This window comes from Microbacterium sp. BK668 (assembly GCF_004362195.1).
Taxonomy (GTDB): Bacteria; Actinomycetota; Actinomycetes; order Actinomycetales; family Microbacteriaceae; genus Microbacterium.
This window is the reverse complement of record NZ_SNWG01000001.1, coordinates 1027788-1143130: the sequence shown is the minus strand read 5'-3', so window position 1 is coordinate 1143130 and position 115343 is coordinate 1027788. Positions and strand designations below refer to the sequence as shown.

General features: G+C 69.7%; 94 protein-coding genes and 1 tRNA gene (2 of these 95 cut by a window edge). 37 read left to right on the top strand and 58 right to left on the bottom strand.

Features of this window, described 5'->3' with window-relative positions; translation table 11 throughout:
* Positions 1-151, top strand: partial view of a hypothetical protein gene (locus EV279_RS05005; RefSeq protein WP_133541787.1) — the 3' portion only. Its footprint begins 122 nt before the window's first position; 151 of the gene's 273 nt are visible here — the last part of the coding sequence; the start codon falls outside the window, past its left edge; the stop codon is at positions 149-151.
* A gap of 191 nt (positions 152-342) precedes the next feature.
* Positions 343-1209 (top strand): AraC family transcriptional regulator, encoded by an 867-nt coding sequence (locus EV279_RS05000; RefSeq protein WP_133541786.1) that lies wholly within the window; start codon positions 343-345, stop codon positions 1207-1209.
* Positions 1210-1311: 102 nt separating this feature from the next.
* On the opposite strand, the gene EV279_RS04995 is transcribed toward EV279_RS05000, so the two are convergent.
* From EV279_RS04995 to EV279_RS04975, 5 genes are all read right to left on the bottom strand, one after another.
* The gene (locus EV279_RS04995; protein ID WP_133541785.1) at positions 1312-1518 is read right to left on the bottom strand and encodes a hypothetical protein; all 207 of its coding nucleotides are present in this window, start codon (positions 1516-1518) and stop codon (positions 1312-1314) included.
* Positions 1519-1679: 161 nt separating this feature from the next.
* Entirely contained in the window at positions 1680-2069 is a 390-nt protein-coding gene (locus tag EV279_RS04990; RefSeq protein WP_166644446.1) for a nuclear transport factor 2 family protein, read from the bottom strand.
* 207 nt (positions 2070-2276) lie between these two features.
* Entirely contained in the window at positions 2277-2552 is a 276-nt protein-coding gene (locus tag EV279_RS04985) for a hypothetical protein (protein ID WP_133541783.1), read from the bottom strand.
* A gap of 43 nt (positions 2553-2595) precedes the next feature.
* Positions 2596-2775 carry a hypothetical protein gene (locus tag EV279_RS04980; protein ID WP_133541782.1) on the bottom strand — a complete coding sequence of 60 codons (180 nt, stop codon included), beginning with the start codon at positions 2773-2775 and terminating at the stop codon, positions 2596-2598.
* Between the two features lie 299 nt (positions 2776-3074).
* Entirely contained in the window at positions 3075-3629 is a 555-nt protein-coding gene (locus tag EV279_RS04975) for a DUF937 domain-containing protein (protein ID WP_133541781.1), read from the bottom strand.
* Between the two features lie 251 nt (positions 3630-3880).
* Between EV279_RS04975 and EV279_RS04970 the strand changes: the two genes are divergently transcribed.
* Positions 3881-4333: a DUF1232 domain-containing protein gene (locus tag EV279_RS04970; RefSeq protein WP_133541780.1), complete on the top strand. Its 453-nt coding sequence runs from the start codon at positions 3881-3883 to the stop codon at positions 4331-4333.
* Here EV279_RS04970 and EV279_RS04965 read toward each other — a convergent pair whose 3' ends face one another.
* Genes EV279_RS04965 through EV279_RS04955 form a run of 3 tightly spaced genes read right to left on the bottom strand, consistent with a single transcriptional unit; the run spans position 4334 to position 6747 of the window.
* On the bottom strand, positions 4334-4924 hold the full coding sequence (locus EV279_RS04965) for an ATP-binding protein (protein WP_243728442.1): 591 nt from the start codon (positions 4922-4924) through the stop codon (positions 4334-4336). It abuts the gene before it with no gap.
* A gap of 38 nt (positions 4925-4962) precedes the next feature.
* Entirely contained in the window at positions 4963-5700 is a 738-nt protein-coding gene (locus EV279_RS04960) for a class I SAM-dependent methyltransferase (protein ID WP_133541779.1), read from the bottom strand.
* 54 nt (positions 5701-5754) lie between these two features.
* On the bottom strand, positions 5755-6747 hold the full coding sequence (locus EV279_RS04955) for a hypothetical protein (RefSeq protein ID WP_133541778.1): 993 nt from the start codon (positions 6745-6747) through the stop codon (positions 5755-5757).
* A gap of 224 nt (positions 6748-6971) precedes the next feature.
* Here EV279_RS04955 and EV279_RS04950 point away from each other — a divergent pair, with 224 nt between their 5' ends.
* A complete protein-coding gene (locus EV279_RS04950; RefSeq protein WP_133541777.1) occupies positions 6972-7688 on the top strand; it encodes a hypothetical protein in 717 nt (238 codons plus the stop codon).
* Between the two features lie 120 nt (positions 7689-7808).
* On the opposite strand, the gene EV279_RS04945 is transcribed toward EV279_RS04950, so the two are convergent.
* Positions 7809-9557: an IS30 family transposase gene (locus EV279_RS04945; protein WP_133541776.1), complete on the bottom strand. Its 1749-nt coding sequence runs from the start codon at positions 9555-9557 to the stop codon at positions 7809-7811.
* Positions 9558-9962: 405 nt separating this feature from the next.
* Between EV279_RS04945 and EV279_RS04940 the strand changes: the two genes are divergently transcribed.
* On the top strand, positions 9963-10970 hold the full coding sequence (locus tag EV279_RS04940; RefSeq protein ID WP_133541775.1) for a hypothetical protein: 1008 nt from the start codon (positions 9963-9965) through the stop codon (positions 10968-10970).
* 68 nt (positions 10971-11038) lie between these two features.
* Here EV279_RS04940 and EV279_RS04935 read toward each other — a convergent pair whose 3' ends face one another.
* Together EV279_RS04935 and EV279_RS16810 are read right to left on the bottom strand one after the other, a co-directional pair.
* The gene (locus EV279_RS04935) at positions 11039-11485 is read right to left on the bottom strand and encodes a hypothetical protein (RefSeq protein WP_133541774.1); all 447 of its coding nucleotides are present in this window, start codon (positions 11483-11485) and stop codon (positions 11039-11041) included.
* Positions 11486-11660: 175 nt separating this feature from the next.
* On the bottom strand, positions 11661-11813 hold the full coding sequence (locus EV279_RS16810) for a hypothetical protein (RefSeq protein ID WP_166644444.1): 153 nt from the start codon (positions 11811-11813) through the stop codon (positions 11661-11663).
* Between the two features lie 90 nt (positions 11814-11903).
* On the opposite strand from EV279_RS16810, the gene EV279_RS04930 reads away from it, so the two are divergent.
* The 5 genes from EV279_RS04930 (at position 11904) to EV279_RS04910 (ending at position 15020) form a co-directional block, all read left to right on the top strand.
* On the top strand, positions 11904-12131 hold the full coding sequence (locus EV279_RS04930; RefSeq protein ID WP_133541773.1) for a hypothetical protein: 228 nt from the start codon (positions 11904-11906) through the stop codon (positions 12129-12131).
* Positions 12132-12193: 62 nt separating this feature from the next.
* A complete protein-coding gene (locus tag EV279_RS16905; protein WP_208109470.1) occupies positions 12194-12604 on the top strand; it encodes a DUF6228 family protein in 411 nt (136 codons plus the stop codon).
* Positions 12605-12739: 135 nt separating this feature from the next.
* Positions 12740-13384 carry a 2'-5' RNA ligase family protein gene (locus EV279_RS04920; protein WP_133541772.1) on the top strand — a complete coding sequence of 215 codons (645 nt, stop codon included), beginning with the start codon at positions 12740-12742 and terminating at the stop codon, positions 13382-13384.
* A 596-nt stretch (positions 13385-13980) separates the two neighbouring features.
* A complete protein-coding gene (locus EV279_RS04915) occupies positions 13981-14511 on the top strand; it encodes a hypothetical protein (protein WP_133541771.1) in 531 nt (176 codons plus the stop codon).
* Positions 14512-14630: 119 nt separating this feature from the next.
* Positions 14631-15020 carry a hypothetical protein gene (locus EV279_RS04910; protein WP_133541770.1) on the top strand — a complete coding sequence of 130 codons (390 nt, stop codon included), beginning with the start codon at positions 14631-14633 and terminating at the stop codon, positions 15018-15020.
* 81 nt (positions 15021-15101) lie between these two features.
* Here EV279_RS04910 and EV279_RS04905 read toward each other — a convergent pair whose 3' ends face one another.
* Positions 15102-15413 (bottom strand): hypothetical protein, encoded by a 312-nt coding sequence (locus EV279_RS04905; protein WP_133541769.1) that lies wholly within the window; start codon positions 15411-15413, stop codon positions 15102-15104.
* Between the two features lie 293 nt (positions 15414-15706).
* Positions 15707-16351, bottom strand: coding sequence for a TetR/AcrR family transcriptional regulator (locus EV279_RS04900; protein WP_133541768.1), 645 nt, complete (start codon positions 16349-16351; stop codon positions 15707-15709).
* Positions 16352-16428: 77 nt separating this feature from the next.
* Here EV279_RS04900 and EV279_RS04895 point away from each other — a divergent pair, with 77 nt between their 5' ends.
* Positions 16429-17319, top strand: a complete 891-nt coding sequence (locus EV279_RS04895) for a class I SAM-dependent methyltransferase (protein ID WP_133541767.1) — start codon at positions 16429-16431, stop codon at positions 17317-17319.
* Between the two features lie 844 nt (positions 17320-18163).
* On the top strand, positions 18164-18544 hold the full coding sequence (locus EV279_RS04890; protein ID WP_133541766.1) for a nitroreductase family deazaflavin-dependent oxidoreductase: 381 nt from the start codon (positions 18164-18166) through the stop codon (positions 18542-18544).
* A 21-nt stretch (positions 18545-18565) separates the two neighbouring features.
* On the opposite strand, the gene EV279_RS04885 is transcribed toward EV279_RS04890, so the two are convergent.
* Positions 18566-19297: an alpha/beta hydrolase gene (locus EV279_RS04885; protein ID WP_133541765.1), complete on the bottom strand. Its 732-nt coding sequence runs from the start codon at positions 19295-19297 to the stop codon at positions 18566-18568.
* A 255-nt stretch (positions 19298-19552) separates the two neighbouring features.
* Positions 19553-20200, bottom strand: coding sequence for a hypothetical protein (locus EV279_RS04880; protein WP_133541764.1), 648 nt, complete (start codon positions 20198-20200; stop codon positions 19553-19555).
* A 187-nt stretch (positions 20201-20387) separates the two neighbouring features.
* Between EV279_RS04880 and EV279_RS04875 the strand changes: the two genes are divergently transcribed.
* The 3 genes from EV279_RS04875 to istB all read left to right on the top strand — a co-directional run bounded on the left by EV279_RS04875 (position 20388) and on the right by istB (position 23174).
* Positions 20388-20768 carry a hypothetical protein gene (locus tag EV279_RS04875; RefSeq protein ID WP_133541763.1) on the top strand — a complete coding sequence of 127 codons (381 nt, stop codon included), beginning with the start codon at positions 20388-20390 and terminating at the stop codon, positions 20766-20768.
* 412 nt (positions 20769-21180) lie between these two features.
* Complete coding sequence (istA, locus tag EV279_RS04870) at positions 21181-22383, top strand: IS21 family transposase (RefSeq protein WP_133541762.1); 1203 nt, start codon at positions 21181-21183, stop codon at positions 22381-22383.
* Entirely contained in the window at positions 22383-23174 is a 792-nt protein-coding gene (gene istB, locus EV279_RS04865) for an IS21-like element helper ATPase IstB (protein ID WP_133541761.1), read from the top strand. The genes istA and istB overlap by 1 nt, the downstream gene beginning before the upstream one ends.
* Before the next feature lie 1455 nt (positions 23175-24629).
* Here the strand turns inward: istB and EV279_RS04860 are convergent.
* The 11 genes from EV279_RS04860 to EV279_RS04810 form a co-directional block, all read right to left on the bottom strand.
* Positions 24630-25595 (bottom strand): PfkB family carbohydrate kinase, encoded by a 966-nt coding sequence (locus tag EV279_RS04860; RefSeq protein ID WP_133541760.1) that lies wholly within the window; start codon positions 25593-25595, stop codon positions 24630-24632.
* A 119-nt stretch (positions 25596-25714) separates the two neighbouring features.
* Positions 25715-30841, bottom strand: a complete 5127-nt coding sequence (locus tag EV279_RS04855) for a GH32 C-terminal domain-containing protein (RefSeq protein WP_133541759.1) — start codon at positions 30839-30841, stop codon at positions 25715-25717.
* Between the two features lie 32 nt (positions 30842-30873).
* Entirely contained in the window at positions 30874-31875 is a 1002-nt protein-coding gene (locus tag EV279_RS04850; protein ID WP_133541758.1) for a glycosyl hydrolase family 32, read from the bottom strand.
* The gene (locus EV279_RS04845) at positions 31875-32666 is read right to left on the bottom strand and encodes a carbohydrate ABC transporter permease (protein ID WP_243728597.1); all 792 of its coding nucleotides are present in this window, start codon (positions 32664-32666) and stop codon (positions 31875-31877) included. Before EV279_RS04845 ends, EV279_RS04850 begins: the two co-directional genes overlap by 1 nt.
* Positions 32667-32812: 146 nt before the next feature.
* Positions 32813-33652, bottom strand: coding sequence for a sugar ABC transporter permease (locus EV279_RS04840; protein WP_208109546.1), 840 nt, complete (start codon positions 33650-33652; stop codon positions 32813-32815).
* Between the two features lie 193 nt (positions 33653-33845).
* Complete coding sequence (locus tag EV279_RS04835) at positions 33846-35081, bottom strand: extracellular solute-binding protein (RefSeq protein ID WP_243728441.1); 1236 nt, start codon at positions 35079-35081, stop codon at positions 33846-33848.
* 102 nt (positions 35082-35183) lie between these two features.
* A complete protein-coding gene (locus tag EV279_RS04830) occupies positions 35184-36266 on the bottom strand; it encodes a LacI family DNA-binding transcriptional regulator (protein ID WP_133541754.1) in 1083 nt (360 codons plus the stop codon).
* 155 nt (positions 36267-36421) lie between these two features.
* On the bottom strand, positions 36422-37222 hold the full coding sequence (locus EV279_RS04825) for a glycoside hydrolase family 32 protein (RefSeq protein ID WP_166644443.1): 801 nt from the start codon (positions 37220-37222) through the stop codon (positions 36422-36424).
* Between the two features lie 88 nt (positions 37223-37310).
* Positions 37311-37395: transfer RNA gene (locus EV279_RS04820), tRNA-Ser, on the bottom strand.
* Between the two features lie 37 nt (positions 37396-37432).
* Positions 37433-38680 (bottom strand): glycosyltransferase, encoded by a 1248-nt coding sequence (locus tag EV279_RS04815; RefSeq protein ID WP_133541752.1) that lies wholly within the window; start codon positions 38678-38680, stop codon positions 37433-37435.
* A gap of 81 nt (positions 38681-38761) precedes the next feature.
* Positions 38762-40120 (bottom strand): aminotransferase class V-fold PLP-dependent enzyme, encoded by a 1359-nt coding sequence (locus EV279_RS04810; RefSeq protein WP_133544620.1) that lies wholly within the window; start codon positions 40118-40120, stop codon positions 38762-38764.
* 231 nt (positions 40121-40351) lie between these two features.
* On the opposite strand from EV279_RS04810, the gene EV279_RS04805 reads away from it, so the two are divergent.
* Entirely contained in the window at positions 40352-41665 is a 1314-nt protein-coding gene (locus EV279_RS04805; protein WP_133541751.1) for a hypothetical protein, read from the top strand.
* Positions 41666-42123: 458 nt separating this feature from the next.
* On the opposite strand, the gene EV279_RS04800 is transcribed toward EV279_RS04805, so the two are convergent.
* From EV279_RS04800 to EV279_RS04765, 8 genes are all read right to left on the bottom strand, one after another.
* Positions 42124-42981 carry a MurR/RpiR family transcriptional regulator gene (locus EV279_RS04800; RefSeq protein ID WP_133544618.1) on the bottom strand — a complete coding sequence of 286 codons (858 nt, stop codon included), beginning with the start codon at positions 42979-42981 and terminating at the stop codon, positions 42124-42126.
* Between the two features lie 32 nt (positions 42982-43013).
* Positions 43014-44207: a M20 family metallopeptidase gene (locus EV279_RS04795; protein ID WP_208109469.1), complete on the bottom strand. Its 1194-nt coding sequence runs from the start codon at positions 44205-44207 to the stop codon at positions 43014-43016.
* On the bottom strand, positions 44207-45016 hold the full coding sequence (locus tag EV279_RS04790) for an amino acid ABC transporter ATP-binding protein (RefSeq protein WP_133541750.1): 810 nt from the start codon (positions 45014-45016) through the stop codon (positions 44207-44209). The genes EV279_RS04795 and EV279_RS04790 overlap by 1 nt, the downstream gene beginning before the upstream one ends.
* A gap of 5 nt (positions 45017-45021) precedes the next feature.
* Positions 45022-45969, bottom strand: a complete 948-nt coding sequence (locus tag EV279_RS04785; protein WP_133541749.1) for an amino acid ABC transporter permease — start codon at positions 45967-45969, stop codon at positions 45022-45024.
* A 103-nt stretch (positions 45970-46072) separates the two neighbouring features.
* Positions 46073-47044: an ABC transporter substrate-binding protein gene (locus EV279_RS04780; RefSeq protein WP_133541748.1), complete on the bottom strand. Its 972-nt coding sequence runs from the start codon at positions 47042-47044 to the stop codon at positions 46073-46075.
* A 139-nt stretch (positions 47045-47183) separates the two neighbouring features.
* Positions 47184-48092 carry an HAD family hydrolase gene (locus tag EV279_RS04775; RefSeq protein WP_133541747.1) on the bottom strand — a complete coding sequence of 303 codons (909 nt, stop codon included), beginning with the start codon at positions 48090-48092 and terminating at the stop codon, positions 47184-47186.
* 55 nt (positions 48093-48147) lie between these two features.
* Complete coding sequence (gene serS / locus EV279_RS04770) at positions 48148-49431, bottom strand: serine--tRNA ligase (RefSeq protein WP_133541746.1); 1284 nt, start codon at positions 49429-49431, stop codon at positions 48148-48150.
* Between the two features lie 170 nt (positions 49432-49601).
* Positions 49602-50759 carry a hypothetical protein gene (locus tag EV279_RS04765; protein ID WP_133541745.1) on the bottom strand — a complete coding sequence of 386 codons (1158 nt, stop codon included), beginning with the start codon at positions 50757-50759 and terminating at the stop codon, positions 49602-49604.
* A gap of 114 nt (positions 50760-50873) precedes the next feature.
* Between EV279_RS04765 and EV279_RS04760 the strand changes: the two genes are divergently transcribed.
* Together EV279_RS04760 and EV279_RS04755 are read left to right on the top strand one after the other, a co-directional pair.
* Positions 50874-52412 carry a diacylglycerol kinase family protein gene (locus tag EV279_RS04760; protein ID WP_208109468.1) on the top strand — a complete coding sequence of 513 codons (1539 nt, stop codon included), beginning with the start codon at positions 50874-50876 and terminating at the stop codon, positions 52410-52412.
* Positions 52413-52585: 173 nt separating this feature from the next.
* On the top strand, positions 52586-53944 hold the full coding sequence (locus tag EV279_RS04755; RefSeq protein WP_133541744.1) for a deoxyribodipyrimidine photo-lyase: 1359 nt from the start codon (positions 52586-52588) through the stop codon (positions 53942-53944).
* Positions 53945-53957: 13 nt separating this feature from the next.
* Here the strand turns inward: EV279_RS04755 and EV279_RS04750 are convergent, their stop codons facing one another.
* The 5 genes from EV279_RS04750 to EV279_RS04730 all read right to left on the bottom strand — a co-directional run bounded on the left by EV279_RS04750 (position 53958) and on the right by EV279_RS04730 (position 60644).
* Positions 53958-55886, bottom strand: a complete 1929-nt coding sequence (locus tag EV279_RS04750; RefSeq protein WP_133541743.1) for an ABC transporter ATP-binding protein — start codon at positions 55884-55886, stop codon at positions 53958-53960.
* Positions 55886-56797 carry an ABC transporter permease gene (locus EV279_RS04745; protein ID WP_133541742.1) on the bottom strand — a complete coding sequence of 304 codons (912 nt, stop codon included), beginning with the start codon at positions 56795-56797 and terminating at the stop codon, positions 55886-55888. The genes EV279_RS04750 and EV279_RS04745 overlap by 1 nt, the downstream gene beginning before the upstream one ends.
* Positions 56794-57786 carry an ABC transporter permease gene (locus EV279_RS04740; protein WP_133541741.1) on the bottom strand — a complete coding sequence of 331 codons (993 nt, stop codon included), beginning with the start codon at positions 57784-57786 and terminating at the stop codon, positions 56794-56796. The genes EV279_RS04745 and EV279_RS04740 overlap by 4 nt, the downstream gene beginning before the upstream one ends.
* A gap of 81 nt (positions 57787-57867) precedes the next feature.
* On the bottom strand, positions 57868-59535 hold the full coding sequence (locus EV279_RS04735) for an ABC transporter substrate-binding protein (RefSeq protein ID WP_133541740.1): 1668 nt from the start codon (positions 59533-59535) through the stop codon (positions 57868-57870).
* A 98-nt stretch (positions 59536-59633) separates the two neighbouring features.
* Positions 59634-60644, bottom strand: a complete 1011-nt coding sequence (locus EV279_RS04730; protein WP_133541739.1) for a LacI family DNA-binding transcriptional regulator — start codon at positions 60642-60644, stop codon at positions 59634-59636.
* A 128-nt stretch (positions 60645-60772) separates the two neighbouring features.
* On the opposite strand from EV279_RS04730, the gene EV279_RS04725 reads away from it, so the two are divergent.
* Genes EV279_RS04725 through EV279_RS04715 form a run of 3 tightly spaced genes read left to right on the top strand, consistent with a single transcriptional unit; the run spans position 60773 to position 65963 of the window.
* A complete protein-coding gene (locus EV279_RS04725; RefSeq protein WP_166644442.1) occupies positions 60773-63064 on the top strand; it encodes a beta-galactosidase in 2292 nt (763 codons plus the stop codon).
* Positions 63061-64731, top strand: a complete 1671-nt coding sequence (locus EV279_RS04720; protein WP_133541737.1) for an alpha-amylase family glycosyl hydrolase — start codon at positions 63061-63063, stop codon at positions 64729-64731. The genes EV279_RS04725 and EV279_RS04720 overlap by 4 nt, the downstream gene beginning before the upstream one ends.
* Complete coding sequence (locus tag EV279_RS04715; RefSeq protein WP_133541736.1) at positions 64728-65963, top strand: family 1 glycosylhydrolase; 1236 nt, start codon at positions 64728-64730, stop codon at positions 65961-65963. Before EV279_RS04720 ends, EV279_RS04715 begins: the two co-directional genes overlap by 4 nt.
* Before the next feature lie 95 nt (positions 65964-66058).
* Here the strand turns inward: EV279_RS04715 and EV279_RS04710 are convergent, their stop codons facing one another.
* The 4 genes from EV279_RS04710 to EV279_RS04695 all read right to left on the bottom strand — a co-directional run bounded on the left by EV279_RS04710 (position 66059) and on the right by EV279_RS04695 (position 71296).
* Entirely contained in the window at positions 66059-67387 is a 1329-nt protein-coding gene (locus tag EV279_RS04710; protein WP_133541735.1) for an extracellular solute-binding protein, read from the bottom strand.
* Positions 67388-67434: 47 nt separating this feature from the next.
* Complete coding sequence (locus tag EV279_RS04705; RefSeq protein WP_166644524.1) at positions 67435-68262, bottom strand: carbohydrate ABC transporter permease; 828 nt, start codon at positions 68260-68262, stop codon at positions 67435-67437.
* Between the two features lie 92 nt (positions 68263-68354).
* Entirely contained in the window at positions 68355-69287 is a 933-nt protein-coding gene (locus EV279_RS04700; protein ID WP_133541734.1) for a sugar ABC transporter permease, read from the bottom strand.
* The gene (locus tag EV279_RS04695; protein ID WP_133541733.1) at positions 69284-71296 is read right to left on the bottom strand and encodes a beta-galactosidase; all 2013 of its coding nucleotides are present in this window, start codon (positions 71294-71296) and stop codon (positions 69284-69286) included. Before EV279_RS04695 ends, EV279_RS04700 begins: the two co-directional genes overlap by 4 nt.
* 133 nt (positions 71297-71429) lie before the next feature.
* Between EV279_RS04695 and EV279_RS04690 the strand changes: the two genes are divergently transcribed.
* The gene (locus EV279_RS04690; RefSeq protein ID WP_133544610.1) at positions 71430-72458 is read left to right on the top strand and encodes a LacI family DNA-binding transcriptional regulator; all 1029 of its coding nucleotides are present in this window, start codon (positions 71430-71432) and stop codon (positions 72456-72458) included.
* 55 nt (positions 72459-72513) lie between these two features.
* On the top strand, positions 72514-73563 hold the full coding sequence (locus EV279_RS04685) for an LLM class flavin-dependent oxidoreductase (RefSeq protein ID WP_133541732.1): 1050 nt from the start codon (positions 72514-72516) through the stop codon (positions 73561-73563).
* Between the two features lie 155 nt (positions 73564-73718).
* Here the strand turns inward: EV279_RS04685 and EV279_RS04680 are convergent, their stop codons facing one another.
* From EV279_RS04680 to pheA, 3 genes are all read right to left on the bottom strand, one after another.
* Positions 73719-74990 (bottom strand): endo-1,4-beta-xylanase, encoded by a 1272-nt coding sequence (locus EV279_RS04680; protein ID WP_133541731.1) that lies wholly within the window; start codon positions 74988-74990, stop codon positions 73719-73721.
* A 90-nt stretch (positions 74991-75080) separates the two neighbouring features.
* Positions 75081-75953 carry a PhzF family phenazine biosynthesis protein gene (locus tag EV279_RS04675; protein ID WP_133541730.1) on the bottom strand — a complete coding sequence of 291 codons (873 nt, stop codon included), beginning with the start codon at positions 75951-75953 and terminating at the stop codon, positions 75081-75083.
* 3 nt (positions 75954-75956) lie between these two features.
* Complete coding sequence (gene pheA / locus EV279_RS04670) at positions 75957-76916, bottom strand: prephenate dehydratase (protein ID WP_133541729.1); 960 nt, start codon at positions 76914-76916, stop codon at positions 75957-75959.
* Between the two features lie 98 nt (positions 76917-77014).
* On the opposite strand from pheA, the gene EV279_RS04665 reads away from it, so the two are divergent.
* Together EV279_RS04665 and pgm are read left to right on the top strand one after the other, a co-directional pair.
* Positions 77015-77536: a flavodoxin domain-containing protein gene (locus tag EV279_RS04665; RefSeq protein WP_133541728.1), complete on the top strand. Its 522-nt coding sequence runs from the start codon at positions 77015-77017 to the stop codon at positions 77534-77536.
* A complete protein-coding gene (gene pgm / locus EV279_RS04660) occupies positions 77533-79176 on the top strand; it encodes a phosphoglucomutase (alpha-D-glucose-1,6-bisphosphate-dependent) (protein ID WP_133541727.1) in 1644 nt (547 codons plus the stop codon). The genes EV279_RS04665 and pgm overlap by 4 nt, the downstream gene beginning before the upstream one ends.
* 6 nt (positions 79177-79182) lie before the next feature.
* Here the strand turns inward: pgm and EV279_RS04655 are convergent, their stop codons facing one another.
* A complete protein-coding gene (locus EV279_RS04655; protein WP_133541726.1) occupies positions 79183-80232 on the bottom strand; it encodes a LacI family DNA-binding transcriptional regulator in 1050 nt (349 codons plus the stop codon).
* A gap of 38 nt (positions 80233-80270) precedes the next feature.
* On the opposite strand from EV279_RS04655, the gene galE reads away from it, so the two are divergent.
* Both galE and EV279_RS04645 read left to right on the top strand, forming a co-directional pair.
* Positions 80271-81248: a UDP-glucose 4-epimerase GalE gene (galE, locus tag EV279_RS04650; RefSeq protein WP_133541725.1), complete on the top strand. Its 978-nt coding sequence runs from the start codon at positions 80271-80273 to the stop codon at positions 81246-81248.
* A 56-nt stretch (positions 81249-81304) separates the two neighbouring features.
* Positions 81305-81676, top strand: coding sequence for a hypothetical protein (locus tag EV279_RS04645; RefSeq protein ID WP_133541724.1), 372 nt, complete (start codon positions 81305-81307; stop codon positions 81674-81676).
* A gap of 50 nt (positions 81677-81726) precedes the next feature.
* On the opposite strand, the gene EV279_RS04640 is transcribed toward EV279_RS04645, so the two are convergent.
* Complete coding sequence (locus EV279_RS04640) at positions 81727-82716, bottom strand: LacI family DNA-binding transcriptional regulator (protein ID WP_166644441.1); 990 nt, start codon at positions 82714-82716, stop codon at positions 81727-81729.
* 53 nt (positions 82717-82769) lie between these two features.
* On the opposite strand from EV279_RS04640, the gene galT reads away from it, so the two are divergent.
* The 4 genes from galT to EV279_RS04620 all read left to right on the top strand — a co-directional run bounded on the left by galT (position 82770) and on the right by EV279_RS04620 (position 87781).
* Positions 82770-83936, top strand: a complete 1167-nt coding sequence (gene galT, locus EV279_RS04635; protein ID WP_133541723.1) for a galactose-1-phosphate uridylyltransferase — start codon at positions 82770-82772, stop codon at positions 83934-83936.
* A complete protein-coding gene (galK, locus tag EV279_RS04630) occupies positions 83933-85117 on the top strand; it encodes a galactokinase (protein WP_133541722.1) in 1185 nt (394 codons plus the stop codon). The genes galT and galK overlap by 4 nt, the downstream gene beginning before the upstream one ends.
* 142 nt (positions 85118-85259) lie before the next feature.
* A complete protein-coding gene (locus tag EV279_RS04625; RefSeq protein WP_133541721.1) occupies positions 85260-86096 on the top strand; it encodes an alpha/beta hydrolase in 837 nt (278 codons plus the stop codon).
* 158 nt (positions 86097-86254) lie between these two features.
* Positions 86255-87781: a carboxylesterase family protein gene (locus EV279_RS04620; RefSeq protein ID WP_243728440.1), complete on the top strand. Its 1527-nt coding sequence runs from the start codon at positions 86255-86257 to the stop codon at positions 87779-87781.
* 64 nt (positions 87782-87845) lie between these two features.
* On the opposite strand, the gene EV279_RS16805 is transcribed toward EV279_RS04620, so the two are convergent.
* The 4 genes from EV279_RS16805 to EV279_RS04585 form a co-directional block, all read right to left on the bottom strand.
* A complete protein-coding gene (locus tag EV279_RS16805; RefSeq protein WP_166644440.1) occupies positions 87846-94637 on the bottom strand; it encodes a carboxypeptidase regulatory-like domain-containing protein in 6792 nt (2263 codons plus the stop codon).
* Positions 94638-95001: 364 nt separating this feature from the next.
* Positions 95002-98589, bottom strand: a complete 3588-nt coding sequence (locus tag EV279_RS04595; protein ID WP_133541719.1) for a S8 family serine peptidase — start codon at positions 98587-98589, stop codon at positions 95002-95004.
* Positions 98590-98752: 163 nt separating this feature from the next.
* On the bottom strand, positions 98753-99691 hold the full coding sequence (locus EV279_RS04590) for a site-specific DNA-methyltransferase (RefSeq protein WP_208109466.1): 939 nt from the start codon (positions 99689-99691) through the stop codon (positions 98753-98755).
* Positions 99670-100719 carry a biotin/lipoate A/B protein ligase family protein gene (locus tag EV279_RS04585; RefSeq protein ID WP_133541718.1) on the bottom strand — a complete coding sequence of 350 codons (1050 nt, stop codon included), beginning with the start codon at positions 100717-100719 and terminating at the stop codon, positions 99670-99672. The genes EV279_RS04590 and EV279_RS04585 overlap by 22 nt, the downstream gene beginning before the upstream one ends.
* A gap of 381 nt (positions 100720-101100) precedes the next feature.
* Between EV279_RS04585 and EV279_RS04580 the strand changes: the two genes are divergently transcribed.
* A complete protein-coding gene (locus tag EV279_RS04580) occupies positions 101101-102684 on the top strand; it encodes a DEAD/DEAH box helicase (RefSeq protein WP_133541717.1) in 1584 nt (527 codons plus the stop codon).
* A gap of 120 nt (positions 102685-102804) precedes the next feature.
* Here EV279_RS04580 and EV279_RS04575 read toward each other — a convergent pair whose 3' ends face one another.
* Together EV279_RS04575 and EV279_RS04570 are read right to left on the bottom strand one after the other, a co-directional pair.
* Complete coding sequence (locus EV279_RS04575; RefSeq protein ID WP_133541716.1) at positions 102805-104358, bottom strand: glycoside hydrolase family 6 protein; 1554 nt, start codon at positions 104356-104358, stop codon at positions 102805-102807.
* A gap of 156 nt (positions 104359-104514) precedes the next feature.
* On the bottom strand, positions 104515-105363 hold the full coding sequence (locus EV279_RS04570; protein ID WP_133541715.1) for an alpha/beta fold hydrolase: 849 nt from the start codon (positions 105361-105363) through the stop codon (positions 104515-104517).
* 175 nt (positions 105364-105538) lie between these two features.
* Between EV279_RS04570 and EV279_RS04565 the strand changes: the two genes are divergently transcribed.
* The 4 genes from EV279_RS04565 to EV279_RS04550 all read left to right on the top strand — a co-directional run bounded on the left by EV279_RS04565 (position 105539) and on the right by EV279_RS04550 (position 109568).
* Positions 105539-105991, top strand: coding sequence for a MarR family transcriptional regulator (locus EV279_RS04565; RefSeq protein WP_243728439.1), 453 nt, complete (start codon positions 105539-105541; stop codon positions 105989-105991).
* 5 nt (positions 105992-105996) lie between these two features.
* Positions 105997-107358 carry an MFS transporter gene (locus tag EV279_RS04560; RefSeq protein WP_133544604.1) on the top strand — a complete coding sequence of 454 codons (1362 nt, stop codon included), beginning with the start codon at positions 105997-105999 and terminating at the stop codon, positions 107356-107358.
* A 233-nt stretch (positions 107359-107591) separates the two neighbouring features.
* On the top strand, positions 107592-107804 hold the full coding sequence (locus tag EV279_RS04555) for a hypothetical protein (protein ID WP_133541713.1): 213 nt from the start codon (positions 107592-107594) through the stop codon (positions 107802-107804).
* A gap of 102 nt (positions 107805-107906) precedes the next feature.
* Positions 107907-109568 carry an MFS transporter gene (locus tag EV279_RS04550; protein ID WP_133541712.1) on the top strand — a complete coding sequence of 554 codons (1662 nt, stop codon included), beginning with the start codon at positions 107907-107909 and terminating at the stop codon, positions 109566-109568.
* Between the two features lie 46 nt (positions 109569-109614).
* On the opposite strand, the gene EV279_RS04545 is transcribed toward EV279_RS04550, so the two are convergent.
* Genes EV279_RS04545 through EV279_RS04535 form a run of 3 tightly spaced genes read right to left on the bottom strand, consistent with a single transcriptional unit; the run spans position 109615 to position 113227 of the window.
* On the bottom strand, positions 109615-110460 hold the full coding sequence (locus EV279_RS04545) for a transglutaminase family protein (RefSeq protein WP_133541711.1): 846 nt from the start codon (positions 110458-110460) through the stop codon (positions 109615-109617).
* Positions 110457-111389 (bottom strand): alpha-E domain-containing protein, encoded by a 933-nt coding sequence (locus EV279_RS04540; protein WP_133541710.1) that lies wholly within the window; start codon positions 111387-111389, stop codon positions 110457-110459. The genes EV279_RS04545 and EV279_RS04540 overlap by 4 nt, the downstream gene beginning before the upstream one ends.
* Positions 111383-113227: a circularly permuted type 2 ATP-grasp protein gene (locus EV279_RS04535; protein WP_243728438.1), complete on the bottom strand. Its 1845-nt coding sequence runs from the start codon at positions 113225-113227 to the stop codon at positions 111383-111385. The genes EV279_RS04540 and EV279_RS04535 overlap by 7 nt, the downstream gene beginning before the upstream one ends.
* Before the next feature lie 89 nt (positions 113228-113316).
* On the opposite strand from EV279_RS04535, the gene EV279_RS04530 reads away from it, so the two are divergent.
* Positions 113317-114981 (top strand): molybdopterin-dependent oxidoreductase, encoded by a 1665-nt coding sequence (locus tag EV279_RS04530; RefSeq protein WP_133541709.1) that lies wholly within the window; start codon positions 113317-113319, stop codon positions 114979-114981.
* A 117-nt stretch (positions 114982-115098) separates the two neighbouring features.
* Here the strand turns inward: EV279_RS04530 and rocD are convergent, their stop codons facing one another.
* On the bottom strand, positions 115099-115343 hold the final stretch of the coding sequence (gene rocD / locus EV279_RS04525) for an ornithine--oxo-acid transaminase (RefSeq protein ID WP_133541708.1). 985 nt of this gene lie beyond the right edge of the window; 245 of the gene's 1230 nt are visible here — the last part of the coding sequence; its start codon lies beyond the right edge, outside the window; the stop codon is at positions 115099-115101.

Genomic DNA, 115343 nt, shown 5'->3' with positions numbered 1-115343 from the left:
CTTCAACCAGGAGTTTCCCGGCGCGGACCCCTACGCGGGAATCCCCGCCGATGAAGTCGGTCTACCGCCGCTGAGCGAGGCCGAGCAGGAGGCGGTGGCTCGCGAGGCCGACAGGATCGCGGACGAGATGGGTTCGAACCCGGACCTCTGAACGGGCTCAGTTTCGCCCGGATCGTCCGGCCGGCCGACTTCCTCGCCCGCTTCGCCGGCGACGACGACGCGGGTGAGGCTCGCCATCGGTGAGAACCTCACGACGCCCGCGGTCGGATCAGATCGGATCGGACCGCGATAGTAGGGTGCCGTTCGAGATGCTCCGGAAGGGTGGATCCCGAAGGGAGAGTCGTGATCGCTGAACTGAACCGACTCGTCGCCCACGTCGAGGAGCATCTGACCGAAGATCTGGACGTGACGGCCGTGGCATCGCGGCTCGGCACGACCGAGTACCACCTGCGGCGTATGTTCTCATCGCTGGCCGGGATTCCGCTCTCCGAGTACGTCCGGCGCCGGCGCATGACGGTCGCCGTCGCGGACGTCCTCGGGGACGGCGATCTGCTCGGGATCGCCGTGCGGTACGGCTACGGGTCGACCGAAGCATTCGGGCGCGCATTCCGCTCGGTGCACGGCGTCAGCCCCGGCGATGTCCGGCGAGATGGTGGCCCCCTTCGCACACAACCGCAGATCAGGTTCCGCCTGACCGTCGAAGGGAACATCACCATGGACGCTCGAATCACCGACCGACCGGATTTCCGGCTCGTGGGTCACGCCGCTCGCGTGCCTCTGATCCACGAGGGCATCAACCCGCAGATCCAGGCGCACATCGCCTCGCTGCCTGTCGCGGAGCACGCCCGCCTCAAAGACCTGAGCAACACCGAACCGGCCGGTCTGCTCCAGGTGAGCGCCGACGTCGACCCCGACTACCAAGAGGGAAGCGAGCTCACCTACGTGCACGGCATCGCCGTCACCGACGGCACCCGCGTGCCCGACGACCTCGACGTCATCGAGGTTCCCGCCGGCGCCTGGGCGGTGTTCCGCATCGAAGGCGACTATCCCGCCGCCCTGCAGTCGGCGTGGGCCGCCACGGCGACCGAATGGTTCCCATCCAATCCATGGCGGCTGCGGCCGGGGCCCTCGATGGTCGGCATGCTCGCCCGCTCAGACGATTTCAGTAGCGCTACCTGCGAACTGTGGTTGCCGGTGGAGCGCGCGTAGTCTTCTCAGCGCTTCGTACTCGTCCTGGGGATGTGTCGAACTCATCTCTGCTCCGGTTCGGCATCCGCCGGGATGCCGGTGAGACCTCGGCGCGTGGCCCGCTCAGCGCTTGCCCTTGAGGTGGGCTTTGGCTTCCTTCTCGATGAGGACGGGGACGAAGTCGCGGACTTTCGCCCCGTCGAAGCCTGCCCGGGCCTTCTCGATCGCGTCGACGATCGTCTGGCGAGACGCCTCCGGGAAACGCTCCTGAAGCCGTTCGGCGATCTCCTCCATCGCCTTCGACTCGTCGATCGCCTTGTCTCTTGCCATCGGGTGCCTCTCGGACGGGTCGGGACGTCCTCTGGCCGCCGACTCTACCGAATGCGGGCGAATCCGACACCGGGGGGCGGCCGGGAGGCTCCCGGATGCCGGTGCTCGACACCGTCGGCGAGCGCGGCAGGAGGGCTCAGCCACCGTGATACCCACACTCTTCACGGAAGGGGTCCGTGCGCCGCAAGGCGCGGTCCCGCATGCCCACCCAGACAGCGCCACCGGCCGTCGGAACGCACCCAGATCTGAGTCATCGGCATCCGGTACTCGCTTCGTCCGGCCTGCGTGCTCACATCATCCGTGACCGAACATCGCAGAACGGCGGCGTCGCCGACAACGGTGACCGTGATCTCTGTCAACGTCTGGGCGTGCCAGCGCGTCGGCCCGCCGACATTCGCGGCCAGGTAGCCATCGCGGTCGAACCGCTCCCCGGTGTGCGTCGTCCAGCCGAACTCCGGGTGCAGCAGCACCATGAGGGCACGCTCGTCGCCCGCCGCGAGCGCAGCGGCGCGAGCCTCAGCTGCCTGGAGGACCTCGTCTCGAGCGGCCACCCGTTCATTCTCGCGTCGGAGGAAGGCGACCCGATAGGGCACAGGGAGACCGTTGACCCCGCCGACGATGCGGGTGTCGTTCGCGCGAGTGGTCCGCCGGGCAGAAGCCGCAGAGAAGGGGTGGGATGCATCCGAGACGACGTCGCGGGATGCCCCGGACCGCGGTCGCAGCCCACCCCTCCACCGCAGGCGGATCTCAGACCCGGTTCAGCAGAGTTCGACGCGATCGAACCGACCGAACGGGTCGAGGTACAGCTTGTCGTAGCCGGCGCGCAGCGTCGTGCACGCCTGGTCCGGACCCCACGCCATGACGACCTTGATGCGCTTGTCTCTGGCACACGTGTTCCAGACGTAGACGTGTCCGGAACTGTACTCCCAGGCTTTCACGCAGTCCGGTGCGAGCTCACCCGCCGACGCGGGCGCCGCGACACCGAACACGACCGTTCCGGCGAGCAAGGCCGCGGCGCTGGCGGCTGCGGTCAACCGGCGCCACGGGCGTGACCTCGATGGCTTGCCCATCACGGTCTCAGCAGAGCTCCACGCGGTCGAGCCGGCCCAGCGGGTCATCCCACTCGGCGCCGCCGCCGGCGGGGATCGTCCAGCAGGCGAGGTCGGGGCCCCAGGCCATCACGACTTTGATGCGCTTGGAGTTGGCGCAATCGTTCCGCACGCGGACGTCTCCGTCCGACAGGGTCCACGCCTTCACACAAGCGGGGGCCAAGGTACCCGCCGACGCAGGAGCGGCGACACCGACCACCCCCGCACCCACCAGCAAGGCGGTGCCACTGATCATTGCCGTGATCCGGCGTCGTGCCATCGAGTTACCCACACAGACCTCCTTCGGTCGTCCTGCGGCTCGCCCGTCAGGCGCACCGTCCTGCCACGCTAGGCGGCGGCATCCGCGCCAGGCAGTCCCCATTCGGGGGACAGCCACCGCCCTCCGGTTCGTGGTAGGGCGTGCCGCTGGGATGCGTGCGGGGCCGGCTGTCGACGCTCCGCGAGTGCCTACTTCCTGCCGCCGAAGAGCCCGCCCAGCAGTCCGCCGATGTCGATGCCGCCTGCGGACGACCCGCCGCCCGAGCCGCTGCCGCCCAGCAGTCCGCCGATGATGTCGCCGATGCCGCCCCCGCCGGCGCTGGTGCCGGATCCCGCCCCGCCGGAGGTGCTGCCCTGCTTCTTCGCGATCAGCCCGAGCACGATCGGCGCCAGGATCGGCAGCAGCTTGCCGAAGTCGATGCCCGCCGTCTGCGGCTCCGACGTGAGCTTCTGCGCCACAGCCTGCTGCTGGTCGCCGAAGATGTGCCCGAGGATCTTCTGACCGTCCGCGGTGTCGACGCTGTCGACATCCACTGTTCCCTCTCCGATGGTGCCCGAGTGCTTGTCGAGTGCGTTCAGGATCGACTGCGAGCCTTCGGGCGTCTGCGCATTCCGCTGAAGACCGGTCAGGATCGTCGCGCCGCCCTCCTGGATCGCCTGCCGCGCAACGCTCGGGTCTACACCGAGCTTGGCGGCGATCTCATTCACCGGCAGTGAATTCAGGATCTCGTCGTTCCCGTCCATGATCGTCTCCGCACTGCGAGGTGGTTGGTCCCCGCTCCTCCGTCACGGTAGTGACGGGCGGTGAGACCGAGCCAGGGCTTGCGAGAACCGGGCGAGGATGCTGGGATTCGGGCGCGAGCGAAACCCCCGGCGTCCGCGCTGATCGACCCCGAGTCCAGGCGATCGTGACGATCCGGCGTCAGCTGCCGAGTTGGGCGTTCCGCGCAGGTGGGGTTGGATGGTGGCGCCCGTGACGGAAGGTGGGAAGCCGGATGCCGGACTGGTTGACCATCGTCCTCGGTATCGTCGGCGGCATCGTCCTGCTCTGGGTGGTGCTGCTGGTCGTGCTGTGGATGCAGCAACGACGCGCCGACTCGGACGTGGACTGGCGGTCCATCGTGCGACTGGTGCCCGACGTCATCCGTCTGGTGAAACGGCTGGCCGGTGACCCGACCGTTCCGCGCGCGACCCGCTGGTGGCTGCTCGGTCTGCTCGGGTATCTGCTTCTGCCCATCGATCTCGTGCCCGACTTCATTCCGGTGCTGGGCTACGCCGACGACGCGATCATCGTCGCGATCGTTCTGCGGTTCGCGATCCGGCACGCCGGCATGGACGCCATCGAACGCCACTGGCCCGGCACCCCCGCGAGCCTGCGCAGCGTCCTCACTCTCGCCGGCTACGACAAGGAGCAGGGAGAGCATCAGAGCCCTCGCACCGACCGTTAGCTAGTGGACGGACGGGGGCCAGCGATGCACGCGCCACTCGTCCCACGTGACGAATCCGGATGGCGGCGGGTCGATGGGCTCGCTGCCGTCGAGCTCGCCGGCGCTGGGGACGTCGATCGCGGCCGCCCAGCGGGCGAGCTCCTCGTCCGACATCGGCCAGGTCGCGTCAGGGTTCTCCGCCTGCCGCAGGTCGAGCCGTCTGCGCTGCTCGTGCGCGGTGAGCCGGTAGTAGCGCAGCTCGCACGCCGCGCCGCGGTCCGCTGCAGCCTGACGCAGCGCAGAGCGCTCGTCCTTGCCCCACAGGCCGAAGTCGATGATCACATCGAGTCCCAGTTCCAGCGCTCTCAGGCCGATCTCGACGAGCCTTCCCTCGATGACATCCGACGCGGAAGAGGGGTTCGCCGTTCCGTACAGGGCCTTCATCCACTCGTCCTTCGTGAGACGCAGCGCGCCACGCTCGACCTCGATCCGACGGGCATCGGTGGTCTTGCCGGTGCCCGGCAGCCTGATGGTCAGGAAGAGAGTCGGCCGCGACATCCGCATCCGCCCTTTCACGATCTCGTCGACGAAGAAGCTGCGAGCAGCCGGCATCCACTCGATTCGCGCTGCGGAGCCGGGGGACTTGCCACTCAGCCCGACTTCCGCCACACCGAGACGTGGCTCTCGCTCTCAGCGGTGAATGGATGCCGCTGCCAGTCGGCGTATCGCGCGACGAACTCCAGCCCCGCGAGCTGCGCCATGAGATCGCACTCCGAGGGCCACGCGTAGCGGAAGTTGCTGGCTCCGTAATGCACGGCGCCATCGTCGGTGCGCCGATAGTGATGCGAGGTTCCCTGCTGCGTGACCGGATCGAGAGTGTCCATACCGACGTGATGATCGCTGACGTCGAAGGGCACCGCCGTCTGACCCGGAGGCATCCGGCGCAGAGAAGGGACCCCCAACTCGATGACGAACAAGCCCCCCGGTTCGAGGTGACCGGCCGCGTTGCGGAAGCAGGCGACCTGCTCCGCCTGCGTCCGCAGGTTGCCGAGCGTATTGAACACGAGGTAGACGAGCGAGAACTCCCCCTCGACGACAGTCGTCGCCATGTCTCCGACGGTGACGGGAAGGCGATCCGGGCCGATCTTCTCACGCAGCCGATCCGTCATCGGCTGCGAGAGCTCGATGCCGTGAACGGGAACCCCGCGCTCCAGCAGTGGGATCGCAACCCTTCCCGTCCCGACCGCGAACTCGAGCGCGCGTCCCTCCCCCGCCATCTCGCTGAGGAAATCGACCACCGGGTCGAGGACTGCGGGCGCGAACATCTCGCCTGCGTCGGCGTCATAGTGTGCCGCGTCTTCCGCGGTCCAGTAGTCGCTGCTCACCACGGCTGCACGCTACACCGTGGCCCGGCCTCGGGCTTCAGGTGACGAGCCCGTGGGTCATTCCACCGGGGTCAGCCTTCGGCTGAGCTCACCGGCGGTGACCGATCCTTCGCGGGGAAGCGGGGTGATTACCTCGTTCCAGCGCTGCCGCGTCTGGATCGCCCAGAACCAGGCGAACACGATCAGGCCCGCGAACTCGCCGACCATCACTTCCGGGAAGCCCGGGAACAGATCCTCGAAGCCGATCCACGCGAACACACTCAGCCCGACGAGGAACAGGATGTCGAGTGCCATCGCCACCGCCAGACCCTTGTACCAGCGCTTCTGCCGCGGAGTCGGCGGAGTGCGGTCCTCGGGATCGTCGTCACGAGAACCGCGGATCCACACCACGAGCGCGAATGCCGCGAAAAAGAGGAACGTCGCAAGGTAGTGGATGCTGACGCTCCAGCCGCCGAGGCGGATGTACGGGAATGCGTCGTTCCACACGAAGGTGAGGACGAAGAGGGCGAGGGCGGTGATGACGGCGGTCACGGGCACGAGCAGCGCGAACGGCTTCCGCTTCGCGTTCCTGCTACGTACGAACCACATCACCGCGAGGATCACGGCCACGGCGAAGATGTACGTGAGCACCGCGTTCTGCACGTCAGGCAGTGCGGCCTTCGGAAGACACTCCACCTCGTTCACCTCGCACGTGAACGTCGTCAGTCCCTGTTCGGTCTTCTTCATGTCCGTCGGCACGATCGCGATCAGAGGCCCGAAGATAGCGGCGAAGTCGAGCAGCGTCGACGGGCTGGGAACGTTGATGTTCCAGCGTCCGAACAGCCGGATGGATGCTGCGCCCCCTCGCCCGTTGAGCACGAGCATCGCGACGGACGCCGCGATGAGCACTCCGACCAGCACGTTCCGGGCGGGTGTCCAGTAGTAGTAGCTGATCGATCCCTTCAGATAGTTGCCCGCGACCGAGGCGATGGTCACGCCGATGAGAAGGGCTCCGACGGCGAAGACGAACGATAGTCGCAGATATCGATGGGTCTTCAGTGCCGTCGTCACGAACTCCGGCGGTTCGTCTTCCGGCCTCGGTCGTGACGCACGCGCCCCACCAGTCGTCGCTGTCATGGCTGCTCCCTCGCAGTAGAAGGACTCGCCGCGACGCCTGCCACGATCGCCGCTGTCACGGCTTGCGCTCACCCCCAGCGGAGCGCCTGGCGTCATGGTACCGCTGCCCATCGGGTGTCGACAGGCCCCCGCGACCGCGCGGGGGCGAGACTGGGTGGATGACGCCTCCTGACCCGCGGCTCGAGGCCGCGGTTGCGGCGAGCCGGAGCTGGTACGACGACGTGATGGAGCTGCACGGCGTCCCTGTCTCCGTGGCCGACGGGCTCTGGGTCGCGGGCGGGCCTGTGCCGCTGTTTCATTCGTCGGTGCTCGCTCTTCGGCCTGGAATCGACGCGCATGCCGCTGCAGAGGCGAGCCGGGCGCGGCGGCGAGGCGGACTTCCCGGCGGCGGCGTCGCGGACTGCTTCGCAGATCTCGAGCTGGCCGGGCACGGGTTCGAGGAGCTGCTCGAGGCGAAGTGGATCCACCGCACAGCCCCGGAACCGGGTCTCGCCGAGGAATGGACCGAGCTCAACGACGCGCGCGACCTGGATCGATGGAGCGAGCTGCACGACTACGTCGGCGTGCTGCCCGAGGCCGCGCTGAGGCATCCGCGCTTCCGAATCCTCGGGCGGTTCGCCGACGGACGCCTTATCGGTGGCGCTGTCACGCATCAGCCTCCCAGCGGGGACGTCGTCGGAGTGTCGAACGTGTGGGAGCGCCCCGGCACCGACCCCGATTGGCTCGGATTGCTCGCCGCGATCGGCCGATCGCATCCGGGCCGCGCCATCGTGGGCTACGAGCGCGACGCCGACCTCGCGCGGGCTCTCGCCGTCGGCTTCGAGATCGTCGGCACGCACCGCGTGTGGGTGCCGGCACCATTTGCGCCGGCGTAGTGACCGGTGATGCGCACCGGCCGAACCCGAAACCGGGCTAGGCCCCCGGTCTCGCGCCGTCGCGCGAATACGGCAGGGCGGATTCTGATGGTCGATGCAACATGACGTTGTTTGGGAAGGCTATCGGACCGGTGTGGCGAGGGTGCGGGCGGCGTTGAATCGTGAGGCGGGGGTGTCGTAGTCGAGCTTCTTGCGGGGTCGGGAATTGAGCTCGTTCATGACTTGTGCGACGTGCTTGGCGCTGTGGTGCGAGAGGTCGGTTCCTTTCGGAAAGTACTGGCGTAGCAGCCCGTTGAAGTTCTCATTCGCGCCTCGCTGCCAGGGGCTGGAGCGGTCGGCGAAGAACACGGGGACGCCGGTCGCGCGGGTGAGTTCGGCGTGGCCGGCCATCTCGACGCCCTGGTCCCAGGTGAGTGTGCGCTTGAGGTGACTGGGGAGTCGACGGAAGGCGCGGGTGATCTCCGCGGTGACGGTGGCGGAGGTGTGGTCGAGGGGGAGGTTGATGACGATGCCGTAGTGAGTGACGCGCTCACGCAAGGTGATCATCGCGGAGGCGGACCCGGTGCCGAGGATCAGGTCGCCTTCCCAATGGCCGGGAACGATCTTGTCCTCGACGTCGGCGGGGCGCTCGTGGATCATCATCATGTTCCGGATGCGCGAGGTGCCGGTGACGTGATTGTGACGCCAGCGGTTCTTGCGGATGCGGCGACCAGTGCGGAGTTTGGTCGCGTAGCGCTTGTGCAGTCCGGTGTCTTCGCGGGTGAGCAGGGCGCGGTAGATCGTCTCGTGGCAGATCCGCATGCCTGTGTCGGCCGGGTAGGTCTTGCGTAGCCATCCGCTGATCTCCTCCGGGGACCAGCATCTGTTGAGCTTGCGCTGGACCAGTTGCCGGAGTCGATTGTTGACGGCCAGTTTCGGGGTCTTCGGTCGGGCTCGCTGCAGGTGGGCGGCGTGGTCGGCGGTGGCGGGAAGGTAGTTCCCGTCGGCTGTAGCGTGGCGACGCAGCTCCCGGCTGACCGTCGACGGGGAGCGACCGAGGTGTTCCGCGATCTTCCTGATCGAGAACCCGAGCCGGCGCAGATCCGCGATCGTCACTCGCTCCCGCAGCTCCAGATAGCGGCTGGGCCCACGATGGAGGCCCGTCTGCGGTGGGATGCGGTCCTGGGCTTGCCTACGGATCTCACCCCCGGCTCGGCGTGACATGCCGAGAATTCTGCAGGCCTCCGTGTTGGTCACGCCCTCGCGTGTCAGCTGCCAGTACCGCTCGGTCAGCTCCTGCTTCCTCCTCAGCGTTCCGTGGAGCGCGGTGGCCTGTTCGACATGACGGGCCGCGGTCGCCAACGCGATCCGGCGGGCGGCAGCAGCTTCGCTCTGCCGAACTCGAAGCCGGGCTTGCCAGTGCCGCTCGAGCCTCTCGGCGCCTCCGGCACGGAGCCGCAGTCTTCGAGCGCACTCCTCAACGCTCACCCGGTCAGCGCGCAGCAGATCGAATCGGCGCTGGATCCACCGCTGCCCGGTCGCGTGGGAAACACCGGCTGCGTGACTGGCCGCGGTGATCGTCATGCCCGATTCGAACGCGTCCCAGAACCGCGCCTCGATCGCTTCGGCAACAGCAAGGTGATGCCGCAGCCGCGGATGATCAACCAAGGCTTCCCACTCGGGGATGTAACCGGTCCGCACCCCCATCTCCGCGACCGCCGCCGCCGAATCCAGACCCGAACGACGCAACTGCAGGTACCGGTCGCGCAGCAGGCGATACAAGCTGCCCTTACCGACCCCCGCCATGCGGGCCGACTTTCTGAGACTCTCACCCGACTTCACCGCAGCCAGAAGCCGCACCGCGGTAGGCGAGGACAGGGCCAGATACATCAGCAACCACCTCCAGCAGAGGTGTTGCATCGATCAATTGAATCCGGTGCAGGCTCATCGCGCCGGTCAGCGCGCCGCCTATCCGGGCACGTCGGATTCACGGTGCGTCAACGACCGGAACTCGGATGCGCTTCTTGCACTCGAAGCCGCTGACGCGCGCAACACAGTTGGCCGACGCAGGGCTGAGGATCGACCGGTGAGCGACCGGCGTGCGCACCGCAGGCCAGACGCTCTCCTAAGTGAGCTGGGTCTATGTCAGGCCCCCGCAACCATCGATGGTCCCTATCGAGAACCGCGAGGGAGCCGAGAAGCCCGGTATCTCGCAGCACAACGAGACTCCCGGCCTATCTCGTTTCAGAGAGCGATTCAAGCGGCCCGTCCGAGGCGTCGGGATACTGTCGTCCCGTGGCGCACATGGTGGCAACCTATGAATTGCCGGTACGCGTGAAGCTTGCCCGGGCCTGCTACGGCAAGTCCTACTTCGCGCGTATCGCCGGATATGGCGCTCGACTGACCTTGCCGCACATCGAGTGGCGCAGCTCACAGGTGAAGGGCACCGACGGGTCGATGGGGGAAGACTGGAACTTCGAAGTACTCGCTCCCAAGATCGAACACATCGCCAAGTCGCCGCGACACGACGATTGGTACTACTGGGGCAAGGTTGGCGAGTGGCGAACCAACCCTCCCAGGTTTGAAGGGGCGTGGCTCGGGTCAGTCGCATTTGAGTTTGAACTCGACGATGAGCGCATCGAGCGCAGCCCGAACGCGATAGAGGGTTGGACTCCAATTGGACCCGCACTTGACGCGATGTTCGGAGAGGTCCCTGGATGGTTCGAGCGACTGCTCATATGGATCGGGGCTGTGGGGAGCCAGGACACGCTGTTCGACAATCCGCATGTTCGGCCAACGACCGTTGGAGCGGGCCTAGCGTTCCGTGCCATCGCTGACGACGGTCCGTCGCGTTCCGCGTGGCCACGTATGGTGAACCTCTGGCGCACGGAGGCCGAACCGGTGACGCTCGGAGTCTTCAGGCGGATCGTGGCTGCGACCAACCAGGGTCGATTGCCGCCGGACTCACATCTCTTCCTCCGAGACGCGCGAGGTGATCTGAAGCGGGACCGCTATCGCAAGGCGGTGATCGACGCTGGCACAGCGGTTGAGCTGGTTCTCGCGAACTGGCGCGTCACCCACCCGGCGAGCGGCAGGGACCGCCATGGCCGACGACCGACTCTCGGTGTCTATGTCGATTGGACGACTGCAACGTTGCCCGCCGACACGATGACCGGTCTTGTGCACATCCGCAACGATGCCATCCATCAAGGCATCACGCCGACCAGCGAACAGGCCAAGCGCGCTGTCGAGATAGCCATCGAAATCGTGCGAACCTACGACCCACTCTCGGTGGTTGTCTGAGGCGTAGACCGCTTCGCTAACTCGCGGGCCCGACCGCGCGTTGACCGACCGGCCTTTTGCTACGGGAGTCAGAGGCCGGGATAGTCCGGATCCTCGTCATAGTGGCCCGCATATGACCAAATGCTCGGGGGCGGCCCGAGCTCCTCCACCCAGGCGCGCTCCTCGGCGAATTCACGAGAATCAGTTGAAGAGAAGTACGAGCTCAACGCGGGACTGTCCATGAACCAATAAACGAAGGCGGGGCCTGCGCCCATCTTCATCAGCTCGAGAACTGGGTGTGCCTCCGCTCGCGCATCTGTCGGGGCAGGTGGCCGGCCACCCGGGCGGTCGTGCTCCGCTTGATATCGCAGCGCTCGGCAGAGCAATGTCCCGAAGAGCAGCGGAGAGACGGTGTCGCGGCCCTCCTGCGGCGTTCGAAAAGGCGCGAGAACTTCCAGCAGCGCGTCACGCTTGTATCGCGCGAGGTTCGTACTGGCGTAGTCGTTTGCGGCAATGATGACGTCGTCGGGCAACACGTCGCAGAGACGGAGGTACCTCGCTATCCGTTCCGCATCGGATGTGTCGCGGTCTCCCATACCCGCCCCCGTGTATCTCTGGCGAGAGAGTACCGCTGACGGCGGTTCATGGAAACGGCGTGAGCGACAGTCTCAGGTTCGGGCGTCGCGCTATGAGGGACCGATGGCCGAGCAGTCAGGCGCGTCGCGCGTTGCCCGGAGGCGCCTCTTCGCGATCGGCGGAGTCGACGAGCCAGGACGACACCGCGACCAACCCGACCGCGATCGCGACAGCCGCCAGGAAGCCTCCGCCAGCGATCACCCATGCCCTCCGCGCGTCTCCCGTCATGCGCAGACTCTACTTGTGACGACCAGCGATCAACGGCGCTCGATGGAGGGCCCTCTTACGTCGGCGGCACGGGGATGAGACTCTACCTCGGTGGAGAGCATCGAATGGTGGTCGTCCTTGGACGCGACGAGGAAGGACTGGCTGATCGCGCACAACGGCGAGGCGCTGCCGGCGGGCGTGCTCGGCAAGGTTGTTGCAGCCGGCGGCATCTTCACCTCGAACGCTTGGTGGATCGGCGAAGCAGGACCTGACGGCTTCTTCCTATCCGACGCGGCCGTGGACTGGATCGAAGCTGTGGGAAACGCCGAAGAGCCCTGAACGCGTGCGTCGACGGACCGGCGTGCGTGCCCTGGCCCAACCGGTACGGCATCATCAAATGCATGCCCGAAGCGCGCATCGGGGGCCGGTCCGAGTACCTGAGCCTTACACCACCGGCACCCGCCACTCCGACCCAAGCCGTCGCGATTCTCGCTCTCGGCGGCCTGCATGCTTGCACCACCGTCGAGGAGCACTGGGGCGGAGGCTTTGAGGATCTCGTCAAATTCTTCGAGTCGATGGAGAAGTCCTGGCGCGGCTGGCGAGAAACGAAGAGCTGGGAATCGTTGGAGGGCGAACTGCGTCTGGTCGCCATTCACCGCGGCGGCCACATCCAGCTGAAGGTCACGATGCGGCGGTCCGCGCTCGATGGGGGTAACGACGGCTGGCTCGCGGAGGGCGACCTTGAGATCGAACCGGGCGAAGAACTGACGAGGGTAGCGCGCGACGTCGCTGCGTTCGCCGGTGTGCTCTGAGGCGTTTGCCGTGCACGGATAGCGACGGGCGTGCGCACCGCACCTGAGGTGCTGGCGACCGGGGACGTGCTGGATCACACGTCGGGAGTGAAACGCACTGCTCGAGATCTTTGACACATCGCAGACAATGGGACGATGCCATCTCATCCGTTACCGCGGCAGCGAGGCGCCTTCGAGCGCACCCGGAACCATTGGTGGTGGCGGGAGGGATGGGGTCCGGGCACTCGCTACCTGACCTGGCATCTCACGTTCGAGGACGCGACCAGTCTCCACGAGGCGGCGGAGCGTGCCGGGAAGACCCTCAGCACGGTAACGGGCGTCGATGTCGTGCCGGTCGAGTGGTTGCATCTGACGATGACGGGCGTCGGGCATTCAGGTGATTACGACCCGGCGACGCTGAGTAAGCATGTCGACTCTGTCTTCAGCGCGGCGTCTCGCACCTCGGTCGGGCCGCTGGTCTTCGATCGCCTCTTCATCTATCAGGAGGGTCTCTGTCTCTCCGCGACGTCACCGGGATTACAGGAGCTGCGAAAGATGCAAGGCGAGCTCGTGGCGGCGGCCGGCGGCCCCGTCCCTGAACCGGACGAGGTCTTTTACCCTCACGTGAGTCTCGGCTACTTCTCCAAACAGATCAGTGAAGAGGAGCTGAGCGACGCGCTGAACCTCGCTGACCTTCGTCCCATCGTCGTTCCATCTGCGCGCCTGTCGCTCATCGAACTCGGTCGTGATGACCGCGTCTACACATGGCGGGTGGTTGCGCAGCAAGAGTTGCGTCGCTGACCTTGCCGCTCGCGATACGCGCGAGGACGCGGGAAGCTACGCACGGTGGCGGGCAGGTTTGCCTCGCTGAGCGACCGATGGCCGAGCAGTCAAGCGCCTCGCGTTCCTGGAGGCTCCTCTTCACGATCGGCGGAGTCGACGAGCCAGGACGACACCGCGACCAACCCGACCGCGATCGCGACAGCCGCCAGGAAGCCTCCGCCAACGATCACCCATGCCCTCCGCGCGTCTCCCGTCATGCGCAGAATCTACTTGTGACGGCCAGCGTTCAACGGCGCTCGATGGAGGACCGCCGATCGGACGGGCATCGCGACGTTCTGTTAGTTGAGCGGAACCCGTGCGCGAGCTGGGGTATGTTGACTCGACGTTGCGTTGCCGACCCACGCCCTGCCAGCGGTGCGGCTGGGCACGGAGTCAGCGGCTTTCGCGAGAGGGAACAAGATGGCGGCGAGGAGCAACAGGGGACGCGCTGCGCTCTGCGGGTCCCACTCGTGACTCGATTGTTGAGGGCTCTCGCGCTGACCGTGCTGGGCGCACTTCTGCTGGGAGTCGCTTGGTGGCTCGAATTCAGCATGCCTCAGTTGACCATGGAGAACATGGACGAACTGATCGATGCGGGATGGTTGCGGTGGTCGCGTGCCCCGGCGATACCATTCGGCCTCGGCGTCGCCTTCCTACTCGTGTCGGCGTGGCTCTTCTGGCGCCAGGCCCTGATATCGGCGGTTCGACGCGAACACCCGTCCGGCGTCGTCATCGAGGTGTCCGTGTCCAAGGAAGCTCGACGCGAACTAGCATCAGTGTTCCTGTCAAGAGATTCCTCGTGGTCCTACATGCTTCTCGTCCGTGAGAGCTCGATCTCGCTCCAGGCCGGGCTACCCCCACGTTCCGAAGTGTTCGTAGAAGCGCGATGCCTTCGCGCCCTCGAGTACACGACAAAGTCCACACCTAGCGGCACCGGCGCCGGCCAAATTATTCTCGAATGGAGCGAAGGCGTGACGCGCCGACGCTTAGAGATGGCTCCCATCGGCTGGGGCCTGCGGGGACTCTCCGCGCCTCCAGAAGCGCTGACCCTCGCCGACATCCAGCGTGGACGGAACCTGATTGGCCTTGTTGCAATAGCAGAGTGAGAGATGGTTACGCCAGCCGAGTTGCGACCCGCGCGTCTAACGACCCACGTGCGTGCGGACCCCGGGCGCGCGCTGCCAGGTTCGGTCGTGGATCGATCCGTTTTCGCTAACTTGGGCTTATGTCGGAAACGTCATCCGATGGCGAGTCCTCCAGTGGCGATTCACGTTCGCGGAGGAGACGACCGAAGTGGGACCTCCCGGGGACACTGATCCTCCTTGCGGCGCTGTTCGCCTTCATGATGCTGCTCCTGGTGACCATAGGTTTCCTCCCCTATTGGGATTGGCTTAGCTGCGCGGCCGATCCTCAAGATTGCAACCTGCTTCTCTACGACGCCGCATCCAGACTCGTGTGGCCCGGGCTCACAGTCGTATACATCGCGACGAGCGTCGTGAGCATCGTCCTGCTGGTTCGACGGGCGCGCGCGTCTCTCATCCCAGTCTTCGGCGCCTGCGCGATGATTTTGTGCGCCGTGACGGCGGCGATCCTGCTCGCGGCCGCCAAACCTTGACAGCCCGGCCCGAACCCGGGCAGCCCTGCGCCCTGCCGTTGGCACGGGGAGGGACTGACCTGCGAGCGACCTCGCAAACACTCAGCCGTAGTCCCGCACCCCGGTCAGTTCCACGGACGGAGCGCCGACCATGCCGCCGACCCTGCAGGTGGCCTCACCGGCCCATCCCTCGCCGGACGTAGGCGCCCACATCACCGTGACCGCGAAGGTGCCATCGCCGTTATCGACAACAGTTTCTCCTCCGAGCGGTGCTTCTTCAGCGTACGGTTCGATCGTCCAGTCGTCGTAGTTCGCTCCGGCGACCGCTCCCCAGCAGAGCAGCCAGGCGTCCACCTCAGCGATCGCGTCATCGTATGAGCGGGGAGCCGCGACGGGCTCCGGCGTGGGGGTCACCGTTGTGGTGTTGGTTACGGTGACCGTCGCGGTTTGGGAGGCTGTCGCTGCCCCGGCGCAAGCCGCTAGAGCTGGCGTTAGCAGGACCGTAGCGAGGAGAGCGGACCGCCGGCGGGGTTTCATCTGCACCAACTCAGGCTAGGCGCAGTGCGACCGAAGCCCACAAGAACTCAAGGATTCGGTATCGGCGCCTTCCAGGTGAGCCAGTGAGAGAGAGCAGAAGCACGATGAGGTCAGCGTCGAGGCAGGCTCTCCGCTCTCCGACGAGCTGCGAAGAGCCCGCCATCCGAGGTTCAGCTTGAAACGGTTCGGTTGCGCGTCTCCGCGATGAGTTCCGCAGCATCCCTCACAGACATCCCGGCCTCGCGGAGCGCGACAAACGTGCTGGGGTTGGTGAGTCCGACGATCGCGGCCCGCACCCGGTCCTCAGCGAGCGCTCCTCCGAAGACGCGGCCGTAGAGCTCGCCGATGGTCCGCCGGTAAGCGGCCTCGCCGTCGCGGAGTGCCGGCGCCTCACCCAGCTCGGCGCGGAAGGTGTCGAACCAGGGTCGGCTCCGTTCGTAGAACTCGAACATCTCGGCGACGAGACGTTGCACGCGCTGGGCAGGCGCCTCGTCCGGCCATCCCCTGTCGTCGGGGACGCGAAGGCTGGACGACAGCTGTTCGACGACAGCGTCAGCGAGTGCGTCTGCGGATCCGAATTGGTTGAGGATCGTCCCCGCTGATACGTCCGCTCGACGCGCAATCGCCTGAAGGCTCGTGGCCGACATCCTCTTTCCTCGGTAGCAGGCCAGGGCGGCGGCGAGGATACGATCCCTCGTTTGGGCGGCCTGCTCGGCTCGTACGGACATTGAGTAGCGGCGCGGCGACATGGTCTCCCACGGGTGTGGATGAGGGCTCGAATATTGACTGAACGGTGTATTGACTGAATCGATCATTCAGCGGAATCTGCGGCGCGCGGAGGAACTGAACGTGCATTGATGCGCGCGCGTGCCTCTGGCTACGCTCCTTGATCGTGATCTACCAGGACCCTCTTGCCTATCTGCTCGGCATCGAAGGATCCGCTCTGCTCGACGCATGGGCCGGTGACCACGATCAGGCTTTCGTCGAAGACCGGGTCGCCGAGATCCGCCGCTTGCTCGCCGACGGGAAGCTCCAGAACCGCGGGGAGGTCGTGGAGCGCGTTGCCGCTGACGTGATCTATCAGCAGCAGGCGCCCGACTACGACGCGAATGCGGGCGGCGGCCTCTTCGCGATGGACGAGCCGGTCATCACCGAATGGCTGGCGCACCGCGAGGTCGGCGTCGCCCTGGATGCCGCGTGTGGCACTGGGCGATTCGCGCGGATTCTCGCCGACCTCGGCCACACCGTGATCGGCGTCGACGGGTCACCGGACATGCTCGAGCTGGCCCGAGAGCGTGTGCCGGAGGGCGACTTCCACCTGGGATCTGTCGATCGACTGCCTCTCGCTGACCGATCGGTCGATGTGGTCGTGTGCGCGCTTGCACTCGTCCACGTGAGCGATCTCGGCCCGGTGTTCGCCGAGTTCGCCCGCGTGCTGCGCCCGGGTGGCGCGCTCCTCATCTCAGACGTGCATCGCGAGCTCACGACGATCGGCTCGGGAATCAAGGGTCTGGGACCCGACGGCGAGCGCCGCCTCGCCCCGGCATTCCGGCATCTCCTCGGCGACTATCTTCGGGCGGCGCTCGCCGCAGGACTCGAGTTGCGCGGGTGCGAGGAGCCGGCCCTCGACTGGGACGACTCGCCGCTGCCGAGGCCGAGCAGCGAGATCGGCGACTGGCCGGCGTGGCCATGGTCTCTGATGGCATACGTGCCCGAGGCGACTCGCGCGGTCTCCGGCCGTCCGCAGCTGCTCCTCCTGCACTTCGCTCAGCCTGCGCCCTGAACTCGCGCCCTGCCCGCCGAGTCGTCGGCGGTGGCCACAGGCACGATGAGCACGCCGTCGGAGCACCTTGCTCCACTCCGAAGCGCACGATACCCGCCCTCGCTGTCTGCGAAGCTCCCGCCACGTCCGGCTGCTCCTGACCCCAGGAGCGTGGGCACCGAGATCGACATCCGCGACGGAGCGACGCGCGTATCCTGGGCTACGCGCTGGCGATTCGAGGGCGCACCGCGCCTCCGGCTCACCGCGCAGCGCTGATCCCGGAGGCCGCCATGGACAACCGATTCCGTGTCCGTGTCGCCGTGACGCTCGCGGGAGTTGTCGGTGTGGGATCGCTCGTCCTCACGGCGCGCACAGCACCCGATGGCGGGTCGAGGACCGCCGCCGCTCTTCGAGCACCAGCTCGCCGTTGACCGTCTGCCGATCCCCGCGATCCCGGTCACCGTGTTGTGGGCGACGAACGGCCAGTCGGGATCCCAGGAGGACCAGGCCTTGTGGCTCGACGGGAGCTCCGAACCCGTCTCCATCGCGGTGCAATCAGGGCACGATATCCTCCACGGCAACCCCGCCGCCGTAGCAGCGGCGATCGCAGACATGCTCGCCTCGCTGGATGGGTGAGCAGCAGCGCCCTCCACGAAACGACCGTTGGATGATCGCCGGGCGCAAGGGCGGCGATTCTGAGCGCAGCGCCCGCGCGAGGACCGGCTCGAGCGCGGGTTAGCGAGGACCACGAAAGGTTCCGTGCGACTGGCTCGGCTCTTGCTGTCGGCGCCTTCGCCACCAGTGTTGGGCATGAGAAGTCCCGATCGCTTGGAATGTCTGCAGCATCCAGATCGCTTAAAGAGGTATGGACAACGACGTCAGCGAGGCACTGCACCGAAGTCAGATCATCGATCTGACGACGACCGGTCGCCGAAGCGGGCTCCCGCGCCGCATAGAAATCTTCCTGCATAACGAGGACGGCGTGCTGTTCATAACCGGGATGCCGCGTCGAGACCGCACGCGGGACTGGATACACAACATCACCGCAGACCCCAACGTCATCGTGCATCTGAAGCACGGCATCGAGGCCGACGTTCCTGCGACGGCGCGGGTGATCACCGATCCCCAGGAAGCGCGGCCGCTCATCGAGGCCGCAGCACGCCGGTGGCGCAGAGACGATATCGAGGAGATGATCGCCTACAGCCCGCTCATCGTGCTGACTCCGGCTCCCTCGCCCGCCGTCTGACGACGGGCGAGGGCTTCGCCATCAGGTGAGATGCCTCTTGAAGAACCCGTGAGCGGCTTCGCCGGCGTGGGGCGGAACACCGGTGTGTCCGCCCATGTTGGCGTACAGGCTCTTCTCCTCGGAAGCGAATGCGTCGAACAGATCGAGCGCCACCTGGCGGTCGTTGCCTTCGTCGTCCCATTGAAGGAGGACGTGCACGGGTATCGTGACCCGACGCGCTTCCTCGAGGATGACGCGCGGCACGTAACTCCCGGCGAACAGGCCGGCTGCGACGACGCGAGGCTCAACGGCCGCCAGCCGCACGCCGATCGAGATGATCCCTCCCGAGTACGCGACGGGACCTGCGATCTCCGGCAATGACAGGAGCGCGTCGAGGGCCGCTTGCCATTCCGGAACCGCACGGTCGACCAGGGGAAGGATCAGCCTGTCGATGATGGCAGCGCTGACCGGCCGACCCTCCACCAACGCCCTGCGCAGATCGTCCCGCGCTTCGTCGACATCCGCCAGCCTCGGGCGATCGCCTGCGCCCGGCAACTCGATGGTCGCGGAAGCGAACCCGTCACGAGCGGCGTGGACGGCGCGGGCCGTCAGCCGCTGGCGCATGTGCCCCAGGCCGCCCGGATGGCCGAGCAGGATCAGCGGCACCCCAGAGGCGGAATGTTCGGGCAGCCAGAGGATGCCGGGAACGCCGTCGAGCAAAAAGTCGCGTTCGAGCACGCCGCTGTAACGTCGCGGCGATGTGATGAAGTGCATGGTCGTGCCTTTCGGGAATACGCGTGATGCGGCGCTCCCGGACGACTCATCGCCCTTCCGTGCCTCCGATGAGGAGCACCCGCTGAGATTCGTTCACCGGTACCACCCCCTCAGTCAGACCATCCACGGACATGCGTCACAGTACAGCGCAGAGGAGCGCACCGCCATGACCGGGCGAGGGATCGCGGACTTGCCGCTGTAGGCCGCGCGTCCGACCGCATGAGGGACGGAGGGAGCGAGGAGTGTCGGACTCGATCAGGCGAAGGCGCTCAGTGCCCGCCGGTATCGGCTGCTCTCGGCGCGGGTCGCGTCTGTGACGAGGAGGGCGTTGGAGCCGAGCTTGCGAGTGTGCTCCCCCTGGCAAGGGATGACGACGATCTTCGTGAGTCCTGCACGCCACGCCGGGATGAGCACGTCAAGGTCACGTCGCTCCGGCTCGTTCTCCAGTGAGGCTGGCTGTTGCCGGGAAGCCAACAATGCGTCCATCCCGTCCCGTTCCCATGACCGGTATGATTGATCGTCGAATACTTTCCGTCCGTGCTGATCTCCCCAGCTCGGGCCGACCATGGCGTGAAGGAGCGACTCGCGCTCCGGTGAACCGTCGGCAGTGCTGCGAAGCCGATCGAAGAGCCTTCGGTCGCTCTCCAGACCCGCGTGGGATGCGGCTCGTTCCCAGACGTCGCCCCAGTCCGCCTCCCACTGCGACCGAGTCGCGTCGTCGACTGTATTCACGGCGGATGCCGGTGTCGCCATCAGCGGCGGGGGAAGGTCCACCCCAGTCGGGCTGAGAGCATGCGCCTCGCGAAGCCAGAGCAGCTCCAGCAGCACGTGAGGTCGATCCTCGACCGTGATCACCATGTCGTGCGGCCACGGGTCGCCCGGGGTCGGCCGATCGGATCTCATTCGCTCAGTTCACCGGACATGCACCCCCACGTAAAGGAACATCCTCCAGGGAGGGTGCCTGGACTCCCGCTTCATCGTCGGCGGACGGCGGGCGGACTCGACCGACGGCGCCGACGATCGACGGGGAACTGCGGGGCTCGGTGGCTGGTCTTGACCCGCGGACGTGAGCGCTCGATAGGGTCTCACCATGACGACGCAGACAGTTCCTGACCGGACCCCGCTCGCGCGGAAGTCTCGGCGGATCAGCCGTACCGCTGTCCTGCTGGTGGGAGTCGTCCTCATCCCGATGGCGCTGACCGTCGCATTCAACAGTTACGGCGCGCTCACGGTGGACGGAGCGATCCGCATGGCGTTCGCGACCGTCGCGGGTCAGACGGTCGCGATCCTCAGCGCACTCGCCTGCCTCGTGCTCACCGTCAAGCGGCGCTACGCCTGGCCCGCCGTCGTGGCATTCGCGATCATCACGGCCTTGATCACCCTCGGGGCGCTCGGCACCATCGCTTCAGCCGGCGACACCCTGCTGAATCGCCTCGACATCATCGCCGACGTCGAGCGCCTGAACAACTGATGCCGCTAGTCAGCGAGCGAGCCGGGAGCGATCGCTCCACCGGCGGCTTCGCTGTAGCCGCGCGGTGAGCGCTCCTCGGGTCGCGCCATCCATTTGCGGAGGGTGTGGGATTCGAACCCAAATAGGTTCGATCTTGCTCGATCCGTCAGAGCCGAATAACCGCGGAATTCCGCGGATTCAGGCCCTTACCAGTGGGCTCCGGATCCCCAGCGATCCCGCGAGATCGTCGGGGGATGTGGGCAGGATGTGGGCACGGACTCCGGGCCCCATGATCGGGATGCGATGAGTGGTGACGTGCGGGACATGCCCGACCGATTCGGCGTCGCGAGCGCATCAGCGGAACTGTCGGCGACGGTTGAGAATGAGGCCATAGCGACGCTCGAAAAGTAGGCCACCCAGACAGATTGGGTGGGTGATCTCGGTGGAAGATTGGGCGTTGATCAGGCGGCTGGTCGCGGACGGCGTTCCGCAGCGTCAGGTCGCAAGAGACTTGGGCATCTCTCGAACGACGGTCGCGGCGGCGGTAGCGTCCGCGAAGCCGCCGAGATATCAGCGAAGGCCCCAGGAGACGTCGTTCTCACCGTTCGAAGCGCGGGTCCGGGCGCTGCTCGCGGAGCATCCAGACATGCCGGCCACAGTGATCGCGGAGCGCGTCGAGTGGACCGGGTCCATCACCTGGTTCCGGGAGAACGTGCGCCGGCTGCGACCAGAGCATCGCCCCGTCGATCCCGCCGATCGGTTGTCGTGGGCGGCGGGTGACGCGGTGCAGTGCGACCTGTGGTTCCCACCGCGGAAGATCCCGCTCGAGGACGGCAACGCTGTGCTGCTGCCGGTGCTGGTGATCGTCGCCGCGCACTCGCGGTTCCTCACCGCGCGGATGATCCCGACCCGCAGGACGGAGGATCTGCTGCTGGGGTCGTGGGAGCTGATCCAACAGCTCGGCCGGGTTCCGCGGCGGCTGATCTGGGACAACGAGCCTGGCATCGGGCAGAAGGGCAGGCTCGCGCGAGGCGTCGCCGCGTTCGCCGGCACCCTCGCCACCAAGGTCGTGCAGCTGCGACCCTACGACCCGGAATCGAAGGGGATCGTCGAGCGCCGCAACGGCTGGATGGAGACCTCATTCATGCCCGGCCGCTCCTTCACCTCGCCCGCGGACTTCAACACTCAGCTGGCCGACTGGCTCGAGAAGGCGAACGCCCGAGTGGTGCGGACGATCAAAGCGAGGCCGGTGGACCTGATCGAACACGACCGGTCGAGGATGCTGCCGTTGCCGCCGGTCCCGCTGCAGCTGGGCTGGCGGGAACGGGTGCGTCTGGGACGGGATTACTACGTGCGTCTTGATGCCGTTGATTACTCCGTCGACCCGGCAGCGATCGGTCGCCTCGTGGACGTGACCGCGGACCTTGACCGCGTCCGGGTGAGGCTGGACGGGCGGATCGTCGCCGACCACCCTCGGGTCTGGGCGCGCGGCAGCACGATCACCGATCCAACTCATCGGGAGACCGCCAAGAAACTGCGGCAACAGTTCCAGCAGCCCCGGGCGGTGGTTCCGGACGACCTCACCCGCGACCTGGCCGACTACGACCGGGCGTTCGGGATCACCGGGGTCGCGTGATGAGCGCCGGGAAGACGACTGAGTCGGTCAAGCAGATCACCTACCTCGCCGGCGCGCTCAAAGCGCCCCGGATCACCGAGGCCGCCAGTCGGATGGCCGACCAAGCCCGCGATGCCGGCTGGTCATTCGAGGACTACCTCGCCGCCGTGCTCGAGAGGGAGGTCTCCGCGCGGAATGCGTCTGGCGCCGAGCTGCGGATCAAAGCGGCCGGCTTCCCGGCCCGGAAGACGCTCGAGGACTTCGACTGGGACGCGCAGCCCACCGTCCGCCAACAAGTCGCAGCCCTCGCCTCCGGCGGGTTCCTCCTCGAAGCGCAGAACGTCGTGTTGCTCGGCCCACCCGGAACCGGGAAGACGCACCTGGCGACCGCGCTGGGGATCGTCGCCGCCCGGCATGGTCACCGGGTGTTGTTCGCCACCGCGACAGACTGGGCGACCCGGCTCACCGACGCGCACCGGCAGGGGAATCTGCCCCGTGAGCTCGCCAGGCTGCGCCGTTACGGGCTGATCATCGTCGACGAGGTCGGCTACCTTCCGTTCGAGCAGGACGCCGCCAACCTGTTCTTCCAACTCGTCTCGAGTCGCTACGAACACGCCTCGCTGATCCTCACCTCGAACCTGCCGTTCTCCGGCTGGGGCGGGGTCTTTGGAGACCAGGCCGTCGCCGCCGCGATGATCGACCGGATCGTTCACCACGCCGACGTCCTCACCCTCAAAGGCGCGAGCTACCGGCTTCGCGGTCGGGGCATTGACAGCCTCCCCAGCATCAAAACCCAGGATCCGGCAGACTGAGCAAACGACGAACTGGTGGCCTACTTTTCGCCCGTCGCATTGGCCCAGTTTTCAAGCGTCGTCGACAGGAACTCGCCACTTTGGCGGACAGACAATCCGTCCCCAGGTCTACACATCATCCGGACCGAGCCGGTCGTCGACAGTTCTGATCGAGGCGAGAACTGCGCGCAGCCCAGCCGCGGTTGGCGGACCGCCTGTCGTGCGGATGTGTCGGATGCTGTAGTGGCGTCAGTTCAGATAGTCCTCAAGCTCGGCCCGAGCAGCAGCCAGGTCGGCCGCCTCGCGTGACGCCGTTTCGTTGTCCATGATCGACCCCTCACCCGGTCTAGCACCCTGACCGCACCCGCGCGATCCCCGATGCTCACGAGCGAATTGAGCAGCACCTCGCACGCAACCCTCTGATCCGTAGACAGACGGCATGACCCCGCCTTTCTGCGCCGTACCGCGGATCTCGCGACGTAGTGCACACATGCGTGCACACATCCCGTTCGCGACATCCCGAGCAGCGACCTCGACCGTGGGTGACACACTGAAGACGGAGGGACTTGAACTCCGACGGACATGCACGCTCACGTTCTTCCTGGATCTGCTGCCTCGACCGCGGATGTCGGCGGCGCCCGAAAACACAACACTTGCGGCGGGCGGAATCGACCAGTTTTGCAGCGCCGCCGACAGCGGACCCGCAGAGTCCCGAGGTTCCGGAACCGTTGGCTCAGTCGGGCCTCTCTTCGCTCGCTCTCGAACCGGTTTCGATGCGGGCCCTACGTGGGCACGGACCAAGCCCCGTCGCGCATGCTGCATCACCGGGAGCCCTCGCGTCCGCTGAACGAGCCGGTCGTCCGCCATATGCCGGAACTAGCGAGTGCACCTCGTCATGGGTGATGGAGGACACGCGTTCCTCATTCAGCGAATCGCCATGAACGATAGGGGAATCGTCGTGAGATCCAAGCTGTTGCAATCGACCAGGGCGACGCTTCGAGCCTTCTTCGAGCCACGTACACTCGGAAGCGCCTCACACGTGTGAACCCGACCAAGCGACCGCTCTCGATTCCCTCGAACCGTGGAATGCGGCCCCCGGGCGCACGCCCGGCACGGTCACCGTCATGGAGATCGACCATGTGGCCTGCGTGAGGCAATTCCACGGCGCACCACCCCAAGCGTCGGACCAGGCGACGACCGCATACATCGTCTCGCTCATCGGAGGTTGGCGGACTGGGGCCGGCCGATCCCGAGTTTGCTTGCGATCCCCCACTCTCTCGCGAACGGCGGTGACAGCCAATGGCGCCTGCTACGGCTCGCAGCTGACCTTCCTCACGCCCGCCGCAGAGCCGGCTCGCTAGCGCGCGAAGACGCCGGCGAAGGCCGACTGCCGGCCATCCGGCGATGCGGGCGCGGATTGCGGGCCTTCCGCCGCGACTCGGCGGGGCGACCGGCCGCCGCGAGGTCGGCGGGCGGCTATCGGCCTTGCGCGGCCAGGTCGGCGGACCAGGGCAGGTCGGCACCCGCGCGCGACACCGTGATCGCGGCGGCGCCGACGGCGGTCTCGCCCAGGTCGCGCAGGTCGGCCGCCGAGATGCCCCCGTCGTGCATCGACGGGTAGTCGGCGATGAGCGAGGCCATGAAAGTATCACCCGCCCCGATCGTGTCGACGACGGCGACGGTCCGACCGGGAACCTCCACCGCGTGCCCGTCGGCCGCGAGCGCGGCGCCGTGCGCACCGCGCGTCAGCGCGACCAGGCGCGGACCGAGCGCGGCGATCGCGTCGAGCGCCTCGTGCACACCGGTATCGGGGTAGAGGTACTCGGCGTCCTCGTCCGAGAGCTTCACGACCGTCGCACGTCGCGCAAAGTCCTCGAACCGCGCGCGTGCGCGATCGCGCGCCCCGATCAGGGCCGGCCGGATGTTCGGATCGAACGTGACGATCTCGGCGTTCAGCCGATCGAGCTGCTCGAGCACCCGCGCATCGCCGGGGGTGAGGAACGCTGCGACCGAGCCCGTGTGGATCGTCCGCGGCCGCACGCCGAGGCGCGCCTCCGGTCCGATCCAGCGCACATCGAAGTCGTAGCGCGCCGAGCCGTCGGCGGTGATCTCCGCGTGCGCGGTCGATGTCGCATCGTCGACGAACGACTCGCCCAGCACCCACACCCCCGAGCGCTCGAGATGCCGCGTGATGACGCTCCCCCGGGCATCACGGCCGAGGTTGGTCAGCAGCGCGACGTCGACGCCGCGGCGACCCAGGCCGAGTGCGACATTGGCGGGCCCGCCCCCGGGCATCTCGGTCTTCGCACCGGCGCTCGAGGTGATGTCTACGACCGCCTCTCCGATGACGAGCACGTCGACGGCGGTCGTCGACGACGAGCCGGCGCCCCCGTCAGCGGCGGCTGCCGTCGGTGACGAGGGATCTGAGAGGAACTGGGGCATTCGGCGCCCTCCTGCGGTGTCGCTTGCGGTTGAGGAAAATGTCATGAGCGGTAGTGATGCTGGAAACCTCCGCGAGTCGCATGGGCATCTGTGGAAGCACCGCGGTGGTGGTCGATGCGTCAGAACGCCACGACGAGCGTGCGCGTGCTCGAGGACCGCGCGTACCCGTCGCCCGTGAACGTCACCTCATAGACGTGCAGCCCACGCTTCAGTCCCGCCAACGTCAGCACAACGGCTCCGCGATCATCCGAGGTGAGCGCGCGCCGAATCGAGGGCCGGCCGTTGTCGGTCAGCACGATCTCGCCCAGCGGTGCGCTGCCGTCACCCGCCCTGACGGCCACCGTGAGCTGCACCTCACCCCCACGCTTCACGAAGTGCCGCTCGAGGTCGATGCGAACGGTGGTCTTGGTGGGCGTGGCGATTGCCACCTCGTGTTCCTTGGTCGCGCTGATGTTGCCGGCGACGTCGACGGCGCGGTAGGCGACCCGGACCTTGTTCTTCCCGACATCGATGGGTGCGGAGTAAGGTGTCCACTCTTTCGGCTGCTGGCCGGGCTTGGCGATGATCGCGTACTCGATCGCAGCCACGCCCGACGTTGGATCCGTGGCGGTCAGCGTCACCTGCCTGGGTGTCGCAGTGCTCGTGGCAGCGACATCCGGTGGCGTCCTGTCCAGCTTTCCAGCCCATTCGACCACCCGGGATGTGTTCCCCGCGCGATCGGTCGCTCGGGCGGAGAGCGAGTGTTCGCCGTCGGCGGCGAAGGTGACCGGTTCCGCATACGGCGTGTACTCCGCCCCGTCGATCGAGACTTCGATGGTCGGCGCGCTGTCGAGGTCGTCGCGCGCGGTCGCGGCGACGGAGATCTCGCCCACGTACCAGCCGTCGCGTCCATCGGGGCTGTTCGGTTCCGGTTCGACGCCGACGGTGGGCGGCGTGGCATCTTCGGGCTCAGCGGGTGCATTGACGTCGTCGACGCTGATGTGACCCCATCCGCCGGTGGCGCGGTCTACGATCTCGAGGTAGAGCTCCTCGCCGACGTGCGCGGAGAGGTCGAGGCGTTTGCGCTGGTACTGCGCGCGCAAGCCCTCCTGTTCGTTGCCCGTCACCTTGGCGAGCACTGTGCCGTCGGATGCCCTGACCGCCGCGACATAGAGCTTGTCGGGATCGTATCCGCCAGCGGTCAGCAGGTCGATGATGCCGTCACCGCCGAGCGTGAAGGTCGTCGATCGGATGGCGCCCGTGGTCGCGTCGCCGACGGACTCATCGAATCCCCAGAGGTGGCAGCGGTCGCCGCTTCCCCAGGAGTTCGCCTGGCGGAACGGGCCGCCCCAGCCCCAGTCGTCCCGGTCGGTGACGGTGGCGTCGGTGAACGCATCCCCGTCGACGACGGTCCACCCGCTGAGGTCGCAGGTCGCGAAGTCGCCGTTCGGCAAGCCCTCCGCCGCCTCCGGGCGCGGAGCATCGAAGTGCGAGGGTACGACCTCTCCGAACGCGCCCTCGAGGTTCCAGATCTTCAGCGACTTCACCTTGACCGTGTCGTCGCCGACGATGCGCACGCCCACCGCGTCGGCGCGCGTCGGGTAGATCCGGCTGGTGAGCGACTTCGCACCGCCCACGTAGGCCTCGACGACGGATCGGTCGATGTAGGTGTGGATCGAGACCTTGCCGTTCGGGCCGACTTCGAATGCACCCTCGTGCACACCCTTGCGAGTGTCCGGGTCCAGCGAAGAGAAGGTCCGGTCGATGCCGATCGTGCCTGCGGATCGGTCGACCGTCAGGCTGGTGCGCTCGGTGCCGTCGGCGCTCCGCCGCACCTCGAGTCCCGCGACGGATTGACCGGGCGCGAGCTGCAGCTCCAGGTCGATCTCGAGCAGGTCCGTGAAGGCGTCGTGCTTCGTGTCCAGCATCGCGTTGGTCTTCGCGACGGTCTGGTTCTTGACATCGACGACCTTGTCGCCGCGAAGCGATGTGAGCTCCTCGATCGGCTGGATGCCGACATCGCCGCCGGGAAGCAGTCCGAGGCTCACCGGCAGACCCATCGAGTGGGCCCAGCCGGCCTGGTAGTGATCGCCCTCGCTGCGCCCGTCCTGCGTGATCGTGAACAGGATGGATCGACCGTCGGGGTCGACCATGCCGGATGGGCCGGTGAAGTGCTCACCGTAGTCCCACATTCGCGGCTCGTCGTGGTCGGGGATGAATGTCAGCGACTCACGGTCCCATTCGCCGACCCAGTAGTAGGTGTTCTTGGCGGTGTTCGGGTTGTACCCGTCGAACCAGGGGTTGATGACGAGAACGTGCTTCTCGACGCCGTCCACCGAGCCCACCGGCAGCAGCACGGGCAGCTCCCACACCTGGCCGGTCTTCGGGTACTTCACTGCGTCGCCGATGAACAGCGGGTTGTGGTACTCCCAGTTCACGAGGTCGCGCGAGGTGTAGAGGAGCGCCGTGCCGCCGACGCGAGTGGCGCCGTCGACGATGCCCGACCCGACGATCTGGTACCAGATCGGCTTGCCGTCATCTGCGGTCTCCTTCCACACGAACGGATCGCGGAACTGCCCGAACCACGGCTGCCCGACCGGCGAGTCGAGATCCGGCGCCTGCACGGTGACGGGCTCGGGCTCGAGGATCCAGTCGGTGAGGTCGGAGTCCTCCGCGTCGGCGGGCCAGGCGAGCCCGGTCGCCTGGTTCGGCACCGCCGCATCGTTGCCCGCCGTGTAGAAGAGCACCGGCTTTCCGTCCGCGTCCAGCGTCGCGCTTCCCGACCATACGCCGTCCGGCGTCACGGGCGGCGTCGGCGAGATCGCCTCAGGGAGGTCCTCCCAGTGCACCATGTCGTCGCTGACGGCATGGCCCCAGTGGATCTGGTGCCAGTACGGACCCTGAGGATTGTGCTGGTAGAAGATGTGGTATTTACCGTCGTAGTAGACGGGCGCGTGCGGTTCGTTCATCCAATGCTCGGCCGGCAGGAAGTGGTACTGGGGGCGATACCGGTCTCCGTCCAAGCGGGCGCGGTCGGGTTGGATGTCGGGCGCCGACAGCTCACCACCGGGATCCGCAGCCGCTGCGACGTCTTCGGCGTCCCAGGCGGCGTCGGTGACCGTGAGCTCGTCGATCGCTCCGTTCCACATGTTCGCGCGGAACGTGCCGTTGATGACTGCCGCATTGTTGTGCCGGCCGATCAGCAGAGGCTGGTTCACCGCGGGAAGGATGCGCGTGCCCTCGCCGATGTTCTCTTCGGCGACGAGATCGCCGTTGAGGTAGAGGCGCATGAACCCGGACGCGGCATCGTATGTCGCGGCGACATGGCTCCACTCGTAGGTCGGCAGCACTGCATCGCCGTCCGCTCGGATGGTGTGCCAGTCGACACCGTCGCCCAGCTCGAGGCCCCAGGCACCGTGGCGGTACATCCCGAGGAGATATCCCGTCTTCGCCTTCACATCGTGCTGGTTCACGATCGCGGACGCCTGACCGAGGTCGCCCCATTCATAGGAGCGAGGGGCGACCCATGCGCTGATGGAGAGGGTGCCGCTGGGGGTCAGCGACTCTGCGGGCGCGCGTTCGATATAGGTCGAGTAGCCGTCGAACAGGAGGGCTCCCCCGGCGACGCCCTTCGTCCACAGGGGATCGCTGTCGGGCTTGAATGCGGCGTCGTTGAAGACGTAGGCGACACGATCGGCGTCGGCTGCGCCTCCGTCGGCGACGGCGCCGGATGTCTCGTCGAACTTCCAGTGCATGGGCTCGTTGACGAGGGTGCGGATGCCGTCGACGTTGAGGTGGCCGGTGGTCGATTCGTCGACCAGCCTGAGACGGACAGTCTCGCCGCGGTGTTCGGTCACATCCAGGCTGAGTGCGTTGTACGGCTCGCCTGCCATTTCCAGCGAGGTTCGGGCGATCTCGGTGCCGCCGTCCTCGGACACGATCGCGATGTAGATGCCCGCGTCCGCCGTGCCGCCTGCGAGCAGCTCGATCCTGCCCTGCCCGCCGATGCGGAATCTCGAGGACTCGAGCGTCCCCACCGCCGCGTCGTCCTGCAGCGCGCCTCCCCACAGGTGGAAGCTGCCTTCCTGGCCGAACGACTCTCCGCCGGGCGTGGTGTCCGCCTCGGTGACATGCTCCGAGCTGAAGGCATCGCCCGTGGGGGTCCAGCCTTCGAGTGTGCCGGACTCGAAGCCGGGGTTGGCGAGCTCGTATCCGATGACCTCGACGGTGGTGTCGAACGCGTCGACGTTGATGTGGCCCCAGCCGCCTGTGGCGTTGTCGACGACCTCGAAGTAGAGATCCTGACCCAGCTGAGCGGACGCATCCCACCTCACCAGACTGTAGCTCTCCGAATCGGCGAAGCCGGTGTTGGTGGCGCGCATGAGCTCGGCGCCGTCGGACGCGCGGTGCAGCGCGACGTAGAGGTTGTCGCGGTCGTTGCCGCCGCCGATCAGGAATTCGATCGTGCCGGTGCCTGTGAGGGTGAAGGTCGAGGAGCGCAGGGTGCCTGTCGGCGCATCGCCGCCGGTGGCCGCGCCCCACAGGTGGTACGTGCCGTCGTGATTGAACGGGCCGCCCCATCCCCAGTCCGTGGCGTCGCTCACGTGGGCATCGGAGAACGCCTCGCCCGCGGTCGTCCAGCCGCTCAGATCGCCCGTCTCGAAGCCGGGATTGCGGATCTCGGCGATCGACTGCTCCGTGAAGGTCCTGAAGTCGTCGACGTTGATGTGCCCCCATCCTCCGGACGCCTTGTCGACCACCTCGAGGTAGAGAGTCTCGCCGATCTCTGCGGCGAGGTCCCAGACGACGCGGGTGAGCCGCTCCGAGTCGGCGAAGGCGGTGTTCGTCGCGCGTCGGATCTCGGCGCCGTCGGACGCGCGGTGGAGGGAGACGTAGAGGTTGTCGATGTCGTTGCCGCCGCCGATGAGGAAGCTGACCTCGCCGATGCCGCCCAGCGTGAACTCGCTGGAGCGGAGGACGCCGGTGGGTGCGTCGCCCCCCGCGGCCGCACCCCAGAGGTGGTACGTGCCGTCGGGGTTGAAGCAGCAGCCCCATCCCCAGTCGGTGGCATCTGAGACGTTGGCGTCGGTGAAGGCATCGCCCTCGACCGAGGTCCACCCGGTGAGGTCACCGGATTCGAAGCTGGGGTTGGCGATGGTGGTGTCCGCCGCCTGCGCGGCTGAGGGCACCGCGATCAGGGTGGCGGCGACGAGGGCTGCGGCCGCAGCCGCGGCGATCGCCCCCAGGCGTCCGGCGCGCGTGGTCATATCGGCATCTCCTTCGATGGCGGGGGTGTCGGTCAGTTGCCGGACGGCTGAGCGGCGCGCGCGTGTGTGCGCAGGTGGTCGAATCGGCCGTCGCTCACGCGGAGCTCTCCGTCGCCGCCCCACGACACCGGGATCGGGTCGGAGAGGGCGCCGACGAACGCGCCGGAGGCGTCCCGGTGGTGGAAGGCGAAGAGGAACCACTCTCCCGAGCGACTCTCGACCAGGCGTCCCGCGTAGAGCGATTCATCCGTCAGCCGGACTGCTCGGTCGATCGGCAGTGCGGCGTCCTGATCGTCGATCGCGACGGCCCAGACGCCGCCGCCGCCGTCTACTCGGCGCGCGGCGCTCAGCTCGCTGGCCAGGCAGCTGAAGATCAGCACCTGGCGCCCCTCGATCGTCGCGATCTGAGGGACTTCGAGCTGCCCGAAGCCGGCGCCGGGCGAGGAGAGGGGCGGCTGGACCTCCCACGTGTCGAGGTTGTCCGAGGTGGCGTGTCCGATGACGCCGCGGTTGTCTGCGTCACCGGTGTCGGCGCGGGCCGTGATGAGCATGTGCCATCCGCCTCCGTCGGCGTCGCGGTACACCCAGGGGTCTCGCCACGCTTCGTCGAACCAGTCGCCGCTGCCGAACTTCTCGTACCAGCGCGGGTCGGCTTCGGTGACCGCGCCCTCGCGCTTGGTCCACGTGTAGAGGTCGGGCGACGTCGCCGCGCCGACGCGCTGCACGACACCGGTCTCGGAACGCGATGTGCCCGTGTAGAAGAGGCGCCACAGGCCGTCGTCGTCGCGAACGACCGAACCGGTCCAGGTGGTGTAGTCGTCGAAGGCGGGCTCGTCCGAGACGATGAGCGCGTCGGCGACCTCCCGCCAGGTGCGCAGGTCGTCCGAGATCGCGTGGCCGATCGTCACGTGGAAGTGCCGCCGGTCAGGGTTCCCGAGTGCGCGGGATGCCTTGAGATAGAAGACGTGGTAGTCGGTGCCGTCGTCTGCGAACCACATGTCCCAGGTCCAGACGTCGGGAAGAGTGAATGTCATCAGCCTTTTACTCCTGAGGATGCGATCGAGTTGATGAAGGATTTCTGGAATGCGATGAAGAGCACGACGACGGGGATCGTGATGAGCGATGAGTACGCCATCACCTGACCCCACGAGACGTTGAGCTGGAAGAAGTACTGGAGTCCGACCATTACCGGCCGCAGCTGCTCGCTCTGGACGACCATCAGGGGCCAGAGGTAGGAGTTCCAGGCCGGCAGGAATGTCAGGATCGCGACGGTTGCGATGGCGGGCCCGGAGAGCGGCATGACGATGCGGCGATAGATGCTGAACCAGCCCGCTCCATCCACCCGGGCCGCCTCGTCGAGCTCCTTCGGGATCGACGAGAAGTACTGGTAGAAGAGGTAGACCGAGAACGCGTTCGCGATGAACGGGACGATCTGCACCTGATAGGTGTTCAGCCATCCTGTCGTCAGCGCCAGGCTGAAGCCGTCGGCCTCGAGGGTCGGCAGCTGGTCGACCCACCACAGCAGCGGTAGGGCGAGCGTCTCGAACGGGACGATCAGCGTCGCGAGGATCAGGGTCAGCACCAGCCCGCGTCCGCGCCACCGGAGCCGGGCCAGCGCGAACGCGGCCATGCTGTTGATGACGATGCCGAGCACGACGGTGAGCACCGAGATGACGACGGAGTTCGCGAGGAACTGCCAGAACGGGACTCGGTCGAAGACGCCCTCGTAGTTGTCCAGGGTGACGTCTCCGACCGGAGCGAAGGCGCGCCACGACCCCAGATCGGCGAAGATCTGCAGGTCGGGCTTGAACGACGAGACGACCATGAAGACGATGGGCAGCGCGAAGAAGAGCACCAGGATGCTGCGCACCAGGGTGATTCCGACGGCGCGCCCGCGGCCCGGGCGTGCGGAGCGCCGCTCGGCGCGCGAGGTCCCGGGGAGGACGAGTCGTTGGGTGGCGGACATAGCGGTCAGCTCCTTTCGCGGGTGAGGTAGCGCTGGATGCCGGAGACGATCAGCACCATGACGAAGAAGACGAGCGAGATCGCTGACGCGAGCCCGGTCTGCAGCTGCTGATAGCCGGTGCGCACCGCCTGGTAGACGACCGTGGTCGTGCTGTCGAGGGGTCCGCCCTGGGTCATGACGGCGATCTGCGTGAAGAGGCTGAAGGCGGCGATCGTGATGGTGACGAGGATGAGTGTCGCCGTCTGCCTGAGCCCCGGCCATGTCACGTAGATGAACTGCTGCCACTTGGACGCGCCATCGATCTCGGAGGCCTCGTAGAGCTCGGCGGCGATCGTCTGCAGGCCTGCGAGCCAGATCACCATATGGAAGGCCACGCCCTGCCAGATCGACATGAACATGATGGCCGGCATCGCCCAGGCGGGGTCGTTCAGCCAGTCGATCGGGGTGTAGGCGCCGAACGTCACCGACGCGAGCACCTGATTGATCAGGCCGTCCTTCTCGAACATGAAGCGCCACAGAAGTGACACCACGACCATAGAGGTGACCACGGGGAGGAAATACACCGTGCGGAAGAAGTTGGTGCCGCGGACTTTGGCGTTCACGAGCAGCGCGAGGAGCAGGGCGAAGCCTGCCTGCACCGGGACGACGACGATCGCGAAGTAGAAGGTGTTGCGGACGGACGCCCAGAACACCGGGTCGGTGAAGAGATAGGCGAAGTTCTCGAGTCCGATGAACTGGCCGGGCCGCGGCGAGATGAGGCGCGTATCGGTGAAGGCGAGACCGAATGCCAAGAGGATCGGAATGATCAGGAAGACGAAGAAGAGCATGATCGCCGGGCTGATCATCCAGGCGGCAGCAGTGCGCTCACCGCGGAGGGAAGCGGATCGCCTGCGTCGTGCCGGCGGGTCCGGGGGGAGGTCGACCGCCTCTGCGCGGCCGGCGTCGAAAGTTCTGAAGGTCGTCATGATGCACTCCTGTGAGTCCGGAGGGTGCGGCGCACGGGCGCGCCGCACCCCCCGGATCAGTCACGTTCCCGGATCAGAACGTGTAGCCGCCGTTCTGCTGGATGTCGCGGTCGATGTCGGCGACCGCCTTGTCGAGGATCGACTGCGGGTCACCGGCGGCGAGGATGTCCTGGGTGGCCTTCTGGAACACCGACGAGATGTACGGGTAGGCCGCCGTCTCGGGCCGCACCACCGCGAACTGGTTGGCGAGCTCGAGGTAGATGCGGCTCTCGCCGCCCTCGGCGAATGCCGGGATCTCGGCGGCCGCATCGAGCGTCGCAGGGATCAGGCCGATCGCCTCGGCGTAGTCGACGAAGTACTTCGTGTCGTGGGCGAACTCGAGGTACGCACGAGCACCGTCCACCTCGTCGCAGCCGCTGGTGAGACCCCACTGCCACGAACCTGCGCCGATCGTCGGGCCGTTGCCGAAGTCCGGCGGCGGCAGGACGACCGCATCGTCGAAGGCGCCGCGGACCGTGGCATCCGCCCAGTTTCCGGTGTACAGGATGCCGCTCGTGCCGTTGACGAAGTCGGCGGTGGCGTCCTCACCCGAGGTCTGCGCCATGTAGCCGTCCTCGATGAGGCCGCGGAACCACTCCGCCCACTCGAGAGCCTCGGGTCCGTTCAGTGCGCCGTCCGCGGTCTCGAATGTCGAGCGGTCGATGAGGTCGCCGCCGAAGCTCTGCAGGAGGGGCGAGTAGGCGTAGGGGATCCACTCGCCTCCGCCACCGGTGCCGAAGTCGACCGCATAGTCGAACGTGCCGAGTGCGTCGATCTTGGCCAGGGCGTCGTTGAACTCGTCGCCCGTCCACGGGTCGTCGACGGTCGGGACGCGCACGCCGGCGGCGTCGAGGGTCGACTGCCGGCTGAACATCGCGAGCGCGACATCGAAGAAGCCGTACGAATAGACCTCGCCGTCGATCTTGCCGAGCGTGCCCGGGAGCTGGCCCTCGTAGGTGTCGTCGGGCAGTCCGAGAGGCTGGATGTATCCGGCCCACGCCCAGTTGGCCACGTTCGGGCCGTCGATGTCGACGATGCAGGGGAGGCTGTCGGATGTCGCGGCGGCGACCACCGCGTCGTTGTAGGCATCCTGCGGGAAGTCGGTGACCTTGACGACGTAGTCGTCCTGGCTCGCATTGAAGTCGTCGACGATGGTGTTGATGACTCCGAGCTCGGCTTCGTTGCCGCCGGCGTGGGTCCACAGATCGATGGTGGTCGCGCCATCGGGCGATTCGCCGGCGCCGCCGGCGGCGCAGCCTGCTGTTGCCACGACCGCGAGGGTCGTTAGGCTAGCCGCAACGATGCGGCCGATTGTTCGGGACACGGATTCTCCTGTTCGAGTGGTGATGTGTTCTTGCGGTTCATCGACGGATCAGGCGTTGCCGCGCCTGTCAGCCGGTTGGCGCCGCTCTCCCGGGCTCGAATCCTGGGAGGGTGGCGCTACCGAGTGCCTGTGGATGACCGGCCCTCGGAGTCTCGTGTGCGGTGCGGGGCCCGCCGGTGCCGACTCAGAGATGAGATCGAACAGCCGCTCGGTCGCCCAGGCCCCCATCTCGTAGTGAGGCAGCTCGATGGTCGTGAGGCTCGGCGCGATGCCGTCCGCGATGAAGTCCTGATTGTCGAAGCCGACGATCGAGACGTCCCTGGGGATGCGCACGCCCAGCTCGTACGCGGCGCGGTAGACCCCCATCGCGACGCGATCGTTGAAGCAGAAGATTCCAGTCGGGCGCTCATAACCGCCCAGCAGCCGGAGACCCGCGTGGTATCCGCCCTCGGCGCCGCTCTCGGCGGTGAGCACCATGACGTCGGCGTCGGCGGCTGCGGAAGCCTCGACGGCGCGCAGGAAGCCGCGCTCTCTGCCGACGGCCGCGGCGACAGGGTCTTCGTCGTTGATGAAGGCGATCCGACGATGTCCCGCGGTCAACAGGACAGCCGCGGCATCCTCTCCCCCGGCGAGCTCGTCCGGCGTCACCCACGGCACGCGCTCGTCGGCGCATGTCGCGTTGACGACCACGGTCGGAACCGCACGCAGCGCCGCGGGCAGCTCGACCTCGCGGTGGTACATCGAGGCGTACAGCACGCCGTCCACCTGGCGCCTCAGCAGCTCGTCGATCTCACGGGCCTCGACGTCGCGCCGATACCCGGTGTTGACGACGAACACGACGGAGTCCCGCCGCAGCGCGACATCCTGAGCTCCCAGGATGATCTTCCCGGCGAACGGCGTCGTGGCGATCTCGTCGCCGATGATGGCGATCGTGTTCGACCGCTGCGTCCGCAGCGAGCGAGCGAGCGCGTTCGGTGCGTAGCCGAGCTTGTCGGCCGCGGCGAAGACGCGCGCACGGGTGTCGGAGCTGATGCGCTTCCCGGGCACCTCGTTGAGGACGTGCGAGACCGTCGTGGTCGAGACCCCGACCGCCGCCGCGACATCCTTGATCGTCGCCCTGCCTCGCGCCATTGCTTGCCCAATCGTTTATCCAGCCCCTTCATGATGCAGGATAAACGATTGGGCGTCAAGTGTTCGTTGCGAAATCCTCGGAACGCACCGGGGGCGGCGGGAGACGAGCGCCGCGAATTCGGTGCGTCCGGGCGCGAGCGCGCGGCTCGCGGCCGTCACGCCAGGGCGAAGACTTCCACGGCACCTCCGTCGGCCCGGATGCTGAGAGGGGCGTCGCCGAGGCCCGTCGCCAGGCCGAGCAGTCCGCCGGCCGATGAGACCTCGGGAACGGGGCCATCCACCACGATCCGCACGTCTCCTTCGACGGGGGCCGTCGAAGCAGTCCCGCCTGGAGCAGTCTGCACGGTCACCGTCGACTGCTCCCACGTAGTCGAGATCTCAGTCGCACCCGGGCCGATCAGGAGCCGCCCGCCGTCCCCGCTCGACCAGACGATGTCGGCAGCCGTCGACTCGACCTCTCCGGCTGACATCGGGTCTCGGCGATGCGCGTCGAGATCGGGATGCACCGAGGCGACCAGTCGACCGCCCGCCACCGAGAGAAGGTAGGGCACGCTGTGCGCTCCGGCCCACCCGTCGTCGGGGTCCTGGATGCCCCGCATCCAGAAGAGCAGGCACGGGCGGCCTTCGGAGTCGATGAAGAGCGAGGGGGCGTAGAAGCTGTCCCCGTAGGTGAGCCGCCCCCACGTCTCGGCGTGGAACTCACCCTCGGAGTAGCTGCCGACGGCGTAGCCGGCGTAGTGCAGCGCGGCGTGGTCCCAGACGGATGAGACCATTACGGCGCGATCGCCGATGGTGAAGATCTGGGGGCACTCCAACAGCGCGCCCATCCAGACAGGGTCCGTCTCCCGCGTCGACCGCTGCAGCGCGATGCCGTCGTATCGCCAGTTCTGCAGGTCGTCGGACGCATACGACAGGGCCGCGGCCGTCCCATCCCTCAGCGCAGCGCCGAGGAACATGCGCCACCCTGGGCACGAGCCGAGCCTTCGAAGGCCACCGTGGCCCGCGATCCATTTCATTTCAAGGGCTCGCGGCATGCGCGATCAGCGGAGGGTGTGGGATTCGAACCCACGGGACATTGCTGCCCACTGGTTTTCAAGACCAGGTCCATCGGCCGCTCGGACAACCCTCCCGACGGCTGCCGAGGCATCCGTCGAACGGCGTCGAGTCTATCCGGTCGATCGGGGCCGACGATCGCGGCCGGGTCGCGCGGTGACAGCGGACTCCACGTGGTCGATCGCGCCCGACGCGCCGCGCTCGGCACGCAGCGTCTCGCCGAGCGAAGCCGCGCGCTCGCGCATCGCGCCGTCGCGCAGCATCCGTTCCAGGGCGGCGCTCAGCCGGTCGGCGTCCAGGCGCTTCCGCGGAAGCGGCGCCGGCGACGCGCCCAGCGCCTCGGCGCGCCGGCCCCAGAACAACTGGTCCGCGCCGAACGGGACGATCAGGGTGGGCACGCCGGCGGCGAGCGCGGCTCCGGTCGTCCCGGCGCCACCATGGTGGATGGTCGCGGCCATGCGCGGAAAGAGCCAGGAGTGCGGGACGGATGCCGCGACGTGCACCCTCTCGCTCGATTCCCCACCAGCGAGACCGCCCCAGCCTGTCAACAGGACGGCACGCACCCCGACCCGCTCGACCGCGTCGACGACGGCCTCGAAGAGCCGCGCCGAGTCGTCGGCGGTCATGCTGCCGAAGCCGAAGCTCACGATCGGGTCGGATGCCGAGACGAACTCGCGCAGATCGGACGGGACCGCCTCATCGCTCGGAGCGGCAAGCCGCCAGTACCCCGTCGCGATGCGCGTCGTGCGCGCGTCGGAGCGGACGGGGACGACGGCGGGGCTGAAGCCGTAGAGGATCGACGGGAGCGGAGCGCGGGACCGCCGCGGAAGCCCGAGAGCCTCGCGCGCGGCCTTCTCGGGTGCCCGCGTCAGCAGAGCGGTGCCGGCGCCGGTGAGCGCATGAGAGAGTCGGCGGCCGAGGGGCCCGAGGCGGTCGAGCTGCGGGGCGAGGGCGCCCGGGTACGACCAGCTCGGCGCCTCGAGAGGCTGCAGATGCGCGCGAAGCAGCGGCACTCCGAGCGCCTCGGCGACGGGGCCCGCCGTGGCGAGCCCGCCGATCCCGGCGACGAGGACGTCGGATCCGTCTGCGAGCTCCCGAACCTCCCTCGCCCAGACTCGGCTCAGCTCGGTGACGTGACGGCTCATCTGCCGCAGCGAGACCTGGTCGGACCGGGCGGCGATCGCCGCGCGGTCGACCCCGCGAAGTGGCGTATACCGCACCCCGGCCGCGGAGAACTCGCTCTCGTAGTCCTCCGGCGCGGCGGCGCGCACGGTGTGGCCGCGAGACACGGCCTCTCTGGCCAGAGCCAGGTACGGCTCGACGCCGCCTCGGGTGTCGTTGGCGACGAAGGTCACATCCACGCCGACGATTATGTGCAGTGACTGCAGATAAGTCGAGCCGAGCGGGCGGACTCCCGAGGTCGAGATGCGCACCCGCGCCCGTCACGCGAGCGAGTCGAGGATCTCCCGCAGCAGCCCGTCGGTCGTCAGAGGGGAGATGATCGCGACGCGCAGCACCGGCTCCCCCGCGTGCGAGCTCGGCACGACGAACGCCTTCTGCTCCCCGAGGAGGCCGTCGGACCACGCCTGGTAGTCACTCGCACTCCAGCCGTCGCGCCGGAACACCACGACGGACAGATCCGGCTCCCGCACGAGCGAGAGTCCGGGCCGACGCCGGATCTCCTCGGCGAGACGGCCGGCCTTGGCCACAGCATCCTCGATCGCCACGCGGTAGTGCTCGGTGCCGTGCACCGCGAGCGAGAACCACAGCGGCAGCCCGCGCGCCCGGCGGGTGAGCTGGATGCCGAGGTCGGACGGGTTCCAGTCGGCCGACTCGGTCAGCGTGTCGAGGTACTCGGCCTTCTGCGTGTGCGCGGCGAGCGCTGCCCCCGGTCGCCGGTAGATGAGGGCGCACGCGTCGAAGGGCGCGAAGAGCCATTTGTGCGGGTCGACGATGAGCGAGTCGGCTCGTTCCACCCCGGCGAAGAGGTGGCGCGTGCTGGGCGCGAGCATGGCGGCGAGCCCGTAGGCGCCGTCGACGTGCAGCCAGACGTCGGCGTCGGCCGCCGCCTGGGCGATCGCCGCGATGTCGTCGACGATCCCGAAGTTGGTCGTGCCCGCGGTCGCCACGATGGCGAAGACCGAATCGCGTCGCCCTTCGAGGGCCTCGGCCACGGCGATGCCGGTGAGGCGACCGCGTTCGTCGACGCGAGCCTTGACCACGTCGACATCCATCACCGCGGCCGCCGACGCGATCGAGGAGTGCGCCTCAGCGCTGCACACGACTGCCCACCGCTCCGGCATGGGCCGCCCCTCCGCGCGGTACCGGCGACGCGCGGCGTCCCGGGCGGTGACGAGGGCCGAGAGATTGCCCACCGTTCCGCCCTGCACGAACACGCCCCCGGCGCCCGGCGGCAGGCCGAACTCATCGGCGAGCCAGCGCAGGACCTCGTTCTCGGCGAAGACGGCGCCGGCACCCTCCATCCACGAGCCGCCATAGATCGCGGATGCCGACACCACGAGATCGAAGGCCAGTGCGGCCTTCGTCGGGGCCGAGGGGATGAACGAGAGGTACCCCGGATGGTCGGTGGACAGGCAGGAGGGTGCGAGCACGTGCTCGAACACGCCGAGCGCGCGCCGCGCGCCGATGCCGTCCCGACTGATCGACCGTCCGGCCAGCCGGGCGAGCTCGGAAGGAGCCATCGGCCGGTCGAGCGGGACCTCGGTGAACAGCGCGCGTCGTCGCGCGTAGTCGATCACCTCGTCGACAATCGCAGTCGTCGAGGGCGAGACGGCGTGCATCGCGGCCGCGGCCTGTCGTTCGGCCTCGGCGGGCGTTGCGGCCGCAGCGTGTCGCGCCGCCTCGGCGGGCGTCGCGGGGCGGTCGTCATCCGCCGCCTCCGGCTCGAAGGTGGCGGCAGCGACTGCCGTCGAAGAGATCGCCATGCCGATCCCCTTTCGTCTGCTTGTAACGTGCGTTAGATTTCTCGTACAGAGTAGTCATTCTGTACCTGCTGTTTCAAAGGAGAACACATGCGCCCCTCTGCCCTCCGCGCGAGCGCGATCGCCGTCACCGCGGCGCTCCTGCTCGCCCCCGCGGCATCCGCGACCGCCGCACCCCCCGCGGCCCCCGCGGCCAAGAAGACGAACCCGCACGCCGTGCTCATCGGTGGCAACCTCAAGGAGAACGCCGAGATCCTGCGTTCGATCGTGGACCTCGCCGACCCCGACGGCAGCGGGCCGCTGAAGGCGCGCATCGCGATCGTGACCGCCGCCGCGTCCGCCGCGCGCAACGCCATCGACGCCGGCGACCCGAGCAAGAACAACGCCGCGGCCAACGGCCTCTACTACTCCGCGCTCTTCCAGAGCTACGGCGCCGACACCTATGCGGTGCCCATCGACACGGGCGTCAACTTCCCCGGCGACACCTACACCCCCGCCAACGCCTTCGATGCGGGTGTCAGCGCCGAGATCGCGGCATCCACCGGCGTCTTCTTCGGCGGCGGCGACCAGATGCGCTATGTGCGCACCCTCTTCGAATGCGCGGACGCGGAGCTCGAGGCGTTCACGGACTGCAGCGACACACCCGCCATGGCCGCGATCCGCGAGGTCGCCTCACGCGGCGTCGTGTCGGGCGTCAGCGCCGGCCTCACCATCCAGCAGGGGCCCGACATGATCACCGGCGGCGAGTCATACGAGGCGTGGCGCGACGGCGCGACCCCCGGATACCTCGACGATGCCCGCGCGCTCGGGTATCTCCCGTACGGAGGGTTCGGGTTCGTCGGCGGCGTGCTCATCGACAGCCACTTCACGACGTGGGGCCGCGAGGGCCGGGCGGCCAAGCTCGCGCTCGAGACGGGGCATCCGTTCGTCCTCGGCATCGACGAGACGACCGCCGTCGTCCTGGACCGCGTCACCGGCAAGGGGCAGGTCATCGGCGAGCACGGTGCGTCGATCCTCGACGTCTCCCACGCGACGGCGACCGAGAACGGCGTCACGGGCGTGCGGTGGAGCTACGCCACGGCCGGCGACCGCATCACCCTCGGCGACGGGGTGGGCGTCCAGAGGGCGAAGGATGCCTCGCCCCTCAAGCCCCGCGGAGCCTCTGCGGCGCCCCGCGAGGACGTGTGGGACTCGCTTGACGGAGCGGGCGGCGTGTACACGCTGCGCGACCTCGCGCGGGAGGTCGTCGGCTCGTCGTCGCGCACCGGCTACGGGGTGAGCTTGGAGACCGGTCCGCAGTTCGCGACCACCCTCACGCGGGACGAGGCGACCGCGGCCTGGACGACCCGCGCGGGCGCGATCTCGTTCTCGAACCTGCGGATGGACATCTCGACCGTCGGCTGACCCCTCCGGTCCGACCAGCGCCCGGCCCCGCATCGCGGAGCCGGGCGCTGTCGTCGCTTCCCCGCCCCAGCACTCCCCCTCGTCCGCCTGGTCCGCTCCCATCCCCCCGCCTGGTCCGCTCTCATCCGCGAGTCGAGCCTCCGTGCACGCGTCGAGCCCCGGCGGGACTCGAGTTGACGACGAAGGCTCGACTCAGGGCCTCCGGGACTCGAGTCGACGTTCCACGCTCGGCTCAGGGCCTCCGGGACTCCCCTCGACGCCGGAGGCTCGACTCGACGCATCCAGGACTCGCCTCGACGCCGGAGGCTCAACTCGCCGCATCCAGCGATCGAGGCGGCGAGACATCCCTCCCGTCTCGGGACAGGCGATCGGATGAAGACAGGCGGATGCCGCGGCTCGGCGCCTGGTGCGATCGGATCGCCTGCGTCGGGCCGCCGCATCACCGCCGCACCCTGCGGTCAGTACAGGCCGAGGTCTCCGGCGACGCGGTCGGCGCGCGCCATCCGGTCGACCGCCGCATCGCCGAGGCGGTCGAAACAGCCGGCGACGACGGCTTCGATGAGCGCCATGACTGGCGTGAGCGCGTCGAACGGCGAGGGCGCTCCCGTCTCGCTCGAGAGCACGACGTCGGCCTCGGAGGAGATGGGCGAGAGCCAGCTGTCGGTGAAGAGGACGATGGAGGCGTGCCGCGCGCGGCCGACGCGCGCGAGGCGCTGCGTGTGGTCCTCGTAGCGGCGGTAGTCGAAGAGGATGAGCACGTCGCGGCGTCCGAGGTCTTCGACGAGCGCGGCCCGTGCCGACGGCTCTTCGGGGAGCATGCGCACGCGCGGTCGCAGCTGCTCGAGATGCAGCGCGAGGATCTGCCCGAGCAGGCCGCTGTAGCGCCCGCCCGCGATGAGGACCGAGCCGGATGCTGTGGAGATGAGCTCGACGCACCGGTCGAGGTCGTGGGTGCTGACCTCGTCGAACGTGCGCTGCAGCGTCGCGACCGAGATGGCGGCGGCGCGATCGCGCAGCGACTGCGTGGAGTCGTCGCGCGGCGGGCGGGTCTGATGGATGCGCAGGGGCGACGCCGACCGCTCGTCGAGGTCGCGCCGCAGGGCCTCCTGGAAGTCGGGGAAGCCCTTGTAGCCCAGTCGCTGCACGAACCGCAGGACGGTGGGGCCGCTGACGCCCGCGCGCTCCGCGAGGCGGGCGACGGTCTCGAAGCCGGCCGACGGGTAGGCGGCGAGGAGGACGCGCGCGACCCTCCGCTCGGCGGGCGAGCAGTCGCCCATGCCGCGGCGGATCGACTCCGCGATGCCGGCCTCGGCCATCTCGAGCACCTCCGACCTCGACAGTAGCGCGCTCACCCGGCGGCGATGCGCACGACCAGGCCCGCCAGCAGAGCCACCCGCTCAGGCACGCTGGCGAGGTCGAGCCACTCCGTCTCGGCGTGGTCGTCGCCGCCGATCGGACCCAGCCCGTCGAGCACGGGCACGCCGGTGGCGGCGACGAAGTTCGCGTCCGAGACGCCGCCGGTGGCGGCCCCCGCGACCGGGACGCCGAGCTCGGCGCCCACGGCGGCGGCTTTCGCGAAGAGGGCGTCGGTCGACCGGGGCTCGAGCGGCGGGCAGACGGCCATGCGCTCCGCGACGGCCGAGACGCCGTCGATGACGGTGGCGGCGGCGCGCGCCTCGATCGACGCGAGAGCCCAGTCCAGGTCGGCGAGCGTGGCCGCGCGCACCTCGCCGAACAACTGCGCCGACGCGGGCACGACGTTCGTCCGCTCCCCCGCGTTGACGACCCCGATGTTCACGGTGAGCCCGGGTCGCGCGCCGCTCAGACCCTGCACGTCCAGCAGCAGGTGCGCGGCCTCGACGGCGGCGTTTCGGCCCCGGTGCGGTTCGACGCCGGAGTGCGCGGCCCGACCGCGCACGTCGATGCGGATGTCGGCGACGCCCTTGCGCGCCGTCACGAGGTCGCCGTTCTCTCGCGCGCACTCGAGGCAGAGCGCCGCATCCATCCCCCGCGCGAGATCGGCGAGGATGGCCCCGGAAGCCGGTGAGCCGACCTCCTCGTCCGGGCTGAAGGCGATGACGATCTCGCCGAAGTCCGAGAACCCCGCCTCGACGAGCACGCGCACGGCGTGGAGCGCGGCGACCGCACCGCCCTTGTCGTCGCAGACGCCCGGGCCGAAGGCGCGACTCCCGTCCTCGCGGTACGGCCGTGCGGCGGCCGTACCGTCGGCGAAGACGGTGTCGAGGTGGGCGAACAGGAGGATGCGTCGGCTGCCGCGGCCCCGCAGGCGCCCGAGCACGACATCGCCGAAACGCTCCGAGCCGATCCGCGGGGTCGGGACTCGCTCGACCTCGCACCCCAGTGCGGTGAGGCGTTCGGTGCACCACCCGCCCGCGGCATCCACTCCCCGCGGGGAATGCGACCCCGAGTCGATCGAGACCAGCTCGGCGAGCTCGGCGCGGAAGGCCGGCAGGAGGGCCTCCGCGCGGGCACGCAGGGCCGCCGCCGTCGGTGCGACGACGGCGCCCGGCACGCCGGGCACTACAGCACCTTGGCGAGGAACGCCTGGGTGCGGGCCTCGCGGGGGTTGACGAGCACGTCGGAGGGCCGGCCCTGCTCGACGACCACGCCGCCGTCCATGAAGACCGCGACGTCGCCGACCTCGCGCGCGAAGCCGATCTCGTGGGTGACCACGATCATGGTCATGCCGGATGCCGCGAGGTCGCGCATGACGTCGAGGACGTCGCCGACGAGCTCGGGGTCCAGCGCCGACGTCGGCTCGTCGAAGAGCATGACCTCGGGGTCCATCGCGAGCGCCCGCGCGATCGCGATGCGCTGCTGCTGGCCGCCGGACAGGGCGCTCGGGTAGCTGGCCGCCTTGTCGGCGAGCCCGACGCGGTCGAGCAGCTGCATGGCGCGCTCCCGCGCAGCCGCGCGGGAGGTGCCGAGCACCTGGACCGGTGCCTCGATCACGTTCTCGAGGGCCGTCATGTGCGGGAACAGGTTGAACCGCTGGAAGACCATGCCCACGCCGCGGCGCTGACGCGCGACATCCTTCTCGCGCAGCTCGTAGAGCTTTCCATTGCGCTCTTCGTATCCGACCGTTCGGCCGGCGACGCGGATCATTCCGGCGTCGATCTTCTCGAGGTGGTTGATGCAGCGCAGGAACGTGGACTTGCCCGAGCCGGAGGGGCCGAGGAGGCACGCGACCTGGCCGCGCTCGACCTGCAGGGTGATGCCCTTGAGCACCTCGAGCGACCCGAAGCGCTTGTAGACGTCGCGGGCGTCGATGATGGCCGACGTCGCGGTGGGGGCGGCCCCGTCGGACAGGGCGGGTTCGGTGGGGAGCATGGTGGTCACTTCTTTCCGCCCTTCCAGCTGCGGAGCAGTCGGAGGGCGCCGTTCTCCCGCGCCCCGGCCACACCGCGCCCGAAGCGGCGCTCGAGCCATGCCTGGGGGACGGCGAGGATGCTGGTGAGCACGAGGTACCAGATCGCGGCGACGATGAGGAGGGGGATGATCTTGAAGTTCTGCGCGTAGGCGGCCTGCAGATTCGACATGAGGTCGCGGCCCGCGATGACCGAGACGAGCGCGGTCGTCTTCAGCATCGTGATGACCTCGTTGCCCATCGGCGGGACGATCACGCGCATGGCCTGCGGCAGGACGATACGGCGCATGGTCCGCCCGGGCGTCATGCCCAGGGAGTGCGCCGCCTCGGTCTGACCGTGGTCGACCGACACGATGCCTGCGCGGACGATCTCGGAGGCGTAGGCCATCTCGTTGAGACCGAGCGCGAGCAGCGCCGCGACGGTCGCCGGGATGAGGTCGCTCGTCGAGACCGACCAGAATTCGACGCTGGTGAACGGGATGCCGATCACGAGCTTGGGGAGGAAGGCGCCGATGAAGCCCCAGAAGATGAGCTGCAGCAGCACGGGCGTTCCGCGGAAGATCCAGACGAACAGCCCGCTCACGACCCGCATCACCGGGTTCGGCGACAGGCGCATGATCGCCACGACGACTCCGCCGCTGAGGCCGATCGCCATCGCCGCGATCGTCAGGTAGATGGTGGTCGCGAGGCCCTGCAGGGTGAGCGGCGCGAAGAGGTACTCGCCGACCGTCGGCCAGTCGATGTTGGGGTTCTGTGCGAACCCGAGGACAAGGGCGGCGGCGAGGAGTCCGACGACGATCCCCGACACCCACCGCCAGGGGTGGCGCAGGGGAACGGCGGTGATGGGTGCGGGTCGACGCTCGGACGAGGCGTCCGTGGAGGCGCCGGCGGCGAGCTGCGGCGACGATGCGGCCATGATGCTCCTCGGTGGGGCGGGCTGGATGCCCGCAGCGGAGATTATGCGACCCGGTGCGGCCGGCGGAGGGGTGCCGGCCGCACCGGGGTCCGGGGGGTTCCGGTCAGGACTTGGCGCCGTCGATCGTGGCCTCGTCGATGCCGATGCCGGCGACGCCGAACTCGTCGAGGATCTTGGTGTACGTCCCGTCGTCCATGAGCGACTGGAGTGCCGCCTGGATGGCCTTCGCGAACTCCTCGTTCTCCTTGAGCACGCCGATCCCGTTCAGGGTCGCGTCGTAGCCGTTGGGCGCGGTCTCGTCCTCGACGACCTCGAACGTCTTGCCGTCGTTCGTCGTCTTGGCGACGTAGCCGGCGCTCGGCTTCGTCAGCAGCGACGCGACGGCCTTGCCCGCCGTGATGGCGAGCTGGGCGTCGGAGTCGGACGGGAACTCGGCGAGCGCGATGGGCTCGAGGCCCTCGGCCTCGCACTCCGCCTGCCAGGACTCGTTCACGAGGTCGACCTGGCTCGTGGCGGACTGCACCGCCACGTTCTTGCCGCACAGGTCGAGGTAGGTTTCGATGCCGTCCGGGTTGCCCGCGCGGGTGAGGATGCCGGTGCCCGACGCGGAGTAGTCGACGAAGGTGAGCACGTCCATCCGCTCGACGCTCGAGGTCATCGCCGACATCGCGACCTCGAAGTTGCCGGCCTGAAGCGCGGGGATGATGCCGTCGAAGCCCTGCTGGGCGAAGTCGAAGTCGATCCCGAGCTTGGCGCCGATGGCCTGGCCGAGGAGGACATCGACGCCGGTGAGCTCTTCGGAGCCCTCCTCGACGAACATCTCGAACGGAGCGTACGGCGCGTCGGTGGCGACCTTGACGGCACCGGCGGAGGCGATGTCGTCGGGGAGGAGCGCGCGTGCGTCGTCGTCGACGGCGATGTCCATGCCGAGGATCTGGGTCGACTCTGCCGCGGCGTCGCCGGATGCCGGCTCGCTTCCGGATGCTGCGGCACAGCCGGCGACGAGGATCCCGGTCGCGGCGAGGGCGGCCGTCGCGAGGCCCGCGCGGCGCAGTCGGGGGGTGAGGTGTTCCATCCGTGGACCTTTCTCGTGTGCGCTCGCCTCTGAGCGCCGAGAACAGCTTGTAACAAACGTTACGGTTTGTCCAGTTTGAAATCGATTCGTAACAAACTTTCCGAGGCGGGGCCCTCGCGAGACGCGGTGCCGTGCGCGATCAGAGGCCGCGCAGGACCCTGGCGACGCCACCGGCCTCGACGGAGTGGGTCACCTCGGTCGCGGCATCCCGAACCTCTTGCGGCCCCTGACCCATCGCCACAGCGCGGCCGCCGTTCTCACGCGCCCACTCGAACATGCCGACGTCGTTGCGCCCGTCGCCGATCACGAGCACGTGGGCCGGATCGAAGCCCGTCCACTCGCGCACCCGCTCGAGCGCCGTCGACTTGTCGACGCCTTTCGGCGCGACATCGAGCCAGGCCGTCCAGCCGACCGCGTACGAGACCTGATTGAGACCGATGCGGGCGACGAGGTCGACGAAGTCCTGCTCGCTCTGCCCCGGCGAGACGACGACGACGCGGCAGACGGGCTGGGCCGTGAGCTCGTCGAACGACACGCGCCGTGCATCGACGAGATTCCAGTCGTCGAGGTACTCGGTGTAGAGCCGGTGCCCGTCGGGGAGCTCCACCATGTACCGCGCGTCGGGCAGGTGCTCGCGCAGCAGCGACAGCACCTCGGTGGCATCGAACGTCTCGATGTGGAACCGCTCGTAGTCGCCCTCGTCGCCGTCGAGGCGCCGCATCACCACGGCGCCGTTCGAGCAGACCACGAACTCGGGCGCGATGCCCAGAGCGACGAGGATGCCGCGTGTGCCCTCCCAGGAGCGTCCGGTCGCGAGCATGACCTCATGCCCGGTGCGCTGGGCGTGCGCGACCGCGTCGGCGACCCCCGGCGAGAGCGTCTCGTCGGCGAGCAGGATCGTGCCGTCGATGTCGAGCACGATGAGAAGGCGCTCGGTCGCGACATCCGGATTCTCGGTGTCGCGCGCGATCTCCTCGACGAGCTTGGCCGCCTTCTTCGGCTTGACGACCTTGATCGATCCCGTCGGGGGCAGATGTTCCGTGCTCATGAGATCGTCCCCTTCGCGCGCTGCGCGCTGACGCGCGCCGGACGCGTACCGCGCGTCATGCCGTCGGCTCCATGACCTCGAGGCCGCCGAGGTAGGGACGCAGGACCTCGGGCACCGCCACCGAGCCGTCGGCGCGCTGATGCGTCTCGAGGATCGCGACGATCCACCTCGTGGTGGCGAGGGTTCCGTTGAGCGTGGCGACGTTGGTCGTCTTCGCGCTCGCCTTGCCGTCGGCCGACTGCGGTCGGTAGCGGATGTCGAGGCGTCGCGCCTGATACGTCGTGCAGTTGCTCGTGCTCGTCAGCTCGCGGTACGCGTTCTGCGTCGGCACCCACGCCTCGACGTCGAACTTGCGGGCCGCGCTCGACCCGAGGTCGCCGGCGGCGACGTCGATGACGCGGTACGCCAGGCCGAGGTCCTTGAGCATCCCCTCCTGCATGGCCACGAGGCGATCATGCTCGGCCTCGGCGTCATCCGGTGTCGTGTAGATGAACATCTCGAGCTTGTTGAACTGGTGCACGCGGATGATGCCGCGCGTGTCCTTGCCGTACGAGCCCGCCTCCCGGCGGTAGCACGTCGACCATCCTGCGTACCGCTTGGGGCCGCGCGAGAAGTCGAGGATCTCGTCCATGTGGTAGCCGGCGAGCGGAACCTCGCTCGTTCCGACGAGATACAGGTCGTCCTCCTCGAGGTGGTACACCTCGTCGGAGTGCTGGCCGAGGAAGCCCGTCCCCCGCATCACCTCGGGACGCACGAGCGTGGGCGGCACGATCGGGGTGAACTCCGCCTGCAGCGCGCGGTCGAGGGCGAGGGTCATGAGCGCGAGCTCGAGGCGTGCGCCGATGCCCGTGAGGAAGTAGAAGCGGCTGCCCGAGACCTTCGTGCCCCGCTCCATGTCGATCGCCCCGATCAGCTCGCCGAGCTCGAGGTGGTCGCGCGGCTCGAAGTCGAACCGCGCGGGCTCGCCGTGGGTGCGCAGCGTGATGAAGTCGTCCTCGCCCCCGGCAGGGACGCCGTCGATGATGACGTTCTCGAGCTTCGCGAAGGCGGCGTCGGCCGCCTCCTCCGCCGCGGTGACGGCGTGCTGGGCCCGCTTGACCCGCTCGCTGAGCTCCTTCGCCTCGGCGACCAGAGCCGCCTTCTCGTCCTTCGGCGCCTGTGCCACGCGCTTGCCGTGCGCGTTCTGCGTCGCGCGAAGCTCTTCGAAGGCCGTGATGGCGGCGCGGCGGTCGTGGTCGGCGGCGAGCGCCTCGTCGACCGTGTCGGGCGACTCCCCCCGGGCCTCCTGCGAGCGCTTGACCAGCTCGGGATTCTCGCGGAGAAGAACGGGATCGATCATCCGTCAAGTCTAGAGTCGGCCGGGGAGCGTGCCGCCGGACCGGCGTCAGGGACGCCTTCCTCTTCGGGTCGGTGCCCGGGTACGCCCTACTTCGGGTCGGTGCCCGGGTACGCCCTACTTCAGGTCGGTGCCCGGATGCGCCCTACTTCAGGTCGGTGCCCGGATGCGCGCTACTTCAGGTCGGTGCCCGGATATGCGGCTTCGACGAGGGCGACAGCATCCTGCTCCCGCTCCTCCAGCGCCGCGCGCTTGACTGCCGTCGCCTCCTCGGCGGTGTCGAGCGAAGGACCGCGCGCGGCGAGCTCGGCGGCTGCGGCATCCAGCTCCCGCCGCCACTGGGCGAGCGACTGCTCCCACCCGAGGGTCGTCGAGGAGCCGTCGGGAGCGGTCCGCGTCACCGTCCACTGCGCGCGCTCCTGCTGCGGAAGGGCTTCGAAGCGAGCGAGCTCCTCTTCGTACGCGGCGAGGTCGGCCCGGTGGGATGCAAGGTCGGATTCGAAGGTCGCACGCGCATCGCGGCCCGCCTGCTCCTCCGCCGCGAGCGCCGCCCAGTCGGTGTCGAGCTCGCCGATGACCGTGTGGACGACGGCATCTGTCTGGCGGAACACGGCCACGAGCGCGGCCCGGTCGACGAAGTAGCGCGCGTAGAGCTTCTCGAGCTCGGGCGCGAACCCGCCCTCGAGCTCGATCTGCGACCCCAGGTACGCGAATCGCTCGGTGCCGACCGACGAGTCGTGCGATCCCACCGACGAGTCGATCTGCCGTCGCACGGGATCGTCGACCGGCACGCGGGCGAGTTCGAGCTCCATCAGCGCGTCGATCCGGCTCTGCTCGGAGGCGGGAAGGGCGTCGTAGACGGCGTGGAGCAGCTCGTGAGCCGCGGTCGTCACGACCATGCCGGCGAGGCGCTCGTCGCGCGGGTTGTAGAGGACGATGTGGCGCCCCGCGAACGAGCGGACGTAGCAGCCGAGCGGCGTCGTCTCCCCATCCGGCGCGGATCCGGGCGCAACCCGCTCCGCGCCGCCGCAGGCCTCGGCGACCGCCTCCGCGTCGGCGAGCTCGGGACGGAGGGAATAGAGGAGATCCCGACCCGTGTCGGTCAGCTGCACGCGATCGGCGAGCGCGACGACCTCGGCCGTGGGCGCGGTGCGGGCCCACGGCATGCCGCCGGACTGCTCCATGGCCCACAGCCCTCCGGCGACGGCCAGCGCCAGGCCGACGAGCACGATGACGAGCGCGCGACCGCCGCCGCGTCGGCGCGGGGGCCGGAGGGGAACCGGTTCGTACCCGTGCCATCCCTGCCCCGTCGGCGGCTCGAACAGCGTCACGGCGGGGAGTGTACTGCGCCGGGATGGGATCCCGGCGGGAGACCGGCTCGCGCGGCTTGTCAAGATGGGCGCACAACCACGTGCGACGGATGCCGCGCCCCTATGGTGGTACGCATGGCAGCGGGTTCCGGATCGGGCGAAGACACCTCTCGGCCTGAGGATCCGCCCCACCCCTCGGACGCGATCTACGCCGACGGGCCGGAGACGGGAGAGATCCGGGTCTCGGCGGACCAGATCCGCGCGGAGGCCGAGGATCTCGCCGATGACACGCTGCAGGAGGTCGCCGCGAAGGCCGCGAGCCGCGACGACCGTCCGGAGAAGGGTGACGACGGCGGCTCCGAGAAGCCCGGCGAGGGTGACGACGGCGGCTCCGACAAGCCCGGCGAGGCGGACGGGGATCCAGACGAGGCCGACGACGACTCCGAGGACGGCGATCATGACGAGGACGGCGGCGAGCCCGAGGACGGCGATGACCCGGGCGAGCCCGGGGCGCCGGCATCCTCCCGCGCGGACGCCGACGGGGAGCCCGATCCGGTCGCGGCGGCCAAGCCCGACGACGTCATCCGCGAGCCCGGCGACATCTCGCCCGACACCGCCGAAGGCGAGACGGGCGAGGCGCGTCGGGTCGGCGCCGAGGGCGAGACCCGTCCCATGGAGGGCGGCGCGGAGCGACCGAACCCGAAGCTGGCTCTCGTGTACAACCCCATCAAGGTGGACGCCGACGCTCTGCGCGGATCGGTCGAGCGGCTGTCCGCCGAGGCGGGCTGGGAGGAGCCCCTCTTCTACGAGACGACGGTCGACGACCTCGGCGACGACGTCACGCGTCAGGCGCTCGAGGTCGGCGTGAACGCCGTGCTCGTGGCGGGAGGCGACGGCACGGTGCGCGCCGTGTCGGAGGCGATGGCGGGAAGCGGCGTGCCGCTCACGATCGTTCCGAGCGGCACGGGGAACCTCCTCGCGCGCAATCTGCGGCTGCCGCTGGACGACCCGGAGACGATGATCCGAGCGACGTTCGAGGGCGACAGCATCGGCGTCGACATCGGGTTCGCGGCGCTGCGCCGCCCGACGGGCAAGACCGAGGAGCACGCCTTCGTCGTGATGGGGGGCATGGGGCTCGACGCCGCCATGATCGCCAACACCAGCCCGCAGCTGAAGAAGTCGGTGGGCTGGGTCGCCTACGTCGACGGGGCCGCGCGGTCGCTGGCGGGGGCGAAGCCCTTCCGGATCATGTACCAGATCTCGGGCCATCGCCTTCACTCCGCCCGCGTGCAGAGCGTCCTGTTCGCCAACTGCGGCTCGCTGCCGGCGGGGCTCGAGCTCATTCCCGAGGCATCCGTCACCGACGGGTCGATGGACATCGTCGTGTTCCAGCCGAAGGGCCCGCTCGGCTGGATCTTCGTCTGGCGCCGCGTCGCGTGGGACAACAGCTTCCTCCGCAAGTTCCGGGCCGGGCGCCGGGTGCTCGCCCTGCGCACCCGCGACAATGCCGTGCGCTACGCCCGGGGCGCGGAGCTGGAGGTCGGTGCGACCGAGCCGCAGTTCGTGCAGCTGGACGGCGACGAGTTCGGAGAGGCCGTGAGCGTCCGCGCTCGCGTGGTGCCCGGCGGCCTCGAGATCACCGTGCCCGAGGGCCACGACGTCAGCGGCCTCTGACCGGGCCGCCGCATAACCCCGTCGTCCGGCTGCCGCGCGGCGCCTGGCGGCGGCGTGTCGCCGACGGCAGCGACGGACGGAAGGAGTTCTGCAGGGGCGCGAACCGAGACCCCACACGCAGCACCCGCTGTCAAGCCCGCCTCACGCCTCGCAGCCGCGGTTAGCATCCGACCATGCCTTCGCCCTCGGTCGTGTGGTTCCGCGACGACCTCCGCCTCGCCGACAACCCCGCCCTCCGTGCCGCCGTCGACCGCGACGAGCCCGTCATCGGCCTGTACGTGCTCGACGAGGAGTCTCCCGGCATCCGCCCCCTCGGCGGCGCCGCGCGGTGGTGGCTGCACGGATCCCTCGCCTCGCTGCGCGACCGCCTCGCCGAGCGGGGCGGTGTGCTGGTGCTGCGACGGGGCCCGGCCGAAGAGGCGGTCCGGGAGGTGGTCACGGATGCCGGGGCCGGCGCCGTCTTCTGGAACCGGCGCTACGGGGGCGAGGAGCGCGAGATCGACACCGCCCTCAAGTCGTCACTGCGCGACGAGGGAGTCGTGGTCGACTCGTTCGCGGCATCCGTCCTGTTCGAGCCCTGGACCGTGCGCACGGGAGCCGGCACGCACTTCTCCGTCTTCTCCCCGTTCTGGCGCGCGTGCCTCGCGCTCCCCTCCCCTCGCGCACCGCTCCCCGAGCCGCGCTCGATCCCGGGCCCCCGCCGTGCCCCCCGCTCAGACGACCTCGACGACTGGGGGCTGCTGCCCCGGCATCCGGACTGGGCGGCCGGCCTGCGTGAGAGGTGGGAGCCGGGCGAGCCCGCGGCCCGGAGTCGGCTTCGGGAGTTCCTCCACGACGACCTGAAGGGGTACGCCAAAGCTCGGAACGAGCCCGCCGCCGACTCCACCTCGCTCCTGTCGCCGCGCCTTCGGTGGGGCGAGCTGAGCCCCTACCAGGTGTGGCACGAGGTCGCCAAGGCAGGCGGGGAGGGGGGCAGGTTCCTCTCCGAGCTCGGCTGGCGCGAGTTCGCGTGGCACACGCTCTTCCACGTGCCCGACCTCGCGACCGAGAACCTGCGCCGCGAGTTCGACGCGTTCCCCTGGCCGCCGCTGGATCATTCTCAACTCGAGAGGTGGCAGCAGGGCCGGACGGGGGTTCCGCTCGTGGATGCCGGAATGCGCGAGCTCTGGCACACCGGCTACATGCACAACCGCGTCCGCATGGTCGCGGCATCCTTCCTCATCAAGAACCTGCTCATCGACTGGCGCCTCGGCGAGCAGTGGTTCTGGGACACCCTCGTCGACGCCGACGGCGCGAACAACCCGTTCAACTGGCAGTGGGTCGCCGGATCCGGAGCGGACGCCGCCCCCTACTTCCGGATCTTCAATCCGGAGCTGCAGGCCGGCAAGTTCGATCCGCAGGGCCTCTACATCCGCCGGTGGGCGCCGGAGTACGCCGACGCCGACCCGCCGCAGCCGGTCGTCGACCTCAAGGACACGCGCAAGGCGGCGCTGGCCGCGTACGAGCACGTCAAGCGCGCCGCCCGCGCCTGATCGGCGCCGTATCTCAGACCCGCTCGGCGAAGGGGTTCGGAATCGCGTCGAGCAGCAGGCGGGTGTACTCCTCCTTCGGGCGCAGGACGACCTCCTGGGTCTCGCCGTCCTCGACGATCCGTCCCCGGTGCATCACCATCGTGCGGTCGGCGAGGAGTCGCGCGCTGAGGAGATCGTGGGTGATGTACAGCATCGCCATGTCGTGACGACGCACCATGTCGGCCAGGAGCTCGAGGATCTCCGCCCGGATCGAGACATCGAGCATCGAGATGGGCTCGTCGGCGATGAGCACGCGGGGCTCCGGCGCCATCGCGCGAGCGATCACCACCCGCTGCCGCTGGCCTCCGGAGAGCTGATGAGGCAGCTTGTCGAGGTAGGACTCGCCCGGGCTCAGCCCCACGGATTCGAGGAGCTCGGCACTGCGCTGCGCGACAGCGCGTCCGCGCAGTCCGAGGTGATTGCGCAGAGGACGCGAGAGCGCATGGCCGATGGTCGTGGTGGGGTTCAGCGCGGAGAACGGATCCTGGAAGACCATCTGCACATCGGCGCGATGGCGGGCGAGCGCCCGACCGCGCAGGCGTGTGGCATCCTTCCCGCCGACCGTGATCGTGCCGGAGGTGCAGTGCTCGGTGCCGGTGATCATCTTGGCGATCGTGGACTTGCCCGATCCCGACTGTCCGACCAGCGCACGCACCTGGCCGGGGATGAGGGCGAAGGAGGCGTCCTGCACGGCCTCGACGGGCACGCGACGCATCCCTTCGCGACGATGGTAGGTCTTGCTCACCGAGTCGAGGACGACGATGGGCGAGGCATCCTCGACCGGCCGCCGCTCATCCGACCACGCCGTCAATCGCGAGAACGACACCTCGGCCGCTCGGCCGGGTTCGGTCGTGTCCTCATCGAAGAGGTGACAGCGGACAATCTCCCCGGCGTCGGCATCCGAGCCCACCGGGGTGACGGGGGGATCGACCGAACGGCAGATGTCCATCGCGGACGGGCAGCGGGCCGCGAACGGGCAGCCCGCCGACAGCAGGGTGAGCGCAGGCGGACGGCCCGCGATGTACGCCACGGAGACCTGCTCGGCGCGCGGATCGTCGAACGAGCCGAGAAGCCCCCGCGTGTAGGGATGGAGAGGGTCCTTCGCGATGTCGAGCGCCGCGCGCTGCTCGACGATCTCCCCCGCGTACATCACGAGCACGCGGTCGGAGAGCTCGAGCACCGTGCCGAGGTCGTGGCTGATGAAGAGGACGGAGAACCCCTGCTCCGCCTGGAGCGAGCGGAGGACGTTCACGATCTGACGCTGCACGATGACGTCCAGGCCCGTCGTGGGCTCGTCGAGCACGACGAGCCTCGGCCGGAGCACGAGGGCCAGCGCCAGCGCGACGCGCTGCCGCATCCCGCCGGACAGCTCGTGCGGGTACGCCCGCATCACCCGCTCGGGATCGAGGTCGACCGATCGGAGCACGTCGGCGATCCGGTCATGCCGGTCGCCCTCGGTCGCATCGTCCCAGTCGTGCGCGCGCATGACGTCCTCGAACTGCGCGACGACCCGCAGGACCGGGTTGAGCGAGTTCATCGACGACTGGAAGACGGTCGACAGCTCTCTCCAGCGCAGCTTGGCCAGATCGTTCTCCGCAAGACCGTAGAGGGAGCGGCCCCCGAAGACCACCTCTCCGCCGGCGTGCCGGGCGGGTTTGTCGAGCAGACGCAGGATGGCGTTGCCGAGTGTCGACTTGCCGCACCCGGACTCGCCGAGGAGTCCGACGAACTCCCCGTCGCCGATGTCGAACGACACGTCGCGCACCGCGTGGGCGGCGGGACCGGACGACGAGGTGTAGTCGACGCTCAATCCGCGCACCTGCAGCACGGGAGGCCGCTCTCCGGCCGGGATGGAGGCCGGCTCCGCGGAGGCGGCCTCGGTGATGATGGTCTCGACGGACATCAGGACTCCCTGAGGTGAGGATTGCTCAGCGCATCGACGCCGAAGTTGATGAAGGTGAGCGCGGTGATGAGACCGGCCAGGAGAAGACCCGGAACGACCAGCCGGAGGATGCCGCCGGACAGGAGGGCGCCGTCGCTGCTGGCCGCGTTCAGCATCTGACCCCACGACACCGCGTCGAGGTTCCCGATGCCGAGGAAGCTCAGTCCCGCCTCCGCCGCCACGGCGCCGCTGACGGCGCCGATGAAGCCGAACACGATGAGCGAGGTCATGTTGGGGGCGATCTCGCGGAAGATGATGCGCATCGTCCCGTCCCCCGCCATCCGAGCCGCCTCGATGTAGTCCCGGTTGCGCAGCGTGAGGATCTGCGCCCGTTTGAGACGCGCCGAGCCGGCCCACCCCGTCACGGCGATGACGAAGATGACCATGAAGGTCCCGCCTTGCCCGTAGGAGGTGAGCGCCAGCATGAGCGGCAGCGCGGGGACGATGAGCGCGATGTTCGTGATGAACATGAGCACCTCATCCGTGAACCCGCCGAGATACCCGGCGGTCATCCCGACGATGAGCGCGATCGCCGTCGCGGCCAGGCCCGCGAGCAGACCCACGGTCAGCGACGTGCGTGCGCCCCAGATGGCCTGGCTGAGCACGTCCTGACCCTGCCCCGTCGTGCCGAGCCAGTGGGCCGGCGAGGGCGGGAGGCCGGAGTCGAACTCGCGGCTCGTGGGGTCGTACGGAGCCAGCACGGGCGCGAACACCGCCATGACGGCGAACACGGCCAGAAGGATGAGCCCGAACCGGGCCTTCTTGTTCTGCCACAGCACTCCCCACCACTGGGGGGCCCGTAGGGGTCGGCGCAGGCCGACGCCGGCGAGGGTCGCGGTCGAGGTGCTCTGGGGATCTGCGACGGCCATCATGAGGCCTCCTTCCGGCGGGCGCGAGGATCGAGGATGCCGTACAGCATGTCGGCCAGCAGGTTCGCGACCAGGACGCCGATGGCGATGAAGAGGAACACCGCCTGGGAGAGGGCGTAGTCGTGGTTGCCCACCGCATCGAAGAGCAGGCGGCCCATTCCGGGGTACTGGAAGATCTGCTCGACCAGGACGGTTCCGCCGATCATCGCGCCGAGGGCCATGGCCAGGCCGGTGACGTTGGGGAGGATCGCCACGCGGGCTCCGTAGTGGATCGCGAGGGTACGGCCGCTGAGTCCCTTGGCGCGACCGAACCGCGAGTGGTCTTCCCCGAGGGACTGCACCATGTTGTTGCGCATGCCGAGCATCCAGCCGATGGGTCCGGTGATGAGCAGAGCCAGCGCAGGAAGGGCGAAGTGGTGGGCCGCGTCGCCGATGAATTCAGGCGTGAATCCCGGCTCGAAGAAGCCCGAGTAGCCGCCGGAGGCGGGGAACCAGCCGAGCGTGTAGGACAGGCCCCAGATCAGCAGCAGTGCGATCCAGAAGAACGGGAGGGTTCCGATGAAGCTCGCGCCCACCGTCATCACCGTGTCGAAGGTCGTCCCCCGACGCCAGGCCACCCAGGTGCCGAAGAGGGTCCCGATGATGAACGAGAGGATCAGCGTGACGCCGACCAGCACGATCGTCCACCACATCGCCTCCCCGATCATGTGCGTGACCGTGTAGGGGAAGTAGCTCATGGAGACCCCGAAGTCACCCCGCACGGTGTTGCCGAGGTACTGCACGTACTGTTCCCAGATCGGGATGTCGGGGGCGCCGATCATGGCTCGGATCGCGTCGATCTGGGCCGGAGTGACCTGTTCCCCCTTTCCCGCGATCTTCTGGGCCATGACGGCTGCGGGGTCGCCGCCGGAGATCCGGGGGATGAAGAAGTTGAGGGTGACTGCTCCCCAGAGTGTGAGGAGGAAGAACCCGATTCGGCGTAGGAAGTACATCGTCGTCTCCTCTCCGGCACGCACCGCCGCAGCGCGTGCCCGGGAGCGGGGCCCCGGCGGAGACCGCCGGGGCCCCGGCTCTCATTCGCCGTCTGCCGGCGCCAGTCGCTTGAAGATGATCGTGTTGTCGGATGCCGCGGCGTACGGGTCGTCCTCAGTGGGCCATCCGTCCACCCGCGCCGTGTTGTACTCGAACCACCGGGCGCCGTACCACAGCGGCACGAAGGGGACCTTCTCGATCATCGCCTTCTGGAGCTCGACGACGATCGGCTTCTGCTCCTCCGGCGTCTTGGCGTTTCGGAGCTGGTCGAGAAGCGCATCGACCGCGGGATCGGAGAAGCGCGACTCGTTCGTCGTCGCGTCCTTGCCGATGGGCGCCGTGTTGTCGGAGTGCAGCGGCTCGTTGAAGTTCTGGAACATCGAGCACGTGCCGCCTCGCACGCCGAAGAGGAGATCGTAGTTGCCCTGCCGACGGTCCACCTCGAACGTCTGGAACTCGGGAGTGTTGAGGGTGACCTCGATGCCCAGGTCCTCGAACGAGCGGACGACTTCATTCGCGGCGCGGGTCCAGTCATCCCAGCCCTGCGGCGTGATGAACGTGAAGGCGAGCGGCTCGCCGTCCTTGCCGAGGCGCCGACCGTCCGAATCGGTGGCGTAGCCCGCGGCCGTCAGCAGCTCGTCGGCCTTCTGTGCGTCGAAGGGGATGACTCCCTTGTCCGCGATCGAGGGGTCGAGCCACGAGTCCATGCCGGGCACCACGAGTGAGGTCTGCGAGGCCACGGTGGTGTATCCCTCGCCCGCCCGCTTGACGAGCGTCTCCTTGTCGATCCCGTGCATGATCGCCGCACGGAAGGCCAGGTCGTCGAAGGGCGCCTTGGCGTTGTTCATCAGCAGCGAGATCGGCGACCCCGGCGCGAACCAGTAGCCGTGATGGTCCGGGTCCGCCTTGACGTAGGTGTCCTCGATGTCGGGCACGTACATGTACTGCGCGTCGTACATCCCCTTGGCCAGGTTGAGCTGGTTGATCTGCGCCTCGCCGTCCTTGACGAAGCGGACCTCCTGCACCTTGACCTTGTCGGCATCCCAGTAGTCGGGGTTCTTCTGCATGCTCACGCGCTGAGGGGTGAACGACTTGACCGTGAACATCCCGGTCCCGACGGCCTCCTCCGCCGTGTACGTCACCGGGTCCTCCTGCTGCGACCAGACGTGCTCCGGCACGATGGAGGTGGCGAGGATCTTCGGCGTGTCGGCGACGGACGGGGCGTCGAAGGTCAGGACGGCTTCGTTCTCGCCGACCGCCTCGGCGGATTCGAGGTGCGCGCCCAGCCCGGTGAGGTCGAGCGCGGCGTTGTCGTTGATGATGCCGAACGTGTACGCGACATCCTCGGCGGTGAAGGGCTCGCCGTCGTTCCACGTGACGTTCTCGCGGAGCGTCAGGTGCAGTTCGCTCGGGGTCACCCACTCGTACTCGGTGGCGAGCTCGGGCGTCTCGGAGCAGTCGTAGCCGTTCGTCGTCATGAGGGTGTCGTAGATGCCCCAGATGACCCCGAGGCGATTCGCCGAGAACGGGTTGTAGTTGACCTGCGGGTTCGATCCGCCGCCGAAGTCGCCCAACTGGACGACGGGGATCATTCCGGCGGCATCGGCGCTGCCCTCGGAGGTCGCGGGGCTGCAGGCGGCGAGCGCCGCGCCGGTGACCGCGAGGGCTGCGATGCCGGCTGCGGCTCGTGGAGCCAGTCGGGAGTTCATGGTGATGTTTCCTTCCTTCGTATCGAGGCGCACGCCAAGCAGCGCTGCAGCGTGCCCTCAGCCAGGGGGTGAGCACCGGCTGCAGCCGGTGCGGGAGGTCAGAAGCGGGACCGCTCCTTCTCGCCGGCGCATCCGCACGACTCGCGGATGACCAGGCGCGTCGGCAGCGTGACGACGGCGGGCTCGTTCCGCCTGCCGGCAGCCGCGAGGGCGTGCTCGGCTGCCGTGACGCCGATCTCGAACACCGGATGGTGCACGGTGGTCAGGGTGGGCGAGACATCTGCGGCGAGCGCCAGATCGTCGAAGCCGACGACGGCGACGTTCTCGGGGATGCGGTGACCGAGGCCGGGCAGTGTCGCGATCATCCCGACGGCGAGCTCGTCGTTGGCGCACACCAGCGCGCGCGGGAGCGTCCCCTCGTTGTGGAGGCGCCGCGCGGCCCGCGCACCCATCACGGTGTCGAGACCGGACACGATCGGCTCCGCCGACTCCACCAGTCCGTGGGACTCGAGAGACTCTTGGAATCCCTGGTACCGGGCGGTCGCATCGGGCGAGGACGCATCGAATCCGACGAAGCGGAGATCCGTGATCGAGTGCTCGACGATGAGATGCTCGACGAGTTCGCGGACGGCCGTGACGCCGTCGGTCCGCACCGAGGTCAGCCCCTCGGCGAGGCCGGCCACGACGACGATGGGCAGGCGGGGTGAGAGCTCCTCGAGGAGCTCCTCCGAGACGGTCCCGCCGACGACGACCAGGGCGTCCGTCCGCGAGGCGAGGCGCCGGACGGCTTCACCGGAGTCGGCACGCAGGTGGGTCCCGAGGACCAGGACGGCTGAACCCGTGCGGAGCGTGACGGATTCCGCCCCCGACATCAGCTCGGCGAAGTAGGGACCGGAGAGACCGGGCAGGACGAGCCCGAGCACGCCGTGACGCTGCGTCGCGAGTGCCCGGCCCAGTTCCGACGGGCGGTACTGCAGTTCGGTGATGACCGCCATCACCCGGTCGCGGGTCGCGGGAGCCACCTTAGGGTCGTTCTTCGTCACGCGGGAGACGGTGGCCACCGAGACCCCGGCATGGCGCGCGATGTCGCGCACCGTCGGATTCTTCATGCCTGTACCTCGTCTTCGAGTTGTGCGGTGACGTTGATGTCACCGGTTACATCATGTACCTTCTCACAATGTAACCGGTTAACACAACACGTTTTCCGCAGAGTTCCCCGACAAAGGAGTTGGACCCCTTGGTCTCCACGTCAGACGCCCTGCCCCTTCTGAGCAGCGATCTCGTCATCTCCGGAGAAGTCCATTACTGGCGCCTCGACCCCGACGAATGGAGCGATCGCCTGGACAAGGCGGTGAGTGTCGGCGTCGCCGCGATCGCCACCTACATCCCCTGGCTCGTCCATGAGCTGCCCGACGGGGAGTTCGACTTCGGCCGGCGTCACTCGCACCTCGACCTCGGGCGCTTCCTCGCGCTGTGCAGGGATCGCGGGCTCGCGGTCATCGCCCGCCCCGGACCCTTCGTGATGGCCGAGCTGAAGAACGAGGGACTCGGCTATTCGGTGCTCCGCGCTCACCCCGAGATCCGCTGCGAAGGGTGGGACGGCACACGCAAGCCCGAGACGATGATCGACTACCTGCATCCCGAGTTCCTCGCGGCGGCCCGCCGCTGGTACGAGGCGGTCATCCCGGTGATCGCGGCGTATTCTTCGGTCCGGGGCGGACCCGTCGTCGGGGTTCAGCTCGACAACGAGATCGGGATGCTCCCGTGGGTCACGAACAGTCCCGACCTCTCCCGCCGCACCCTGGAAGAGCTCGTCGAGACGCTCGTGGAGAGGGACTCTGCGGAAGCGGTGCAGGACCGCTACGGGGTGGGCGGGTCCGGATTCGACGTGGCGCGAAGGCAGACGTGGGCGCCGGCCCTCCGCTCGCCGAACGAGGAGCAGGTTCTCGCCTTCCACCGCGATCTCGGCCACTTCACCCGCGAGCGCTATGCGCGCTACGCCGCAATCCTCGCCGAGTGGGTGCGCGAGCTCGGCGTGGGACGGGGCATCCCGCTCCTGATCAATGTGCACGGGTGCTGGGGCGGACGGGCGACGATGTTCCCGCTCGGCATCTCGCAGCTGTACCGCACCTGGTCGGCGGACGGCGCGGGCCCCGACGCGATCCCGGGCACGGACGTCTACATCGGCGACCTCACCCTCGACAAGCTGCCGGGCCTGTGGCTTTCGAACGCGTTCCTCGCCGCGACGTGCGCCCCGGCCCAGCCGTTCGGGTCTCTCGAGTTCGAAGTGGGGTCGGGCGACTACGGAGAGGCGTTCGACATCGCCTCGGGCCCGGAGGCCGCGCCGCTCAAGCTCCAGCTGGCCGTCGCGCAGGGCGCGTCGGTGGTCAACCTCTACATGCTCGCGGGCGGGCGCAACCCGATGCTCTTCGAAGCCGTCGGCGACGGCAACGACCGCGTGGCGTTCACCGGCGAGCGTCACGGATTCGCGGCCCCGATCGACCCCGAAGGATGCGTCGCCCCCTGGTACGACCGCATGGCGGCCGCCACGGCAGCCGTCCGCGACGACGCGGAGCTGCTGCGGGCGGCCCGGCCGGAGCGACCGCCCGTCTCGCTCGCATTCGTGGTGGATCACTACATGACGGAGTACCACTATCCCGGCTCCGCGCGCGACGCGCAGTTCGTGGCCGACCTCGAGCGGTTCCGGGGAACGGGCAGCCGTGAAGTCATGGGGCGCGCGCTGATCGTGGGCGGCTACGCTCCGGATGCGGTGCTCCTCGACGAAGCGGGGGCCCTCGACGACCTCGACGTCGACCGCGTCCTCGCACTGGCGCCGACGCCGCATCTCGACGGGGCTCTGCAGCGGGCGCTGGTCGGGTGGGTGCGGAAGGGGGGACGCCTTCTGCTGAGCGGGGTTCTTCCCACGCTCAACATGATCGGGCGCCCGGGCACGACGCTGATCGACGAGCTGGGCATCCAGCCGGGCGTCACCGACGACTCGGGGCTGCACACGATGACGTACGCCGCGACGCCGGGCCGCACCCCCTTCGTCCGGCCCGCCGATGTCGACGGCTCTCCCGCGTGGAACGGCGCGGAGGTGGCGGTGGGCTTCGCGCAGCCGCTCACGGTGGGACAGGAGTCCACCGTCCTCGCCCGCCTGGCCCGAAGCGGAGAGCCGTGCGTCGTGGAGACTCCCCTCGGCCGCGGCCGGGTGATCACGGCGGCCGCGGACCTGCCCTGCCTGCCGGAGATCTGGGACGCGCTCCTCGGGCGGTTGGATGCCGAGCCGTCCGTCTCCGTGACGAGCGATGTGCGCGGAGTCGTGGTCGTCCCGTGCCGCACCGACGACGGCGTCGAGGTCGTGCACGTCCTCAACGTGTCGCCGTGGCACGCTCGCGTGCGCCTCGAGCGCGACGGTCGACCGCTCCTCGACGGGGAGCTGGCGCTGCCCGGACGCACGGGCGCGTGGCTCGTCCGACGTCCCGCAGAGACCTTCGCCCGCGTCCGCTTCCAGGGTGGGACGTCGTGACGGCGGCGGTCGACCTCGCTCAGCGACTCGGCGAGCTGGTCCTGTACCAGATCTACCCGCAGAGCTTCGCGGACGCGAACGGCGACGGGATCGGCGATCTGGAGGGCGTCCGTCAGCGACTGGACTACCTCGCATGGCTCGGTGTCGATGCCGTCTGGCTCTCGCCGTGCTTCGTCTCGCCGTTCCAGGACGCCGGCTACGACGTGGCCGACTACTGCACGATCGCCCCCCGCTACGGCACGAACGACGACCTGATCGCACTGTGTCGAGATGCGCACGAACGCGGGATCGGCATCCTGCTCGACCTGGTGGCCGGGCACACCTCCGACCAGCATCCGTGGTTCCTCTCCGCCGCCGCGCCGGATGCGCCGCCCCACGTGCGCGACCGCTACATCTGGTCGGACGAGCCGCGCGACGGCTGGCAGCCCCTCGGAGGTCGGCACTTCCTGCCGAACTTCTTCCCGTGCCAGCCGGCGCTGAACTTCGGCTACGCCCGGTCCCTCGAATCCGAGCCGTGGCGCCAGAGCGTCGATGCGCCGGGACCGGCGGCCAATCGCCAGGCCTTGAAGGACATCATGTCGTTCTGGTTCGCGCGGGGCGTGTCGGGATTCCGCGTCGACATGGCCGCGTCTCTGGTGAAGGACGATGAGGGGCTCGTCGAGACCCGACGACTGTGGACCGACCTGCGTGACTGGGTCGACGAGCACCACCCCGGCCGGATCCTCGTGGCGGAGTGGGGTGACCCCGCGGTCTCGGTGCCGGCCGGGTTCCACGCCGACTTCCTCCTCCAGTTCGGCGGTGCGGACGACGGCCTGCCGTTGCGCTCGCTCTGGAACAACGGCTCGGGCACCGTCAACGCGGAGTGGGGAGAGGTGCCGAGCTGGGCCGACGCCGAAGCGGCGGGCGACACGCTGACCTTCGTGACGGCGACCGAGGACGCGATCCGGGCGATCTGCGGTCGATCGTCCGACGCGTACGGACGCACGGGCATCCTGGGACTTCCGACGTCGAATCACGACTTCACGCGACTGGTCTCGGGATCCCGGGATGCCGAGCAGGCGCGAGTCGCCTTCGTCCTGACGCTGACATGGCCGGCCATGCCGAGCATCTACTACGGGGATGAGATCGGCATGCGGTTCCTGCCGGACGCGCCCACGATCGAGGGCTCGATGCTGTCCCCCACGTACGATCGCGCGGGGTCGCGGACGCCGATGCAGTGGGGCGACCCGGGGTCCGTGCCGGGACCCGGGACGCCCGGAGCGTCGACCTATCTGCCCGCAGACCCCGCACCCGATGCGCCGACCGTCAGCGACTCGATCGCGAGCGAGTCGTCCCTGCTGCACCAGGTACGCCGTCTCGTCGCACTCAGGCACGAGGATCCGCGCCTGCACGCGTCCTCGCCCCTGCGCGTCGTCACCGGCCCGTACCCGTTCGTCTATGCGCGCGGGCACGACGAGTCGCTGCTCGTGCTGCTCAATCCGGGGCGCTCCGCGACGCGGATCGAACTGCCCGACCTGCGGGGTCGGGTGGTGACCGGGCGAGGGGTCGAGATCGACGGGGAGACGGCGCACATCGCCGGCTTCGGCTACGCCGTCATCGACCGGTCGGCCGACACGCACTCAGACTTCGCCACCACATCCACATCCACAGAAAGGGACACCGCATGACCTCCGTGACATCCGCACCCGAAGGCTTCCTCTGGGGAGCCGCGACCGCAGGACACCAGATCGAGGGCAACAACGTCAACACCGGCCACTGGGTGAACGAGTACTCCCCGGGCACGCAGATCCCCGAGCCGTCCGGAGACGCGTGCGACTCGTACCACCGCTACCCCGAGGACATCGCCCTCCTGGCCGGAGCAGGGCTCACGGCGTACCGCTTCTCGCTCGAGTGGGCGCGGATCGAGCCGGAGGAGGGCGTCGTCTCCAGAGCGCAGCTCGCCCACTACCGGCGCATGATCGACACCTGCCGCTCCCACGGAGTCGAGCCGATCGTGACACTGCATCACTTCACCTTCCCGCGCTGGTGGGACCGCGACGGCGGCTGGTACTCGCCGCGGGCGACGGCTCGCTTCGAGCGCTACACGGAGATCGCGTCGACGATCCTCGACGACGTCGACTGGGTCATCACGATGAACGAGCCGAACATGATGATCAACCAGAGTGAAGCGCGCATCGACACCGAGAACGGCGTCAACTTCCCCGGACCCTCTCCGCACGTCGCCCGGGCGACGGCGGCCGCGCACCGTGCATCCATGGAGGTGCTTCGCCGGCACGGGAAGAACGCGGGCTGGACGGTGGCCAACCAGGTGTTCCAGGCCGTCCCCGGCTGGGAGGACCAGCGCGACGAGTGGCAGTACTGGCGCGAGGACTTCTTCCTCGAGCAGGCGCGCGACGACGACTTCATCGGAGTCCAGTCCTACCTCCGCACGATCATCGGCCCGACCGACGACGACCTCGGATACGGTCCGCAGCCCTGGCCGGATACGGCGGAGCGCACTCTGACCGGCTGGGAGTACTACCCGGAAGCCCTCGGTCACGCGCTGCGCCACACGCGACGCGTGTCGGGCGACATCCCGATGATCGTGACCGAGAACGGCATCGCCACCGCAGACGACCCGCGCCGCATCCATTACACGACCGGCGCCCTGAAGGCGCTGGCGGACGCGATCGCCGACGGGATCGATGTGCGCGGCTACCTCCACTGGTCGCTGCTCGACAACTACGAGTGGGGCTCGTACCGCCCGACGTTCGGCCTCATCGCGGTCGATCGCGAGACGTTCGCGCGCAGCCCCAAGCCGAGCCTGGGCTGGCTCGGCGACCTCGCACGGAGGAATGTGTTCCCCGCCGACGGCGAGCACGCCCCGGAGTTCGCCGGCGCACGTGCCGGCACCGCCTGAGCACGCGGCGCGAGGCTCGAGACCGCCTCGCCCTTTCGCGACCGCGTCGCGGGAGCCGGGCGCGAAGCCGGCTCCCGCGACGCGGGTGGTGAAGGCTACTTCGCGACCGGGATCGACTGCGCCTCCAGCGCCGAGATCGTGGACTCCTGGGCGCTGGCCAGTGCCTCGTTCAGGGTGCCCGAGCCCGAGACCGCGGCCTTGAAGCCGTCCGAGACGTCGGCGTAGGTCTGCGTCATCGTCGGGCCCCACACGAAGTCGGGGTTGACCTCGCTGGCCGCCTGCGCGAAGACGTCGTAGATCTTCTGGTCGCCGTAGAACGGCACGCCCTCCTGGAGCACCGGCAGCTTCAGACCGGCCTTCGTGGCCGGGTAGATCGCCGCCGTCTCGTTCAGCGAGGTGAGCGCCTCCTCCGAGGTGTTCAGCCACAGCGCGAACTTCGCCGCCTCGTAGAGGTGGTCCGTCCCCTTGAAGACGGCGATCGACGAGCCGCCCCAGTTGCCGGCGGCCGCGTCGCCCGCCTCCCATTGGGGAGCCGGTGCGACCGACCACTTGCCCGAGGTGTCGGGCGCGCCGCTGGCGATGGAGTTCGCACCCCACACCGCGGAGTTCCACGTCCACACCTCACCGGAGTTGTAGGCGTTGTTCCACTCGTCCGTCCACGGCGGGTAGACCGCGACCAGGTCGTTGGCGATGAGGTCCTGCCAGTACGAGGCGACCGTCTCAGACTCGTCGCTGGTCAGCTCGACCGTCCACTCGTCGCCGTTGTTCTGGAACCACTGGCCGCCGGCCTGCCAGACGAAACCGGCGAACTGGTTGATGTCGGACTGCGAGAAGTTGGTGATGTAGCCGCCCAGCGCGCGGATCTGCTCCGCCGCGGCCTTGTACTCGTCCCACGTGGTGGGCACCGCGATGCCGTTCTGCTCGAACAGGTCGCTGCGGTAGAACAGCGCCATCGGGCCCTGGTCCTGCGGGATGCCGTAGACCTCGTCATCCGTCCCGAGCGTCGCCTGAGCCCAGGTCCAGTCGAGGAACTGGTCCTCGGCGGCGACGACGTCCTCGCACGCCGCGAGGTCGGCGAGGCCGTCCTGCACCCGGAAGTTGGGCAGGGCGTCGTACTCGATCTGGCCGAGATCCGGGGCGTTCCCGGCCTCGAGCTGGTTGAAGAAGTTCTGGTAGGTGCCGGCGTTGCCGGAGGGCCCGGTCTGGACCTCGACCTGGATGTCGGGGTTGGCCTCGTTCCACATCGCGACCGCGTCCTCGATGCCGGGGATCCACGACGTGAACGTCAGCGTGACGTCCCCGCCGGCCGGCTCGCAGTCGCCGGAGGCGGAACCGCTGTCGCCTCCGGAGGCGGAGCATCCCGCGACCACCAGAGCGCCCGCGGTGAGCAGGGCGACGGTGACCGCTCGTCTCATGTGCTGCATTTCTTCTCTCTCTCGGTTGGCCGTCGGCGGCAGCCGACGGGGGGTTCTCACTTCAGCGCGCCGGATCCGAGTCCCGTGCGCCAGTACCGCTGAAGCAAGAGGAACGTGATGATCAGGGGGACGACCGACAGCAGCGATCCGACGAGCACGTAGGTGCGCAGCTCGGGGAACTGGTTGATGGTCGAGTTCCACGAGTAGAGCCCGAACGTGACGGGGAAGAGCTCTTCGCTGCGGAGCATGATCAGCGGCAGGAAGAAGTTGTTCCAGATCGACACGAACTGGAACAGGAACACCGTCACGAGCGCGGGCGTCATGAGACGGATCGACACCGTGAAGAACGTGCGGAGCTCTCCCGCGCCGTCCAGGCGACTCGCCTCGATCAGTTCATCGGGGACGGATGCCTCGGCGAACACCCGCGACAGGTACACCCCGAACGGGCTCACGATGCTGGGGAGCAGCACCGCCCAGTAGGTGTTGGTCAGCTCGATACGGCTGAAGAGCAGGAAGAGGGGCAGGGCGAGTGCCGTCGCGGGCACGAGCACGCCGCCGAGCACGGTGTTGAAGATCGCCTCGCGCCCCGGGAAGCGGTATTTCGCCAGCGCGTATCCGCACATCGCGGCGACGATCGTCGCGAGGAGGCCTCCGACCCCGGCGTACAGGACGCTGTTGAGCAGCCATTTCGCATAGACGCCGTCGCGGTACGTGAAGAGCCCCGTGACGTTCTGGATGAACTGCGGATCGGCGAACCACAGCGGATTCGTCGTGAACAGCTGCCCCCGGCTCTTGGTGGATGCCACGAGCAGCCACCACAGCGGGATGAGGAAGTACAGAGTGAAGACCGCCATGACGATCATCGCGCCGGCGCGGGAGAACATGCTCTCCCTCGGCCCTCCCCCGGACGCGCCCGAGGCCCGGCCCGTGCGCCGCCCGGTGGTGATCGCGCGGGTGTTGGCGGTGTCGGTGACGGTCATGCCTGCTCCCCCCGTCGGCTGAGCTTGAGGAAGGTGAACGAGAGGACGAACGTGGCGAGGGCGAGCACGACCGAGAATGCCGCCGCCAGCGAGACGTTCGGGATCGAGCTCGTGGCGTAGATCGTCATGTTCGGCGTGTAGGTGCTCGTGACCGCCGAGCTGAACGCGCGGAAGGTCTGCGGCTCGGCGAGGAGCTGCAGCGTGCCGATGATCGAGAGCACGGCCGTCAGGACGAGGGCCGGCCGGACGAGCGGGATCTTGACCGACCACGCGATCCGGAACTGGCCGGCGCCGTCGATGCGAGCCGCCTCGTAGATCTCCTGGGGGATCGCCAGGAGGGTCGAGTAGATGATCAGCATGTTGTAGCCGACGAAGACCCACGTCACGACGTTCGCGATCGACCACAGGACCCACTCGGCCGACAGCAGATTCACCTGACTCGTCAGCACCTGGAAGGGCGAGAGGTTCGGCGAGTACAGGAAGCCCCACATGATCGCCGCGATGACGCCCGGCACGGCGTAGGGGACGAAGAACGCCAGGCGGAAGAACTTCTTGCCCTTGATGAGCGGCGAGTCCAGGAGCAGCGCGAACAGCAGCGCGAGGCCGAGCATGACCGGGACCTGCACGATGCCGAACAGCAGCACGCGTCCGACCGAGGTCCAGAAGGCCGTGTTCTGGAAGACGATGAGGTACTGCTGGATGCCGCCGAAGACCTCGCGCGCTTCACCGAAGGTCCCCTCCCGCTCCACCACGAGGAGCGACTGCCAGACCGCGTAGATGATCGGCAGCAGGTAGAAGAGGACGAACAGGATTCCGAACGGCGTGATGAGCGCGAGGATCGCGCCCTTGTGCGGCACGCGGCGACGGCGCCGCTCGGGCGACGACGCGGATCGCCGGCCCTTCGTGACGACGGCTTCGGTGGCGGTCATCGAGCCGCCTCCTCTCTGATGATGCGCACGGCCCCGCCCGGCACCTCTGCGCAGGCGGCGACGGATGCGCCGGTGATGAGCTCGGTCCCGGCGCACTCGACGAGGAGCGGCTCGGAGCCGTGGTTGACGATGAAGAGGTACGAGGCATCCGTCCCGCGCCGGCGGACGAGCTCGAACGCGCCGTCGCCGTGGGCGACGGCGGGGGCGCGGACGCCGGCATCCCGCGCGAGTCGGGCGACGAGCGCGCGGTAGTCCGCTGCGGCGGGCAGGGTCGCCAGATACCAGGCCGCTCCCCGTCCCCACGTGTTGCGGGTGACGGCGGGGCGCCCCGCCGAGGGGCCGTCGACGAAGGATGCCTCGACGTCCGCGGTCGTGACGCGCGAGCGCTCCGACCAGAGGTGCGCGGTGGCCCCGTTCGACAGCTGCACCGGCACGCCGGGCTCGACGGGCGCGAACTCCTCGACGTGGATGCCGAGCGCCTCGCGGAACGGTCCGGTGTAGCCGCCCGTCCACACCCGGTCGTGCTCGTCGACGGTGCCGCTGAAGAAGGTCACCAGGCCCGTGCCACCCGCCGCGATCCAGTCCGTCAGGACCGCCGCCTCCTCGGCTCGCACGAGGTGCAGCCCCGGGACGATCACGAGACGGTAGCGCGACAGGTCGGCGCCCGGCGCGACGATGTCCACCGTCAGGCCCAGCGCGTGCAGCGCGCTGTAGGCGGCGTGCACCTGCTCGAGGTAGCCGAACGCGCTGCTCGGCCGCGACTCGTTCTGCGTTGCCCACCAGGACTCCCACGAGAAGATCAGGGCCGTCTGGGCGTCGACCCGCGACCCCGCCACCTCGCCGAGACGCTCGATGACGTCGCCCAGCTGGACGACCTCCCGCCACACGGCCGTATCGGTGCCGGCGTGGGGAAGCATCGCGGAGTGGAACTTCTCACTCCCCTGCACCGAGGCGCGCCACTGGAAGAAGCACACCCCGTCGGCACCGCGTGCGACGTGGGTGAGGGAGTTGCGGAGGATGCCGCCGGCGCTCTTGGGCTTGTTCAGCGGCTGCCAGTTGACGGCGCCCGTGGAGTGCTCCATGAGGATCCACGGCCCTCCGGAGGCGAGGCCCCGCGTGAGGTCCGCGGCGAACGCGAGCTCGGCCTCGGGGTCGTCGAGCCGGCCGTCGAGGTAGTGGTCGTTGGCCACGACGTCCATGTCGTCCGCCCACGACCAGTAGTCCATGTCGTCGATGTGGGCCGTCACCATGAAGTTGGTCGTCACGGGCACGGCGCTGCGGCTGCGGAGTGCATCGGCTTCGGCACGGTAGTACGACAGCAGCTCGTCCGAGCTGAAGCGATGGAAGTCGAGCATCTGGCCGGGGTTGCGGGTCGCGGGCGTCAGGCGCGGCGTGCCGATCTCATCCCACGCCGAATACGCCTGGCTCCAGAACGCCGTGCCCCACGCCCGGTTGAGAGCGTCGAGATCGCCGTACTTCTCCCGCAGCCAGCGCCGGAACGACGCGGCGCTCTCGTCGCAGTAGCACAGGGCGTTGTGGCAGCCGATCTCGTTCGACACGTGCCAGAGGGCGACCGCCGGGTGATCCCCATAGCGATCGGCGACGGCCGCGGCGAGGCGCACGGCCGCCTCCCGGAAGACGGGGGAGCTCGGGCACCACGACTGGCGGCCGCCGAAGTAGCGGCGCGTGCCGTCCTCCGCCATCGGGAGGATCTCGGGGTGCGCGCGGACGAGCCACGCGGGAGGGGATGCGGTGCCGGTGCCGAGGTTCACCCTGATCCCGGCCGCATCCAGGCGTCCGATGATGTCGTCGAGCGCCTGGAAGTCGTACTCGCCCTCGCGCGGCTCGAGGTGCGCCCAGCCGAAGATGTTGATGGCCACGAGGTCGACGCCCGCCTCGATCATGAGGGCGATGTCCTCGTCCCACACGTCCGGCGCCCACTGCTCGGGGTTGTAGTCGCAACCGAAAGCGATGCCGTCGTGCTCGAAGGGGCGAGCGGAGCCGAACATGATCTCCCTAGGTCTGTGAACGTGCACAGCCCGGCGTGCGAATCTCGACGCTGAGGTTCTGTGAACGTGTACAGAGTAGGGCGGCCGACGCGCGGATGTCAATCGTTTCGCGATGTGTGCGCGTGCACATACGATGGGCCGCGTGGGAAGCACGGATCGCCGACGGCGCGCCACCGTGAAGGACGTCGCGACCGAGGCGGGCGTCTCGCGCGGCACCGTCAGCCGCGTCCTGAACGGCCAGCCGTACGTCTCGGAGGAGGCGCGCGAGGCGATCGAGGCCGCCATCGCGAAAGTGGGGTTCGTGCCCAACCGGGCGGCCCGCAGCCTCGTCATGCAGAGCTCGCAGGCGATCGGCCTCATCGTTCACGAACCGCACTCGCTCTTCGTCGAGGATCCCAACATCGGCTCGATCCTGCTCGGCGCCAACGCCGCTCTCTCGGAGGCCGACTACCAGCTGTCGTGTCTCATCGCGGACGGGCCGCGCGACATCGAGCGCCTCTCGCGCTACCTGAGCGGCGGCCTGATCGACGGGGTCATCATCGTCTCTGCGCGCGAGGGCGATCCGATCACGCGCGCCGTCGCGGATCTGCGGCTTCCCGCGGCCTTCGTCGGACACCCCGGAGACATCGGAGACGCCGCCTACGTCGCGATCGACAATCGGGGTGCCGCCCGAGAGATCTCCAGCCGACTGGTCGAGACCGGACGGCGGCGGATCGGCATGATCGCCGCCGCGCTGGACCGCGACTCGGGCTCGGATCGCCTCGCGGGCTTCAACGACGCCCTGGGCGATCGATTCGACCCGGAGCTCGTCCAGCCGGTGCCCCTGTACTCGTACTCCGACGGACAGGCCGGCATGCGGCGACTCCTCGAGCGGGCGCCCGACGTCGACGGGATCTTCGCCTCCAGCGACGCCGTCGCCGCCGGGGCCATGGACGCGCTGCAGGCGGCGGGACGCTCGGTGCCGGTCGACGTGGGAGTCGTGGGCTTCGACGACAGCTCGTGGGCGCTGCGATGCGACCCGCCCCTGTCGACGGTGCATCAGCCTGCCGACCAGCTCGGGCGCGCCGCCGCCGAGCTCGTGCTGCGGCAGCTGCGAGGCGAGGAGCGCGAGACCCGCGGGCGCGTGCTGGACTGCCCGGTCGTCTGGCGCGAGTCGGCCTGACCCCCAGGAGCGCGGCGCGGAATACGACGGATGCCGCGGCCCGTTGTCGTCAGGGATGAGCACCGCGCCCGTACCCGCCCTGTCCGTCCTCGACCTCGTGCCGGTGAGGGCCGGTCAGACCAGCGCACAGGCGGTGGAGGCATCCCTCTCCCTCGCGCAGAGCGCCGACGACCTGGGCTACCGGCGCTACTGGTTCGCCGAGCACCACAACATGCCCGCCGTCGCGTCGACGACCCCGCCGGTCCTGATCGCCGCGGCGGCCGCGCGGACGAGCCGGATCCGCGTGGGGTCAGGCGGCGTCATGCTTCCCAACCACTCGCCCCTCGTGGTCGCCGAGCAGTTCGCGGCGCTCGAGGCGCTCGCACCAGGTCGGATCGACCTCGGCATCGGGCGGGCGCCCGGCAGCGATCCCGTGATCACCCAGCTCCTGCGCATGTCGGGCACGACGAGCGATGTCGAGCGCTTCCCCGAGCACGTGCGCGACATCATCTCGCTCGTGGGAGCCGACGGCGCCACCGTGCGGTTCACCTCGGGCGGGACGTACGACGTCCACGCGACCCCCGCCGCCACGACCGCCCCCGAGGTGTGGCTGCTCGGCTCGAGCGACTACTCCGCACAGCTGGCGGCGTCGCTCGGACTTCCCTACGTCTTCGCGAACCACTTCTCCGGCGAGGGCCTCGACCGCGCGCTCGCGCTCTACCGTGGTCAGTTCGCGCCGAGTGAGTCGTACCCGCAGCCGGTGACCTTCCTCACCGCGAACGTCATCGCCGCGCCGACCGCCGAAGAGGCCCAGGAGCGCGCGCTGCCGCAGCTGCGGATGATGGCCCGGCTCCGCCAGAACAAGCCGCTTCTGCCGCTGGAGACCGTCGAACAGGCCCAGGCCGCGGCATCCGACTTCGACGCCCTCGGCGGACAGATCATGGCCGGCGCCCGCGCGCGATGGTTCGTCGGAACCGGCGACTCCGTCCGCGCCGAGCTCGCCGACTTCGCCGCGCGCCACGGGGTCGACGAGGTCATGATCTCGCCGATCGCGGGCGCGTACGACCGCGAGGGGACGGATGCCGCGGCTGGCCGCACGCAGACGCTGGAGCTGCTCGCCGCCTAGCCGGCGGAATCGGGGCCGCTCCTCGTGTGCACGATGACGGAGATGTGCAGGATGACGGATGCCTGGGGCCGAGGCATCCGCCATCGCGCACATCTCCGTCATCTCGTACGGGGCACCCGGCATCGCGGCGCGCAGGCGACCCGCGCGCCGGGCGCTCACGCCGTGAGGCGCACCACGAGCGGGGCGCCGTCGCCTGCCTCCGGTATCGAGAAGTCCGCCGAGCCGCGGGGCGTCGTGACGCGGTAGTCCCCCGCGAAGCCGCGCACGCGGACGAGCCCGTCCGCGCCGGGACGCAGCGCGCGCGGAGCGTGCCACCACTCCCCGCGGACGAGGTCGCGAAGCGCGTCGTAGGAGGGCTTGCGTGAGCCGTCGGCACGGATGAGGCCGGACGGAGCGCCGAGCCATGCGCCTTCGTCGGTGAGACCCCAGTAGGTCAGCGACTCCACCGCGGGATGCGCGACGACCGTGCGGTAGTGACGCACGAGCTCGTCGGCCTGCCGCGCCTCACCCTCGGGGGTGGAAGGCCACGAGTCGACGACGTAGTCGTTGAGGTCGATGATCTCGGGCGGCATGAGGTCGCCGGAGAGGAGCGTCGTCTCGGTCAGCTGCAGCGGGAGTCCGAAGCGCGCGAAGCGCTCGAGGATGTCCGCGATGCCCTCCTCGCCGCGGAAGCCCTGATGCATGTGGGTCTGCAGGCCCAGTGCGTCGATCCGGATGCCCGCGTCGAGGCACTCCTCGATGAGCCGCTCGTAGTCCTCGCTCAGGTCGAAGTCGTTGAGCACGAGCCGGGCCGACGGATTCGCGTCCCGAGCCGTCTCGAACGCCAGGCGGACCATTCCGACGCGCCCCTTCGTCTGCGCCAGCCGCGTCACGGCGTTGTCCTCCGCCGTGAAGACGGGGAGGATCACGACCTCGTTGATCGCGTCCCAGAGGTCCACGACGCCGGCGAAGGAAGTGACCTCGCGCACGATGCGATCGCGGATCGTGGCCTCGACCTCGGCATGCGTCCGCTCCTGCAGCCAGTGCGGGGCGAGCGTGTGCCACACGAGCGGATGTCCCTTGACCCGCACTCCGCGATCGGCGAACCAGCGAGCCGCCGTGAGGAGCCGGGCGGTGTCGGGGCGCCCCGGCTGCGGCTCGAATCCGCGCCAGTAGAAGGGAAGCGTCACGGTGTCGAACAGGTCGAGCCATGCGTCCAGCAGCGGGACGGCCCGGTCGGCCTCCGCGCCGCCGAACACCCGCACGGCTCCGCCCTCGGTGGCGGCCGGTCCGCCGAGGAGCTCGACGAAGTCGAAGCCGATGTTGCCGAACCCGAAGGCGTGGCGCGTCTGCTCCACGGTGACCGGTTCGCCCGCGACCCGCGTGCCGTCGGGGGCGATCAGCTCGAGGGGGACTTCCCGGAATCGGTGCGACAGGTCGGGCGACATCCGCTCTCCTTGTTTCAGGGCGAGGGAGTTTGTTTTCGTCCCAGACATATTCGCACGGATCCCGGTGTGCCCCGCACCGGTGACCGGCGGTCAGCGGATGCTGTCGATCGGCGACGCGGTTCCCGAGACCGTGATGCCGCCCGCGGCGGGGATCCCGACGCGCAGCAGGCTCGGTCGTCCGACATGGCGACCCTGCCGGATCGTGACGACCGATCCGTCGCCCGCCGCGCCCAGCGATCGCAGATACGCGCCGAAGGCCGCCGCGGCGGAACCGGTCGCAGGGTCCTCCGTGATCTCGCCGACCGGAAACGGGTTCCGCGCCTCCCATTCGACGGGGCCGAGACGGTGGGCGACCGTGATCGTGCCGGCCCACCCTTCCCGGTCCATCAGCTCGCGGGCGTCGTCGGGGTCGAACGTGAACCCGTCGAACGTCTCCTGGTCAGAGAGGACGAGGACGGGATGCCGGTTCCCGGCGAACGACAGCCGCGGAGGGTGCTCGGGGGCGAGGTCGGCATCCGTCAGTCCGAGCACGCGAAGCAGCTCGGCGAGGACGGCGGGATCGAGCTCGCTCACGTCGGGCTCGACGCTGGTGAACGAGGCCCGGATTCCCCCGGCGTCACCCGGGAATTCGTCGTCGTCCTCGGAGGTGTCGATCACCACCTCCCCGACCGGTGTCGCGAAGCGCAAGCGCCCCGTCCCCTCTCGCTCGGCGAGCACGACGGCCGTGGCGATGGTCGCGTGGCCGCAGAACGGCACCTCCGCGATGGGGGAGAAATAGCGGATGCTGCGGGCATCGCCGCGGCGCCCGGTGAGGAACGCCGTCTCCGAGTAGCCCACGTCGGCCGCGATCGCCTGCATGTCGGCGTCGGAGAGGGACGAGGCATCCGGGACCACACCCGCCGGATTGCCACCGCCCGGGACCCGCGGATCGACGAAGGCGGCGTAGCGCAGCACCTCGGTCACTCGTCAGTCCTCGGGTTCCCCGCTGAGCAGCCCCCGGAGCCAGTCCCGCGCCTCGATGAAGATGTCGTCGGAGTAGCGATCCGGGTAGCGGACGATGGCACGGTCGGCGCGCGGATACGAGCCGAGGAAGATGACCTTGGGGCTGAAGCGGCGCAGGCCCAGCAGCGCGTCGGCCATCCGCTCGTCCTGGATGTGCCCGTCGGCGTCGATGACGAAGCGGTAGCGGCCGAGCGAATCGCCGATGGGTCGCGACGCGAGGAGCGAGAGGTTGATCCCGCGGGTCGCGAACTGCTCGAGCATCTCCAGCAGCGCGCCGGGGTGATCGTCGGGCAGCTCGGCGATGAGCGACGTCTTGTCGGCGCCGGTGGGCGGCGGCAGCGAGACCGGCCGCGAGACCAGCACGAACCGGGTGACGGCGTTGAGGTTGTCGCCGATCCGCTCGGCGAGGAGCTCCAGGTCGTGGTGCTCGAGGATGCCGGGCGGGGCGATGGCGGCGTCGGCGTCGCTCGTTCCGTCGAGGAGGCCCATGGCGCTGGCGACATTGCTCGACGCGGGCACGTGCGCGTGCGCCGGGAGCGTGCGGGTGAGCCACTGGAGGCACTGGGCGTACGCCACGGGGTGCGCGGCGACGAGCGAGACGTCCTCGAGCCGCGTGCCCGGACGGGCGACGAGCACGAAGTCGACGGGAACCAGGTACTCCCCGACGATGCGCAGTCCCGGCATCGTGGCGAGGGCGTCCTGCGCCGTCGAGACCCCGCCGTCGACGGAGTTCTCGATCGCGATCATCGCCGAGTGCGAGCGCCCCTCGACGACGTCGGACAGCGCCTCGCCGACGTTGCGGACGGAGCGCCAGTCCTGTCCGCGTGCCTCCGGCACCTGCGCGAGCGCGGCTTCGGTGAACGTTCCGGCGGGGCCCAGGAAGCTGTAGGTGCGGCGGCCTGCGGCGTCGGGCGCGGATGTCACCGTCACAGCCTAGCCATCGCGTCGATGCCGCCCGTTGCGCTTCGGACGACGGGACCTAAGCCTCTGCCGCCGATCACCGGGAAGCGGAGGCTGAACGCATGACACACATCCTGGTGGCGTACGCCACGAAGCATCACTCCACGCAAGAGATCGCCGAGGCGATCGCGGCCGAGCTCCGGTCGCACGGACACGAGGTGGACTGCGCCGAGGCCGGACACGCGACCGCGAGCGGCTACGACGCCGTCGTCCTCGGAAGCGCCGTCTACATGGGCCGATGGCGGCGCGAGGCGAAGCACTTCCTCAAGCACGAGCGCGAACGGCTCGCCGCCATCCCCTTCTGGATCTTCAGCTCCGGGCCGGTCGGGGGAGGCAGCGGAGACGCCGAGAAGGACGAGGCCTGGCAGGAGCCGAAGTCGCTCATGGAGCTCGCCGAGTCGCTCGGAGTGCGGGAGCACGTCGTGTTCGGCGGGCGGCTCCCGGAGCACCCGGGCAACTTCGTGGAGTCCGCCATGGTGCGCAACACTCCGCCGGACGAGAGGGACAACCGCGACTGGGACCGCATCCGCGAATGGACGCAAGGCGTTGCGACAGCCCTGGCCGGTGACAGACTGGACGCATGAGCCGCGCAGGACAGCCCGCCGAAGCATCCGACCTCATCGACATCGACGAACTGATCGCCGCGTACTACGACCGGAAGCCGGATGCCTCGGTGCCCGAGCAGCGGGTGGCCTTCGGCACGAGCGGTCACCGCGGATCCTCGCTCTCCACGAGCTTCAACGAGGACCACATCCTCGCGACGACCCAGGCGATCGTCGACTACCGCCGAGCTCAGGGCATCGCCGGACCCCTGTTCCTCGGCCGCGACACGCACGGCCTCTCCCTGCCCGCCGAGCGCAGCGCCATCGAGGTGCTCGTCGCCAACGGCGTCGACGTGCGGGTGGACGCGCGCGACTCGTGGGTGCCCACGCCGGCGCTCAGCCACGCGATCCTGGCCTACAACCGCGACCGCGCCCTGGACGACCCGGGCCGGGCGGACGGCATCGTCGTCACGCCGTCGCACAACCCGCCGCGCGACGGCGGCTTCAAGTACAACCCGCCGAACGGCGGTCCCGCCGACACCGACGCGACCGGCTGGATCGCCGACCGCGCGAACGCCCTCATCGCGGGCGGCCTCGCCGACGTGCAGCGCAAGCCCTTCGCCGACATCGACGCCGACAGCCTCGGCCAGTACGACTTCCGCGACGCCTACGTCCGCGACCTCGAGAACATCATCGACGTGGGGGCGATCCGCGGCGCGGGCGTGCGCATCGGCGCCGACCCCCTCGGCGGTGCGTCGGTGGAGTACTGGGCGCTGATCGCCGAGGTCTACGGCCTCGACCTCACTGTCGTGAATCCCGACGTCGATCCGACGTGGAGGTTCATGACCCTCGACTGGGACGAGAAGATCCGGATGGATCCGTCGTCGCCCTCGGCGATGGCCTCCCTCGTCGAGAAGCGGCACGAGTACGACGTTCTCACGGGGAACGACGCGGACGCGGACCGGCACGGCATCGTGACACCCGACGCCGGCCTCATGAACCCGAACCACTACCTCGCCGTCGCGATCGACTACCTCTACTCGCACCGGCCGAACTGGCCGGCGGACGCCGCGGTCGGCAAGACGCTCGTGTCGTCGATGATCATCGATCGCGTCGCGGAAGCGCTCGGGCGGCGGCTGCTCGAGGTGCCGGTCGGGTTCAAGTGGTTCGTCCCGGGTCTCCTCGACGGATCCGTCGCCTTCGGCGGCGAGGAGTCGGCCGGAGCCTCGTTCCTCCGGAAGGACGGGACGGTCTGGACGACGGACAAGGACGGCATCCTCCTGTGCCTGCTCGCGTCGGAGATCCTCGCCGTGACCGGCAAGACGCCGTCCCAGCGCTACGCCGAACTGGAGGCGGAGTTCGGCGCCTCGGCGTACCAGCGCGTCGACGCGCCGGCCACGCCCGCGCAGAAGGCCCAGCTCGGCAAGCTCGCGCCCGAGGCCGTGACCGCGACCGAGCTCGCGGGCGAGCCGATCACGGCGAAGCTGTCGCACGCGCCGGGCAACGGCGCCGCGATCGGCGGACTCAAGGTGCAGACCGAGCACGCCTGGTTCGCCGCGCGCCCCTCGGGCACGGAGGACGTCTACAAGCTCTACGCCGAGTCGCTCCGCGGACCCGGGCACCTCGCCGAGGTGCAGGAGGAGGCCCGTGCGGTCGTCTCGGCGGCGCTCGGCGGCGCGTAGGGCAGGTCAGCGCTTCGGCGTGCTGTCGCGGACGAGCACCTCGAGGCGGATGCTGTCGGGCGCCTGCTTCCAGGTCTCGTCGACGGCTGCCCGCACCGTGAGGTAGCCCACGTGCGCGAGCGGCACCCTCACCGTCGTGAGCGCGGGAGTCACGTCGCGCGCCGTCGGGATGTCGTCGAAGCCGGCGACGGCGATGTCGGAGCCGACATCGCGCCCCGCCTCCCGCAGGGCTGCCATGGCGCCGATCGCGACGATGTCGCTGATGCCGAACACGACGGTGCCGGGCTCGAGCCCCTCCGAGAGGGCCTCTCGCATGCCCTTCTCCCCCGCATCGCGTGTGAAGGCGCCGCGGTGGATGCGCTCGACGACCCCGCCGCCCGACCCGAAGCCCTCGGTGAAGCCCGCGATGCGGTCGTCCGAGGTCCGCACGCCCTCGAGCGCACCGAGGATGACGGCGGTGCGGTATCCACGCGCGGCAAGGGCCGCGCCGAGCGCCCGCGCGCCCCCGATGTTGTCGATGAGCACGGTGCGCACGTCGCCCGCGCCGGGGCCGAGGGCGACGACGCGTCCGCCTCCCGCGGCGATGGCATCCAGCTCGTGCTGCAGCTCCGGCGATGACGACTCCGTGCTGCGGGAAGCCGCGAGGATGAGCCCGCGCGGGCGCTGCCCGCGCAGCGCCCGCACCATGCGCGTCTCGCGCTCGGCATCCCGCTCGGTCACGGCGATCGTGACGACCAGGCCCGCCTCGTGCGCGCCCCGCGCGACTCCCGAGGCCATGAGGCCGAAGTGCGGGTCGGCGATGTCGGCGACGAGCAGCGCGATGATGGCGGACGTCCCCTTGGCCGTCGCCTGCGCCGAGAGGTTGGCGGTGTAGCCGAGCTGCTCGGCGGCCGCCTCGACCCGCTCGCGATACGACTCCGCGACCTTGCGCGTCGAGCCGTTGAGCACGCGCGACGCCGTCGCGAGGGAGACCCCCGCTGCGCTGGCGACATCGTGGAGCGTCGGCGCAGACACCCGCGTCCGCACTCCCCTTGGGTCGACCGTCGTGTCGGTCATCAGCGAGATTCTACGGTCGGGACGGCAGAATGGGAGCCATGTCTTGGCTTGTGACCGGCGGCGCCGGCTATATCGGCGCGCACGTCGTGCGTGCCCTCGCGGCAGCTGACCTCGCCCCCGTCGTGATCGACGACCTGTCCAGCGGCCACGCCGCTTTCGTCCCGGACGGCCTTCCGTTCGTCCGCGGCACGATCCTCGACCGCGAGCTGGTCGAGCGCGCACTCCGCGAGCACTCGGTCGAGGGCGTCATCCACGTCGCCGGGTACAAGTACGCGGGGGTTTCGGTACAGCGTCCGCTCCACACCTACGCGCAGAACGTCGAGGGCACGCGCATCGTTCTCGAGGCCATGCGGGCGGCGGATGTCGCGAACATCGTCTTCTCGTCGTCGGCGGCGGTCTACGGGACGCCGGACGTCCCCCTCGTGACGGAGGACCTGCCCAAGCGCCCCGCGTCACCGTACGGCGAGTCCAAGCTGATCGGCGAGTGGCTTCTGAGGGACCAGGCCGTCGCGACGGCCGACTCGGAGCATCCTCTCCGTCACACGTCGCTGCGGTACTTCAACGTCGTCGGCTCCGGCGATGCCGCCGTCTACGACACCAGTCCGCACAATCTCTTCCCGCTCGTCTTCGAAGCGCTCCTGGAGGGGCGGACGCCGCGGATCAACGGCGACGACTACGACACCGAAGACGGCACGAACGTCCGGGACTACGTCCACGTCTCCGACATCGCGGCGGCGCACGTCGTGGCGGCGCAGCGCCTCGCCGCCGGCGAGTCCCTCGAGCCGGCTTACAACCTGGGCTCGCAGAACGGGCTGTCGGTCCGTCAGATCATGGATGCCATGGCCCGCGTCACGGGTATCGACTTCGTGCCCGAGATCGGTCCTCGCCGCCCCGGCGACCCCGACCGGATCGTCGCCACGGGCGAGCTCGCCGCCCGCGACCTGGACTGGGCGAATCGCTACTCGGTCGACGAGATGGTCCGCACCGGCTGGGAGGCGCGGCGCAGCGCGGCGTGAATTTCACCCGCTCCGGGTGAAGCGGGCGACGCGCCGTCGTCAGTAGCCTGTCGGCCATGGCAGCGAACGGTCGTCCCTTCGGCGTCACCCTCGTGGCGCTCCTCGCCTGGATCAACGGCGCGCTCACGATCATCCAGGGCATCTTCGCGCTCTTCAACCCGTCCGCCGGCGACGACTGGTCGGGCTGGGTGGCGATCGTGATCGGCATCGTGACGATCCTCGTGAGCTTCGGCCTGTTCGGCGGCAACTCGGCGGCACGGGTGATCGTGACGATCGTGTTCGTCCTGAGCCTGATCGGCTCCCTGCTGCTGATGTTCACCGCCTTCGGACCCGGCGTGGTCATCGGAGCGATCATCAGCGCGGCGCTGGCGCTGATCGGCATCCTTCTGCTCTACACGCGCCGCGCCAACGAGTTCTTCCGTCGCTGACGCGAGAGGCCGTGCCTCGCCGGCGCCGCGTGCGGGCGGCGCCGGCGAGGTCACTTCGCGGGACGCGCGGTGCTCTCCCGCACGACCAGCTGCGCTCCGACCGCCTCGTACGCGGCGTCATCGCGCGCGCCGTCGATGCGGCCGATCAGCAGCTCGATCGCCCGCTCGCCGAGCCGGTCGAAATCCTGGCGCACCGTCGTGAGAGGCGGCCGGTAGTCAGCAGCGTCGGCGACGTCGTCGAATCCCACGACGCTGACGGACGGCGCGGCCCGACCCTCGTCGGCGAGCGCCCGCAGCAGGCCCAGGGCCATCTGGTCGTTCGCGGCGAACACCGCCGTCGCATCGGCCGGGAGCGCGAGACCTGCGGCGTGTCCTGATGCGGCGCTCCAGTCCCCGCGAAGAGGAGCGGATGCCTCGGCCCCCGCGGCGGCGAGCGCTTCCCGCCAGCCGCGCTCGCGCTCCGCCGCGGCGAACGAGCCCTCCGGGCCGGCGACGTGGTGAACCGTCGCGTGACCGAGGCCGAGAAGGTGGGCGGTGGCTGCGTGGGCGCCGCCGACGTGGTCGGTCACGACGACGCCGAACCGGTCGTCTGCGGCGGAGTCGACGACGACGAGCGCGAAGTCGGCGGGGGTGGCGGCATCCCGAACCAGATCCGTCGCCTCGTTGAGCACGATCGCTCCGTCGACGCCCTGATCATGGAGCCGCTCGAAGGCGCTGGCGATGTCGGGATCGGCTGCGCCGAGCGTCACCACGACGAGCGCATACCCGCGGGCGGCCGCGGCATCGGCCACAGCCTGGAGCATGCGCGAGTTGCCCACCGTCGCGAGGGTCGACGCGACCAGTCCCACCGTCTGCGTGCGCCCCGTGCGGAGTGCGCGCGCCGCCCGGTGCGGCCGATAGCCGAGGCGCGCCATCGCGGCTTCGACCCGCGCGCGTGTCGCCGGGTCGACGCGCGGGCTGTCGTTGACGACCCGCGACACGGTCTGGCCCGAAACACCCGCGGCTTCGGCGACATCCGCCATCGACACGCGTCGCGCCATCTCGACCTCCCTTGCGTGTTGACGATAACACACGCGAGTGTTACCGTGTTGACGTGAACACGGTCAATGTTCCGCCGCAGCTCCTGGGCGCCGGCGTCACCAAACGCTCCACGCTCCTCGCCGACGGGCGCGAGCTCATCTACTTCGACGACCCGGGCTCGACCCTCGGGGACGAGCGCGGCGTCGACGCGCGCGTCCTCGGACCCAGGCCCGACACCGCGACGATGCGGCTCGACGTGCTGACGGGCGACTGGATCTCGGTCGCGGCGGCCCGTCAGAACCGCGCCTTCCTTCCGCCGGCGGAACTCGACCCGCTCGCGCCGCAGACCCCGACGAACCCCAGCGAGATCCCGTCGCGCTACGACGTCGCGGTCTTCGAGAACAAGTCGCCGTCGTTCGGCCCCGCGCTCGCCGAGCCGCACGAGGGGGCCCCCGCCGCCGCCGACCCCCCGCGCGGACTGGACGATCTGGCTGCCCTCGGGCTCGGCCGGACGCGGACGAGCGTCGGGCGCACCGAGGTGGTGTGCTTCAGCCCCGAGCACGCCGGCTCGTTCGGCACGCAGACCGTCACGCGCGCCCGCACGGTCATCGAGGCGTGGGCGGATCGGACGGCTGCGCTCTCGGCACTGCCGGGGGTCGAGCAGGTCTTCCCCTTCGAGAACCGCGGCGAGGCGATCGGCGTGACGCTCCCCCACCCCCACGGCCAGATCTACGCCTACCCCTACATCACGCCTCGCACGGCACGGCTGCTCGATTCGGTCGAGCGGACGGCGCCGGACCTGTTCCAGCGCATCCTCGACTTCGAGCGCGGTTCGGAGCGCGTCATCCTGCAGGGCGAGCACTGGACGGCGTACGTTCCGTTCGCCGCCCGATGGCCGCTCGAGGTGCACCTCCTCCCGCACCGCCACGTCGCCGACTTCGCCGAGACGACAGGCGCCGAGCGCGACGAGCTGGCCCCCCTCTACCTGCGCCTGCTGCGGGGCGTCGACGCCCTGTACGACACCCCCACCCCGTACATCGCGGCCTGGCACCAGGCGCCCGTCCACGTCGGGCGCGAGAGCGCCCGGCTGCACCTCGAGCTGACCAGTCCCCGCCGTGCCGCCGACAAGCTCAAGTTCCTCGCCGGATCCGAGGCCGCGATGGGGGCCTGGATCGGCGACGTCCCCCCCGAGACCTCGGCTGCGCGCCTGCGCGAGGCCGTGCAAGGAGTGACCCTGTGAGCACCACACCTGAAGCCGACGCGCGCGACCTCTTCGCGCGGCTGACCGGCGCAGAGCCGGAGGGTGTCTGGTCGTCGCCCGGTCGCGCGAATCTGATCGGCGAGCACACCGACTACAACGACGGCTTCGTGCTGCCGTTCGCGATCGAGCACCGCACGCACGCCGCCCTCGGTCTCCGCGGCGACGGGCGCATCCGGGTCGCCTCCACCTTCGACGACGCGGTTGCCGAGGTGGCTCTCGCCGACCTCGACCGCCTCTTCCCCGACCGACGCGGGGACGTGCCCGAGTGGGCGACCTACCCGCTCGGGGTCGCCTGGGCCCTCCTGCGGACGACCGGGCTCGCGCCCGCAGCGGTCACGGGCGTCGATCTGGCCATCGCGTCGGACGTCCCGGTCGGCGCGGGTCTCTCGTCGTCGGCGGCGATCGAGGGAGCCGTCGCCTCCGCGCTCAACGAGACGTGGGACCTGGGGCTCGACCGCGTCGAACTCGCGCAGGCGGGCCGCCGCGCCGAGAACGAGGCGGTCGGCGCTCCCACCGGGATCATGGACCAGATGGCCTCGATGCTGGGGCAGCCGGATGCCGCGATCTTCCTGGACTGCCGCACGCTCGACGCGAATGTCGTCGACCTCGGGTTCGCGCGAGCCGGGCTCGAGCTCGTCGTCATCGACACGCGCGTGAAGCACTCGCATGCGACCGGCGGGTACGGCGAGCGCCGCGCGGCGTGCGAGCTGGGCGCCCGGACGCTGGGCGTTCCCGCTCTGCGCGACCTCTCGCTCGACGACCTCCCCCGCGCCGAGCAGCTGCTCGACGAGACCACGTTCCGCCGCGTGCGGCACGTCGTCACCGAGAACCAGCGCGTGCTCGACACCGTTCGGACGCTTCGCGAGGACGGACCGCGAGCGATCGGCGAGCTCCTCGTGGCGTCCCATGCGTCGATGCGCGACGACTTCGAGATCTCGGTGCCCGAGCTCGACACGGCCGTCGAGGCGGCGCTGGCGGCGGGTGCGATCGGCGCACGCATGACGGGCGGTGGATTCGGCGGCGCCGCGATCGCCCTCGTCGCCCGCGCCGACGTGGCGAGGGTGACGGATGCCGCGGCCGCAGCCTTCCAGGCGGCCGGATTCCGCACTCCCCACGTCTTCACCGTGACCCCTTCGGCCGGAGCTCGCCGCGACGGGTGAGCAGCGTCGAAGAGTCGAACGGCCCGTGAACACCGTCGGTAGACCCGCTGACCACCACGCGCAAGGCCTCGCTCGGTGCGCATCGGCCCCCTAGGGTCGAGGGCGGTGCCGAGGCATCCGTCCTCGCACCGGAGGAGCGATCGTGGCATACATCACCGTCGGAACCGAGAACTCGGTCGACATCAAGCTTTTCTACACCGATCAGGGCTCGGGCCAGCCTGTCGTGCTCATCCACGGATTCCCGCTGAACGGCGAGTCGTGGGGCAAGCAGGCCGCTGCTCTGCGCGAGGCGGGGCACCGGGTCATCGCGTATGACCGGCGCGGCTTCGGACAGTCGACCAAGACGGGTTCGGGCTACGACTACGACACCTTCGCATCCGACCTCAACGCGCTCATGGTCGAGCTGGATCTCGGAGACGCGATCCTGGTCGGCTTCTCGATGGGAACCGGCGAGGTCGCCCGCTACCTCGCGAACTATGGGAGCGGGCGTGTGGCGAAGGCGGCCTTCCTCGGCTCGCTCGAGCCGTACCTGCTCATCACCGACGACAACCCCGACGGCGCCGGCCCGCAGGAGTTCTTCGACGGGATCGCCAAGTCCGTCGCCGACGACCGCTGGGCGTTCCTCACCGGTTTCTACAAGGACTTCTACAACCTCGACGAGAACCTCGGATCGCGCATCTCGCAGGAGGCCGTCGACGCGAGCGTGCAGGTGGCCAACCAGATGGGGAATCAGGCGATCGCCGCCGCCCCGCTCACGTGGCCCACCGACTTCCGCGCCGACATCGAGAAGATCGACGTCCCGGCCCTCATCGTCCACGGGACGGCGGACAACATCCTCCCGATCGACGCGACGGGACGCCGGTTCGCGAAGCTCCTCCCCGCCGCGACCTACGTCGAGATCGACGGCGCCCCGCACGGCATGCTCCTCACCCACGCCGACGAGGTGAACGAGGCGCTGCTCGCGTTCGCGCGCAGCTAGCGTTCGTCCGCGCCTAGGGCGGTCACGAGCGTAGGAGAAAGAGCGAAGGTACGTTCGTCCCGGCGGACTCTCGTCCTGCGGGGGCTCCTTCTCCTACGCTCGGAACGCCGAGCGGACGACGGATGCCTCGGCAGGATCGCGACGGCAGGAGAACCCCGGTGACAGACCCCACGGCAGCACCGCTCGCAGCAGCAGCGGCCGATGCGCCCGTCGTCGAAATCGATCCGGGCAGGGTGCGCGGGTTCTGGCGCGGGGTGGACGGCGAGCCCGAGGCATCCGCCGCCTTCCTGGGCATCCCGTTCGCGCAGGCGCCCGTCGGTCCGCTCCGCTTCGCGGCGCCGGTGCCGCCCGAGCCCTGGGACGGCGTGCGCGAGGCGGTCGAGTATGGAGCGACGGCGCAGCGCGGCGACATGGGCCCCACGCTCATCCCCGAGCCGTCGGTGCCGGGCGAGTCGACGCTCAACGTGAACGTCTTCACGCCGCTGCCGGGCGACCGCGCGGCCGCGCTCCCGGTGCTCGTCTACATCCACGGCGGGGGGTACGTCGCCGGCTCCCCCGCGAGCCCCTGGTACGACGGGCGGGCCTTCAACCGCGACGGCGTCGTCACCGTGACGATCTCGTACCGGCTCGGCTTCGACGGCTTCGGGCACATCGCAGGCGCTCCGAGCAATCGCGGCGTCCGGGACTGGCTCGCCGCGCTCGAGTGGGTGCAGGCGAACATCTCCGCCTTCGGCGGCGATCCGGCCAGGGTCACGATCGCGGGACAGTCGGCCGGCGGCGGAGCGGTGCTCACCCTCCTCGGGATGCCCACGGCCCAGCACCTCTTCCATGCCGTCTGGGCGCTGTCCCCCGCCCTGAGCGGGGTGGGCGCCGAGCGGGCGCGGACCCTCTCGGCCAAGCTCGCGAACCTGGCCGGGGTTGCACCGACGCGCGACGGATTCGCCTCGGTGAGCGAGGAGCGTCTGCACTCGCTCCAGGAGCGGGCCGCGAATCCGAATCCGCAGAACCCGATGGCGGGCGTCCACACGATCCTCGATGAGGGCCTGCCGTGGGGCCCCGCCATCGACGGCGACCTTCTCCCCTCGTCCACCATGGAGGCGGTCCGCAACGGCGTGGGCTCCGACAAGCCGCTCGTGCTGGGCACGACGGACGACGAGTTCACCATGGCGACCGACTCCGCCCGCAGCAAGCTCCGCTTCGTCCCGGTCGGCCTCGCATTGGGCCGGCTCGGGCTTCCGCGCGAGGCCCGCCGCGCCTACCTGTCGGCGAACGGCCGGCAGCGCCGCAGGGGCACCGCCGCGATGCTCGGCCGTTACGTGACCGATCATGTCTTCCGCTCCGGCGTCGTGCGCGTGGCCGAGGCGCGCATCGGCGCGGGCGGCGCGGCATCCACCTGGGCCTATCGCTTCTCGTGGGCGTCACCCACCCGCACGTGGGCACTGCACTGCCTCGACGTGCCGTTCTGGTTCGACTGCCTGGCGGCCCCCGGTGTGACCGAGATCGCCGGCGACAGTCCGCCGCGTTCGCTCGCCGCCGAGCTGCACGGCTCCGCCGCGGCCTACGTGCGGGACGGCGATCCGGGTTGGACCCCGTGGGCGCGGGGTGAGACGCGGGTCTTCGGGGGCGATCCGTCGACGCCCGAGCTCCTGGCCGACGGGTACGCGAGCGTGCGCCCGCTCGTGTGAGGTCGACTCCGACAGCGGCTGCGGAGGGGTGGATGCTGCGACCGCAGCATCCACCCCTCCCTCGTCACTTCGCCGTGACGACGCCCGTCGGCGCGGTCGTCCGGGTCACCGACGTGTAGCCGGTCTTCGCGAAGACGACCGTGACGGTGATGCGGCGACCGACGTCCGCCGCCGTCAGACGGTAGGTCCAGAAGTCGGACCCGCCCGTCGCGCCGGGGATCGCGACACCGTCCCGCTTCCAGGTGAAGGTCGCCTGCACGGGCTTCGGCCCCCAGCCGTCGCCGACATGCACCCGCAGGGTCTGGCCGACCTTCGTCACGCCGGAGATCCAGGGGTTGTCGCCGATCGTCAGCGACCCGGGAGCAACGGGGCCGGTCGGCGCGCTGGTGCGCGTCGTCGGCTGCATGCCCGTGCCGGTGGCCGTCACGCTGACCGTGATGCGGTCGCCCTCGCGAGCGCCGTTCAGCGCCAGGGTCGAGCCCGTCGCCCCCGGGATCGCGACGCCGTCCGCGTACCACTGGTAGGCCAGGGCACCGGGAGCCGGGCTCCACGTGCCGGGGTTGGCCGTGAGCGTGAATCCGACCTTCAGCGTCCCCGAGATCGTGGGCGTCGGGGCCGTCGCCCACGACTGGAGCGCGACCGGAGCCGTCTCGGCGCTCGTGCGGGTCACCGAGACATAGCCCGGCTTCGATCCGGTCACCCGCACGGAGATGCGCGCGCCGAGATCCGCCAGACGCAGCTCATAGGTCTGCTTGTTCGCCCCCGAGATCGGTGCGCCGTTGCGCAGCCACTGGTAGGCCAACGTGACCGGAGCAGGACCCCAGGTCCCCGGCACGGCGGTGAGCACCCGGCCCACCTCGGCGATCCCGGAGATGGTCGGGATCGGTGTCGGCGACAGCACCGGGTTCGTCACGGGCCCGGTCGGAGCGCTCGTGCGGCTGACCGACGTGTAGCCGGGCTTGGATCCCGTGACGGTGACCGTGATGGTCTGTCCGAGGTAGACCGCGGTCACCGTCCACGTCGACGCCGTCGCGCCCGGGATCGGTGCGCCGTTGGCGTTCCACTGGTACGTCAGGGTCACGGGAGCCGGCCCCCACACCCCCGGCACCGCCGTGAGGACCTGACCGACGATCGGGCTGCCCGTGATCGTCGGGATGGGCGTCGGCGACAGGACGGGGTTCGCCACGGTCGGTGTCGGCGCGCTGGTCCGGCTCACCGAGGTGTAGCCCGGCTTGCTGCCCGTGACGGTGACCGTGATGACCTGACCGAGGTACGCCGATGTCACGACGAAGGTCGCGCCGTCGGCTCCGGGGATGGGCACGCCGCCGGCGTTCCACTGGTAGGCGAGGGTGACAGGCGCAGGTCCCCATGCTCCCGGCACCGCCGTGAGCGTCTGACCGACGACGGCAGTGCCGGTGATGCCGGGCGTCGGGGTGGGCGACAGCGTTCCGGGTGCGACCACGACGCCGAGGCTCGTGCGCACCTCGGTCGTGTACCCGGCCTTCGTGCCGGTCACGCGGACGGCGATCGTCGACCCGAGGTCGGCCGCGGTGAGCGCCAGCTGCGGGCCGGTGGAGATGACCGATCCGTTCCGCAGCCATTGGATCGTCAGGTCGACCGGCGCCGGCCCCCACGTGCCGACGGAGGCGGTCAGCGTCCCATCGACGACAGCGGCGCCCACGATCGTCGGGGTCGGAGCGGGCGAGAGGGTGGCGGGCTGGATCGTCACGGCGGCGCTCGTCCGCACGACGGTCGGGAACCCGGCCTTGGATCCTGTCACCCGGACGGAGATCTCCGTCCCCACGTCTGCCGGTACCGGGGTGTACGTCGACCCCGTCGCCGCCGGAATGGGGACGCCGTTCCTCAACCATTCGATCGCCAGCACCACCGGAGCCGGTCCCCAGGTCCCCGTCACGACCGTCAGCGTCTGGCCGAAGACGGGGGATCCGCTGATCGTCGGCGTCGGCGCCGGCGAGAGCACCGCCTCCTGCACCGGCGCCGTGGGTGCGCTGGTGCGACCCACCGACGTGTAGCCGGCCTTCGATCCGGTCACGGTGACGGTGATGGCCGCGCCGAGCAGTGACGGCGAGAGCGCGAGCGTTGCGCCCGTGGCATCCGCGATGACCGCACCGTCGGCGCGCCACTGGAAGGCGAGAGACACCGGTTCCGGACCCCAGGTGCCGGGAACGGCGGTCAGCGTCTGACCGACCAGCGGCTCGCCCACGATGACCGGGGTCGGCGCGGGATCGAGCGTCCCCGGAGCGACGGCGACGCCCGGGGAGGTCCGCACCTCGGTGGTGTAGCCGGGCTTGGATGCGGTGACGCGGAGGGCGATCGTGGCGCCGACGTCGCCCGGAACGAGCGTGAGCGCGGGCGCGGTGGAGACCACGACGCCGTTGCGCAGCCACTCGAGAGCCAGCGAGACCGGCTGCGGGCCCCACAGACCCGGATCGGACTGGAGTGTCGATGCGACGACGGCATCGCCGATGATCGCCGGTGTCGGGGTCGGCGTCAGCGTCGCGGCCACGACCGTCGCTCCGGCGCTCGTGACGGTGGCGGTCGAGTAGCCGGGCTTGGAGCCGGTCACGGCCGCCCGCAGCGTCGCGCCGAGATCGTCCGCGGTCGGACGGTACGAGAGCCCGTCCGCGCCGAGGATCGGCGCCCCGTTGCGCGTCCACTGCACACCGAGCTGGACGGGAGCGGGCCCCCAGGCTCCCGGATCGACCGTGAGCTCGCCGTCGACCACCGGGGCACCCGTGACGAGGGGAACGGCGGTCGTCAGCGTTGCGAGCTGCACCGGGCCGGACGGGGCGCTCGTGCGCGATGTCGTCTCGTAGCCGTCCTTCGAGCCCGTGACGACGGCGGTGAGCAGTGTTCCCGCGTCGAGAGCCGTCGGCGTGTAGGTCGTGCCGTCGGCACCGGCGATGGGCGCACCGTTGCGCATCCACTGGATGGCGAGGTTCACCGGCGCGGGTCCCCACTCCCCGGTCGAGACCTCGAGAGATCCGGCCACGACGGGCGCACCGATGATCGTCGGCACGGGAGCGGGATCGAATTGGAGGAGTCCGCCGGCGATCGTCACGGGGGCGCTCCACAAGGACAGCGGCGCATAGCCGGGCTTCGTGCCCGTGACGACGACCCGGATGCTCCGGCCGACGTCGGACGCGGCGACGAGGTAGGTCGAGCCGTTCGCTGCCGGGATCGGGAGCCCGTCGCGCAGCCACTGATACCCGAGCTCGACGGGCGCGGGTCCCCACTCCGGGTCGAGGACCGCCGTGAGCGTCTCGCCCGTCTCGGGCACCCCTTGGATGATCGGCGTGCTCCCGACCAGCTCGCACAGTGTCACGACGGGCGTCGGGGCGCTCTCGATCGACACCGGCGGGTAACCCGGCTTGGATCCGGTCACCACGACCGTGACGGCCCTCCCGGCGGCGTCGGGCGGCACGGCGAAGGTGGCGCCGGTCGCGCCCTCGACGGCGACGCCGCCGACCTTCCACTGGTACGACAGCTCGACGGGGGCCGGGGCCCAGTCGCCCGCGACGACCGACAGCACGCTGCACGCCGTCACGCCGTCCTGCGCCGGCGAGGGCTCGCCGCCCGGCGTGGTGGGTTGAACCACCACGACGGGGGTCGGACCGGTGATGGGGTCGGTGGGCGTCGTGCCGCCGTCGTCGCACTCGGCCGTCGGCAGCAGCCGGACGTTGTCGAGGAGGACGGCGGAGTCGTAGCCGCTGTCGCCGATGTCCTGCAGCGTCAGGATGATCGCGGCCTCGCCCGCTCCGAGCGGAACCCGTGCCGTGAGCGACGGCGTCCATCCGTCCATCGCGTTGCCGGCGACGGGCGCGAATCCCACGATCGCATTGATGCTGAGGATGTTCCCCGCGATGTCGTAGGCGTAGTTGTGCGGCGCGACGATCTCCGTGCCCTGGATGGAGATGTCCGACGTCGGCGTCTCGGCGGTGAAGACGTCGTTGAAGGAGGTACCGACGAACTCCGGGAACTCCTCCGAGCCGAACTTCAGATCGAACGCGAGACACCGGCTGGCCTCGGGCGCGGTGGCGCTGATGGTGATGCCCGTCATGTCGTTACCGTCGACTCCGCGGGCGCCGTCGAGCGCGGAGCTCAGGAACGTGTCGGGCTCCGCGGGGAGCATGACGTCCGATGCACGGCCCGTCGACAGCACGACGTAGTCGCCTCCCGCGCGGGGGTACCCGGTGAAGGACGTGTCGGAGACGAAGACCCCTCTGCTCCCGCCGAAGAGCGAGATCGCCATCCCTTCGTCGATGTCGAGCGCCGCGGCGATGTCGGCGAGCGAGAACGGGGCGACGAAGACCGCCGGACTCGTCGACTGGGCGTCCTGGTACCCGGGGCTCGACGCGACGACGGTGACCGTGAGGTCCCCGCTCCGGTCCTGCGGCCTCACCGTATAGGTGGGCCCCGTGGCGTCCTCGATCTGCACACCGTCGAGGTACCACTGGTAGGTGAACGTCGCCGGCTGGGGTGTGAAGACACCGTCGGTCGCCGCGGTGAGCACCTGCCCGGGTGCCGGCGAGCCGGTGATCGTGACGCTGCCCTCCACCTCGAAGAAGAGGGGCTGACCGACGAATCCGTTGACGTTGCCGATGTGGAGCTCGGGGGCGGAGGTGAGCGCATCCGCGGCGTCGCGGGAGCTCTTCTGGTAATACCACGTGGATGCCGCGGCCTCGGGCGCGAACTGGACGACGAACTCGCCGTCGGGGGCGAAGTCCACGAACGTGTACGTTCCGTCAGCGCCGGTCGTGGCCGTCGCGACGGGTGGGGCATCCGCCGGTTCGGTCGGGTGGAGGCGCACCTCGACGCCCGCGACCGGTTCGGAGGATTCCCACTGATACACGGTGCCGCTGAGCGTGCGCAGTCCCGGCCAGAGATGGAAGGTGAGGTGGGACAGGTGCGTGCCGGCGGCCACGGCGAACACGGTCGCGTCGGCGAACTCGGCCGCCGAGTACCAGTACGGCCGGAGACCCGCCGCGGATGCGCGGACCTTGTAGTCGCCGGCAGGCAGTCCTGCCGCCGAGAAGAACCCTTCGGCATCCGTGAGCACCGTCGCGATGGGCGTGATGCCGTCGCCCTCGGCGTACAGGCCCACGCCGGCTCCCGCCAGCGGCGCACCCGTCGCGCCGTCGTACACGTATCCCGACACGCTGTTCGAGGTGGCCCACAGCGTGATCTGCAGGCCCGTGTACTCGCCGCCGGGCTGGACGTTCAGCACGGTCGCGCCGGCGAAGTCGGCGCCTCCGAACCAGCTCGTGATCCTGCCGGCGGCCTCGGCCCGCACCGCGTACTCACCGGGCAGCACGGTCGCGAAGACGTAGACGCCGTCCGCGTCGGCCGTCGCCGTCGCCACGGGAGTCACGCCGTCCCCGTCGGCCCCGAAGAGAGCCACCGAGGCGCCGGCGAGCGGCCCTCCGGTCTGTCCGTCGACGACGCGCCCCGAGACGTATCCGGTCGGGATGTCGGGAGCGCGATCGAGGTACACGTCGAACCCGACGAGGTGCGTCCCCGCCGCCACCGTCACCAGGTCGGCCGTCGCGAACGTCGTCTTCCCCGAGTACCACTGCGGCACGTACAGCGCCGGGTCGCCCTCCGCGAAGATCCGGTAGTCGCCGTACGGCAGGTTCTGCACGACGTACTTCCCCTCGGCATCCGTCGTGACCGTCGCCGCCGGCACGTCACCGGCACCGGCCGCGTCGTAGAACTCCACCGTCGCGCCCGCGATCCCCACCGCGTCGTTCGCGTAACGGATCGAACCGGCGATCGAGTTCTGCGCATCCGCGAGGTACACGTCGAACCCGACGAGGTGCGTTCCCGCCGCCACCGTCACCAGATCGGCCGTCGCGAACGTCGTCTTCCCCGAGTACCACTGCGGCACGTACAGCGCCGGGTCGCCCTCCGCGAAGATCCGGTAGTCGCCGTACGGCAGGTTCTGCACGACGTACTTCCCCTCGGCATCCGTCGTCACCGTCGCCGCCGGCACGTCACCGGCACCGGCCGCGTCGTAGAACTCCACCGTCGCGCCCGCGATCCCCACCGCGTCGTTCGCGTAACGGATCGAGCCCGCGATCGAGTTCTGCGCATCCGCGAGGTACACGTCGAACCCGACGAGGTGCGTTCCCGCCGCCACCGTCACCAGATCGGCCGTCGCGAACGTCGTCTTCCCCGAGTACCACTGCGGCACGTACAGCGCCGCGTCGCCCTCCGCGAAGATCCGGTAGTCGCCGTACGGCAGGTTCTGCACGACGTACTTCCCCTCGGCATCCGTCGTCACCGTCGCCGCCGGCACGTCACCGGGACCGGCCGCGTCGTAGAACTCCACCGTCGCGCCCGCGATCCCCACCGCGTCGTTCGCGTAACGGATCGAACCGGCGATCGAGTTCTGCGCATCCGCGAGGTACACGTCGAACCCGACGAGATGCGTGCCCGCCGCCACCGTCACCAGATCGGCCGACGCGAACGTCGTCTTCCCCGAATACCACTGCGGCACGTACAGCGCCGCGTCGCCCTCCGCGAAGATCCGGTAATCGCCGGGCTCGAGGTCCGTGAGGCTGTACTGCCCCTCGGCATCCGTCGTCACCGTCGCCACCGGCACCTCTCCAGGACCGGCCGCATCGTAGAGCTCGACGGTGGCGCCGGCGATCCCGGCCGCGTCGTCCGCGTAGCGGACCGCGCCGCTGATGCTGCTGTCGCCGGCAGCCCATGCCGCCGACGGCCACGTGATGCCGGCGACGATCAGGGCGGCGATCGCGAGCACGGCTGCGGCCGCTCGCGCCCTGGGGCGAGAGGCCGGTTCCGACGATCCGAGGGGACGTGACGACGACATGCTCGACCTCCGTGGGCTGCGGCGGGCATCGCGAGCGGCGTCCGCCGGGTACCGCATCCACCGCCCCGGGCGAGGCGGTGGTGATCCCGAGAAGGCAGGCGTGAACCTCTCCCAGCGCCTTGCGAGCCCCCTCGCGCAGCACCGGACTGCCCATCGCCGTGTCGCCGCACTTCCCCGTGTGACGCTCCGCGATGGAGCACTCCCCAATGGGAAACGGCTTACACCATGGCGCGCGGTCCGCGCAAGACTTTCGACCGGATCACGGTCGGATCGGCGTCGTCAGCGCCGATCCCGCGGTGTCCCACTCACGACGAAGGGGAGTGGGTGCCGCGGCCGCGACATCCACTCCCCTTCCTGATCGTGCCTACTTGACGGTGATCCTCGTCTGCTCCATCGGGATCGCGCGGAGCGCGTCCGAGCGCAGGGAGACCCACGTCGACCAGGTGCCCTTCAGCAGACCCTTCAGGGTGTAGTCGAAGCTCACCGTGCCACCGGCCTGCGGCGGCGAGGTCGTGACGACATAGGTCTCACCCGCCGACGGCAGCTCGGCCAGCTGGACGCCGCTCGTGCCGTCGCGGTTCTCGGCGCCCGTCGCCGCCTCCACGGCGGGGTCGCCCTGCGCGTCGGCGCCGTAGGTGTACCAGATGTCCTCCGGACCGTCGAGCTGGATCCAGACCTGCGCGGTGTTGCGAACGGCTCCGCTGCTGAACGTCGGCACCTCGTTCCAGTCGACGACCAGCCACCGGTTCACGCCGTCGCCGAGGATGCCGACGCGGATGGCTCCGCCCGCCTCGGGATTGAGGTCGGTCCAGATCGGTGCGAGGACGTTGTTCGGCGCGGCCGGGTTGGGGAACCCGTTCGGCTCGTACCAGACGTCGGCCGAGGTGCCCCCGCCCACGACGACGTAGCCGTTGCCAACGACGCCGATGCGGTTGTAGGTCTCGGCGCCGTAGCTGAACGACGGGACGTTGAAGTTGACGATCCCCTCATCGCCGACCGCCGTCGGCGCGATGCCGAACTGGGCGAGCCCGAGGTAGCCGCCCGACGCCGTCGTGTCGGGGTCGACCGACTCGATCGCCTCCACCGTCGGCGGCAGCGCGGGGTCGAGGGTGCCCGTCCACGACGCCGAGAGCGCCTTCTTCTTCGCGGGAGCCGTCACCGACTGCAGGTGCAGGAGCGGGTTGGGCACGGCGTCGATGGTCGCCGTGACCGGGACGGGCATGTAGTTCGCGGCCGTGACCGTGCAGGTCGTGGTCTTCCCGCGCTGGATGGTGGTCGGGTCGCAGGTCTGCGACAGCGAGACCTCGGCCTCTCCCACGTTGGCCGCCACCGGCAGGACGACCTTGTTGCCCTTGGAGGGGGTGATCGTGATCTGCCCCTCGTGCCAGCCGTCCTCCGCGTTCAGCCCATCGAGGATCACGGTGAGATCCTTCGACTTCCCGGCCGGCACCGTGAAGGTCGAGGGCGACACGGTGATCCGCAGGCCGCCCGCTCCCGTGGCCTTCACCGAGAACGTCTGCGACGAGCCGCTGACGTTGGTGAGGGTGCGCTTGGTCGACACCGCACCGGGGAGCGGGTCGAGGTAGATGCTCGGGATGTTGAGGTCGATGCGGTGCAGCGGATCGGAGGCGCTCGCGGCGAAGTCCGCCGCGCTGTCGCTGATCGTCAGCACCGGCGCGATCGCCCGGTCGGCGCGGATCGAGCCCGCGCCGCGGTCGAAGACGCCCGCGGCGCTGCCGTTGACGGTGACGACGTCCTGGACGGACGACGTCATGAGCGCCGACTTCACCTGACCCGGGGTCCAGCCGGGGTGCGCTGCCATCAGCAGGGCCGACACGCCCGCGGCGTGCGGCGACGACATCGACGTGCCGGCGATCGCCTGGTACAGCTCGCCCGCCGGTCCGCTGGCGAGGTCGATCGGGGTGGGGGTGTTGCCCGCGATGACCTGCACGCCGGGCGCCGTGACGTCGGGCTTGAGGAAGTCGCCGATCGGACCGCGCGAGCTGAACTCGGCCATCACGTCGCCCGTGTCCTTCGTCGCCTGCCCCTCGGCCCACGTCGCGGTCACATCCGGGTGCGACTGGATGAACGCCACGACCGCGTCATCCGGCCCCGCGAGGTGGATGGTCGGGAGGAAGTGGTTGTCGGTCTCGACGTCGGCGGGGTCGGGGTTGACGAGAATCATCCCCGCCGCGCCGCCCTGGGCCGCGTTGTAGCCCTTCTCGACCCGGCCGTTCGTCCCGCGGATGCAGAGCACGACCTGTCCCGTCAGCGAGCCCGCCGCAAACGGGGCCTGGCACAGGGCGCCGCCGGTGTATCCGGGGACGTCGGATGCCAGCACGACCGGCAGGTCCGACACGCCGTCGGTGATGGTGACGCCGGGCTCGACGAGCGTCTGCCCGTCGCTCGAGGCGAGGACGAGCGCGGAGGTGAAGGAGCGATCCGAGGTGGATGCCGCGACCGTCGTCGTCCACGGGCTGCCGTGGTTGGCGGTCGAGGCGCCGGGTCCGTCGTTGCCCGCCGACGCGTTCACCGAGATGCCAGCCGCGTAGGCGTCGAGGAAGGCGAGCTCCTGCGCGTCGTACGGGTCGGCGCTGCCGCTGATCGAGTAGTTGAGCACGTCGACGCCGTCGAGCACCGCCTGGTCGACCGCCGCGACGAGGTCCTCGGTGTAGCCGCCGGCGGGACCGAGTGCGCGGTAGGCGATCACCGACGCGCCGGGGGCGACGCCGCTGATCGCGCCACGGTCGACGCCGAAGATCTCGGCCGATTCGACGAAGCTGCCCGCTGCCGTCGTCGCGGTGTGCGTGCCGTGCCCCTCGGCATCACGCGCCGAGCACAGGGCGGGGCTGCAGTAGGCGTCGGCACCCGCGGGCTCGGCGACGACGGCCTGGTACGTGTCGAGGAATGCATACGCGCCGATGAGCTTGTCGTTGCAGCCGAATGCCGCGCCGACGGAGCCGTCGCCGAACTCGCACGCCCAGGGTCCGCCCGCCGGCCGGTCGATGCCGTTGTCGGCGAGCATGGGGTGCTCGGGCCAGATGCCCGTGTCGATGACGCCGACGATGATGCCCTCACCGGCGAGATCGCGTCCGCCGAGCCTCGGCCACACGGCGTCGGCGCCGATGAACGTCGTCGCGTCCGCGTCCGTCGCGGGTGTGGTCGGCGGCAGGTCGACGTCGGCGAGCGCCTGCGCCCGCGCATCGGCCGGCTGCTCGGGCGTCGCGGTCTCCGCGGGGGCGCTCGGCGCGGTTTCCGGCGCCGTCGGCTCTGCGGTCCGCTCCGGTGCGGTCGGCTCGGGCGAGGTCTGCTCCGGTGCGCCCTGCTCTGCCGGGGCGCTCGGCACCGGGGTGGGCGCCGCCTCCGGCGCGGCCTCCGGGCCGGTGGTCTCCTCCGCCGTCTGGCGCAGCTCGTTGCTCTGGACGGCCGCGACGCTCGAGAGCTGCAGCAGGTCCTTCGCGCGATTGGCGGGGACCATCATACCGAATCCGCCATAGACGGTCGTGTGCGTGCCGAGCATGCGTGCGCCCGGGATGAGAGCGGATGCCTCGGCCTGCGCGGCGGCGATCTTCTCGTTCACGAACGCGGTGTATGCATCGATGGCGGCACTGCCATCGGCGATCGCGACCTTCGTGACCTCCGGGCTCGTCGCGGCATAGCCTTCGATCCCGCCGGTGTAGGACGAGACCGGGTCGACGTCGACCTTGACCATGACGGGCGTGATCGCGGCATCCGATCGCTCCAGCAACTCCGCATCGCTCTGCGCGAGGCGGCCGGTGGCCGACTTCGCGCCGACCTCGCCCGCGCCGTCGGGGCTGAGGGGGGTGGCGGTCAGCGGTGGGGCGGCATCCGGCTGCGCGAAGGCGGGCGCGGCGCCGCCGGCTGCGAGCAGGCCTGTCAGCGTCACCCCCACGACCACGAATCGAGACAGACGGGTGGGGGTATGGCTCATGACACTCCTTGTGGGATGGGCATGCGGAACGAGCGCACTTTCGCCCTGCTTGGGGCCGGCGAGAAATGAACGAGGTCCCACGGTGGAACTCGGTGGGACTCTGGGAAGGCTAACCGCAAGCTGGGAGTTTGACCAGGAATTCGTCGGGTCCGACACATGCCTGTTACGTGATCGACCTCGGTGGGACTCGGTCCGGCGCGACGTGAGCCTGGATTCCATGGGGGATCCGCGCCCGCATGATGGCGACGGCGTCCGGATTGTCGTCCACGAGCACCGCATCCCGGCCCAGCGCCGACGCGACGGCTCCGGTCGTCCCGCTTCCGGCGAAGAAGTCCAGGACGCGGTCGCCGGGGCGCGTCGACGCCTGGATGATTCGGCGGAGGATGCCCTCGGGCTTCTGCGTGGGGTAGCCGGTCTTCTCGCGGCCGGTCGTCGGGACGATCGTGTGCCACCACACGTCGGTGGGAAGCTTCCCCCGCGCGGCCTTCTCCGGCGTCACGAGGCCGGGAGCCATGTACGGCTCGCGGTCGACTGCTCCCGAGTCGAACCAGTACCGCTCGGGGTCCTTGACGTAGACGAGGATCGTGTCGTGCTTGGTGGGCCAGCGCCGCCGTGTCTTCGCCCCGTAGTCGTACGCCCAGATGATCTCGTTGAGGAACCGATCCCGCCCGAAGAGGGCGTCCAGCAGCACCTTGGCGTAGTGGGCCTCGCGGTAGTCGAGGTGCAGATACAGCGTTCCGTCGGAGGCGAGCACGCGCCAGGCTTCGGCGAGCCGCGGTTCGAGGAAGCCCCAGTAGTCGTCGAAGCGGTCGTCGTAGGCGCGCAGGTCTCCCCGCAGCCGCTCGTACTCGCGACCGTGGAACCCGCGGCGGACGACGGCCGCGGCATCCGTCGCCCCCTGATCCGTCGGACCGAGCGCCTTGCGGGTGTGGGCCGTCTCGACCGAGCGCTGCTGCACGCGGCCCGTGTTGAAAGGCGGATCGAGGTAGACCATGGTGAACGAGCCGTCGCCGAATCGGCGGACGATCTCGAGGTTGTCGCCCTCGTGGATCCACACGCGGCCGGGCGACGGAGGATCGATCACGGTACCCGGTGCAGCCACGCGTCGGTCGAGAACTTCGATTCGACGAGGGCTTCGGCCTCGGCGTATTCCTCTTCCGTGATATGTCCGGGCACCGCGCCGTAGAGGTTCGTGAAGGTGTCGATGAAGCGCTCGATCACGGCCTGACGCGACAGTCCCGTCTGGCGGCGAAGCGGGTCGACCCGCTTCGCGGCCGAGGCGGTGCCCTTGTCGCTGAGCTTCTCGCGACCGATGCGCAGCACCTCGGTCATCACCTGGCCGTCCATGTCATAGCTCAGAGTCGCGTGGTGCAGGACGCCGCCATTGGCGAGCCGCTTCTGCGCTGCGCCGCCGATCTTGCCCTGCGGGCCCGCGATGTCGTTGAGGGGCTGGTAGGTCGCCTCGATGCCGAGCGAGCGCAGCGCCTGCAGCACCCAGTCGTCGAGGAACGCGTACGAGTCGGCGAAGGTCATACCGGCGACGAGGGATGCCGGGACGTAGAGGGAGTACGTGACGATCGAGTTCGCCCCCATGAGCATCGCGCCGCCGCCGGAGATCCGCCGGACGACGTCGAAGCCGTGCCGCTCGGCGCCGTCGGGGTCGACCTCGTTGCGCAACGACTGGAACGATCCGATGACCACGGCGGACTCGTCCCACTCCCACATGCGGAGGGTCGGCCTGCGACGCCCGTCGCCGACACGCCCCGTGAGCACCTCGTCGAGGGCGAGATTCATGCGCGGCGAGACGGGCCGGTCGTGCACGACCTCCCATTCGAAGTCCCGCCATCCCGGCGCCGTGACGAGTGCCCGTCGCACCGCCGTGCCCACCGACTCGGGTGTGAAGCCGAGGAGCTGGGCTCCCTCGGGCAGCGCCGAGCGCACCGCGGCGGCGATGGTGGCGACATCCGCCTCGACGGGAAGTCCGTTCACGGCTGCGTCGATGCGCTGCAGCGCGTCGTCGGGCTCGAGGAAGAAGTCGCCGGCGAGATGGAAGTCGGCGATCCTCCCGTCGCGCGCCTCGAGGTCGACGACGACGAGCTTCCCGCCGGGCACCTTGTATTCGCCGTGCATGGCATCAGCCTAGAGCCGCCCGCTCGGGCGGCGTCCGGGCTCCCGCGCCGGCTTGCGCGACGCTGACCGCCCGAGCCCACACATCGCCGGCCGAGACCACCGATCCGCGCTGTGCGCATGGGAGGGTCGGCGCGCGGACGCGTGGGTTCGCCACTGCCGCGGTCGGATGCCGGGCCCGGCGGGCGCACAGCTCCCTCCGGTCGGCGCCTGCTAGCCTTGGGGGTGCGGCTTCTCGCCGCTGCGTCGACGTCTTGATTCCGGCCCTTCTGGCCCGACGTCCTTTCGATCGGCGATCCAGAGCGCTGCCCCATCGATCGCGGCCGCGCTGTCGCCCCCCTCTCGCTCAGGCTTCCGCCTGCGCGCCATCCTGAAAGCACACCCATGCCCTCCTTCCTCGACCTCGGCGTTCCCGAGGCCCTCTCCTCCGTCCTCGCCGCGACCGGCAAGACCGAGCCCTTCGCGATCCAGCGCGACACGCTTCCCGACTCGCTCGCGGGCCGCGACGTGCTCGGCCGGGGCCGCACGGGCTCCGGCAAGACGATCGCGTTCTCGCTGCCCCTCGTCGCGCGCCTGTCCGGAGCATCCGCCGCCCGCCGAACTCCCGGCCGCCCGCGCGGTCTCGTCCTGGCTCCCACGCGCGAGCTCGCGACGCAGATCGCCGCGACGATCAAGCCGCTCGCGGACGTCTCGGGGCTGACCGTCACCACGATCTTCGGCGGCGTCAGCCAGAAGCCTCAGGAGCAGGCGCTCCGCGCGGGCGTCGACATCGTCGTGGCCTGCCCCGGCCGCCTCGAAGACCTCATGAAGCAGAAGCTCGTCGACCTCTCGGCCGTCGAGATCACCGTGCTCGACGAGGCCGACCACATGGCCGATCTCGGCTTCCTGCCCGGTGTCACCCGCATCCTGACCGCGACCCCTCGGGGCGGGCAGCGGATGCTGTTCAGCGCGACGCTCGACCGCGGCGTCGACACGCTCGTCACGCGCTTCCTGCGCGACCAGGTCCTCCACGAGGTGGACGAGGAGTCGGTGCCGCAGGGCGTCATGACCCACCGCGTCTTCGTCGTGCCCGCCGAGGGCAAGACCGAGCTCGTCCGGCACCTCGCCTCGGGCCGCGGCCGCCGCATCCTCTTCACCCGCACGAAGCACCAGGCGAAGAAGCTCGCCAAGCAGCTCACGGCCTCCGGCATCCCCGCCGTCGATCTGCACGGCAACCTCGGGCAGGGCGCCCGCGAGCGCAACCTCGCCGCGTTCGGCGCCCCCGCCGACAAGGGCGGCGTGCGCGTGCTCGTCGCGACCGACGTCGCGGCCCGCGGCGTCCACGTCGACGAGGTCGAGCTGGTCGTCCACGTCGACCCGCCGGTCGAGCACAAGGCGTACCTGCACCGCTCGGGCCGCACGGCCCGCGCCGGCGCCGAGGGCGTCGTCGTCACCGTGGCGATCGACGCGCAGCGCGGCGAGGTCAAGGATCTCCTCCGGAAGGCGCAGGTTGCGGCCCCCCTCGAGCCCGTCACGGCCGAGCACTCCGCCGTCGCCGAGCTCGTCGGCGAGCCCGCCCCGCGCGTCGCCCCGTCGGCGGAACCCGCGCAGCGGACCTCCGGTTCCGGCGGCGGCAAGCGCTCCGGCGGACAGCGGTCGGGCGGGGCTCGGTCCGGCACGTCCACCGCCGGTTCCCAGGGGTCCGGCAACGGCGGATCGCGCCGCCGCGGCGGGCGCGGGGGCGCCGGCCAGGCGGCCGATCAGCCGGCGCGTCAGGGCGGCCGCCAGGGCGGCGCCGGCCGCTCGGCCGACGCCGTCTCGAAGCAGCAGGCGCCGAAGCACTCCGGCACGCAGGCCTCCGGCGGCGCGCGCTCGGGTCAGCCCGCGACCGGCCGGCCCGCCTCGTCCGCCCAGCGGTTCACGACCGGCAGCACTGTCGCCGACATCCGCCGCGGTTCGCGCACGCCCGGCCGCCGCGCGCGCGGCTGACCGACGTCGCGGCGCGGGCATCCGTGCCCGGCCGCGAAGCACGGCGGCGGAGATCCCACCGACGCGCCGGGTTCGTCGCGGCGCATCGGGCGGGGTCTCCGCCGCTGTGCTGGCTATGGGTCAGGCCGAGGTGCAGGCCCGCCCGTCGAGCCAGAAGATCCACGGCTGATCGGCCGCGCCCTTCGTGGTGAGCACGACGTCGGGGGCGTTTCCGCGCTTGGATCCGGACGAGGTGACCGAGACCTTGCGCCCGTCCTGCACCACCGTCGCGTGCGTCGCCTTCGTGACCGTCGCGTCGGTCGGCAGCACGAACGACAGCGTCCACGGGCCGGTGGCGGCGCCGTCGATGTGCAGCTTGACCAGCGACCCCTTGCCCGCGTTCGCGGCGTTCCACGAGACGTTGCAGTCCAGCGGGGCGAGCGGGGGCTGGGCGAACTGGATGAGCTCGCGCGCCTGCTCGACGAACCACTGCCCGGCGGCCGGATCCTCCATGCCGCGCTCAGGATCGAGCGGGCCCGCGGTGCCGCGGAAGCACTTGCCATCCGACTCGCCCGGCACCTTGATCCAGAGATAGGCGTCGATGAGCGGGTTCCCCGTCTCGGTGGTGGGAAGTGCCCCGAGGCCGCGGTCCGGCGGGTTGCACCACACCTCGGGGTCAGCGCCCGCGGGCGCGCCCGGGTAGGGTGCGACGGGCCCGGCCCAGGGTCCCTGGCCGTTGCGGCTGGTGTCGAGGACGAAGTGCGCCTGCGCGGCGGGGTCCCTCGTCACCCCCGTGTCCGCGTATGCCTGCGCGAAGGCGGCATCGGTCAGCGCCCACGTCGAGAAGTCGCCGGGGTTCGCCGGGTAGTACTGGCTGGCGCACCACTGCGGCTCCCACCAGGAGTTCACCGACAGATTGATGCAGTCCGAGATCCACGTTCCGTACTTGATCAGCCGCTCCGTCTCGACGTAGTTCGAGGCGTTGAGGAAGAAGCCGGTCGCGCGCTCCACGCCCGCCTTGATGAGCCGATCGCTGATGTCGCCGACACCGAGCCACCCGCTGTGCGTGCCGTCGAGATACACCGACGTCGCCGCGAGCGCGCCGAGGGCGTCGACCGCGTGGTTGAGCTGCTCGAAGCGCGCTGCGGCCGCGGTCGCGGGGTCCGCCTCGGCGGGCTTGCACCACTCCTCGTCGCCGTTGATGGTGGTGTACCACGGGATGATGCCGAGCCCGTCGGGCTCGAGGATGACCGTAGCCGGCCGGTCGCCGATGCCGGCGGCGAGCCCGTCGATCCACGCCGTGTAGGCCGCCGTGTCGAGGGCGCCGCCCGCGGAGTACTGCGCGCAGTCGCGGAACGGCAGGTTGTAGGCGACGAGCACGGGCATCTGACCGGCCGCCGCGGCCGCGTCGACGTACGCGCGTGCGGCGGCCTCGACCTCGGCCGGGGTGCCCTTCGTGAACCACTCCGCCGAGGGAATGCTGCCCAGCAGCTGAGCGTCGTCCCGCGCCTGGCCGGACAGCGACTGCGCCGCCTCGAGCGTCGTGCTGAAGGGGTTGACGAAGAGGTCGGAGCCGGCGAGCCCCGGCTCTGCGGCGGCCGCACCGGTCGCGCTGAGCGGGAGTGCGAGCGAGCAGGCGAACACCGCCGCCGCACCGAGCGCGAGCCGTCTCTTCCGGGGGGATGTCGAGGTCATGCGTGTCCTCCATTGCGTCGTCATCGACATGCCGACGTCCGCGTCGGCGTTGGTGTGCGACATCGTGGGAGCGCTCCCACATCACCGCTATGAGCCAGAATGTCCCGAACAGCGGGGGAAGGTCAACCATCCGCCGTGACGAGTTCGCTTTCCGGCTCAGTCCCGCGCCGGGAATCGCACTCCCAGCCACGCGATGACGTCGGCGCGGACGTCCGCCTGGTTCAGCTCGTTGAAGATCTCGTGCCGCGCGTCGGGGTACACGAGCGTCGTGATGTCGGTCAGTCCCGAGCGCGTGCGATACGCCTCCGCGAGCTTGTGCACGCTGCGCGGTCCTCCCACCCGGTCATCCCTCCCTACGAGAAGGAGCAGCGGGATGTCGTGGCCGAGGTTGCGGCGCGGCAGGCCGTAGATCTTCGCGACCTCGATGGGGCCGAAGAGCTTCAGCGGCGCCTCGCCCGTGGTGAGCGGGTCGGCGGCGAAGGCCACCCCCACCTCGGGATCGGCCGCGAGCCACTCGGTGCCCGTCGCGCTCTCGCCGGCCCACGGCTTGTTGTGGCCGCCGGTGCGGAGGTACCCCGGCATCCGCAGCGCCGAGCCTGACAGGATGAGACCGGCGTAACCCTCGGGATGCTGGTTGATGAGCTTCTGCGCGAGGAAGGATCCGCCGGAGTGGCCGAGGACCACGATCGGGAGGTCGGGGTGCTCCTGGCGGATGATCCCGGTCAGCTGCCAGATCCCGGCCAGCGTCGCGCCGAGGCCGCCCGGGCCCAGGTGGCCGAGCTTGTCGGCGGTGCCGTGCTGCTTCATGCCGGTGCGCCCGTGCCCGCGGAAGTCGGCGGCGTACACGGTGTAGTCGGCCGCGACGAGCGAATCGATCAGCGCCCGGTACCGACCGACGTGCTCGCCGACACCGTGCAGCAGCTGGATGACGGCGCGCGGCCGGGCCGCGGCGGGATGGACGTCGTAGACGATCGCGATGCCGTGTGCATCGGTGAACTCGGGCATGCGCACGAGTCTAGAGAGCGGACAGGATGCCGCGTCCCGCCGGCCGCGACCCGCCGGCCGCGTCCCGCCGGCCGCGTCGCGTCCGCGCCTGCCCGAGATCTGCCGCGACATGTCCGCGCTCGCCCACGAGCGCCGCTTTACTTAGCAAGGCTAATGAGCTATGCTAACGATCAGGATGAAGACGACTGCGACTGCTGGACACCATTCCCCAGACCTCGCGACCGAAGCATCCGAACTCCGCATCGCCACCTTCCGCCTCGCCCGGCGTCTGCGCGCACAGCGCGCGATCGACTCGATGAGCGACGGACAGTTCGCGGTGCTCGCGACGCTCAAGATGTACGGGCCCCACACGCTGGGCGAGCTCGCGGAACGCGAGCGCGTCTCCGCGCCCTCGATGAACCGCACGGTCAACTGCCTCGAAGAGTCGGGGTACCTCACGCGCACGCCCGACGAGACCGACCGGCGCAAGGTCAACATCGCCCTCACGGACGAGGGCCTGGACGTCGTGGATGAGACCGTGCGACGCCGCGATGCGTGGCTCGAGGGGGCACTGTCCGCCCTCTCCGACGACAAGCGCGAGACCCTGCGACAGGCCGCGGAGATCATGCGGGAGGTGGCAGCGCTGTGAGCGCCATGTTCCGCTCCTTCTCGATCTTCAACTACCGCGTGTGGTTCGTCGGAGCTCTCATCTCGAACGTCGGCCAATGGATGCAGGCCACGGCCCTCAGCTGGGTCGTGCTGACCGAGCTCACCGACAACGACGCGGGCGCGATGGGCATCACGATGGCGCTGCAGTTCGCTCCACCGCTCCTCCTCGTCGGCGTCACCGGCTGGGTCGCCGACCGCTTCGAGAGGCGCAAGCTGCTCGCGGTCACGCAGACCCTCCTCCTCGTCCTCGGCGTCGCGATCGGTGTGCTGATCCTCGCGGGCGCGATGACCCTCCTCCTCATGTACGCCTTCGCCTTCGCGCTCGGCATGGTCGCGGCCTTCGACAACCCGGCCCGCCAGGCGTTCGTCTCCGACGTCGTGTCGCGCGACAACGCCTCGAACGCCGTGGCGCTGAACGCGGCATCCTTCAACGGAGCACGGATGATCGGGCCCGCCGTCGCGGGCGTGGTCATCGTCGCCGTCGGGACGGGGTGGGTGTTCCTCGTCAACGGCGCCACATTCCTCGCGATGCTCGTCGCGCTCGCGCTCATCCGCCCCGGCGAGCTCGTGCCGCGCGCCAAGACGGGGGGCGCCGGACGCCTGGCGGACGGCTTCCGCTACGTCGGCAAGCGCCCGGATCTCATGGTCGCCTTCGCGATGGTCTTCCTCCTGGGCGCGTTCGGCATGAACTTCCCGATCTTCGCGTCGACGATGGCCATCGAGTTCGGCCAGGAAGCCGACGGCTACGGTCTCCTGAGTTCGATCCTCGCCATCGGGTCGCTCACGGGCGCCCTCCTCGCCGCCCGGCGCGACCGCGCGCGCATCCGCGTCGTGATCGGCGGGACCGCCCTTTTCGCCGTCGCCGCCGCCGTCTCGGCCTTCATGCCGACGTACTGGCTGTACGCCTTGACGCTCATGGTGACGGGATTCGCGGTCGTCACGATGCTCACGACGGCGAACGGCTACGTGCAGACGACCACCGACCCGGCGCTGCGCGGGCGCGTGCTCGCGCTCTACATGGCGATCCTGATGGGGGGCACCCCCATCGGTGCGCCGATCGTCGGCTGGGTCGCCGCAGAGTACGGACCCCGGATGGCGATCCTCCTCGGTGCCCTGGCCGCCGTCGCGGCGTTCTCGATCGGAGCGGTGTGGATGCTGGTCTCCGGCCGTGTGCACCGGCAGGCGTCCCATCGATTCCGGCTCACGATCGACGAGACCATGCCGCTGCGCGTCGTCGGTCCCGCCCGGGCGGAGTTCAGCGACGAGGTCGCCGGCACGACCCCCATCCGCCTCCCGCGCGAGCGAGGCGGCGACCCGGTCGCTCCCGCGAAGCCGCGCCGGGCCTGACCGCCGCCCGGCGACCCGCCACCCGCCCGGCCTGACCGCCGCCGCACCTCCGGCCCGACCGCCGGCGCAACGAGCGCCACAGTTTCCTGCGAGCGCTACGCCGAGCGGTGTGGCCCTCGCAGCGAAGTGTGGCTCTCGCACGGACGTTCCCCGGCGCCCGGCGCGAGCGCCGCGACGCGCGCCACCCTTGTCAATCCCTGTCCGCCGGCGCTCGCGCGGCCTACGGTCGAGCCATGACCGACGACCGTGCGAACAACGACCCCATCGAAGACGAGCCCTCCGGCACCGACCAGCTGTCGGCGGACCTGCCGGGCGGCGAGCAGCTGACGGATGACACCGACGCTCCCACGGGCGGCGACGAGACCACCGAGGATCAGCTCGACGCCGACAACCCCGCCGAGGAGGAGATGCTCAAGGCGCTCGACCCCGAGGCCCCCTCGGCGTGACCGCAAGACGAGACGCTCGAACGGCAGTCGAATCCGTCGGGTCGGAAAGAATTCTCGACTGACTGGTAGCCGAACCCGTAAATCGCTAGATAAGCTAGCGACATGTCGGATGCATCGAGTCGTCGCCGCTGGGCGGGCCTCGTCTTCATCAGCGTCGCCGTCGCGCTGATCATCGTCGACTCGACGATCGTCAACGTCGCGATCCCCTCGATCGTCGACGACCTGGGGCTCACCTCCACCGAGGTTCTGTGGGTCCAGGAGGCGTACACGTTCGTGTTCGCCTCGCTGCTGCTCGTCTTCGGGAGCATCGCCGACAGGGTCGGACGACGACGGATGATGCTGATCGGCGTCGTCGTCTTCACGCTCGCGTCGATCGGAGCCGCCGCGGCGCCCACGGGTGAGGCGCTGATCCTCGCGCGCTTCGTCCAGGGCATCGGCGGCGCCATGATCCTCCCGACCTCGCTGTCGCTCCTGAACGCCACGTTCCGCGGCCGGGAGCGCGGCATCGCCTTCGCGGTCTGGGGATCCACCATCGGAGGGATGGTGGCCGTCGGACCGCTTCTCGGCGGCTGGCTCACCACAGCGTTCTCGTGGAACTGGGCGTTCCTCATCAACGTGCCGCTCGGCATCCTGATCGTCGTCGGCCTCCTCTTGACGGTCGACGAATCCCGCGGCGACGTCGAGGGGATCGACGTCGTCGGCGGCGTGCTCTCGATCATCACGATCGCCGCGCTCGTCTTCGCCCTCATCGAGGGCCGCACGTACGGCTGGTGGCTCACCGACAAGAAGCTCACGATCGGCGACTGGGAGTGGCCCTTCACACTGTCACCCGTTCCCATCGCGTTCGCCGTCGCCGCCGTCGGGACCGTGGTGTTCATCTGGTGGGGGCTGCGCCGGCGCCGGCTCGGCAGACCTGCGCTCGTGGCATTCAGGCTCTTCCGCATCCCGTCGTTCCGCAACGGCAACATCACCGCGATGATCGTCTCGCTGGGCGAGTTCGGCATCATCCTCGCCCTGCCCCTGTGGCTGCAGTTCGTGCTCGGGTTCGATGCGCTCCAGACCGGCTTCATCCTGCTCTCCCTCGCGATCGGCTCGTTCGTCGCGAGCGGCTTCGCGGGCGCGTTCAGCGGTCGCGTCTCGGCGGTCTGGATCGTCCGGGTCGGCATCCTGGCCGAGATCGTCGGCGTGGCGGCGATCGGCTTCGTCATCGCCCCGGATGCCTCGTGGGTGCCGCTCGTGCCCGCGCTCTTCGTCTACGGGTTCGGCGTGGGACTTGCGACGGCCCAGCTCACCGGCGTGGTGCTCGTCGACGTGCCGGTCGCCGAGAGCGGCCAGGCTTCGGGGACCCAGTCGACCGCCCGCCAGCTGGGCGCCGCGCTCGGCATCGCAATCCTCGGCACGATCCTGTTCTCGACGACGTCCGGCGTCCTCACGGCGAAGCTCGACGACCGAGGCATCCCCGGAGAGCAGCGGGACCAGGTCGTCTCCGCCGTCGTCGACAGCGCGGGCGGCGCGATCGCGGGTCTCGAGCAGTCCCCGCAGACCGCGCAGCTCGCCGACGACGCGAAGGCCGCGCTCTCCGAGGGGACGCGCTACGCCGCCTTCGCGGCGGCGGGCTTCCTCGTCGTCGGCCTCGCCGCGACCCTGTCGCTCGGCCGGGGGCGCCGGCCGGAGGCCGGCGACGACGAGCCGGCCGGTCGCCGCGAACGAGGGTCGGAGAATCGCGCGGATGTCGGAGCATCCGTCGCAGATCCTCCGACGTGAGCGCGATCCTCCGACGTCCGCGAGCGAACCGCCGGGTGCGGAGGCCTCAGGACTCGCGAGTGATGCTCACCTTGACGTGCAGGTGGCTCTTGAAGGGTCCCGCGTACACACCGCGCAGCGGCGGCACGTCGTTGTAGTCCCGGCCACGGCCGACGAGGACATGACGGTCGCCGATCTCGATGTTGTTCGTCGGGTCGAAGCCCTGCCAGTCCCCCGCGAACCACTCGACCCAGGCGTGCGACTCGCCGGTGACGGCCTGGCCGACCTCCGCGTTGGGCTTCGGGTGGAGGTAGCCCGACACGTAGCGGGCGGGGATGCCGACCTCGCGCAGGGCGCCGAGCGTGATGTGCGCCATGTCCTGGCAGACGCCCTTGCGGGCGTCCCAGGCCTCTGCGGCCGTCGAGTGGACGCCCGTGATGCCGTGCATGTACTCCACGGCGTCGCCGATCGCCTCCGCGATCGCGTGCGCGGCGCGGCCGGGGTGGTCGTGCCGGCTCGCGATCGACCGGGCGATGTCTGCCACCTCGGGATGCGGCTTCGTCCGGATGCTCTGGCCAAGCTGCTCGACGGTCTCGATCGCACGCCCGACCTCCCGGGCGAGCCGGTCCCATGTGACGTCCACGTGCTCGATGGGGCGCGGGCGCACCTCGACGAGCGAGCGCGCCGTGATCTTGAGCTCGGAGTGCGGCGAGAGCACATCGAAGGCCGCGACCCTGGTGCCGAAGTAGTCGAGGTACTGGTTGACCGACGTCGACGGATCGATCTCGAGGGCGGAACTCAGCACGAACTGACTGTCGGTGGAGCTCGGCAGCATCCGCGCCTCGTTGTACGAGGCCGAGACGTCGCCCTGGTACGAGAAGCCCGTCGCGTGCTCGATGCGCAGGCGCCTCACGACAGCTCTCCGATCCAGCTGGGCTCCGCCTGCGTCGGGAAGAACCTCGAGCGGATGGCCTCGGATGCCTCGCGCGTGACCTTCTGCACGCGGTCCATGTGGCGCGGCAGCTCGCCGAGGATCTCGCTGATGGGTCGATACTCCAGGTCGTTGCGGATGCGGCCGAGCGCCCGCAGCACCGTGTTGGAGTGCCCCACACGGTCGGCCCGCGGGTCGATGGCGCTCATGCAGTCCTCGGCACGTGAGATCGAGTAGATGATCGACCGCGGGAACAGGCGGTCCAGCAGCAGGAACTCCGCGGCGTTCTTCGCGCTCGGCATGCCGCGATAGGTGCGCAGGTACGCCTCGTAGGCGCCGCACGACCGCAGGATCGTCGTCCAGGAGGGACCGGATGCCTCGGTCAGCGACCGCGTCGCGAGCAGGCGCGCCGTCATGTCGGCCCGCTCGATGCTCCGGCCGAGGGTGAAGAACTGCCACGCCTCGTCGCGGCTCGTGGAGGAGTCGACGATGCCGACCGCGAGCGCGGCCCGCTCGCGGACCCATTGGAAGAACTCGTGCACCTTCTCCGTCTGGAGGCGCCGAGGCATCCTCGAGTTCGTGGTGTTGAGGCATTCCCAGAGCTCGGTGCTGACGATCTCGCGGGCCCGACGGGCGTTCTCGCGGGCCGCGGTGAGGGAGTACGCGATGCTCGACGGGTTCATCCGGTCGACGGCGAGCCGCGCGAGCACGTCCTCGCGGGTCACCCTGTCGATGTCGGCGGCCGGGAAGGAGCCCATGACGGCCAGGAGCGACCGGCACGCCGTGTCCTCGTCGATCCACGGGTCCTCGAGGAGCAGCTGCAGGTGCACGTCGAGGATGCGCGCGGTGCCGTCGCTGCGCTCGATGTACCGGCCGATCCAGAAGAGGCTCTCGGCGATCCGGCTCAGCACGGCGTCTCCTCGGAGGGCCGGCGCGTTTGGTCTCGCTTCGCTCGCTCGACGACCGGGGACTGACCGGTCCCCGAGCCCCCACCGGCCCGTGGGCGTGGCGCAGGGTCGAACAGGGAGGCTCCGATGATGTGGGACTGGGACATCGTGCCCACGGTCTGGGACTGGACGCCCAGGCCCTGCTGCTGTTGCTGCTGCTGCGCCTGCTGCTCGACGCGCGACCGGGGTCGGTCCTGCGGCGAATGGGTCACGGCCGGCTGCCCGTCGTAGATGATCGGGATCGCCGCCGTGATGGTCGCCGCCTGGTCGGCCACGAGCCCCGGCAGGCCCTGACCCTGTCCGTATTCGACGTGTCCGGGGGCGGAGCCGCCCACGATCCACGTGTCCTTCGACCCACCGCCCTGGGAGGAGTTCACGACGAGCTGGCCCTCGGGAAGGGCGACGCGCGTGAGACCGCCGGGGAGCACCCAGACGTCATCGCCGTCGTTGACGGCGAAGGGCCGGAGATCGGCGTGGCGCGGCCGCATCCCGTCCTCCACGAGCGTCGGGATGGTCGAGAGCATGACGACGGGCTGCGCGATCCACCCGCGCGGGTCGGCGAGCAGCCGCTTGCGCAGCTTCGCCAGCTCCGCGGGTGAGGCATCCGGGCCCACGACCAGACCCTTGCCGCCCGATCCGTCCACCGGCTTCACGACGAGCTCGTCCAGCCGGTCGAGCACCTCTTCGAGGGCGTTCGGATCCTCGAGGCGCCAGGTGTCGACGTTCTTGAGGATCGGCTCCTCCGCCAGGTAGTAGCGGATGAGGTCGGGGACGTACGTGTAGAGCAGCTTGTCGTCGGCGACGCCGTTGCCCACGGCGTTGGCGATCGTGACGTTGCCGAGGCGCGCGGCGAGCATGAGCCCCGGCGCCCCGAGCATGGAGTCGGCGCGGAACTGCAGCGGGTCGAGGAAGTCGTCGTCGACCCGGCGGTAGATGACGTCGACGCGCTTGGGTCCCCGCGTCGTGCGCATGAACACCTTGCCGCCGACGCACAGCAGATCGCGCCCCTCGACGAGCTCGACGCCCATCAGCCGCGCAAGCAGCGTGTGCTCGAAGTAGGCCGAGTTGTAGACCCCCGGCGTCAGCACGACGACGTTCGGATCGTCGATGCCCGCGGGGGCCGACGCGCGCAGGGCAGCGAGGAGCTTGTTCGGATAGTCGCCCACCGGCCGGACGCGCATCGAGACGAAGAGCTCGGGAAGGGTCTGGGCCATGACGCGGCGGTTCGAGATGACGTAGCTGACGCCCGAGGGAACGCGCACGTTGTCCTCGAGCACGCGCATCTCGCCGTGCTCGTCGCGGATGAGGTCGATCCCCGATACCTGGATGCGCACGCCGTTGGCCGAGTGGATGCCGGCAGCCTGGCGGTAGAAGTACTGGGACGAGGCGATGAGCGCGGCCGGCAGCACGCCGTCGCGCACGCAGTGCTGGTGCCCATAGGCGTCGTCGAGGAAGGCCTCGAGCGCGTGGACGCGCTGCTTCACCCCCGCCTCGATGCGCGACCACTCGTCGTACTCGATGATGCGCGGCACGGCGTCGAGCGGGAACGGGCGCTCCTCTCCGGCGAAGTCGAACGTGACGCCCTGGGCGAGGTAGGAGCTGGCGAGCGAATCGGTGCGTCCGCGCAGCTCATCCTGCGTCATCTGCGCGAGCGCCTGGTAGAGCTCGCGGTAGGCGTCGCGCGACTCGGCAGGGGCGCCCGGATGGGCGGGAGAGCCGAACATCTCGTCGAACGCAGGCGTGCCTGATGCGGTCTTGCGCGGCGCCAGAGTGGAGCCGTAGCCGTCGAACAGATCGCCCATGGCACGAGCCTAGTCCGGGGCGTGTTGCCGCTGTGTTTCCGTGCGCTCCGCCCCGCCCGGGCCCTGCCGATCGGACGTATGCTCGCGCTATGACCCGTGCGGCGGTCGCACCTCCCGACGTCGCGCCGCGGCCCTCGCTCCTCACGGGCGCGGCCGCGGGCGTGGCAGCCGTCGTGCTGGGGGCCGGTGTCGGCGAGTTCGTCGCGGCGATCGTGGCGTCGCCTTCGAGTCCCTTCTCCGTCGTGGGCGGAGTGCTCATCGATCTCGCGCCGTCGTGGGCGAAGGATGCCGCGATCTCGCTGTTCGGGACCGGCGACAAGGTCGCCCTGCTCGTCGGGATCGCGATCGTGCTGCTCGTCGCCGCCGCCGGAGTCGGCGTCCTCGAGGCGCGGCGGCCCTGGTGGGGAGTCACGATCTGCGCGGGCCTCGGCACGGTCGTGGCGGGGCTCGCCATGACGCGGACGGAAGCGACGGAGATGTCGTGGCTCCCCCCGCTGATCGCGGGCCTCGCCGCCGCCGTGGTCCTGCGGGTGCTGACGCGACTGGCGTGGCGGGCGACGGACGCGGAGGCCGCGGCCGCGGCCGCGGAGGCAGCATCGCCGGCGGTGCTCGCCATGCCCGACGAGGACCATCCGGACGACGACGCGGTCGGGACCGGCGAGGACGTGCGCGGCCCGGCGGATGCTTCTCGGCGGCGGTTCCTCGTCTGGGCGGGCTCGGCCGCCGCCGCCGGGATCCTCACGGCCGCACTCGGATCCGCTCTGCGCGCCGGGGTGCGGACGGTGGAGGCGGTGCGCAGCACTCTTCGCCTGCCGAGGCCCGCCATGCCCGCTCCGGCCGTGCCGGCGGGAGCCCAGGTCGACGTGGTGGGCGCGGTGCCCGTCGTGACGCCCAACCGGAGCTTCTACCGGATAGACACCGCCCTCATCGTGCCGCAGGTCGACCCGGCGACCTGGAGCCTGCGCATCTTCGGCATGGTCGAGGAGGAGGTGGTGATCGACTGGGACGAACTCCTCAGCCTGCCGCTGGAGGAGAGCTGGACGACGCTCGTGTGCGTCTCGAACCCGGTCGGCGGGAACCTCATCGGCAACGCGAAGTGGCTGGGTCACCCCATCCGCGATCTGCTCGCCCGCGCGCGGCCGACGGCGGACGCCGACATGGTGCTGTCACGGTCGATCGACGGCTTCACGGCCTCCACTCCCCTCGAAGTGCTTCAGGAGGAGGATCGCAACGCCATCCTCGCCGTCGGGATGAACGACGAGCCGCTGCCGGCCGAGCACGGCTTCCCCGTGCGCATGGTCGTGCCCGGGCTGTACGGCTACGTCTCGGCGACCAAGTGGGTGACCGAGCTCGAGGTCACCCGGTTCGATCGGGCCCGTGCGTACTGGACGGACCGCGGCTGGTCGGCGAAGGGTCCCGTCAAGCTCCAGTCGCGCATCGACGTGCCCCGGCGGAACCAGGGTCTGAGCCCCGGCGACACCGTGATCGCCGGCGTCGCGTGGCAGCAGCACGTCGGGGTGTCGAAGGTCGAGGTGCAGATCGACGACGGTCCGTGGCAGGAGGCGACCCTCGCCACGGCGATCTCGGACGACACGTGGGTGCAGTGGTCGCTCCCCTGGCGGGCCGCGCCCGGTCAGCATTCCATCCGCTGCCGCGCGACCAACGCCGTCGGCGAGACGCAGACCGAGAAGGATTCGTGGCCCGAGCCCGACGGCGCGACGGGCTGGCAGCAGCTGAACGTCAGCGTGGCCTGAGTCCCAGCATCCGTCCGTCCCCGAAAACAGGCGACTCGCCGAGGACAGGCGGAGGTGTCGGCGATCTTCCTGTCTCCGCCGGATCGCCTGTTTCCGACCGCTCGGGGCCGGGCGCCGTCAGGGCTCGAGGACGACCTTCAGCTGCTCGACCGCCCAGTCGAGCTCGGTCGCGCGGATGACCAGAGGCGGCGCGATGCGGATCGTCTGCCCGTGCGTGTCCTTGACCAGCACACCGCGGGCGAGCAGACGCTCGGCGACGTCGCGGCCCGTGCCCCGGGCCGGATCGATGTCGATCCCGGCCCAGAGTCCCGCGATGCGAACCGCCGTCACGCCGTTGCCGACGAGCTCGGCCAGCTTCGCCT

What these genes read in the sequence shown, in the direction of transcription:
- EV279_RS04970 (WP_133541780.1), top strand. Translation starts at nt 3,881, where the DNA reads ATGCCGGACTGGTTGACCATCGTCCTCGGTATCGTCGGCGGCATCGTC.
- EV279_RS04550 (WP_133541712.1), top strand. Translation starts at nt 107,907, where the DNA reads ATGTCGGATGCATCGAGTCGTCGCCGCTGGGCGGGCCTCGTCTTCATC.
- EV279_RS04920 (WP_133541772.1), top strand. Translation starts at nt 12,740, where the DNA reads ATGCCATCTCATCCGTTACCGCGGCAGCGAGGCGCCTTCGAGCGCACC.
- serS (WP_133541746.1), bottom strand. Translation starts at nt 49,431, where the DNA reads ATGATCGATCCCGTTCTTCTCCGCGAGAATCCCGAGCTGGTCAAGCGC.
- EV279_RS04965 (WP_243728442.1), bottom strand. Translation starts at nt 4,924, where the DNA reads ATGCCGGCTGCTCGCAGCTTCTTCGTCGACGAGATCGTGAAAGGGCGG.
- EV279_RS04885 (WP_133541765.1), bottom strand. Translation starts at nt 19,297, where the DNA reads ATGCACTTCATCACATCGCCGCGACGTTACAGCGGCGTGCTCGAACGC.
- EV279_RS16905 (WP_208109470.1), top strand. Translation starts at nt 12,194, where the DNA reads ATGCCCGAAGCGCGCATCGGGGGCCGGTCCGAGTACCTGAGCCTTACA.
- galE (WP_133541725.1), top strand. Translation starts at nt 80,271, where the DNA reads ATGTCTTGGCTTGTGACCGGCGGCGCCGGCTATATCGGCGCGCACGTC.
- EV279_RS04900 (WP_133541768.1), bottom strand. Translation starts at nt 16,351, where the DNA reads ATGATCGATTCAGTCAATACACCGTTCAGTCAATATTCGAGCCCTCAT.
- pgm (WP_133541727.1), top strand. Translation starts at nt 77,533, where the DNA reads ATGAGCCGCGCAGGACAGCCCGCCGAAGCATCCGACCTCATCGACATC.
- EV279_RS04790 (WP_133541750.1), bottom strand. Translation starts at nt 45,016, where the DNA reads ATGCTCCCCACCGAACCCGCCCTGTCCGACGGGGCCGCCCCCACCGCG.
- EV279_RS04850 (WP_133541758.1), bottom strand. Translation starts at nt 31,875, where the DNA reads ATGACATTCACTCTTCCCGACGTCTGGACCTGGGACATGTGGTTCGCA.
- EV279_RS16805 (WP_166644440.1), bottom strand. Translation starts at nt 94,637, where the DNA reads ATGTCGTCGTCACGTCCCCTCGGATCGTCGGAACCGGCCTCTCGCCCC.
- EV279_RS04705 (WP_166644524.1), bottom strand. Translation starts at nt 68,262, where the DNA reads ATGTTCTCCCGCGCCGGCGCGATGATCGTCATGGCGGTCTTCACTCTG.
- EV279_RS04735 (WP_133541740.1), bottom strand. Translation starts at nt 59,535, where the DNA reads ATGAACTCCCGACTGGCTCCACGAGCCGCAGCCGGCATCGCAGCCCTC.
- EV279_RS04700 (WP_133541734.1), bottom strand. Translation starts at nt 69,287, where the DNA reads ATGACCGCCACCGAAGCCGTCGTCACGAAGGGCCGGCGATCCGCGTCG.
- EV279_RS04875 (WP_133541763.1), top strand. Translation starts at nt 20,388, where the DNA reads ATGACGACGCAGACAGTTCCTGACCGGACCCCGCTCGCGCGGAAGTCT.
- EV279_RS04575 (WP_133541716.1), bottom strand. Translation starts at nt 104,358, where the DNA reads ATGACCTCGACATCCCCCCGGAAGAGACGGCTCGCGCTCGGTGCGGCG.
- EV279_RS04915 (WP_133541771.1), top strand. Translation starts at nt 13,981, where the DNA reads ATGGACGAACTGATCGATGCGGGATGGTTGCGGTGGTCGCGTGCCCCG.
- EV279_RS04680 (WP_133541731.1), bottom strand. Translation starts at nt 74,990, where the DNA reads ATGTCGCCCGACCTGTCGCACCGATTCCGGGAAGTCCCCCTCGAGCTG.
- EV279_RS04560 (WP_133544604.1), top strand. Translation starts at nt 105,997, where the DNA reads ATGTTCCGCTCCTTCTCGATCTTCAACTACCGCGTGTGGTTCGTCGGA.
- EV279_RS04710 (WP_133541735.1), bottom strand. Translation starts at nt 67,387, where the DNA reads ATGCAGCACATGAGACGAGCGGTCACCGTCGCCCTGCTCACCGCGGGC.
- EV279_RS04880 (WP_133541764.1), bottom strand. Translation starts at nt 20,200, where the DNA reads ATGAGATCCGATCGGCCGACCCCGGGCGACCCGTGGCCGCACGACATG.
- EV279_RS04775 (WP_133541747.1), bottom strand. Translation starts at nt 48,092, where the DNA reads ATGAGCACGGAACATCTGCCCCCGACGGGATCGATCAAGGTCGTCAAG.
- EV279_RS04685 (WP_133541732.1), top strand. Translation starts at nt 72,514, where the DNA reads ATGAGCACCGCGCCCGTACCCGCCCTGTCCGTCCTCGACCTCGTGCCG.
- EV279_RS04785 (WP_133541749.1), bottom strand. Translation starts at nt 45,969, where the DNA reads ATGGCCGCATCGTCGCCGCAGCTCGCCGCCGGCGCCTCCACGGACGCC.
- EV279_RS04585 (WP_133541718.1), bottom strand. Translation starts at nt 100,719, where the DNA reads ATGCACGGCGAATACAAGGTGCCCGGCGGGAAGCTCGTCGTCGTCGAC.
- EV279_RS04750 (WP_133541743.1), bottom strand. Translation starts at nt 55,886, where the DNA reads ATGTCCGTCGAGACCATCATCACCGAGGCCGCCTCCGCGGAGCCGGCC.
- EV279_RS04640 (WP_166644441.1), bottom strand. Translation starts at nt 82,716, where the DNA reads ATGGCGCGACGCGTGTCGATGGCGGATGTCGCCGAAGCCGCGGGTGTT.
- EV279_RS04840 (WP_208109546.1), bottom strand. Translation starts at nt 33,652, where the DNA reads ATGATCAGCCCGGCGATCATGCTCTTCTTCGTCTTCCTGATCATTCCG.
- EV279_RS04910 (WP_133541770.1), top strand. Translation starts at nt 14,631, where the DNA reads ATGTCGGAAACGTCATCCGATGGCGAGTCCTCCAGTGGCGATTCACGT.
- EV279_RS04695 (WP_133541733.1), bottom strand. Translation starts at nt 71,296, where the DNA reads ATGTTCGGCTCCGCTCGCCCCTTCGAGCACGACGGCATCGCTTTCGGT.
- EV279_RS04805 (WP_133541751.1), top strand. Translation starts at nt 40,352, where the DNA reads ATGCGCCCCTCTGCCCTCCGCGCGAGCGCGATCGCCGTCACCGCGGCG.
- EV279_RS04530 (WP_133541709.1), top strand. Translation starts at nt 113,317, where the DNA reads ATGACCCGTGCGGCGGTCGCACCTCCCGACGTCGCGCCGCGGCCCTCG.
- EV279_RS04995 (WP_133541785.1), bottom strand. Translation starts at nt 1,518, where the DNA reads ATGGCAAGAGACAAGGCGATCGACGAGTCGAAGGCGATGGAGGAGATC.
- EV279_RS04655 (WP_133541726.1), bottom strand. Translation starts at nt 80,232, where the DNA reads ATGACCGACACGACGGTCGACCCAAGGGGAGTGCGGACGCGGGTGTCT.
- EV279_RS04950 (WP_133541777.1), top strand. Translation starts at nt 6,972, where the DNA reads ATGACGCCTCCTGACCCGCGGCTCGAGGCCGCGGTTGCGGCGAGCCGG.
- EV279_RS04535 (WP_243728438.1), bottom strand. Translation starts at nt 113,227, where the DNA reads ATGGGCGATCTGTTCGACGGCTACGGCTCCACTCTGGCGCCGCGCAAG.
- EV279_RS04830 (WP_133541754.1), bottom strand. Translation starts at nt 36,266, where the DNA reads ATGGCGCGAGGCAGGGCGACGATCAAGGATGTCGCGGCGGCGGTCGGG.
- EV279_RS04890 (WP_133541766.1), top strand. Translation starts at nt 18,164, where the DNA reads ATGGACAACGACGTCAGCGAGGCACTGCACCGAAGTCAGATCATCGAT.
- EV279_RS04715 (WP_133541736.1), top strand. Translation starts at nt 64,728, where the DNA reads ATGACCTCCGTGACATCCGCACCCGAAGGCTTCCTCTGGGGAGCCGCG.
- EV279_RS04595 (WP_133541719.1), bottom strand. Translation starts at nt 98,589, where the DNA reads ATGAGCCATACCCCCACCCGTCTGTCTCGATTCGTGGTCGTGGGGGTG.
- EV279_RS04755 (WP_133541744.1), top strand. Translation starts at nt 52,586, where the DNA reads ATGCCTTCGCCCTCGGTCGTGTGGTTCCGCGACGACCTCCGCCTCGCC.
- EV279_RS04730 (WP_133541739.1), bottom strand. Translation starts at nt 60,644, where the DNA reads ATGAAGAATCCGACGGTGCGCGACATCGCGCGCCATGCCGGGGTCTCG.
- EV279_RS04645 (WP_133541724.1), top strand. Translation starts at nt 81,305, where the DNA reads ATGGCAGCGAACGGTCGTCCCTTCGGCGTCACCCTCGTGGCGCTCCTC.
- EV279_RS04825 (WP_166644443.1), bottom strand. Translation starts at nt 37,222, where the DNA reads ATGTTCCTCGGCGCTGCGCTGAGGGATGGGACGGCCGCGGCCCTGTCG.
- EV279_RS04565 (WP_243728439.1), top strand. Translation starts at nt 105,539, where the DNA reads ATGAAGACGACTGCGACTGCTGGACACCATTCCCCAGACCTCGCGACC.
- EV279_RS04690 (WP_133544610.1), top strand. Translation starts at nt 71,430, where the DNA reads ATGGGCCGCGTGGGAAGCACGGATCGCCGACGGCGCGCCACCGTGAAG.
- EV279_RS04780 (WP_133541748.1), bottom strand. Translation starts at nt 47,044, where the DNA reads ATGGAACACCTCACCCCCCGACTGCGCCGCGCGGGCCTCGCGACGGCC.
- EV279_RS04975 (WP_133541781.1), bottom strand. Translation starts at nt 3,629, where the DNA reads ATGGACGGGAACGACGAGATCCTGAATTCACTGCCGGTGAATGAGATC.
- EV279_RS04740 (WP_133541741.1), bottom strand. Translation starts at nt 57,786, where the DNA reads ATGTACTTCCTACGCCGAATCGGGTTCTTCCTCCTCACACTCTGGGGA.
- EV279_RS04580 (WP_133541717.1), top strand. Translation starts at nt 101,101, where the DNA reads ATGCCCTCCTTCCTCGACCTCGGCGTTCCCGAGGCCCTCTCCTCCGTC.
- EV279_RS04760 (WP_208109468.1), top strand. Translation starts at nt 50,874, where the DNA reads ATGGCAGCGGGTTCCGGATCGGGCGAAGACACCTCTCGGCCTGAGGAT.
- EV279_RS04860 (WP_133541760.1), bottom strand. Translation starts at nt 25,595, where the DNA reads ATGCCCCAGTTCCTCTCAGATCCCTCGTCACCGACGGCAGCCGCCGCT.
- EV279_RS04800 (WP_133544618.1), bottom strand. Translation starts at nt 42,981, where the DNA reads ATGGCCGAGGCCGGCATCGCGGAGTCGATCCGCCGCGGCATGGGCGAC.
- EV279_RS04845 (WP_243728597.1), bottom strand. Translation starts at nt 32,666, where the DNA reads ATGGTCGTCTCGTCGTTCAAGCCCGACCTGCAGATCTTCGCCGATCTG.
- istB (WP_133541761.1), top strand. Translation starts at nt 22,383, where the DNA reads ATGAGCGCCGGGAAGACGACTGAGTCGGTCAAGCAGATCACCTACCTC.
- EV279_RS04665 (WP_133541728.1), top strand. Translation starts at nt 77,015, where the DNA reads ATGACACACATCCTGGTGGCGTACGCCACGAAGCATCACTCCACGCAA.
- EV279_RS04810 (WP_133544620.1), bottom strand. Translation starts at nt 40,120, where the DNA reads ATGCACGCCGTCTCGCCCTCGACGACTGCGATTGTCGACGAGGTGATC.
- EV279_RS04555 (WP_133541713.1), top strand. Translation starts at nt 107,592, where the DNA reads ATGACCGACGACCGTGCGAACAACGACCCCATCGAAGACGAGCCCTCC.
- EV279_RS04570 (WP_133541715.1), bottom strand. Translation starts at nt 105,363, where the DNA reads ATGCCCGAGTTCACCGATGCACACGGCATCGCGATCGTCTACGACGTC.
- EV279_RS04855 (WP_133541759.1), bottom strand. Translation starts at nt 30,841, where the DNA reads ATGACCACGCGCGCCGGACGCCTGGGGGCGATCGCCGCGGCTGCGGCC.
- EV279_RS16810 (WP_166644444.1), bottom strand. Translation starts at nt 11,813, where the DNA reads ATGACGGGAGACGCGCGGAGGGCATGGGTGATCGCTGGCGGAGGCTTC.
- EV279_RS04745 (WP_133541742.1), bottom strand. Translation starts at nt 56,797, where the DNA reads ATGATGGCCGTCGCAGATCCCCAGAGCACCTCGACCGCGACCCTCGCC.
- EV279_RS04945 (WP_133541776.1), bottom strand. Translation starts at nt 9,557, where the DNA reads ATGTATCTGGCCCTGTCCTCGCCTACCGCGGTGCGGCTTCTGGCTGCG.